Source organism: Aliivibrio sp. S2TY2, assembly GCF_028765525.1.
Lineage (GTDB): Bacteria > Pseudomonadota > Gammaproteobacteria > Enterobacterales > Vibrionaceae > Aliivibrio > Aliivibrio finisterrensis_A.
Map to the genome: position 1 here is coordinate 1 of NZ_JARACS010000011.1, position 115,343 is coordinate 115,343.

The 115,343-nt window shown below is 38.8% G+C and carries 107 protein-coding genes and 2 other RNA genes; 37 read left to right on the forward strand and 72 right to left on the reverse strand.

What is annotated here, in order from left to right; all coding sequences use genetic code 11:
• Nucleotides 1-263 precede the first annotated feature (263 nt).
• Nucleotides 264-848, reverse strand: a complete 585-nt coding sequence (gene grpE / locus PVK63_RS15220) for a nucleotide exchange factor GrpE (protein WP_130087811.1) — start codon at nt 846-848, stop codon at nt 264-266.
• A gap of 176 nt (nt 849-1,024) precedes the next feature.
• On the opposite strand from grpE, the gene nadK reads away from it, so the two are divergent.
• From nadK to bamE, 3 genes are all read left to right on the forward strand, one after another.
• Nucleotides 1,025-1,909: an NAD(+) kinase gene (nadK, locus tag PVK63_RS15225; RefSeq protein WP_130047808.1), complete on the forward strand. Its 885-nt coding sequence runs from the start codon at nt 1,025-1,027 to the stop codon at nt 1,907-1,909.
• Between the two features lie 126 nt (nt 1,910-2,035).
• Nucleotides 2,036-3,703, forward strand: coding sequence for a DNA repair protein RecN (gene recN, locus PVK63_RS15230; RefSeq protein ID WP_130087812.1), 1,668 nt, complete (start codon nt 2,036-2,038; stop codon nt 3,701-3,703).
• 229 nt (nt 3,704-3,932) lie between these two features.
• The gene (gene bamE / locus PVK63_RS15235) at nt 3,933-4,289 is read left to right on the forward strand and encodes an outer membrane protein assembly factor BamE (RefSeq protein ID WP_130087813.1); all 357 of its coding nucleotides are present in this window, start codon (nt 3,933-3,935) and stop codon (nt 4,287-4,289) included.
• Nucleotides 4,290-4,370: 81 nt separating this feature from the next.
• Here bamE and PVK63_RS15240 read toward each other — a convergent pair whose 3' ends face one another.
• Nucleotides 4,371-4,682 (reverse strand): RnfH family protein, encoded by a 312-nt coding sequence (locus PVK63_RS15240; RefSeq protein ID WP_130045015.1) that lies wholly within the window; start codon nt 4,680-4,682, stop codon nt 4,371-4,373.
• Nucleotides 4,669-5,106 (reverse strand): SRPBCC family protein, encoded by a 438-nt coding sequence (locus tag PVK63_RS15245; protein ID WP_130087814.1) that lies wholly within the window; start codon nt 5,104-5,106, stop codon nt 4,669-4,671. Before PVK63_RS15245 ends, PVK63_RS15240 begins: the two co-directional genes overlap by 14 nt.
• A gap of 101 nt (nt 5,107-5,207) precedes the next feature.
• Between PVK63_RS15245 and smpB the strand changes: the two genes are divergently transcribed.
• From smpB to PVK63_RS15260, 3 genes are all read left to right on the forward strand, one after another.
• Entirely contained in the window at nt 5,208-5,693 is a 486-nt protein-coding gene (gene smpB, locus PVK63_RS15250) for an SsrA-binding protein SmpB (protein ID WP_130047804.1), read from the forward strand.
• A 73-nt stretch (nt 5,694-5,766) separates the two neighbouring features.
• Nucleotides 5,767-6,133: a transfer-messenger RNA gene (gene ssrA, locus PVK63_RS15255) on the forward strand.
• A gap of 189 nt (nt 6,134-6,322) precedes the next feature.
• On the forward strand, nt 6,323-7,564 hold the full coding sequence (locus PVK63_RS15260) for an integrase domain-containing protein (RefSeq protein ID WP_130045013.1): 1,242 nt from the start codon (nt 6,323-6,325) through the stop codon (nt 7,562-7,564).
• 196 nt (nt 7,565-7,760) lie between these two features.
• Here PVK63_RS15260 and PVK63_RS15265 read toward each other — a convergent pair whose 3' ends face one another.
• The 6 genes from PVK63_RS15265 to PVK63_RS15290 form a co-directional block, all read right to left on the reverse strand.
• Entirely contained in the window at nt 7,761-9,581 is a 1,821-nt protein-coding gene (locus PVK63_RS15265; protein WP_130047803.1) for an Eco57I restriction-modification methylase domain-containing protein, read from the reverse strand.
• Nucleotides 9,581-10,306 (reverse strand): hypothetical protein, encoded by a 726-nt coding sequence (locus tag PVK63_RS15270; protein WP_130047802.1) that lies wholly within the window; start codon nt 10,304-10,306, stop codon nt 9,581-9,583. The genes PVK63_RS15265 and PVK63_RS15270 overlap by 1 nt, the downstream gene beginning before the upstream one ends.
• A 4-nt stretch (nt 10,307-10,310) precedes the next feature.
• Complete coding sequence (locus PVK63_RS15275; RefSeq protein WP_130047801.1) at nt 10,311-11,387, reverse strand: hypothetical protein; 1,077 nt, start codon at nt 11,385-11,387, stop codon at nt 10,311-10,313.
• Complete coding sequence (locus PVK63_RS15280) at nt 11,371-13,698, reverse strand: ATP-binding protein (protein ID WP_130047800.1); 2,328 nt, start codon at nt 13,696-13,698, stop codon at nt 11,371-11,373. Before PVK63_RS15280 ends, PVK63_RS15275 begins: the two co-directional genes overlap by 17 nt.
• Before the next feature lie 119 nt (nt 13,699-13,817).
• On the reverse strand, nt 13,818-14,309 hold the full coding sequence (locus PVK63_RS15285) for a ribonuclease HI (protein WP_130047799.1): 492 nt from the start codon (nt 14,307-14,309) through the stop codon (nt 13,818-13,820).
• Between the two features lie 90 nt (nt 14,310-14,399).
• On the reverse strand, nt 14,400-14,591 hold the full coding sequence (locus tag PVK63_RS15290; protein WP_130047798.1) for an AlpA family transcriptional regulator: 192 nt from the start codon (nt 14,589-14,591) through the stop codon (nt 14,400-14,402).
• Nucleotides 14,592-14,761: 170 nt separating this feature from the next.
• On the opposite strand from PVK63_RS15290, the gene radC reads away from it, so the two are divergent.
• From radC to PVK63_RS15330, 8 genes are all read left to right on the forward strand, one after another.
• The gene (gene radC, locus PVK63_RS15295) at nt 14,762-15,229 is read left to right on the forward strand and encodes a RadC family protein (protein WP_130047797.1); all 468 of its coding nucleotides are present in this window, start codon (nt 14,762-14,764) and stop codon (nt 15,227-15,229) included.
• The gene (locus tag PVK63_RS15300; protein ID WP_130047796.1) at nt 15,229-15,672 is read left to right on the forward strand and encodes a DUF2787 domain-containing protein; all 444 of its coding nucleotides are present in this window, start codon (nt 15,229-15,231) and stop codon (nt 15,670-15,672) included. The genes radC and PVK63_RS15300 overlap by 1 nt, the downstream gene beginning before the upstream one ends.
• Nucleotides 15,673-15,736: 64 nt before the next feature.
• Complete coding sequence (locus tag PVK63_RS15305) at nt 15,737-16,204, forward strand: DUF2787 domain-containing protein (RefSeq protein WP_130047795.1); 468 nt, start codon at nt 15,737-15,739, stop codon at nt 16,202-16,204.
• A 77-nt stretch (nt 16,205-16,281) separates the two neighbouring features.
• Nucleotides 16,282-17,172 carry an LPD25 domain-containing protein gene (locus PVK63_RS15310; protein WP_130047794.1) on the forward strand — a complete coding sequence of 297 codons (891 nt, stop codon included), beginning with the start codon at nt 16,282-16,284 and terminating at the stop codon, nt 17,170-17,172.
• Nucleotides 17,173-17,297: 125 nt separating this feature from the next.
• Nucleotides 17,298-17,468 carry a hypothetical protein gene (locus tag PVK63_RS15315; protein WP_165366878.1) on the forward strand — a complete coding sequence of 57 codons (171 nt, stop codon included), beginning with the start codon at nt 17,298-17,300 and terminating at the stop codon, nt 17,466-17,468.
• A 17-nt stretch (nt 17,469-17,485) separates the two neighbouring features.
• Entirely contained in the window at nt 17,486-18,220 is a 735-nt protein-coding gene (locus tag PVK63_RS15320) for a hypothetical protein (protein WP_130047793.1), read from the forward strand.
• Complete coding sequence (locus PVK63_RS15325; RefSeq protein ID WP_130045001.1) at nt 18,217-18,573, forward strand: hypothetical protein; 357 nt, start codon at nt 18,217-18,219, stop codon at nt 18,571-18,573. Before PVK63_RS15320 ends, PVK63_RS15325 begins: the two co-directional genes overlap by 4 nt.
• A gap of 77 nt (nt 18,574-18,650) precedes the next feature.
• The gene (locus tag PVK63_RS15330; RefSeq protein WP_130047792.1) at nt 18,651-19,082 is read left to right on the forward strand and encodes a hypothetical protein; all 432 of its coding nucleotides are present in this window, start codon (nt 18,651-18,653) and stop codon (nt 19,080-19,082) included.
• 34 nt (nt 19,083-19,116) lie between these two features.
• On the opposite strand, the gene PVK63_RS15335 is transcribed toward PVK63_RS15330, so the two are convergent.
• The 3 genes from PVK63_RS15335 to PVK63_RS15345 all read right to left on the reverse strand — a co-directional run bounded on the left by PVK63_RS15335 (nt 19,117) and on the right by PVK63_RS15345 (nt 22,601).
• Nucleotides 19,117-20,061, reverse strand: coding sequence for a DUF4339 domain-containing protein (locus PVK63_RS15335; protein WP_130047791.1), 945 nt, complete (start codon nt 20,059-20,061; stop codon nt 19,117-19,119).
• A 179-nt stretch (nt 20,062-20,240) separates the two neighbouring features.
• Nucleotides 20,241-20,879, reverse strand: a complete 639-nt coding sequence (locus tag PVK63_RS15340) for an inovirus Gp2 family protein (protein ID WP_130047790.1) — start codon at nt 20,877-20,879, stop codon at nt 20,241-20,243.
• 330 nt (nt 20,880-21,209) lie between these two features.
• Nucleotides 21,210-22,601, reverse strand: coding sequence for a hypothetical protein (locus tag PVK63_RS15345; RefSeq protein ID WP_130047789.1), 1,392 nt, complete (start codon nt 22,599-22,601; stop codon nt 21,210-21,212).
• Between the two features lie 112 nt (nt 22,602-22,713).
• Between PVK63_RS15345 and PVK63_RS15350 the strand changes: the two genes are divergently transcribed.
• The gene (locus tag PVK63_RS15350) at nt 22,714-24,240 is read left to right on the forward strand and encodes a hypothetical protein (RefSeq protein WP_130047788.1); all 1,527 of its coding nucleotides are present in this window, start codon (nt 22,714-22,716) and stop codon (nt 24,238-24,240) included.
• A gap of 202 nt (nt 24,241-24,442) precedes the next feature.
• On the opposite strand, the gene PVK63_RS15355 is transcribed toward PVK63_RS15350, so the two are convergent.
• The 8 genes from PVK63_RS15355 to PVK63_RS15390 form a co-directional block, all read right to left on the reverse strand.
• The gene (locus tag PVK63_RS15355; RefSeq protein ID WP_130087815.1) at nt 24,443-25,699 is read right to left on the reverse strand and encodes a type II toxin-antitoxin system HipA family toxin; all 1,257 of its coding nucleotides are present in this window, start codon (nt 25,697-25,699) and stop codon (nt 24,443-24,445) included.
• Nucleotides 25,696-26,013 (reverse strand): helix-turn-helix domain-containing protein, encoded by a 318-nt coding sequence (locus PVK63_RS15360; protein ID WP_242504767.1) that lies wholly within the window; start codon nt 26,011-26,013, stop codon nt 25,696-25,698. The genes PVK63_RS15355 and PVK63_RS15360 overlap by 4 nt, the downstream gene beginning before the upstream one ends.
• A gap of 190 nt (nt 26,014-26,203) precedes the next feature.
• A complete protein-coding gene (locus PVK63_RS15365) occupies nt 26,204-27,664 on the reverse strand; it encodes a glutathione synthase (protein ID WP_130087816.1) in 1,461 nt (486 codons plus the stop codon).
• Between the two features lie 25 nt (nt 27,665-27,689).
• On the reverse strand, nt 27,690-29,507 hold the full coding sequence (locus PVK63_RS15370; RefSeq protein WP_130087817.1) for an ABC transporter ATP-binding protein: 1,818 nt from the start codon (nt 29,505-29,507) through the stop codon (nt 27,690-27,692).
• On the reverse strand, nt 29,500-31,299 hold the full coding sequence (locus PVK63_RS15375) for an ABC transporter ATP-binding protein (protein ID WP_130087818.1): 1,800 nt from the start codon (nt 31,297-31,299) through the stop codon (nt 29,500-29,502). Before PVK63_RS15375 ends, PVK63_RS15370 begins: the two co-directional genes overlap by 8 nt.
• Before the next feature lie 4 nt (nt 31,300-31,303).
• Nucleotides 31,304-32,902 (reverse strand): glutamate--cysteine ligase, encoded by a 1,599-nt coding sequence (gene gshA, locus PVK63_RS15380; RefSeq protein ID WP_130087819.1) that lies wholly within the window; start codon nt 32,900-32,902, stop codon nt 31,304-31,306.
• Nucleotides 32,903-33,054: 152 nt separating this feature from the next.
• Nucleotides 33,055-33,600, reverse strand: coding sequence for an RNA polymerase sigma factor SigZ (gene sigZ / locus PVK63_RS15385; RefSeq protein ID WP_130087820.1), 546 nt, complete (start codon nt 33,598-33,600; stop codon nt 33,055-33,057).
• 209 nt (nt 33,601-33,809) lie between these two features.
• Nucleotides 33,810-34,439, reverse strand: coding sequence for a magnesium transporter (locus PVK63_RS15390; RefSeq protein WP_130087821.1), 630 nt, complete (start codon nt 34,437-34,439; stop codon nt 33,810-33,812).
• A gap of 397 nt (nt 34,440-34,836) precedes the next feature.
• Between PVK63_RS15390 and PVK63_RS15395 the strand changes: the two genes are divergently transcribed.
• Complete coding sequence (locus PVK63_RS15395; protein WP_130087822.1) at nt 34,837-35,886, forward strand: hypothetical protein; 1,050 nt, start codon at nt 34,837-34,839, stop codon at nt 35,884-35,886.
• Complete coding sequence (locus tag PVK63_RS15400; protein WP_130087851.1) at nt 35,886-36,959, forward strand: hypothetical protein; 1,074 nt, start codon at nt 35,886-35,888, stop codon at nt 36,957-36,959. Before PVK63_RS15395 ends, PVK63_RS15400 begins: the two co-directional genes overlap by 1 nt.
• Before the next feature lie 49 nt (nt 36,960-37,008).
• On the opposite strand, the gene PVK63_RS15405 is transcribed toward PVK63_RS15400, so the two are convergent.
• From PVK63_RS15405 to cadB, 4 genes are all read right to left on the reverse strand, one after another.
• A complete protein-coding gene (locus tag PVK63_RS15405; protein WP_130087852.1) occupies nt 37,009-38,394 on the reverse strand; it encodes a cytochrome-c peroxidase in 1,386 nt (461 codons plus the stop codon).
• Nucleotides 38,395-38,742: 348 nt separating this feature from the next.
• Nucleotides 38,743-39,612: a pyridoxal kinase PdxY gene (pdxY, locus tag PVK63_RS15410; RefSeq protein ID WP_130087823.1), complete on the reverse strand. Its 870-nt coding sequence runs from the start codon at nt 39,610-39,612 to the stop codon at nt 38,743-38,745.
• A 76-nt stretch (nt 39,613-39,688) separates the two neighbouring features.
• The gene (locus PVK63_RS15415; RefSeq protein ID WP_130047783.1) at nt 39,689-41,827 is read right to left on the reverse strand and encodes a lysine decarboxylase CadA; all 2,139 of its coding nucleotides are present in this window, start codon (nt 41,825-41,827) and stop codon (nt 39,689-39,691) included.
• Between the two features lie 116 nt (nt 41,828-41,943).
• Complete coding sequence (cadB, locus tag PVK63_RS15420; RefSeq protein ID WP_130087824.1) at nt 41,944-43,278, reverse strand: cadaverine/lysine antiporter; 1,335 nt, start codon at nt 43,276-43,278, stop codon at nt 41,944-41,946.
• A 657-nt stretch (nt 43,279-43,935) separates the two neighbouring features.
• Here cadB and PVK63_RS15425 point away from each other — a divergent pair.
• The gene (locus tag PVK63_RS15425; RefSeq protein WP_130044985.1) at nt 43,936-45,405 is read left to right on the forward strand and encodes an alanine/glycine:cation symporter family protein; all 1,470 of its coding nucleotides are present in this window, start codon (nt 43,936-43,938) and stop codon (nt 45,403-45,405) included.
• A gap of 81 nt (nt 45,406-45,486) precedes the next feature.
• Here the strand turns inward: PVK63_RS15425 and cadC are convergent, their stop codons facing one another.
• The gene (gene cadC, locus PVK63_RS15430; RefSeq protein WP_274417497.1) at nt 45,487-47,109 is read right to left on the reverse strand and encodes a lysine decarboxylation/transport transcriptional activator CadC; all 1,623 of its coding nucleotides are present in this window, start codon (nt 47,107-47,109) and stop codon (nt 45,487-45,489) included.
• 576 nt (nt 47,110-47,685) lie between these two features.
• On the opposite strand from cadC, the gene PVK63_RS15435 reads away from it, so the two are divergent.
• Entirely contained in the window at nt 47,686-48,102 is a 417-nt protein-coding gene (locus PVK63_RS15435) for a VOC family protein (RefSeq protein WP_274440734.1), read from the forward strand.
• A gap of 77 nt (nt 48,103-48,179) precedes the next feature.
• Here the strand turns inward: PVK63_RS15435 and PVK63_RS15440 are convergent, their stop codons facing one another.
• Entirely contained in the window at nt 48,180-48,611 is a 432-nt protein-coding gene (locus PVK63_RS15440) for a YeeE/YedE family protein (protein WP_130047779.1), read from the reverse strand.
• Between the two features lie 9 nt (nt 48,612-48,620).
• Nucleotides 48,621-49,043, reverse strand: coding sequence for a YeeE/YedE family protein (locus tag PVK63_RS15445; RefSeq protein ID WP_274440738.1), 423 nt, complete (start codon nt 49,041-49,043; stop codon nt 48,621-48,623).
• Nucleotides 49,044-49,265: 222 nt separating this feature from the next.
• Between PVK63_RS15445 and metA the strand changes: the two genes are divergently transcribed.
• Together metA and PVK63_RS15455 are read left to right on the forward strand one after the other, a co-directional pair.
• Complete coding sequence (gene metA, locus PVK63_RS15450; RefSeq protein WP_274440733.1) at nt 49,266-50,204, forward strand: homoserine O-acetyltransferase MetA; 939 nt, start codon at nt 49,266-49,268, stop codon at nt 50,202-50,204.
• Between the two features lie 255 nt (nt 50,205-50,459).
• Entirely contained in the window at nt 50,460-51,788 is a 1,329-nt protein-coding gene (locus tag PVK63_RS15455; protein ID WP_130047776.1) for an anaerobic C4-dicarboxylate transporter, read from the forward strand.
• Nucleotides 51,789-51,865: 77 nt separating this feature from the next.
• Here PVK63_RS15455 and PVK63_RS15460 read toward each other — a convergent pair whose 3' ends face one another.
• Nucleotides 51,866-53,080 carry a NupC/NupG family nucleoside CNT transporter gene (locus PVK63_RS15460; RefSeq protein ID WP_130047775.1) on the reverse strand — a complete coding sequence of 405 codons (1,215 nt, stop codon included), beginning with the start codon at nt 53,078-53,080 and terminating at the stop codon, nt 51,866-51,868.
• Between the two features lie 426 nt (nt 53,081-53,506).
• Here PVK63_RS15460 and PVK63_RS15465 point away from each other — a divergent pair, with 426 nt between their 5' ends.
• The 4 genes from PVK63_RS15465 to PVK63_RS15480 all read left to right on the forward strand — a co-directional run bounded on the left by PVK63_RS15465 (nt 53,507) and on the right by PVK63_RS15480 (nt 57,134).
• Complete coding sequence (locus tag PVK63_RS15465) at nt 53,507-54,067, forward strand: DUF2301 domain-containing membrane protein (RefSeq protein ID WP_274440732.1); 561 nt, start codon at nt 53,507-53,509, stop codon at nt 54,065-54,067.
• Between the two features lie 134 nt (nt 54,068-54,201).
• Nucleotides 54,202-55,899, forward strand: a complete 1,698-nt coding sequence (locus PVK63_RS15470) for an ABC transporter permease (RefSeq protein WP_274440737.1) — start codon at nt 54,202-54,204, stop codon at nt 55,897-55,899.
• On the forward strand, nt 55,859-56,506 hold the full coding sequence (locus PVK63_RS15475) for an ATP-binding cassette domain-containing protein (RefSeq protein ID WP_274440731.1): 648 nt from the start codon (nt 55,859-55,861) through the stop codon (nt 56,504-56,506). The genes PVK63_RS15470 and PVK63_RS15475 overlap by 41 nt, the downstream gene beginning before the upstream one ends.
• Nucleotides 56,499-57,134 (forward strand): CDP-alcohol phosphatidyltransferase family protein, encoded by a 636-nt coding sequence (locus PVK63_RS15480; protein ID WP_274440730.1) that lies wholly within the window; start codon nt 56,499-56,501, stop codon nt 57,132-57,134. The genes PVK63_RS15475 and PVK63_RS15480 overlap by 8 nt, the downstream gene beginning before the upstream one ends.
• Before the next feature lie 93 nt (nt 57,135-57,227).
• On the opposite strand, the gene rpoS is transcribed toward PVK63_RS15480, so the two are convergent.
• The 14 genes from rpoS to rlmD form a co-directional block, all read right to left on the reverse strand.
• Nucleotides 57,228-58,190 (reverse strand): RNA polymerase sigma factor RpoS, encoded by a 963-nt coding sequence (gene rpoS, locus PVK63_RS15485; protein ID WP_130047771.1) that lies wholly within the window; start codon nt 58,188-58,190, stop codon nt 57,228-57,230.
• 55 nt (nt 58,191-58,245) lie between these two features.
• Complete coding sequence (locus PVK63_RS15490) at nt 58,246-59,241, reverse strand: peptidoglycan DD-metalloendopeptidase family protein (RefSeq protein WP_443111693.1); 996 nt, start codon at nt 59,239-59,241, stop codon at nt 58,246-58,248.
• 5 nt (nt 59,242-59,246) lie between these two features.
• Nucleotides 59,247-59,873 carry a protein-L-isoaspartate(D-aspartate) O-methyltransferase gene (locus tag PVK63_RS15495; RefSeq protein ID WP_130044972.1) on the reverse strand — a complete coding sequence of 209 codons (627 nt, stop codon included), beginning with the start codon at nt 59,871-59,873 and terminating at the stop codon, nt 59,247-59,249.
• On the reverse strand, nt 59,873-60,634 hold the full coding sequence (gene surE, locus PVK63_RS15500; protein WP_130047769.1) for a 5'/3'-nucleotidase SurE: 762 nt from the start codon (nt 60,632-60,634) through the stop codon (nt 59,873-59,875). The genes PVK63_RS15495 and surE overlap by 1 nt, the downstream gene beginning before the upstream one ends.
• 30 nt (nt 60,635-60,664) lie before the next feature.
• Nucleotides 60,665-61,711, reverse strand: coding sequence for a tRNA pseudouridine(13) synthase TruD (truD, locus tag PVK63_RS15505; RefSeq protein WP_130087834.1), 1,047 nt, complete (start codon nt 61,709-61,711; stop codon nt 60,665-60,667).
• Between the two features lie 12 nt (nt 61,712-61,723).
• Nucleotides 61,724-62,200, reverse strand: a complete 477-nt coding sequence (gene ispF, locus PVK63_RS15510) for a 2-C-methyl-D-erythritol 2,4-cyclodiphosphate synthase (RefSeq protein WP_130044969.1) — start codon at nt 62,198-62,200, stop codon at nt 61,724-61,726.
• Entirely contained in the window at nt 62,200-62,916 is a 717-nt protein-coding gene (gene ispD / locus PVK63_RS15515) for a 2-C-methyl-D-erythritol 4-phosphate cytidylyltransferase (RefSeq protein ID WP_274440728.1), read from the reverse strand. The genes ispF and ispD overlap by 1 nt, the downstream gene beginning before the upstream one ends.
• A 3-nt stretch (nt 62,917-62,919) precedes the next feature.
• Complete coding sequence (gene ftsB, locus PVK63_RS15520) at nt 62,920-63,204, reverse strand: cell division protein FtsB (protein ID WP_130047766.1); 285 nt, start codon at nt 63,202-63,204, stop codon at nt 62,920-62,922.
• Between the two features lie 172 nt (nt 63,205-63,376).
• A complete protein-coding gene (gene eno / locus PVK63_RS15525; RefSeq protein WP_130047765.1) occupies nt 63,377-64,675 on the reverse strand; it encodes a phosphopyruvate hydratase in 1,299 nt (432 codons plus the stop codon).
• Nucleotides 64,676-64,754: 79 nt separating this feature from the next.
• The gene (locus tag PVK63_RS15530) at nt 64,755-66,395 is read right to left on the reverse strand and encodes a CTP synthase (RefSeq protein WP_130047764.1); all 1,641 of its coding nucleotides are present in this window, start codon (nt 66,393-66,395) and stop codon (nt 64,755-64,757) included.
• A gap of 131 nt (nt 66,396-66,526) precedes the next feature.
• Nucleotides 66,527-67,348 (reverse strand): nucleoside triphosphate pyrophosphohydrolase, encoded by an 822-nt coding sequence (gene mazG, locus PVK63_RS15535; RefSeq protein WP_130047763.1) that lies wholly within the window; start codon nt 67,346-67,348, stop codon nt 66,527-66,529.
• Between the two features lie 100 nt (nt 67,349-67,448).
• Entirely contained in the window at nt 67,449-68,582 is a 1,134-nt protein-coding gene (locus tag PVK63_RS15540; RefSeq protein ID WP_130047762.1) for a flagellin, read from the reverse strand.
• A 203-nt stretch (nt 68,583-68,785) separates the two neighbouring features.
• Nucleotides 68,786-71,023, reverse strand: a complete 2,238-nt coding sequence (relA, locus tag PVK63_RS15545; protein ID WP_130087836.1) for a GTP diphosphokinase — start codon at nt 71,021-71,023, stop codon at nt 68,786-68,788.
• A 71-nt stretch (nt 71,024-71,094) separates the two neighbouring features.
• The gene (gene rlmD / locus PVK63_RS15550) at nt 71,095-72,411 is read right to left on the reverse strand and encodes a 23S rRNA (uracil(1939)-C(5))-methyltransferase RlmD (RefSeq protein WP_165371221.1); all 1,317 of its coding nucleotides are present in this window, start codon (nt 72,409-72,411) and stop codon (nt 71,095-71,097) included.
• 174 nt (nt 72,412-72,585) lie between these two features.
• Here rlmD and barA point away from each other — a divergent pair, with 174 nt between their 5' ends.
• A complete protein-coding gene (gene barA / locus PVK63_RS15555) occupies nt 72,586-75,375 on the forward strand; it encodes a two-component sensor histidine kinase BarA (RefSeq protein WP_130087838.1) in 2,790 nt (929 codons plus the stop codon).
• 5 nt (nt 75,376-75,380) lie between these two features.
• On the opposite strand, the gene acpS is transcribed toward barA, so the two are convergent.
• The 11 genes from acpS to rpoE all read right to left on the reverse strand — a co-directional run bounded on the left by acpS (nt 75,381) and on the right by rpoE (nt 84,584).
• Nucleotides 75,381-75,761 carry a holo-ACP synthase gene (gene acpS, locus PVK63_RS15560; protein ID WP_130047758.1) on the reverse strand — a complete coding sequence of 127 codons (381 nt, stop codon included), beginning with the start codon at nt 75,759-75,761 and terminating at the stop codon, nt 75,381-75,383.
• Complete coding sequence (gene pdxJ / locus PVK63_RS15565; RefSeq protein ID WP_130044958.1) at nt 75,761-76,492, reverse strand: pyridoxine 5'-phosphate synthase; 732 nt, start codon at nt 76,490-76,492, stop codon at nt 75,761-75,763. The genes acpS and pdxJ overlap by 1 nt, the downstream gene beginning before the upstream one ends.
• Nucleotides 76,489-77,205, reverse strand: a complete 717-nt coding sequence (gene recO / locus PVK63_RS15570) for a DNA repair protein RecO (RefSeq protein ID WP_130047757.1) — start codon at nt 77,203-77,205, stop codon at nt 76,489-76,491. Before recO ends, pdxJ begins: the two co-directional genes overlap by 4 nt.
• Nucleotides 77,206-77,339: 134 nt before the next feature.
• Nucleotides 77,340-78,305 (reverse strand): GTPase Era, encoded by a 966-nt coding sequence (era, locus tag PVK63_RS15575; protein WP_130044956.1) that lies wholly within the window; start codon nt 78,303-78,305, stop codon nt 77,340-77,342.
• Entirely contained in the window at nt 78,305-78,976 is a 672-nt protein-coding gene (gene rnc / locus PVK63_RS15580; RefSeq protein ID WP_130044955.1) for a ribonuclease III, read from the reverse strand. Before rnc ends, era begins: the two co-directional genes overlap by 1 nt.
• 10 nt (nt 78,977-78,986) lie before the next feature.
• The gene (gene lepB / locus PVK63_RS15585; RefSeq protein ID WP_130047756.1) at nt 78,987-79,889 is read right to left on the reverse strand and encodes a signal peptidase I; all 903 of its coding nucleotides are present in this window, start codon (nt 79,887-79,889) and stop codon (nt 78,987-78,989) included.
• A gap of 118 nt (nt 79,890-80,007) precedes the next feature.
• Nucleotides 80,008-81,801: a translation elongation factor 4 gene (gene lepA / locus PVK63_RS15590; RefSeq protein WP_130047755.1), complete on the reverse strand. Its 1,794-nt coding sequence runs from the start codon at nt 81,799-81,801 to the stop codon at nt 80,008-80,010.
• Between the two features lie 89 nt (nt 81,802-81,890).
• Nucleotides 81,891-82,376 carry a SoxR reducing system RseC family protein gene (locus tag PVK63_RS15595; protein ID WP_130044952.1) on the reverse strand — a complete coding sequence of 162 codons (486 nt, stop codon included), beginning with the start codon at nt 82,374-82,376 and terminating at the stop codon, nt 81,891-81,893.
• A gap of 5 nt (nt 82,377-82,381) precedes the next feature.
• Nucleotides 82,382-83,359 carry a sigma-E factor regulatory protein RseB gene (gene rseB, locus PVK63_RS15600; RefSeq protein ID WP_130044951.1) on the reverse strand — a complete coding sequence of 326 codons (978 nt, stop codon included), beginning with the start codon at nt 83,357-83,359 and terminating at the stop codon, nt 82,382-82,384.
• A complete protein-coding gene (locus tag PVK63_RS15605) occupies nt 83,359-83,976 on the reverse strand; it encodes an RseA family anti-sigma factor (protein WP_130047753.1) in 618 nt (205 codons plus the stop codon). The genes rseB and PVK63_RS15605 overlap by 1 nt, the downstream gene beginning before the upstream one ends.
• Before the next feature lie 29 nt (nt 83,977-84,005).
• Nucleotides 84,006-84,584, reverse strand: coding sequence for an RNA polymerase sigma factor RpoE (gene rpoE, locus PVK63_RS15610; RefSeq protein WP_130045021.1), 579 nt, complete (start codon nt 84,582-84,584; stop codon nt 84,006-84,008).
• A gap of 317 nt (nt 84,585-84,901) precedes the next feature.
• Here rpoE and nadB point away from each other — a divergent pair, with 317 nt between their 5' ends.
• A complete protein-coding gene (gene nadB / locus PVK63_RS15615) occupies nt 84,902-86,521 on the forward strand; it encodes an L-aspartate oxidase (protein WP_165367152.1) in 1,620 nt (539 codons plus the stop codon).
• A gap of 52 nt (nt 86,522-86,573) precedes the next feature.
• On the opposite strand, the gene PVK63_RS15620 is transcribed toward nadB, so the two are convergent.
• A complete protein-coding gene (locus PVK63_RS15620; protein WP_130087839.1) occupies nt 86,574-86,855 on the reverse strand; it encodes a hypothetical protein in 282 nt (93 codons plus the stop codon).
• Nucleotides 86,856-86,934: 79 nt separating this feature from the next.
• Complete coding sequence (locus tag PVK63_RS15625) at nt 86,935-87,195, reverse strand: FAD assembly factor SdhE (RefSeq protein ID WP_130044947.1); 261 nt, start codon at nt 87,193-87,195, stop codon at nt 86,935-86,937.
• Between the two features lie 181 nt (nt 87,196-87,376).
• On the opposite strand from PVK63_RS15625, the gene ygfZ reads away from it, so the two are divergent.
• Together ygfZ and PVK63_RS15635 are read left to right on the forward strand one after the other, a co-directional pair.
• Nucleotides 87,377-88,333 (forward strand): tRNA-modifying protein YgfZ, encoded by a 957-nt coding sequence (gene ygfZ, locus PVK63_RS15630; RefSeq protein ID WP_130087840.1) that lies wholly within the window; start codon nt 87,377-87,379, stop codon nt 88,331-88,333.
• Nucleotides 88,334-88,876: 543 nt separating this feature from the next.
• The gene (locus PVK63_RS15635) at nt 88,877-89,080 is read left to right on the forward strand and encodes a DUF1107 domain-containing protein (protein ID WP_130044945.1); all 204 of its coding nucleotides are present in this window, start codon (nt 88,877-88,879) and stop codon (nt 89,078-89,080) included.
• A gap of 251 nt (nt 89,081-89,331) precedes the next feature.
• On the opposite strand, the gene PVK63_RS15640 is transcribed toward PVK63_RS15635, so the two are convergent.
• Genes PVK63_RS15640 through PVK63_RS15650 form a run of 3 tightly spaced genes read right to left on the reverse strand, consistent with a single transcriptional unit; the run spans nt 89,332 to nt 92,317 of the window.
• Nucleotides 89,332-90,546, reverse strand: coding sequence for an FAD-dependent 2-octaprenylphenol hydroxylase (locus PVK63_RS15640; protein ID WP_130087841.1), 1,215 nt, complete (start codon nt 90,544-90,546; stop codon nt 89,332-89,334).
• Nucleotides 90,547-90,548: 2 nt separating this feature from the next.
• Nucleotides 90,549-91,736, reverse strand: coding sequence for a 2-octaprenyl-6-methoxyphenyl hydroxylase (gene ubiH / locus PVK63_RS15645; RefSeq protein WP_165366874.1), 1,188 nt, complete (start codon nt 91,734-91,736; stop codon nt 90,549-90,551).
• Between the two features lie 11 nt (nt 91,737-91,747).
• The gene (locus tag PVK63_RS15650) at nt 91,748-92,317 is read right to left on the reverse strand and encodes a YecA/YgfB family protein (protein WP_130047747.1); all 570 of its coding nucleotides are present in this window, start codon (nt 92,315-92,317) and stop codon (nt 91,748-91,750) included.
• Nucleotides 92,318-92,573: 256 nt separating this feature from the next.
• Between PVK63_RS15650 and zapA the strand changes: the two genes are divergently transcribed.
• The 5 genes from zapA (at nt 92,574) to serA (ending at nt 95,917) form a co-directional block, all read left to right on the forward strand.
• A complete protein-coding gene (gene zapA, locus PVK63_RS15655) occupies nt 92,574-92,900 on the forward strand; it encodes a cell division protein ZapA (protein WP_165366879.1) in 327 nt (108 codons plus the stop codon).
• A 31-nt stretch (nt 92,901-92,931) separates the two neighbouring features.
• Nucleotides 92,932-93,112, forward strand: a non-coding RNA gene (gene ssrS, locus PVK63_RS15660) — 6S RNA.
• A gap of 1 nt (nt 93,113) precedes the next feature.
• Nucleotides 93,114-93,695, forward strand: a complete 582-nt coding sequence (locus tag PVK63_RS15665; RefSeq protein WP_130044940.1) for a 5-formyltetrahydrofolate cyclo-ligase — start codon at nt 93,114-93,116, stop codon at nt 93,693-93,695.
• A 142-nt stretch (nt 93,696-93,837) separates the two neighbouring features.
• A complete protein-coding gene (rpiA, locus tag PVK63_RS15670) occupies nt 93,838-94,494 on the forward strand; it encodes a ribose-5-phosphate isomerase RpiA (RefSeq protein WP_130047746.1) in 657 nt (218 codons plus the stop codon).
• A gap of 193 nt (nt 94,495-94,687) precedes the next feature.
• A complete protein-coding gene (gene serA, locus PVK63_RS15675) occupies nt 94,688-95,917 on the forward strand; it encodes a phosphoglycerate dehydrogenase (RefSeq protein ID WP_130044938.1) in 1,230 nt (409 codons plus the stop codon).
• Between the two features lie 76 nt (nt 95,918-95,993).
• On the opposite strand, the gene PVK63_RS15680 is transcribed toward serA, so the two are convergent.
• The 4 genes from PVK63_RS15680 to PVK63_RS15695 all read right to left on the reverse strand — a co-directional run bounded on the left by PVK63_RS15680 (nt 95,994) and on the right by PVK63_RS15695 (nt 100,262).
• A complete protein-coding gene (locus tag PVK63_RS15680) occupies nt 95,994-96,689 on the reverse strand; it encodes an oxidative stress defense protein (protein ID WP_130044937.1) in 696 nt (231 codons plus the stop codon).
• Between the two features lie 132 nt (nt 96,690-96,821).
• A complete protein-coding gene (gene mscS / locus PVK63_RS15685) occupies nt 96,822-97,682 on the reverse strand; it encodes a small-conductance mechanosensitive channel MscS (RefSeq protein WP_130047745.1) in 861 nt (286 codons plus the stop codon).
• Nucleotides 97,683-97,936: 254 nt separating this feature from the next.
• Nucleotides 97,937-98,716, reverse strand: coding sequence for a peroxide stress protein YaaA (yaaA, locus tag PVK63_RS15690; RefSeq protein WP_130087842.1), 780 nt, complete (start codon nt 98,714-98,716; stop codon nt 97,937-97,939).
• Between the two features lie 112 nt (nt 98,717-98,828).
• Complete coding sequence (locus tag PVK63_RS15695; RefSeq protein WP_130047743.1) at nt 98,829-100,262, reverse strand: alanine/glycine:cation symporter family protein; 1,434 nt, start codon at nt 100,260-100,262, stop codon at nt 98,829-98,831.
• Nucleotides 100,263-101,011: 749 nt separating this feature from the next.
• Between PVK63_RS15695 and PVK63_RS15700 the strand changes: the two genes are divergently transcribed.
• On the forward strand, nt 101,012-101,191 hold the full coding sequence (locus PVK63_RS15700) for a DUF3545 family protein (protein WP_165366873.1): 180 nt from the start codon (nt 101,012-101,014) through the stop codon (nt 101,189-101,191).
• Between the two features lie 66 nt (nt 101,192-101,257).
• On the opposite strand, the gene PVK63_RS15705 is transcribed toward PVK63_RS15700, so the two are convergent.
• The 3 genes from PVK63_RS15705 to nfo form a co-directional block, all read right to left on the reverse strand.
• A complete protein-coding gene (locus PVK63_RS15705; protein ID WP_130044932.1) occupies nt 101,258-101,785 on the reverse strand; it encodes a hemerythrin domain-containing protein in 528 nt (175 codons plus the stop codon).
• A gap of 98 nt (nt 101,786-101,883) precedes the next feature.
• Complete coding sequence (gene ung / locus PVK63_RS15710) at nt 101,884-102,552, reverse strand: uracil-DNA glycosylase (protein ID WP_130047742.1); 669 nt, start codon at nt 102,550-102,552, stop codon at nt 101,884-101,886.
• A complete protein-coding gene (nfo, locus tag PVK63_RS15715) occupies nt 102,552-103,400 on the reverse strand; it encodes a deoxyribonuclease IV (protein WP_130087843.1) in 849 nt (282 codons plus the stop codon). The genes ung and nfo overlap by 1 nt, the downstream gene beginning before the upstream one ends.
• A gap of 362 nt (nt 103,401-103,762) precedes the next feature.
• Here nfo and grcA point away from each other — a divergent pair, with 362 nt between their 5' ends.
• Complete coding sequence (grcA, locus tag PVK63_RS15720; protein WP_045102834.1) at nt 103,763-104,140, forward strand: autonomous glycyl radical cofactor GrcA; 378 nt, start codon at nt 103,763-103,765, stop codon at nt 104,138-104,140.
• Between the two features lie 124 nt (nt 104,141-104,264).
• On the opposite strand, the gene thrC is transcribed toward grcA, so the two are convergent.
• From thrC to PVK63_RS15740, 4 genes are all read right to left on the reverse strand, one after another.
• Nucleotides 104,265-105,548 (reverse strand): threonine synthase, encoded by a 1,284-nt coding sequence (gene thrC / locus PVK63_RS15725; protein WP_130087844.1) that lies wholly within the window; start codon nt 105,546-105,548, stop codon nt 104,265-104,267.
• On the reverse strand, nt 105,545-106,501 hold the full coding sequence (thrB, locus tag PVK63_RS15730) for a homoserine kinase (protein WP_130087845.1): 957 nt from the start codon (nt 106,499-106,501) through the stop codon (nt 105,545-105,547). Before thrB ends, thrC begins: the two co-directional genes overlap by 4 nt.
• 2 nt (nt 106,502-106,503) lie before the next feature.
• Nucleotides 106,504-108,963, reverse strand: a complete 2,460-nt coding sequence (gene thrA, locus PVK63_RS15735) for a bifunctional aspartate kinase/homoserine dehydrogenase I (protein ID WP_130087846.1) — start codon at nt 108,961-108,963, stop codon at nt 106,504-106,506.
• A 401-nt stretch (nt 108,964-109,364) separates the two neighbouring features.
• Nucleotides 109,365-109,841 (reverse strand): putative 4-hydroxy-4-methyl-2-oxoglutarate aldolase, encoded by a 477-nt coding sequence (locus PVK63_RS15740; protein WP_130047737.1) that lies wholly within the window; start codon nt 109,839-109,841, stop codon nt 109,365-109,367.
• 446 nt (nt 109,842-110,287) lie between these two features.
• Between PVK63_RS15740 and arcA the strand changes: the two genes are divergently transcribed.
• On the forward strand, nt 110,288-111,007 hold the full coding sequence (gene arcA, locus PVK63_RS15745) for a two-component system response regulator ArcA (RefSeq protein ID WP_130059996.1): 720 nt from the start codon (nt 110,288-110,290) through the stop codon (nt 111,005-111,007).
• A 72-nt stretch (nt 111,008-111,079) separates the two neighbouring features.
• Here the strand turns inward: arcA and PVK63_RS15750 are convergent, their stop codons facing one another.
• From PVK63_RS15750 to PVK63_RS15760, 3 genes are read right to left on the reverse strand one after another with little or no spacing between them, the layout of a single operon-like run.
• Nucleotides 111,080-111,526 carry a membrane lipoprotein lipid attachment site-containing protein gene (locus PVK63_RS15750; protein ID WP_130087847.1) on the reverse strand — a complete coding sequence of 149 codons (447 nt, stop codon included), beginning with the start codon at nt 111,524-111,526 and terminating at the stop codon, nt 111,080-111,082.
• An 8-nt stretch (nt 111,527-111,534) separates the two neighbouring features.
• Nucleotides 111,535-113,898, reverse strand: coding sequence for an aerobic respiration two-component sensor histidine kinase ArcB (gene arcB / locus PVK63_RS15755; RefSeq protein WP_130087848.1), 2,364 nt, complete (start codon nt 113,896-113,898; stop codon nt 111,535-111,537).
• A 54-nt stretch (nt 113,899-113,952) separates the two neighbouring features.
• On the reverse strand, nt 113,953-114,894 hold the full coding sequence (locus PVK63_RS15760; protein WP_130044914.1) for a TIGR01212 family radical SAM protein: 942 nt from the start codon (nt 114,892-114,894) through the stop codon (nt 113,953-113,955).
• Nucleotides 114,895-115,343: the final 449 nt, after the last annotated feature.

The following is a 115,343-nucleotide window of genomic DNA, read 5'->3' on the forward strand; positions in this document are numbered from 1 at the left end:
GTTAGTTGTACCTAAGTCAATACCAATGATCTTACCCATCAGGTTATCTCCAATTTATCTATTTAAACTCACCCAAAACAACTTGAGTAAAGGTTGGGACTTAATCCCATAATTCATTCTATGAGTAATAAATAAGGGCGCTAAATCACAATTCAAGGGAAACAATAAAAAAAACTGTATTTTTTTTCCAAAACAATAAAAAAGCGGCATCATCACTGACACCGCTTATAATTTAATCGCTAGATTGTTTAATACAACTGCAATTATTGAGCAACCATTACCATCGCTGGACGTAATACTTGTTCATTTAATGTGTAGCCTTTTTGCATCACGATCATAACAGTATTTGATTCGTGATCTGGGCTTGCTTGCATACCTATTGCTTGATGAAGCTCTGGGTTAAACGCTTCACCTACAGGATTAATTACCGTTAAACCAAATTTTTCAATGGTAGAGATAAATGTTTGTAGAGTTAGCTCTACACCCTCAAGCAATGCTTTAGCCGCTTCACTTTCTTTATCACCACTTTCTAATGCACGCTCTAAGTTATCAATAACAGGAAGCAATTCACCGGCAAATTTTTTCAAAGCAAATTTACGCGCTTTATCAATATCGCCTTCTGCACGACGACGTACATTTTGCTCTTCTGCTTTAGCTCGTAATACTGCATCTTGCTGATCTTTAAGCTGCGCTTGGCTAGCAAGTAATGCCGCTTCTAATTCAGCAATTTTTGCTTCTTGGCTTTCTTCAGCCGTTTCATTCCACTCAACATCTGCTTCTGAGCCTACTGCTTCAACATGCTCTTCCACTACTGCTTCTTCATTTACTTTATTTTCTTCGTTACTCATTACTGCTTCTCCAGAATGCTGATGACTAGCTATATAAAGCGATCTTAATACAAACCAAGGCGTCGCTCTATACGCAAATTAAAACTTTGTCATTATTATGGGGACTAAATAAAGCGATTCAAGCATAATAGTACGAATTGTAACATTTGTTCCCCATTTCATGATGGATGATAGATATGAAAACACATTTTAACGTTATCGCCATTATTGGTAAGCCAAGAGATCCAAGTGCAATAAAAACCCATTTAGCACTCTATACTTGGCTAACTAAGCTAAATTACTCAGTATTATTAGATGATCGCCTACGTGAAGCTTTGCCCGATATTCCTGATGAATGCTTCAAACATTTATTGGTTTTAGGAGAAAAAGCGGATCTCGCTATTGTTGTTGGTGGTGACGGTAATATGCTTGGGGCTGCTCGAGTGTTATCTCGTTTTGATATTTCAGTTATCGGTGTGAATCGTGGGAACCTTGGTTTCTTAACCGATCTAGATCCTGATAATTTTGAAGAGCCATTAACCGCAGTTCTCAATGGTGAATTCGTTAAAGAAGAACGTTTCTTACTCGAAGCGGAAGTACATCGTCACGGCCAGGTAAAGAGTCACAACTCCGCCTTTAATGAGGTGGTGCTTCACCCAGGTCAAGTCGCACATATGATCGAATTTGAAGTCTATATTGATGATAGCTTTGCTTTCTCTCAGCGTTCAGATGGTCTCATTATTTCGACACCAACAGGGTCAACCGCTTATTCACTCTCTGGTGGCGGTCCAATTCTGTCACCAAACCTAAACGCTATCTCTATTGTCCCTATGTTCCCACATACACTTTCAAGCCGCCCACTGGTGGTTGAAGGAAGACGTCATATTAAACTTTTCATCTCCCCTGAGAATCGCAGTGCACTTGAAGTCAGCTGTGATGGACAGGTATCTCTACCTGTAAGCCCGGGAGACGAGGTCCATATTTATCAAAGTCCAAATAAGCTAAAACTCATTCATCCGAAAGATTATAGCTACTATCATGTACTTAGAAATAAACTAGGTTGGTCTAGTAAACTGTTCTAGTGTTATCGATTAATAAAAGATAAGCCACTCACAAAAAATTTAAATTCACTTTACTGTATAAAGAAACAGTATATACTGTTTCTTTATACAGTGTTTTTAGTGTTTAAATTTCGCAGAGAATGGCTTATGTTGGCACATATTAAAATTACTCATTTCGCAATCGTAAAATCGTTAGAATTGGATTTAACCAAGGGCATGACCACTATTACAGGTGAGACTGGTGCTGGTAAATCTATTGCTATTGACGCCCTTGGATTATGTTTAGGCGATCGCGCTGAAGCGTCAATGGTTCGTCAAGGAGAGGAAAAGGCAGAGATCACCGTCCTTTTCACATTAGAGAATAATCTTAACGCTAAGCGATGGTTAGAAGATAATGAACTCTATGACGGTAATGAATGTATTTTACGCCGTGTCATCACCAAAGAAGGCCGCTCTCGTGGCTTTATCAATGGTAGCCCTGTTCCTGCTGCACAGTTAAAAACATTGGGCCATTTATTGATCAACATTCACGGTCAACATGCTCATCACGAACTAATGAAACCTGAATACCAATTAAATATGTTGGATCAGTATGCAGGTCACGTCTCTCTATTAAACAAAACGCGCAGCCGTTATCAAGCATGGCGTCAAGCTGACAACGCATTAAAGCAAATGATCAAGCACAGTCAGCAAAACGAAGCGCAAAAACAACTGATCGAATACCAAATCAAAGAGCTAAACGGACTGGCATTAGGCGAAGAAGAATTCGTCCAGCTAGAAGAAGATCATACAAGGCTCTCTAACTCTGGCGAATTGGTTGACTGTTGTCAGCAAGCAGTTTCAGTTCTATACGAAAGTGATGAAGTTAATGCACTTCAGTTACTGCAATATGCAAATAATCATATCCAACAATTAGGGCAACTTGATCCTAAACTTGCCCCATTATCAGATATGCTTAATGAGGCAATGATCCAAGTTGAAGAAGCCAATCATGAGATCAAAAACTATTTAGATAATATTGATGTTGATCCCGAGCAAATCGCTTTTGTAGAAGAGCGTTTTAGCCGAGTAATGTCTATGGCTAAAAAACACCACGTACTTGCTGAAGAATTATATGAACACCATCAGCAGCTTTTGGCTGAATATGATCGCCTTGATTGCTCTGATGAGAAACGCGAACAACGCGAACAAGAAGTAGAAGAACTGAAGCTACACTTCTTAGAAGCTGCGCATAAACTAACAAAAAGCCGTCAGCGTTATGCTAAAGAATTGAATAATAAAATTACCGAAAGCATGCAAACATTAAGCATGGAAAAAGCAGTATTTGATATTCAAATTGAAAGTGATGCAGTAAGTAAAATCTCACCGCTTGGGATTGATACCTTATGCTTTAAAGTCTCAACCAACCCAGGGCAGCCATTACACCCTATTGCCAAAGTCGCCTCTGGTGGTGAGTTATCACGTATTTCATTAGCTATTCAAGTGATCACGGCTCAAAAAGTGGATACCCCAAGTCTTATTTTCGATGAAGTTGATGTGGGTATTAGCGGACCAACCGCAGCAGTTGTTGGGAAAATGCTACGTACTTTAGGTGAATCTACCCAAGTATTATGTGTTACCCATTTACCTCAAGTTGCAGGTTGTGGTCACAATCAACTGTTTGTTGCTAAGCACACCAACTCAGGTAAAACGGAAACTCAAATGCGAGCACTAAGCACAGAAGAACGTATTAAAGAATTAGCAAGGCTATTAGGTGGAACCAGAATTACCTCTCATACCTTAGCCAATGCGAAAGATCTGCTAAGTGCCGCGTAATACTAATCGCAGAACATGACGGATCATCCTTGTTCACAAAAATAAAGCCAATATCATGATTTGATATTGGCTTTTTCATTAGTGATAACTGATAAAATTCATACGTTCAATGCAACTAGATTCAAAGTTTAGGGTCAAAACACACTCAGAACACGCTTAACCTTTTTACTTCTTAGGCTAGCTTGTTTATCATCTCTTTCATTATTTAAAGGCTAAAGCTGTACAGACTATGCAATTCAAAAAATGGATCATTGCTCTACCCCTTGCTGTTGGGCTTCTGGGTGGTTGCTCGCTATTAGAACCATTGGTATATCGAATCGATATTGCCCAAGGTAATTACGTCGAGCAGGAAGCCGTCGACAAACTGCGATTTGGAATGACAAAACAACAAGTGCAGTTTGTTATGGGCTCGCCAATGCTTGTCGAATCAGGCTACCCAAACACATGGTATTACATTTATCACTTCACTCATGGCCATGAAAACGCGATTCAAAAAAACATGATCGCTTATTTTGACGATAACGGGAACCTGACAAATATCGACGGTGATTTCCCTATGAGCGATAGCTTCTTCGAGAAAATCTAATTTTTTAAGACGTTAAAAACAAAAAAACCGGACATCGTTTAACGGTCTCCGGTTTTTTATTATCTATATTGGATCAATAAACTATTTTTTCGCCGCCGCTTTCTTTGCTTGTTCCGCTCTTTTTCGACGAATTTCTTTTGGATCAGCCAATAATGGACGATAAATTTCAATGCGATCTTTATCTCTAATCGTTGCGTCCAATTTTACGTTACGACTAAAGACACCAACTTTATTCACTTTTAAATCGATCTCAGAATAACGCTCTAATACACCAGATTGCCTAATGATCTCTTCTACGGTTTGTTCTGCTTTTACAGCAAGCTTAAAAACCACTTGCTCCGTTGGTAGTGCGTAAACCACTTCAACGTGGATCATCTCATTAATTACTGACATAAACCTGCTTCGCTCTTTGAGTAAATGAATTCACCATATTATTCGTTAGCTCTTGAAATACTTTACCAAACGCCATTGCAACTAACGCATTTGAGAACTCAAAATCTAATTTCAATTCAACTTTACATGCTGTTTCATCTAACGCCATAAAGTGCCAACCGCCAGTCAATGACTTAAAAGGACCATCAACTAAGTTCATGCCGATCACTTCTGAGTCAACCAAGGTATTCTTTGTCGTAAATGTTTTCTTTATCCCTGCTTTAGCGACATCAACAGAAGCCACCATCGCATGCTCTGATTGTTCAATGATTTTAGATCCTGAGCATCCTGGTAAAAATTGAGGGTATGACGCAACATCGTTGACTAAATCGTACATCTGCTTTGCGCTAAACGGCACTAATGCAGATCGGCTAACCTGTGGCATAAATTATCCTTTACATTATAGAGGTAAGCATCATACCATCTTGATGTTAAGAGCCAAACTACTTCCCCAACTCTCAACTAATAACGTATAATGTGGGCATTATGGCAAAGAAAAAATCTAAAGATAAAGCGGGCAGTAATACCATTGCTATGAACAAGCAAGCTCGCCACGAATATTTCATTGATGATGAAATCGAAGCTGGAATCGAACTCCAAGGCTGGGAAGTTAAATCTCTTCGTTCTGGTAAAGTAAATATCGCGGAAAGTTACGTTTATGTTCGTGATGGTGAAATTTTTATTAGTGGTATGAACATCACTCCACTACAAGCGGCATCGACTCATGTTGTAGCGAATCCAACTCGTATTCGTAAATTACTAATGAGCCGCAAAGAAATCGACAACCTTATTGGTCGTGTAAACCGTGAAGGTATGACGTTAGTAGCAACAACAATGTACTGGGTTCGCTCTTGGGCGAAAATCAAAGTTGGCGTAGCTAAAGGTAAAAAACTGCACGATAAACGTACAGATTCAAAAGAAAAAGACTGGAATCGAGATAAAGCACGAATTATGAAGAGTAGTTTGCGTTAATTTCAACCAGTTAGATTGATACTAACTAGACAGACGCTGTTTTTCTGTTAGTATCATCTGGTAACAAAACTTTGGGGCTGATTCAGGATTCGACGGGAATTTTGAAACCCGAGGAGCATGTCGTGGGGCGGTTGGCCACGTAAAAAGCCGCAAAAAAATAGTCGCAAACGACGAAAACTACGCACTAGCAGCTTAATAACCTGCTCAGAGCTCTCCTGCCCTAGCTTCCGTTTGTAAGACGGGGAATAACAGGGGATCAAACCCAAACGAACTAGAATGGATTCTCCCACCTGAGAGATGAAGTTCGAATTATAATTCAGGTTAGCCATAAGATAGCGTGTCGGTTCGCAGTTTTACGGTGAAATTAAAGATCGACTAAACATGTAGCGCCAACGGTGAACGGTTTTCGGACGGGGGTTCAAATCCCCCCAGCTCCACCAAATACACATTTAAAGACGTCCTCGGGCGTCTTTTTTTGTATCTAAATAAACCAAAAATCAATAACTTACGTTGCATTGCATCATTTTAGCGTCCAATAATGTCCAGTTACTTCCATCATTTCATGTATTCCTTTATGTATTCCAAGTCTATAATAGAGATCTGTGGAATACATAATTGAGGGATTTACCATGGCATTAAAGACAACTCGCTTAAATAATAAACAAATTGATAATGCAAAAGAACGAGAGAAAGATTATGTCCTCTCTGATGGTGAAGGTCTTCAATTACGAATTCGTACTAACGGTTCTAAACTATGGAACTTCAACTACATTCATCCTCAAACTAAAAAACGATTGAATATGGGGCTAGGTTCTTACCCTTCACTTAGTCTTGCGAATGCCAGAAAGCTAACAGTGTCAGCAAGAGAGTTAGTTGCTCAAGGGATAGATCCTAAAGAACATCGTGATGAGAAAAAACACCAAGATCAGATAATCCATGAACATACTTTTTTCAATGTTGCTACTGAATGGTTTGAGCGTAAAAAAGATGACATCACTGTAGATTATGCTCAAGACGTATGGAGATCTTTAGAGCTACACATATTCCCTATACTTAAAAGTACACCTGTATCTCAAATTACAGCACCAATGATTATTGAATTACTTCGACCAATTGAAGCGAAAGGAAGTTTAGAAACAGTTAAGCGACTGACTCAACGACTAAATGAGATCATGACCTATTCAGTAAACTGTGGGCTTATTCATGCTAACCCTCTTGCTGGGATTAAAGCTGCTTTTAAGAAACCCAAAAAAGAAAACATGGCAGCTCTTAAGCCTGATGAGTTACCAGAACTTATGATAGCCATTGCTAATGCTTCAATTAAGCGTACTACTCGTTGTTTAATTGAATGGCAACTTCATACTATGACTCGACCATCAGAAGCGGCTGGAACACGTTGGGAAGAAGTAGATTTAGAGAAAGGAATTTGGACAATTCCACCAGAGAGAATGAAAAAGCGTAGAGAACATCGTATACCTTTAACTGCTCAAGCTCTTTCTTTACTTGAAGTAATGAAGCCTATTAGTGCTCATAGAGAGTTTGTATTCCCTTCAGATAGAGCACCATTAAAACCATCAAATAGCCAAACTGCTAATATGGCATTAAAACGCATGGGATTTGCTGGCAGATTAGTAAGTCATGGATTACGTTCAGTAGCCAGCACTACGCTAAACGAGCAAGGCTTTGAATCAGACCTAATTGAAGCGGCTCTTGCCCACGTTGATGACAGCCAAGTACGTGCGGCTTATAACCGTACTGATTATCTTGACCGAAGAATATCGATGATGGCATGGTGGAGTGGTCATATTGAGGAAGCATCGAAAGGAAGCTTATCTATATCAGGAATGAAGTGTTTATCTTTAGTTGGATAAAAGCCATAAACGCCAGCTTCCTTTTCTTATTATCTAGATAATAAGAAAAGGAATTTCAACTTAGTTATTTTTACTTATAATTATACGATATATACATATCTAATCGAAAAGTAAGCAGAATCTAAAAATCATAATATATACACTAGCCTTTCTAACGGAAAAGACGAGTGTGTAATAATATACTTAGTCTACCTAGTTAAATAGGGATATGCACTCCATATAATTCCTCTAAGAATTCATTAACTTTCTCTTGATCATTCTCGTTTATAATATATTCCTTTTGCTCTTCGCTAAAATCATAAATACCAAAAGATTTTATATAATTTCGGCTTAGTGAATAATAGTTTGATCCATATGGTTTGCTTGTGTTCTCTATATAAAACCAAAATAGATTAGATTTCATAATCTTTTGAGCCAATAGCATTGAATTTTTATCATCACTAATTAAAGACATTCCATTTCTAAATAAAAGGGAATCATCATCAGTCAAAACAAAATTTGGTATTACTGGAGTAATATGAGGAAAAAATAATTTGTATTTTCTTTTATCTAGACCTTGAGTCCTACCGAAAGCATACCATTCAGGATAAATTCCTTTCCCTTTATCTCTTGATAATAAATCTTTTTCATGAGTCTTAAGGTATTTATATGTAAATTTATATTTCTTTTTAAATTCACTTTCAGAAATTATAGAAGCCCTATTATCAACATATATATATGGAAATATTATTTTCTTTTTTATCTTATCGATATCATTTGTTCTTATAAATTTATTTGGATTTATAATATCTACACATACTGACTTCTCTACCTTTTCATCTCCTGATAAGTAATAATATTTTTCATCCTCATTAATATAATCAATTATAAAGACATTGTTCTTTAATGTTGCTATCCCACTACTTGTATTAAATACTTTATAAAAAGGAGTTCCTATAGATTCTATTTTATTAATAATCTTATATGACTGAAAATTCCATCCATTATGATCATCTAGCTTTTGGTATGTCAATTTACTTAGGTTTTTAAAACTAAGTTTATCAATAGAAGTGACTTTTTTATAAGATATATGGCCAGTAGGGTTATTCTGAATCAAGCAAATACAAGTATATGTAGAACGAGAATCAAAAACTTGAACACCTCCAAAATCTAGAATTCTCATTTTAAACATATTTCTGCTGAAATAAGCTCTTAATGCTCTTCCGTTTAAGCTTTTAAAGAAAGAGTTCATTGTTATATAGCCTAAGAACCCTGATTCCTTCAGAAAACTTAAAGCTATTTCAAAAAACGGGATATATAAATCAGGATGTCCAGTTGAAGACACTTCCCATTTTTTTAACAGGCTTTTTGATACCGTATCTAGATTTCTAGAGCAAACGTAAGGTGGATTACCAACTATCGCAGAAAAGCCGCTAAAGTTACTTACCACATCATTAAAATCAAAATCTAACGAATTTCCCACATATAAATTAAAACGAAACTCTTCTTCATCTTCTCCTCCAATAATAGCTTGTAAAGATAATAATATTTGAGTTCGCAAGATAGAATAGTCCATCAAGTCAACCCCAAAGATGAGAGTTTCAAAAATTTCTTTATATGTTATATCTAAATTTTCTTTAAGAGTCTCTGTGGACGTGTATAAGAAACCACCACAACCGCAAGCGATATCGCATACGCTAGGCTTATCGGGGAGAAATTGAGATAGTACATTAGTAACTATAAACTCTCTGATTTTTATAGGCGTGTATATTGCACCAGTAACTACCTTTTCCTCTGGTGAAATAACAAATTCAAATGCTGTAATTAAATCTTCTATTGTTGATATTTGATGTCTATTGTTAAACTCTATAAGTTGTTCAAAATCAGAATCATCCTTATTAATGAATAAAGAACAAATTAGTTTATTTCTAGGAACATCCAGTTTATTAGCCATCATAAATGATGACACAATCAGTCTATTAGTTTCCAGTGTGCCACAGGAGTATGACTTCAAAAAATTAAAAATTTCTTTCTTCATTAAACAGCCATTGGAAATACATTTTTCATTGTATAATCTTCATGAGTACAACCTTCAGAGAAGGCTTTAAAATAAGGAATAAACATTCTTTCCTTCGCTCTTTTAACAATATCTTGATAATCGGGCTTAGCAAATAACTTATCAAAAAACGGATAGTCTTTCGTACTACAGAAATTCCTTAAAATAAAATGCACACCTAAAATAACATCCATTGGAGGGTGTGGTAATCTTGGAGCACCGATAAATACCGCCCCCATTATATCTTTACCTTCTAACTTATTTCCCCCTGGTTGAAAATGATATAGAGGATGATCATATCTAGGCCTTCCTGAATTAGGCATACGAATATCTCTATCAAGATGCCAAGCGTTATGATGCTCTCCTTTACTATTAATACCTTTAACTCCTATTTGAAAATTATATGTATCAAGAATTCTATCTTTCACATCTATATCTATAGATAAATCAAACTCACTTTTAGATTCAAAAAAAATTGTAACAGATTGAAGATCAGATGGGATTGTCCCTGCAATTCTTTTCTTTAGAATAAGTTCTATTCCATTTGCTTCAACTGATAATATATTTCCTTGAGCACCATTTAACTTTCCTTGAGCAACACTTAAAATACTATCTAAATTTTTAAAAATTCTATCTGTATCATATCTCTTTACCAATGCTGAAAATTGTGACAGATCATTTACATATTTAGCTCTATTCCATTCCATTTGGCTAAATTCCTCTAGCTATATCTTTATAGCGCGATTTTTCAATATCTGTTAATTGATCATTTAAATCATAATCTCTAACACTTTCATAAGAATAATATTGTGTATCTAACCAGGGCATTAATGTTAAGTCTGCTTGAATCTCAAAAGCCTCGCTAGGATCTACGGGTAGCAGGCTGCATTGACAGATAGTCCAAAAATTATCTGTTTTAGTGTTTAAATCTCCTTCCACTTTTTTAAGTTTAAGTCCAGGAAGTTTACTACAAATAACTGTCAATTTTTCTTCAGAGTTAAACCGTCTAAGATGATTCGATTCTTCAATGGTTTCATTCCACCAAACTTCAATTCCATCAGCCCACCATCGTCTATATGAACCAGAATAAATACCTGTATATTCACACTCTTTAAGTTGGCTACAAAGCTCATCCCAACTTTCTGAAGACTTATCAATCCCAAGTCGTGCAGAAAGAACATCTTCTCCAATTAATACACCTATAGACTTAACCACATTATTAAAAATAAATTTTGAAGCCATATAAATATTGGATTTATACTTCTTATTTCTTAAAGTTTCTTTAATACGAGGATCTATGTCTAGTTCTAGCTTCTTAGGAACTTTTAATAATTCTGTTAAATCTTCTTCTCTAGCCTGTAAAGTTGAAATAAACTTATAAGACTCAATATGCTCCTTCATTAAAAGTGAATATTTTTCTTTATTTTCTGATAAATTCTCTTTAATTATAAAAAAATCAAAGAGATCATGACTGGTAAAATCATCATAAAATCCATGAATTTTAGTATCGTTTGACAATAAAACCACAGGCAAGCATAAGCTAGGGTTATCGATAGATAAGCTTCTATAATATTGAGCAATTGCTGGTGCATTAACTTCCCCACCACCTTGCATTAGCCTAAAGTCCATTAATATTAAATCAGGCTTATGGCTATCTACTTTTGTTATAGTTTCTTTAAATGTACCAGGGTGGCAATGAACTACTTCTAAATCACACTGTGATAAATCATGAATAACAGATTCTGCATCTTGATCTTCTATGTAAACAACTTTATATACCATGCTCATCTAACTCCTTATCTGTTGCTTTTCCAATTTCAATGCGAATACAGGTTGAAAAGTCACTTTTCGCTGAAACTACACGTATGTTCCCACGGTATCCTTTAATAATATCCTTGGTAATTTTCAATCCCAATCCTGTCCCTAAAATTTCAGTATTATGATCTAATTCTGACAATGAACCGACACTTGTGGTTGTGTAGAATTCATCAAATATTTTTTCTTCTTCACCAAGTTCAATTCCATCACCATTATCTGAAAACTCTAAAAAAATTAAATCATTTTCTTCACCACACTCAATGAATATCTTCCCATTTGATTTTGCTCTTTGAATAGCCTTCTTAGAATTAGTATAAAAATTAAACAGCACAGACGACCATTCAGAAGGATGCATTGATTTGGTGTATAGCCAATCTTTACTAAACTTGGGTGGTAATAACTCGATTCCTGATTTAGAAGCATCCGCCCTCATTGAATTAACAAAGCTTTTTAATATTTTAAGCATATTTTGAGGTCGAATATCTCGAATTATATTTTGTGAGACAACGTCATTAAAATAAGAGGTATAATTAGTAAATGATTCGAAATTAGAGTCCAAGATTGTAAGTCGTTCAAGTGCTACTTTATTTCCTTCTAATTCACTTATAAGAAAAGAAATGTCACTTTTAATATGATCCATATGGTGTTTAATTTCATGGATAAATTGAGATACGGTTAAACCTACACTACTTAAAACTCTCAACATTGAACGTTCTTTAATTGTCTTTTTTAATTCTGACTTATGCAAAGCATCCAGCTCTTCAATTGCGTCTTTAATTACCTTAGTTTTACGCTTTCCTCTTTTCTTACTTCCACCACTATCTTCTTCAAATTCACGTTCTAGCTCTTCAATTGTCTTTGCTATATTCTTAATTTTAACGCTTATCTCTTCATAATTCCCATTGTCATCTTTAACTTGAGAAGGTGTTTGTTTTATGTTCCTAACTGCTGCTACTTTCAACACACCGGCAAGTATAGTTCTATGAACAAAGTTTCTTAATTGAATAAATGCTTCATTTTCAATTATCCCTTCTCGACTAGACGTTTCATTGAAAAAATTATCAGGATCTTTAATTTCTACAAAACCAAAGAAATTTATATTAGCATGCTGTGGAAGAATTGTTCGTCTTCTTACTGACCGATCTAAATCTAACCAATCATTACCAGGTTCCGCATAAGGTAATACCCTAAACCCATTACGATATAACTTAATACCGCCTTCACGTTGAGCTAGCTTTCGAATACTTGTCGAATGCATTTTTGGTAGTAAGTCCCCATCATAAATATAATAATAAGCTTTGAATCTTACATTTTTAAGTTTACTAAAAGGGACACTTGAATCCTCTTGATCATTACCAATTTCACCAATTTCATTGATATCTAATTTTTTACTATCTACGGTATAAACGCCAATTCCACTTCCATCTATTTGTCCATGTATCTCTGCTACCGCATGATCATAAATCATGACTTCTTGGTCTGCTACCTTAATAGGACGAGAGTTTCCGTCTTGCTTAGAAAATAAAGCTTTAAATCCTGGGTCAATATTACCCTTGTAGCTATTTTCTGTTGTAACAACATCAGCTAAAGAGAAGGGTTGAATAATATTAGATACATAGCGATAAACTCGACGAATAGCGGCTTTACTCCACTTGTCTCGAAGCCCTGTAATAACTAGTTGAGTTCCCTTGTGTTTCACTTTTTTCGTAACTTCAAGTTCATTTGCAATAGTTAACAAATTGGAATCTTTTTGATAATCATCCCAATTAATTTTAAGGACTAATGCAAAATCAGAATCCGCAACTTGAGTGATAATAGTTAGACTTAAGCCAAGCCTTTGAACTGAAAAGCGACCTATACCTTTTTGACCTGCACGTTGTCTTTTGAATGTTCTCGATATAGGATTATGAATTTTTGATGTCGAAGATATCCTCATAAATCCGTTAACTAATTCATCACGAGTCATACCATCACCATCATCATCAAGAATGAGAGTTCCACCTATTGAATCAGAATCTTTAAAAGTTAAAGTAACTAACTCTGCATCAGCATCAAAGGAATTTTTTACTAGCTCGGATACTGCAGTTTCTTGCCTAGCAACTAGTTCTTGGCCCAATCTATCGATCACTCCTGCATCTATAGAAAACCTCACTTTCCCTTCTTCTAATGCAGCAATTTCATGACTAAGCTTTAAAACTAAACCGTGATCAAGTTCATCGCTTTTTAAATGTGTTGTTAGTTGAGATTTCAGCTCACTAAGAGTATTCAATTTATCTTCCATTTCTATATTTCCATGCGATTTATTAGTCAGAGTATTGTGATTTTTAATAATTACTTAGCCATTTATTGAATGTCAGGCTACGTGGCCTTTTTGTAAAGTATCAATCATACGCTCTAATTCTAAATAGTCTTTTGATTTATTAACACCTTTCCTGCAGAAATTTTATCACTACATGCCGCCATTGATGCTAAAGAATCGGCCTCTTCATTCCCTTCAATACCACTGTGCGCCTTCACTTTTACTACCTCTACATACTTCTCTCTACGTAGTTCATCCACTTGTTGCCATAAATGACGATAAGCCACTGGCTTTTTGTTTGCTTTACGCCATCCTTTCGCTTTCCAACCATCAAGCCATTCGTTATAACCTTTTACACAGAACTCACTGTCTGAGTAAATGATGTCGCCATCAGCGGCATATTCTAATCCTTCGACTAATGCCATAAGTTCTAGCTCTGCATTGTCTGTTGCTCTATTGACCGTGATTGAGTATGAATCGATTAAATCATTATCTTCATCATATACCGCAATACCGATACCGCCTTTCATACAACCGCCTTGATTGTTTGGTGCTGCGCCATCGACGTAAATTGAGTAAGTATTTGTGCTCATGAGGTTCTTCCTTATTTGGATTTGCTGGCCTTAGTAGACCAGCCTTAATTAATTCTTAAGTGTGGTGGATTTGCTCTTGGGGAGGATTGCTTAGGCTTGTTTCTCATCACGCTGGCTTAGGCGTTCGTACATCCATTCTTCAACTTCGCTTTCTACCCATGCTACGGCTCTATCACCTAACGACACGCTTTTAGGAAATCGGCTTTCTTCCATGAATTTGTAAATGCTTGAACGACTTAATGCCGTTAATGCCATGACTTCTTTTAGTTTTAAAAAACGCATGATGGTTATCCTTTGAGTTATAAGTTCAAAAGATTCCTCTCCAAAATACTTTTTTATTTTGGGTATGCTTCCCTTTATCTCTCCTACCTCTATCCACCACGTTTCCAAATAATTTCAATCACATATTACCTCCTTGTATATACCTATCTATTCTTTCAAGGAGTTCCATTATGCATTCAACCGATTACGTCACTACTGCCCCTATGACGGCCTTACAAGTCTTTGAGAAAGCCGCTGAGTTACTTGAACACCAATACAAACGTGAGCAGTCATTCACTAACCCTGAGCACACCAAGCACTACCTATCGATGAAATTAGGCCACCAAGAGCGTGAAGTGTTTGCTGTGCTGTTTTTAGATAACCAACATCAACTGATTAGCTATCAAGAGCTGTTCTATGGAACGGTGGATTCTGCCAGCGTGTATCCTCGTGAAGTCGCCAAGGCTGCATTACAAGCCAATGCCGCTGCGGTGATATTTGCGCACAACCACCCTTCAGGTATTGCTGAACCATCAGGAAGCGATAAACGCATTACCACTAAATTAGTGGACGCATTAAACCTGCTAGATATTCGAGTGCTTGATCATGTGGTGGTTGGCTCGCCTTGTGTCTCTTTTGCAGAGCGAGGGCTTATCTAATGAAAAGAGAAGTAGTCGTTCATGGTAAATACCTAGCCTTACCGAAAAATTTGCATCGTCATCTTGAAGTGGTACTTGATAGTTTTTCCCTTCGTACTGACATCAACCGACTTTCAGTGAACTTTCGAGACACCAGCTATTACCATCGACGTGAGGGATTGCACCCTGTAGAAATGCGCTTTGAGCGAGACGAAGATAATCGTCACATTTGGAAATTAGTGTTTATTGCTAGCTTTGCTTATCCCGATGAACACAGCCCAAACGTTGCACCTGAGCTGTATTTTAACTTTAAGCGTGGTTGGTTCTATCAACCTGACATTCAAGGCTGTGAGCTTGCAAGGCCGCAAGTCATCGACCTATTTACCTCATGGGCACTCGCCTTTTGTCGTCAACTCAGAAATCAACATTTCGATGATATCTCGGCTAACGAGATACGCATTTAATCTGCTCCAACCTTAATTTGTTTTACCAATCCATTATCTTATTTCAATCATAGGAGGGCACACCGTGTCTGAATTACAAACCATCATTACCACCACTACTCTTATTCCTACGTTGTTGCCAGTATCAAACAAGCTGAACCAGTGCCTTATTGATGCATTGAATCAACGTCCTGAATTGCATTCTGGCTTAGAGGAAACAAACAGCGTCACCTTTAACTTTCGAGATAAAAGCTACAGTGCTGAAAACGGTGGCTTTCACCCTGTTGAGATTGCACTAACCAAAGAAGCCGATAACACATGGCACTACGCCTACATCACTGACTTTGCCTTTGTGGGTAATCATTACCCTGAGTTAGTCAAAGAATTAGATTTTGATTTTCTAAGTGGGGAATGGTTTGCCAGCTACTTAAGGGATTACTCATCCATTAAAAACAATGCGAATGCCGCTGAACTATACCGCTTATGGGAAGGTAACTTTCTGGCTTATGCCTCTATGGGGATGTATGACGAAATAGAAATCAACCTATCTTAATCAGCACTCAATCACACATCATGCCGCAGCCTTTTGGTTGCGGTTTTTTTATGCCTAAAAATCAGGATAACTAACTCATGAATAAACAAATAACACCCACCCTTAATCCATTTTCTGTCTTAGTCAATTGGTCTGAATCTAACGAATTCAATGAAGGTCAGTTGTATGACTTTATGGACTTTGAACATAAAGCATTGAACGTTGCTAAACAAAACCCATTAGGCGGTTACGACAAAACCAATGTGACGGTGACATTTGAAAATGGGGATGAACACCAATGTCGATTAGATTTAGGTTGTGGTGGCAATGACACAGGCTTTGCTGACCATTGTCTTAGTACGCTTGAATACCATCAAAAACATCACCTCGATGCGGATAAGCCGTGGTTACGTAATGATGCTGAACATCAGCAATTAATCTCTCTTATTAGAACCTATCGTTTTGATATCGAGTTTGTGACTGTCGCTCGAATTCAAACCATCAAAGCCACTGAACTTGCCAAGCAACAAGAGCGAGATAAAGAGCAAGCCAAACGTGAGCAAGAAGAAAAAGAATGGCAAGCCCATCAAGCCAATGAAAAGGCATTTCAAGCGACTCTAGTGATCCCTGAATGGGCGAAAGGCGTGATCGTAGCCACTTACACCGAATACGATAAAGAACGCAGTGAGCCGTATTCAGGAGAGCATCATACTAAAACCCTTCGCACTATTATTTTAGCGTGGTCTACCCATACCAGACGATTATTTCCAGAGTTACGTAAAGCCTGTTTGAATTACCCTGATACGGTATTTCTAAACGACAAAGAGCAAAGCTGTGAGCATCGTAATAACTACGGTATAGGGCAAGGCTCTGGCTTAACGAATGTGGATTATCTTTATCATGGTTGGTGCGTGGAGAAAATCACCTTTGGAACGTATCGCAGTAAATCACAGTACGTGCCATTGGGAGAGATGAGTATTCCTGAATGAAAAGCATAAAAACAATGAGGAGGCTAAACGGCCTCCTCTATTATTTCATCGCTTAAAACTGCATTGGACGCTTGATGCCCAATGGCTATTTACACTCTAGGGACGTCATTATTTGAGTCATCACTATGCCAGCCATCAATCGAAACACCATCCAAACCAAACTCATTCATGAGCTATTTGAATTAATAAAAACCAGCACATCTAGACAAACCAAAGAGATAGCTACGGATGAACTACTCAGACGTGGTTATACCCTTGATGACATTACCCTCATTGCTAATTCAGATAATCAGTAATCACTGAGCATTTACCCATGACTAAACAAACACGCTTTAGTACTCAAGATCACTTATCTGTTGTGTTTGAGATATATCAGCTCGTTCCTCATCACTTTAAGACCACCACCAGAGAGATTAGAAACCAATTAATTGAAAGGGATATACATCGTGATACGCGCACCATACAGCGCAATCTCAATATATTAGTGGATCTTAACTTGATTGAAAAAGATGACCGCAGCAAACCTTATGGTTATCAAAACAGATTACACCACCACACCATACCACCAAGAGACGCACTTATCTTTCAGTTAGCGAATGAGCATTTAATTCACCTAACACCAGCGAGTCTTTTAAAGGCATTACAGAATCGATTTGAAGATGCTCGACGCTCCCTGTCTTCAATAGCGAGTACCACTAAAGAAAGACAATGGCTTAAAAAGATAAGCAGTCAATTACCACGCCAAACCCATGAGGATAACTTTCAAAAAATAAACACGGCTCTTTATCACAATCACTGGCTTACCTTGCATCTGTATGAAACCGCAGCCTTGTATGTCATGCCGCTAGGATTAATTCACCACCACTCACAAATTGAATTAGTCATAGGGCAATACATCAATGAGCAATTAGAAACTCAAGTCATAGCCATTGAACACATCAACACCGTGAGCGTATCAACGTTCACCTTTGAATACCCATCCACCTTCAATGTGAAAACGCATTGGAAAAATAATATAACCAATACCATTAAGGAAGAAACACCATGAAAAAGACACTTATCACACTGGCACTAATCGCAAGTACCTTTACAACTCAAGCATTAGCTGAGTCTGCACCTATGGATATTTCAGTAGAAACACTTCCAGCTCAACACAACATTAAAGTAACGGCTCTTGCTAATAATCTAAAGGTGACAGGTATTGTAATGAACCGTGGTAACTGTGACGTGAAGCTGGCTCAAACACGCTTGCAACTAATCCAAAACAAACCACGCCCTCGTTACCCTGTTGCACTGAATTATGGACAAAGCACTAATGCTTACGCATTAACGTATCAATGTGACGTTCGTGAAATTACTGTTCAAAGTAATCAAGGTGATTGGACGTGGACATTTAACTAATTCAAACTATCACCAAAAAACCAACGGCACACTTCAAAGGAGGTGTGCTGTTTTATTTTCAATTGGAGTTATTCATCATGTCATTTGCCGTTTTAATTCTTTTCGCATTATTCATAAATCAGATTAACAATTTACCAATAACAAAAGGGGCATTTAGCCTAAAGGCAACATTCTGGGGATTTGGGGTTCTAGGTAGCGTATTGCTGTATGGGATTAGTATTTGGTTCTTCATGGATAAACTCAATACAAGTACCTTAGAGTATCAAGTTAATTCGGCACTCACTACGGTACTGTCTGTTTGGCCTGTTTATGCTTACGTTACTTTACGTGGCATTTGGAATGCATCAAAAGACTCAGGAGTATTGGCAAAATTAGTGGCTCGTTATTTTTCAATTTTCTTTGTATCAATAATCATAGGCTGTGCACTAATCCTTAAGTTTCAATACGCAGCAGCATTAATCATTATTCTTATTATGAGAAAACAGAGAGCTAAAAAGCTCCCTGCCTAGATATCAACGAGAGGAGGTTTAGCTCCTCTTTTTTTTAGTTATATGTCAATCTAAATGACTCAGAACTACACTGCGTTGCTGCCATACCTTCTGCATCATTATTACCTTGAACATAACAGTAACCCCCATCTTGCGCTGATTTAAGGTAGCTGTAGTCACATCCATTAGAGCCGCACAGATTAGAGTAAGAAATTCGATAAGTAACATCATCAAGCATGACAACACTAATATGCCCTGTCATTGCTGCGTCAGTATTCGTGGTGTTCAGATACGTTTCTAACTCGATGGTATTCAAATCCATCCCACCTACTTGAGCGTTAGATTGTGGCTGGTAGCTATATGAGTCATTATCATCAAAGTACCCATCACCATGTAATGCAATAGCCGCAGACGCTATTAGGTTACAAACTAACGATAAAACGATTAGCCCTATTGTCCACTTCCATTGCTTACCCATACGGTCATGAATATAACAAGGGGCAAATAACCACCACCAAGACCAGCCAGTGTAACTGGCTGACTTCTTAAATCGCCATAAGTCTTCTGCCCATGCAGTAAGGATAATTAATAACGAAATTACAGCCATACCCGATGTTGACCATAACCCAAATGCTTGCCTACTACTTCCCTCAATCAAATAAGATACAAGATACGTTGCAATGGCTGCAAAGGTAGGCGCATAGATAAAACGCCAAATACCCCCAAGCTTAGTACTAAAACTTTCTTCATTAGACTTAGGGGTTAGCACTGTTTGTAACGGTGGTGGTACATCATTGTTGCTTAGTGGTGGTGGCACATCTTCTAGGTATTGAGCTAATTCACTTTCTTCTAGTGTTACCCATTCTGTCATTCCTTTTTTCCATACTTGAGTTCCTTGATGAATAACCCCTTGAGTAATCAATTCAATTATCTCAGTGGTGGATATACTCCCTTCCCTTTTACCTTTCGATTCATAGAACCATATTGCTTGTTCACTCATTTTATTTACCTAACGTAATAACAATAAAAGAGAAACGTACAATCCGTAGGGGCATTAAGTGTCTCATACCGTATTAGTAATATGAGTAATGATTTGTTTTGTGATAAGTAACGCAGAAACAAAGTGATATGGGACTAAGGAAGATCGCTACGCTTCCTAATGATTTAGATAATATATTATTAACTAAAAGCCCTTTTTACGACGATACGAGGACTAGCACCAAATGACCGTACTCTAGATGAAATGACTTTGGTTTGTCTCTTACACAAGTAACTGGCTCTATACATTAAGCTATCTAGCTGGTCTTCATAATAAGGTGACTTACCATCAATGTAATAACTACCATTCTTAGGGAAGTGTACTAATCCTGATTCACTCGCTACCGCTTCACCTAATGCACTAAACCACGCTTGCTGTATTCGATTCGCTAATGTTCCTACTACACGATAATGGCCTAATAAGTGATAAGCGTCTTTGTTAAACAGCAATAGTAAATGGTAGTGCTCTAGTTCGTTCTCTGTGCCTATTTCTCTCGCCCATACATAACGTAGGGTATTAGGGTAAATACGAGTACCTAGCTTGCTACGCTTTGATTCATAGGCTTTGAGTTGTGCTTTAAGTGAACTAATAAAACGAGTCATTAATCTAGACTGATTGATTAGCTCATTATCTGGTAAGTGTAAATCTACTCTTAATGCAAAGACTCTTGTGTAGTCGTCTAGCATATCCTGAACAGTATTATCTAAAGTAGTTAGGTATTGATAATTTAAGCCTTCGCCTTGGTTATACAGTGAGTATGGATATGATTGATTAGTCATGTTGTTATTCCTTCAAAGTTAGTCTCAAAGGAATAGTTGAATAGATTATTTTTTATTGGTGATAAGGAGTAACGTTAATCAAATGAGTAATGAGTATGTGTTGGTTAGGATTACTAATGAGGTATCAGTAGGTAGTATGGTTAGTGTGTATTACTAAAGAACAATGGTATTTATGAGAGAGTATGTATAGTTAAGAGAATACTGTAATAAAGAATATATATAATATTATATCCAACACTACACGAATGTTGTTACTTAAAGGATGTTAAGGGCATTAATCAAAAACACCCTAGACATTCACAGGATAGTAGAAATGAATTTACTCTGACGTTAGGTGCACTTCCATGTGGTCAAATTAATCCTACAGTCATACTTTCTAGCTTCTTTTTTTGATACTAATGCTAATATTGAATAAATCCGATACCCTTCAGTATCTCTCAGGCTTACCACTAGGTCATAAGAGTTACGGTTTATTCCATTCATCACAATAGTGCCGAAACCAATAGCAATATTCTTTATTTCATTATTTTCATATTTAGGATGAGAAATCAGTAAATGCTTAACCTTAACGGCTATCGCTATCGAATGAGTAAGTAAGAATTCGATTAAGTAATGTGCCTCTATAATAAGATCATCTTTAATCTCAGCCCCCCCAAAGCAGAATTTATTAAAAGAATCATTTGTCACAAGTACCTCTTCTAAGTATCGTGTTTTTTCTTCTTTATCTTTAGGTTTTCTAACATCATAAATATATTTCATAGAAAAAAGACTTCTAGCAGTTAAGAATGCTTTCATTCTTGGATCATCTAGAAATTGGCAATCTGCTACTGTTAAATCATCTAATTCACCCCAATATTGTTTAAGAATAATTGAAATAAGACATTCACACTTATTGATGAGGATTCGAGTTATATCCATATATCGATCTGCATCATCACCAAACAGATGTAGCAAACTCTTGCGTTCACCATCTTTTAATTTTTTAATAAATGGAATAACTTGCTGCATGTCCCTAGTCATCAACTTAACATCATATAGCACCGAGTTACTTTCAATCTCGATTTCTTTTTCTACTATTTCCCCCTTCCCTTGTAACTTACCTATATTCAATACGTAGTTATTTGATACTTTCCCAAATAATTTACGCCCTGTTCCCCCTCTACTGTCCACAAGAATGTACTTAACTTTATTTAAAGTTTTTAACTGAGATTTTAAACGGTCAGCAGATATCCCACCCATCATTTTTCTAATTTTGGTTTTACTCACCCCCTCAACGGAACCAGAAGAATCAGAGTGGATTAATAGAATAATTAAGAGCAAGAGATTTGACACGCTCAAGTCACATTCATTTTTCACACCATCTACCGTAGACTTCCTTGTTAACAAATCAACAACTGTAAAACGATGAACATTGCCATACTGTCCGTTATCAAAATCAGAACTAAACTTACTTAACGAGACTGAATCAAACTCACAACACCGTACTTTTGACCGTCTTATTTTGGCTAATTTATTTTTAGGTAACGACAAAAATTTCGATACTTCCGAACAAACAGTTCTTGTCACTCCATACTTACTAACAAGCTGTTCTACTGAAATGTCTATTTCTTTGCTTTCCATGCTGTACTCATAGAGCAAGCACAGCAACAAAAAACGCCCTTCAGGGCTAAGCCCTTCCGTTTCAGCCAATATATAACCAATCAAATTACAATTAAAATCCATACATACACCCTGTCAAACCTAAATAATCAAGTACTAGTTTTAATAGATACTAGTTAACATGGAAGGCTTGTATAATACCTAAAATAAGTTTTTTAAAAAGGGATATACAACAATGAACAACACGCTAACTGACTTTGATTGGAACGATAAAGGTGATAGAGCATGGTTAACAGAGTACTTCCTAGACAGTACTCGAAAGCTAAAATCTGATATTTCAATACCTAACATAAAAGGAACTAGAGAAGCAAAATCACAAGAACTGTTTGAGCTGTTTTTTGAGAAACTTCAAGGTGGCACTGAACACGATAAGAAGATCAGAAAAAATGTAATGTCTGCTTGGAGGAAGAAACTTAAACAACGTAAAAATCACAAACAGATTAACATAGAACTAACAAGTGACGAGTATGATAAGTTAATCTCTCTAAAAGATCTTAAAGAACTTGAAGGTAAAAAAGCCACAATCAAAGATACAATTCTTGATTTAATTTACAATGAATATGGTGAACATCAAGATATAAGACAGGAATTAGAGAAAGAACTCCGAAAAGAAATAACACAAGAAATGAGAAAGAAAGCACGAGCAGAAGTGCCAAAAAGAAGTGTTAAATCACCTGTAGAAATAGAGTCTATTTCTAATAATCATCAAGCAGAACAAATCGAAGATAAGGCACAAGTAGAAAGCCAGATAATTGCAAAGATAGAGGCTCTTAACAATGACACTAACGCTAGGTTTGAGAAGTTAGAGTCTATGCTATCTGGCCTTATCATACCTCAAGAGCAACATAATATAGATGCTCCATTAAAATTAGAACTCGTAACAAAGACATTTACTGAGTCTAATGCTAACACTGTAATTGATGCTATAAATAGAATACATAAAACAATCAAATATAATAAAATAGACCCTAAATCTCACACAGTATTATCAAGCTGGATTAAAAAAAATGAAATTGACGTATCTGAAGAAGAGGCATTACATGCAAAAAAATGGCATACTGAATGGGTAAATAAATCGCAAGAAACAAAAAATAAATGCAATATTATTGATGAGTTAAAAAACATCAACGCACCAGAATCGGTTAAAGCAATAATAATTACTCATGCCACTAATATTTACAATGAGTTATTAAAGTTCTATCTACAAACAGATGTTCAAATATGCAACATTGCAAATGAATGGGAAAATATCGAATCTCTTATTCATAAAAGTAAAGGGGATAAATGGCTTAAACCGTTAAGCACAATGAATAATCATTTCAAGCAATTAATGACTTCATATTTCAATACCATTGATGTTTCCACAGAAATAGAATCATATGGTGCATTCTCCACAGGAAGTATTTCCATTACACTTACAGATTATCATATCCTCGCTTTAGTTCCATGGTCTCTAAGTACAATAGGACTGACTTCCTGTGATTTATCTAATACTCTTTCAATAACGAACTCTAAGCACTCAGCGTTAACTGAAGTAGATAAAGTAGTACGAGATATAATGAAGAAAAGTGAAAAAGTGAAAACAAATGATATTCAAATTCTAACAGCCAATGATGAATTAATTAACATTGGTATTTCAATGTTTGAGCCAGAGTCATATTTCCTGTATATAGATCCAGCAATAGATTCTAAGATGAATTAGACCTTATAACACCTACAATTAGATATCGATAATCACAAATAAGGTAACAAAAACACCTGATGTATTCCAAAACGTATTCCAAAAATAAAATCAATACGACTTATCATTTATAAAACAAAATGATACAACATAAAATCAGATGACCCCAGCCCACCAAACGTTTGGAAAAGCCCAACTTCGAAAGAGGTTGGGCTTTTTTGTGTCATAAGACCTTAAAATCCACACTCAATCTCGCCCAATGAAGCTTTAACTCAGCCTTGTGCTCTTCTAACATTGGTAATTCTTGCAACAATCGCGGCCATTTATTTTTTGCTTTATCAATTACATCTAATAAATGGGGTTTAATCGCAACCCACGGCACTCCAGATTTCTCAGCCCAGACTTCAAAATTCTTCATGGTTATCTCAAACCATTGCTTTGTGCCAACCATCTTAATTGCAAGGCTGTCATCCTCAATATATGGCACTGTAAATACCACATCATAAAGAGGCGATAAGCGAGGTGACTGCGCATCAGGGTAAATTAAAGTCCAGTTCTTCAGGTGAGCATCACCATTCCCAAGTAATATATTAATAAGAAGTCTTCTTGCCATTTGCTGGATATCTTTTAAACGCTCAGTACTTGATTGATAAAGTACTTTCCCAAGCTGCTCATAATTGATTTTTTGATATTTATCTGACGGATATAAACCAAACACTTGAGCAAAATCCTCAGTATGAACACGACCTTCAGCACCACGATCAAATCTCTTAATACCATAAGCATATTGTTCATCTGGTAATTGTATATTTGGTAAGCCTTCTAATTCATCAAGTTCAATCAATCGTATTTCAGGAACTATAGCTCCGGCAGCTTCAGCCAACTTCATACAGGTATACTCATTAACAGGCACAGCCTTATGGACTGTTGATGGCGTTTTTACTATCCATATATCTTCTGATATTTCTTGGTCAATATGATAACGGCCATCAACGTGAGACGAAGAAAATTTCATTTGTACACCAGCAAGTGAAAACTTAGTGTCAGCGTATTTAACATTAATTTGTTGAGGCTCTATCGACAAGCGTTGCTCTAGTGCCCAAACCGGCACATTTCCAGCCTTTATCGGCTTGGCTAATAAAGCACCCGGTAAGTTAGAACCTAAGTATGCGAGGATTGAGAACTCATTATTAACATGACATTGAAGTGCTTTGGCTGTAATTTCTCTTAACACACCTTCAGGTAGAAGATTTGATAAAACAGGTGGAACCTTATCAGTTCGAATTTGAGGTTTACTTAAATAACTAGAGTCTTGTAACTGCCTTAGAGTAAATACAGGACGTCTTTCGGCAGGCATTGAAATAAATTCAGGATTAAACGTTAAGATATTTTTACCACCACCGTAATGTGCGATGACAGCAACATCAATACCATGCAGCTGAATATTAAGACCTTCAACCTGCTCGACTTGCTTATTCATGATTTATCCTCAGAGCCAAACCAAAATTCTAAATCATCGGTATCATCTTGCAGATCGCTTTTATTTAGGTCAACAGAACTTTCAGACACTTGATTAGAAGGAGTTTTGGTACCTTTAGGTGTAATAGATAGTTCTAAGTCTAGTCCTTCTAAGACTCTGAGCAAGGTTGACAGCTTTACATCACTGCCGGCTTCAATACGTTGATACTGTTGTTGCTTCATGCCAATCCGCATGTACATATCTTTTTGCTCGATTCCTAATTCTTTGCGTTGCTCAATCAGTAATTTTGAAATTTCAACAATACTCTTCATCATTCACTCCAGTCGACGCTGATATTACGACAAAATTATATACAACACTTTAGTTGTAATCCAAAAAGATAACAACTTATAAGTTGTTATCTTTGACAAATACAACATTACCGTTGTTTTTATTAATATGGAACGAAGGGGGTTTATAAAGGGGTGCAAAGTTGATTGGGCTTTGTATTAATAATAAAGCTTATTAATCAATTAACACCAATGAATCTAAAATACCTTTGCCGCTGTGGATCCCACCTTCGTTTTCACTGGCAGGTTTACTGCGAATTAAATACCCTGCATAACCTTCAAATTCGGTCACTGGTTTACCCTTGTAATACGCTGTAAATAAGCCAATTTCACTCACCAAATCATCCACCATAGTTTGTTCACCATCACGAACGGCAATGGTTGGCGTATCACGTTCATGTGGATATAAGCGTTGCATTAACGCCCAAGCATCATATTCTTCTGGTGCTAACTGAGTTAATTTTTCCGCTATATCCTGACCAAAAATACAATGCCCACCACCTTCTCCTTGGTTTTTTAATACCCACTCATTTTGAATCGCTTCTGTTTCAAACCATTTAATCGTTTCAACATTAATGGGTTTCATCTCTGCCAAAACACTCTTCACCAATTTTGCCTCTTCAAGGCTTAGACCCCAACGTGCATATTCACTTTCTGGCATCATGGTTAATAGCATTTGCATTGTTTTACTGGTCGCTAATTGCTGACTGATGGTGGCATTCACGGCGACATGATGCTGCTCGATAAACAGTCTAATTTGACTTAATGTATGGCAGCACACAGGCTCATTTAATTCCGGTGCGAAATAATCTTCATATTGATAACCCGCTCTTAAATACACAACATCAATGGCCCCTACATTCTCAAGTAACAGTCGCTTATTCTCACCACTAGAAAGTTGAGTACTTAACTGCTCAAAGGTGCGTCTTACAGTGCGTATTCCTTGTTTTTGCAACTCAACTTCAAGTAAATGTTGGTCATAAACGTTATCTTCATTCTTTTGAACCACCATTAAAAACGTGGGTTTACCTTGGTCAGAAAAATCTGTTTTAATCGCTCTCGCAGTAGTTGCAATACCATAGGCCAATTGCTCCAAACCATGATTATCCGCTGGTACCGCGGAGCTGTCTTCAATCCATTGATTATAAGTATCAGGCCATTGATTTTTCATAAATGAGTGAAACTCTGCAGCACGTTGACCAAACGGCCCCATCCCTGCTGCGATGCCATTAAATTCAATGACTTTTGCGCCGTGCTGACGGTCATCCATAAAATCAGTTCGCATCAATAATAATGGCTTACGCTCGGCAATTAGTTTATTACCTGCATCACCATGCAATTGTTGATGTCGTGACATTAATAAACCAAAGAAAGGATCGGCTTTTGCCATATTACTTAATGACGTTTGTAGGAAATCATGATCTTCAGAGACATTATGAATAAGCTTAGTTATCAATGGGGTCACTGCTAATAAATGATTATACACTTCGCGCTCAATACTCATTGGGGCGATACTAAATGGACAGTGTCGTGCTGTATTATCTGCTTGTCGAAAAGCCACACCGTGCATAATCGCCCACTCACAAGCGTCTTCAATAATTTGTTGAGAAACAAACGGTTTTTTTTCTGTATTCATTTTAATTACTCTTAAATTCAATAATTCAAGCAGCGGTAATGCTAGCTAAACCCAGCGTGCTGTTCTGATGTTCATCTTCTTCTTGTGCTTTTTGCGTTAAATATAACTCTCTATAATCACCCGCTTGCACAATAAGTTCATCATGAGTGCCACTTTGAACCACTTTTCCTTTGTTCATTACTAATATTTGGTCGGCATTTTTAATGGTTGATAATCGATGCGCGACCATAATGACTGTTTTCCCATCTCGAATATTTTCTAATGCGGCTTTTACTGTCTCTTCCGTCTCACTATCAATGTTGGCCGTCGCCTCATCTAAAAGAAAAACACTTGGATCATGTGATAAAGCACGAGCCAGAGCTAACAGTTGTCGCTCTCCTACAGAAAACGAACCACCACCGTAACCTGGATGGTGATCATAGCCATCAGTAAGACGTTTAATAAAGTGATCAGCGTTAACTTGTTGTGCCGCTAACATCACTTTTTCGTCGTTTGGCCTATCATGAGATAAGTCGATATTGTCTTTTATTGAACCACTAAAAATCGTTGGGTCTTGAGAAACCAGACCAAATAATTTACGTAATTGGACTTCAGGTAAAGATTCAATCGGCTGACCTCCAATAAAAATAGAGCCTTGTTGCTGTTGATAGAATCGCATCAGCAAATTAATCACCGAGCTTTTGCCGCTGCCTGTATGACCAACTATCGCTGTAAACTGCCCACCTTTAGCGACAAAATTCACATCAGATAAGACCAAATTACCTTCGTCATAACTTAAATCAACATGACGAAACTCAATGTCATGCGGCGCTGAGATTTCAACATGTTCTTGTGGATAGCGGTTCTGTTCTGATTGCTCATCCAATAACTCAAATACACGTTTTGATGCAACCGTTGCTACCTGTAATTTACGTAGCTCCATTGAAAGCTGACGGAACGGGTCAAAGAAACGTTCGATGTAGTTCAAAAAGGCGTATAACGTACCCACTTCAACTACGGTAGTTAATGATCCATAAGCAAACCATGCCACAATTCCTGCTGCCGTTAGATTCGACACTAAACGGGTTAATGGGATCAGCATGAAGCTATCTATCGCGATTGATTTGGTTCTAAACTCAAACCAACGTTGGTTTTCTTGCTCAAATTTTTCTTTAAATGCTTTTTCTTGATTAAACGCTTGGATCAGCGCCATTCCTTGTAACGATTCATTAATCCGCCCATTGATATTGCTGATCTGCTCTCTAATCCCATTAAACACTGGCATTGAGATTTTTCGATACAAATGCATTGTTGTCAGTAATATCGGGATCAATACCAAGCTTAATAGCATCAAGCGCCAATCCAAGATCGCTATCGCAATAAATATCGCAATGATGCGTAAACTGCCTTGAATGATCGTAGGTATCGTTGAAACAAACATATCACGCATAGATTCAGTATCATTGGTAATATAAGAAACCAATTTACCGGCAGATAATTTATCAAAGCTACTGATCGAGAAATTCAACACATGATTAAACAGCTGTTTTCTCACGTCATTAATCACCAACAAGGCACTATGACGGAATGATACGGCTTGCAAATATGTAAATAACGCCGAGATCACATAAAACAACATCACCAAGCTAACAAGACCAATCAGATGTGGCCACTCAAACTGTTGCGGTACGATTACCTCATCAAGGATAATCTTTGCTAACCATGGAATCGCCATTTCAGCACTTATCGCTACCGTTAGCATCATAAAGGCGACAATAAAACGTGCTTTATGAGGTAAAGAATAGGCTAATAACCGCTTAAATAAAAAAACATCACTAGGCTGTTGTGCATTGTCTTCACGCATGAGATCCCCCCTCTGATTTTGACCCTTGAATATTCTCACTTGGGATATCTTCAATAACGGTGTTTAGCTGACTTTGTCGTTGGTAAACCATTGAATACCAACCTTGATTAGCCAATAGATCATGATGTGACCCTTGCTCTTCAATTTGCCCTTCATTTAATACAAAGATCCGATCTGCTTCGATTAAATTAGGTAAACGTTGAGTTACTAATAACATGGTTTTATGACTGTAATTTGCCTTTAGATTTCGACGAACAATCACTTCAGTTTTAATGTCTAACGCACTGAATGGATCATCCAACAACAGAATATCCGCATCAGATAGTAAAGCTCTTGCCAGTGTTAATCGCTGACGTTGCCCACCAGAAAGATTACTGCCCCCTTCTCGCAATTCAGTATTAAACCCATCAGGCATAGCATCAATTTCGCTCTTAATTCCCGCCATCTCTGCAACGTGTTTAATTTGCTCTTCTGTTGCCTCCGGTTTAGCCAGTGCGATATTTTCAGCAATAGAGCCTGAAAAAAGAAATGGCTTTTGTGGAACCCACGCCATCTTGCTGCGTAATGAATGAAACGTTAATGATTCAACAGAATGACCATCAATACTTATATTTGATGAGCTTTGTAACTCGAACTGCCTTAGGATCAATTGTAATAAGGTACTCTTTCCACTGCCGGTTGGTCCGGTTATACCAACAAAGCCACCTTCAGCTACCGTCATATTAATGTGTTCTAATGCTCGGCGATTCGAGTTCTGGTAAGAAAATGAAGCGATATTAATATTCAGCGTTGCTTTCGCATCAGTTGGTAATGTAACGGTACCTTCTGCCACTTCTTCTTTTTCTGAAAAAAGTGCCTCTAAGCGTTTCCACGACGTACTGCCACGTTGGAAAACATTAAACTGCCAACCAAATTGTAGAAATGGTCCTAATAATTGCCCAAGGTATAACGTAAACGTAGTAAACAAACCCACCGAGATCTGATCGTGACTGATTAACCACGCACCATAAGCCAATGAAATAACAAATGATAAGCCGTAAATTAACTGGATAGTTGGTGCAAACGCCGCATCCACTTTCGCAACCGCTAAATTAGCGTCTAATGTTTCATCCAGTGTTTTACCAAAGCGTTGCTCTTGACGCTGTCCAATACCATGAGAACGAACGGCACGAATACCAGAAACAGTTTCACGCGCTTCTTCATTTAAATGAGCGAAACTTGCTTGCGCGCGACCAAATGTTTTATGTAGATTAGTACCATAATGTTTAGTGATATAAACCAATAACGGAAACGGTAATAGTGCAACAGCAGTAAGCTCACCACTCACAATGAATATCATGCCAAAAATAATAGTCAAACCGGCGATAAAGGAATCGACTAAGGTCATAACCCCCATTCCTGTTGCCTCTTCAACCGCATTCAAATCATTCGTGGCATGAGCCATTAAATCACCCGTACTTCGACGAGAATAAAATGACGGTGACAACCTTGAAAACTTTTTAAATAAGTCTCGACGCAGCACTTTCGCAATAGCAATAGAAGCCCCATACAATTGACTTTGCCACACATAGCGTAAGCCATACATTGCAATTGCAGAGAGAGCAATACCACCAATATGAATCAACAAATATGACATGGTTAATTGGTTGGCACTGATGCTATCGATAATGCGCCCAATTAACCAAGAAGGCACCAAGCTTAATAAGGCCACCACTTGCAATGCGATAATGGCAATAATGTATTGGCGAGAAAACATCTTGATGTAACCGCGCAATTTCCACAAAATATTCATTAAATTACGCTACCGCCTCTTCTATTTCACAATCACACTGCAAATAGTTTTTTTTCTGAATAAACTCATCAAAACTCATGTCTTGTTGTGTCTCCATCTGTTGCTGTTTAACTAAAGACTCCGTCACTAAACGAGTTAAATTAGCCATTTCCTCTTCATCAATCTTAGTGTTTTGATGCTGTTTAAAATGCACTATTGAGAGTCTCTGTGTTGCTCGTTTATATGAGAGTTTCTCACCTTTCATCATTGCTAGCATTTGTGCTGATGGCGTTAAATTACTATCTACAAACTTAGTTTGTTCACGTTTAATCCCTTGTTTATGCTCTTCTGTGGAAAACGCAATATCTAGCCATGTCGCAACAGGTATCATTGCATCAAGTAATTCAGAACCAAGATCTTTAAGCTCAATATCACCTTGTAGCGTTGGCAATAACAACCCTTCTTTTCGCCCTTCTGTTGCTACTGATTCTTGGCGTCGGGCAATTAACACTCGCTCATCATCGGTTAATTCTGGGCTTGGTGCTAAAGCGTTGTAGGTAAGAAATGCATCAAGAAAATGACTTTGTTCTTCACTGATCCCTAATGGTAATAGTGGATTATTATCCAGACTGCGTAATTCAATGTATTGGATACCGTGATGGCACATCGCATATAAAGGGCGTAATTGATCATTAACGATTTTAGGTCTTATAGAACCATACAATTCATTTTCTAGTTGTAGGACTGACCCATTTAACTGCTGTTCAGCATTTAGGTGAACATAACGTGCGCTTGGTGTTGTTAATGCATGACATAAATCAGTTAAGTATTCTTGTTTACTATTAAAGCTCGTTGGATAAAGAGACTGCTCATTACTGCTATACCCCATATTGCTTAAACGTAGCGAAGTCGCCCATGGCAAATAATAGGTATCTTCATCAAAAGTAGCTAAGGGGTGATCTTGATCTGCTAAATAGCTTTTATCTACCGCTGGCGATGCGCCAAATAAATAAGGAATAACCCACCCGTTACGTAGAACATTACGGATCAGATGAAAATAACGCTCTGAAATAAAATCGTTTAATGATAATTCACTTCCAAGGTGCGCGTGTAACGTTGCCCAGAATGAATCGGGTAATGAAAAGTTATAATGAATGCCCGAAATTAACTGCATTCTTTTTCCATAACGATTGGCTAAGCCTTCACGGTAACGCACCTTATGCAGGCCAGCGTTCGATGACCCATACGAGGCAATCTTAATCTCATCATCATTTGGCAGTGCCGGAGGCATACTTGCCCCCCACATAATTTCATCTTCAGGCAAATGAGTCGCAACAAAATGATGCAAAGAAGCCAACGAATCAAACGTCGCTTTTCTTTCTGTCATTGCTGGGGTAACTAACTCTAATTGTGCTTCTGCAAAATCAGTCGTTATGTAAGGGTGCGTTAACGCAGAACCCAACACTTCTGGATGAGATAAGTTTGAAATACGGCTTTCAGACGTAGTGCGGATCAACTCTCTTTCAATTCCACGTCGAATGTCATGCAATGTACTTATGGCATTGTCGTTATTTAAAAAAGAAAGCACATTAGATTCTAGGTATTTCACATCTGTATTTTTCATTTTTGTTCTTCATAAAAATATTTTTAACAACTTGAAGACGCACAAATAGAGAAAAAGACGCAAAAAAATTTAAATAAAATGAAAAAGAAAGAAAAGTAGATAAACGGAAAATAATGACTCTACTTACCGTCTATTTTTAAAAGGAGGTGACGTTACTTTTGATGTGAGGAACAATTTGTCTTTTTAGGGGAATAGCCTGTTACAAGCCCACCGTCATTGATTTCAAAATCACAACAAGCCATTAAGTTTTCACGGAATTTAACACGACCGCGTTGAATTCGACTTTTTGCTCCTGACAGAGATAACCCTAACTTATCAGCAATCTCTTGTTGAGGAACGCCTTCTAGCTCAGCTAAACACAAAGGAATGCGGTATTTATCAGGAAGTTCATCAATTAGTGGACGGATACATTCGGCCATCTCTTTTCGAGCTTCCTCTACCGTATCTTCATCTTCGGCGACTAAATCTTCCGGTAACTCATCATACGGCAACTTATCACGATAGAAATCCATGATGGTGTTGTAGGCTATTTTATATAACCATCCTTTCAAGCTACCTTGAGATTTTAATTGGTGCAAATTGCTGCTGGCTTTTATATACACATCTTGAAGTATGTCATCTACCGCACTTGCATCATCCACTCGTTTATACACATAGCTACGCAATTGCGCCTTGTGATTTTGCCACTCTGACAACATAAAAACGGAACCTCAAATAAGTGAATATGTTTAACCTCTAAAGGAAAAATCATATTTTAGAACTGATACAAAATAAAATATTTACCGATAGCTCATTGTAATCGATAACGCTTTATATAGGAAAAAAGCCCAACATCAAAAGTGATATTGAGCTTTTTAATGTCTTAATCCATTCATCAATGAGCGAATATTTTTAAATAATAGAGTGGTTAGCCTATCTCTAATACCGCAGAAGCTATCGCAAAATAAATTAATACGCCGGAAATATCGGCGATAGAGGTTATCATTGGGGCACTAGCAGAAGCGGGATCTAAATTAAGTTTATGTAAACCAAAAGGAAGTATAGTGCCAATTAAGCTACCTATAAGCACAATCGCTATCATGCTTAAGCCAACGACCATCGCTATTTCATAACCTCCGCGATATAAACCTAAAAGGTAAACAGCGGCGGCCATACTCAAGCCAAGCCCTAGAGCGACAAAGACTTCTCTTCCAAGCATTTTACCCCAGTCATTTGGTTTTACATCACCGGTAGCTAACGCTCGAACCATTAAAGTTGCAGATTGAGAGCCGGCATTACCACCGCTATCAATTAATAAAGGTAAGAAAAAAACCAACGCGACATAAGAAGTAATAATTTCTTCAAAGTAAGCAATACCCGCCCCTGAAAATACATTACCAAAAACAAGCAGCACTAACCAAAATACGCGTTTCTTATAAAGCACGCCAATTGATGCATTTTTTATGCTGATACTAATGCCTTCAACACCAGAACCTTTATGCATGTTGTCTGATGTTTTAATATGTTCTGTGTCTGTTTTTTGTTGTACGAATTCCATAATACGTCTCCAGATCTGAAGACATATCACCCTCAGATCATCATGTAGAAAAAGAGTTAAACCACCAACTTGGGGGTTCCTGTTTACTGGTGTTCATGATGTGCTTCCTTGTATAAACAAGATGGGTTAATGGATAGCAGTAAAACTGCATTCAAAGACGGGCGGACTTTACCCAATAACAGCAAAAGATACCATTACGGTGTGTAAGGAGGTATTGCAAATAGGCCCTTCATTTACATTCAGAAATATGTCATGAGAAAAAGGTTATTTCCGGTTAAATAATAAGCGTTCAATACGTCCCACCTCATAAATGAGAACGCAATCGATACCTCCATTTGCGAAATAAGAGTTGAGCAATTACTCTATAAACATAATTACTCAAAAAGAGTTAACTCTTATGAAGTTTCTTTCACGTCTATTCCTATTAATAACAGCGACAGCTTCTCTTCCTAGTTTGGCTGCACTAGGTGAGCATCCCATTATCTTGATTCATGGTTTTCAAGCTGGTCAACTTCAAACCAAGCCCGATCATGATGCGGTTATTGCTGATGGAAAAACCTACTGGCAAGATTTTTGGCTAGCCAAAGCCGATGAGCGTATCGACTGGCCTTCGCACGAACGTGTCGCAGGAAAGATCTCAAGCGATTATGTGTGGCCAAAATTAAAAGCTCTTTCTGAAAATAACACCTGTCAAAATGGCTGTATTTTAGTCACTCATTCTACTGGGGATCTGGTTGCTCGTTATCTATTAGACAATCAAGAAAACTGGCTCATCAATGCAGGGTTAACGCCGCTTAATATTATTGCGACCTTCGACTTTGCCGGTGCAGGTGGTGGCTCTGAGCTAGGTGATATGGCGATTAATATTTCAGAAGGCAGTGGCGTATTAAATGCCCCCTTAAAATATGCAATGTCATTATGGTTAGGTGAAACACCTAGTGTAGGAAATACCGGCGTACTTAATGATTTAAAAGTTACCAATGCACGTCAACTAGCCCCTTTACCTGATAACCGTATTCCTCGCATTCGCTTTGTCGGTAAAGGCAGTGACTATTTTGGATCAACCAGTGCATTTTTACCGGGTAAAGATGATGGCGTGGTATCAAGCCATTCTTCTTGTGGTTCAAGTCAATCTGGCTCATTTACAAGCTGTTCAACAACTCTCGCTTTTGATGGGAAAATAGAAAACCAACCACAAGCGGTGACTAATTTTATGCCTTATCATTACCCACTATTAATGGGGGATGATTACAGCCATAGCGGATTAATTGGCACAAAACATCAAGGTAAAGTAACGGCCGTAAGCCAAGAAAAAACATTGCTCGATGGTACAATCATTAAAGTAAGTACGACAGATTCTACTTATTGGTTAAGCGGCAATACATATCGTTACGTTGATAACTCAAAAAATGAAACCATGTCTGAACTGGTTAGTGATTTATTGTGATGAATAAAAACGCTTTATTTATTGGTGCGCTGCTGATGACTTCAGCGGCGACCTTTCATTGGATAATGCAGGATAGCACCGCCCAAACGATGGTAGGAGAGCATTCTTCAGTAAAAACTCACCAAAAAATAAAAGCAGCTTCAGCAAAGCAGTTAAAAAAAGATGTCGTGCAAACAAAAACAGACCTTATCTCTCTACAAGAACAAGATGAGGTACAGAAGGCTTTACCGCAAGAGCTAAGCAAACAGTTTGCCTTATTATCTAAAGCTTACGCCGAAGATATGATTTATCCTTCTTACTCAACGCCACTGCTTTCTAACGATAAAAGTTATCTTGAGCCCAATCACTTCAGTGAAGTTAAGATCCCCGTATTAGATGGGTCTCATAAAGCTTCCCTCTCTTTGGATAAATATCGATTTTCTTACCCTGAGCCTATTACCGTCACTCTCAATTCAGATCTCGCGGTTGATCATATCGAGTATGAGTTATTAGACCCAGAAACTCGAAAATCCCTCACAACTCAATATACACAAGAGTTGACTACTGAGTTTTCACCTCAAAAAGAGTGGCCTCAAGAGATTAGAATTAAAGCGGTAATCTCTTTTGTTGATGGAAAGGACACCCTGACTACCGATATTCAATTTTCAAATCCAGTGGCTTATGTTAACTCAATAGAGCCGCCTTACTCTGCGGGAAGCGATATGATATTACCGCTTAACGTTGAAGTGAAAGAGTCCGGTTACTACCGAATTAGAGCCAATTTATTTCAAACCAATGGAAAGCCGATTGCTTCTTTGAACAATAAAGAAAAACTCTCTCAAGGTGATGCTGTATTTGAACTAAAAGCACACAGTTCAGTACTTAAAAATGATGTGGCAGAGTTTGAACTACGAAATATCACGGTTGAAAAAATGTCTGACTTTCCAGGAGAGAAAACGCGTTATGGCACAAGTCGGAAAACCGTATTTACTATTTCATCTTTTGATATTTCAAGTTTAAGTGATGAGCCCTATCAAATGTCAGAACAAGAAAAAGAACGCCTGAGATTATTAAATGACATTGCTCAGCAATAAAACGAAAAAAGGAGATCATATGATCTCCTTTTTATTATCAGTATTTGTTCTAATTCAGCATTTCACCATTATATTCACCAGTTAAGGTTTTTAAGTAAGCGCTAATATCTTCAACTTCAGTTTGAGATAAAGTTACACCAACTTGATATTGCGCCATCGCTGCAACTGCATCATCTAATGTTTCTGCGCTACCATCATGGAAATACGGTGCCGTTAGTGCAATATTTCGTAAGGTAGGCACTTTAAAACGATTCATGTCATGTGCTTTATTTGTCACATTAAAGCGGCCATTATCCACCTCAGATACATTGCCTCGCTCACCAAAGTAATCCGCTTTTAAGCCCATCACTTCAAACGTTTGTCCCCCCATCGCTTGACCAGCATGACACGTCGAACATTTGTTTTGTTTAAATAGTTCATAGCCGTGTTGCTCTTGCTCATTCAATGCTAATGCATCACCTTTTAAGAATTGGTCAAATCGACTGTTTGGTGTGATCAAGGTTTTCTCAAATTCAGCAATCGCATCTGTAATGTTGTCACCCGTGATCCCATCAGGATAAATCGCAGCAAAAGTCGCTTTCATCTCTTCATCAAGCTCAAGTTTACCTGTGATTTGATCCCATGAGGTTGAGCCCATTTCAATTGGATTCATCGGTGGCCCACCTGCTTGTTCTTGCAAATCATTCGCACGACCATCCCAGAATTGATGAATATTGTAAGATGAGTTAAACACTGTTGGCGCATTAATTGGGCCTTTTGAACCATTAATACCGGTTGATGTGGTTAATCTATCCACTCCACCCGTTGATAATGAATGACAGCTAGAACAGGCTACCGTGTTATCACCAGAAAGACGTTTATCATGATATAGCGCATCACCTAGTGCCACTTTTTGCTCATCTACCGTTATGTCAGCATTAATTGGTTGAACGGCTTCGTATTTAAACTCTGAGCTTGCCAATGAGTGTTTATTCTTTTGTTCTTGTTTTATCCATGTGCGTAACGTTTGCTTTTCTTCGTCGGATAAGTTTGAGCGCCAGTGCATAGATAAATAGGCTTTTGGTGGCATAGAATTATCATTCAATACGCCACTGATCTTAGCCAATGCGACGTCTGAAATTTGATTACCCTCTTCAAAACTACTTAGTACTTCATCAAATTGAAAATGACGTAATCCACTTTCTACGTCTTTTTTCATCAATTGTTTAGCGATAGGAAGATTGGCGTAAAAAGGCATTTCGCTATTTTCAGTATGGCAATAACCACATCCATTCTCTGTTAATACTTGAAACGCAGCTGAAGATATAGGGTCATCTTTAATTTGTGAGTTCGCTAGCTTTCTTTGACTTCGAGCGTCATCTGATGAGTCAACTACATAAACGGTACCAAGGTAGGCAATGACGCCAAGTCCTATAATTAATCCTATTTTTTTCATCATTCTCTCCTGCAATCTGAATATGCGCACACGATAGAGTGAAAAAAAAACGCTTTCCAAGGAAGAAATATCATCAGAATCATCGATTTAATCGATACCCAAACCTGATAACATTAAATAACCTTACTTTTCATGGTGATAAATTACATTAGACTTTTAGTTGTGTATTTTTTGTTAAATTACTAGCCGCTAGTTTCTTATTTTAGATCAATTTTATAAATCTTAATTTCGGGTGATAAACATAAAAAAGCCCGCTCATATTAACTACGAACGGGCTGTGCACTTTCTATCTATTATGTTAGATAATCTCTTTTGTTCAGTTCTAGCTCTGTAGTGACTAGAACTTCACTAAGCGACTTTTTCTGCTTTCACTGTGATCTCTGGTGTATTGAAATGTTCTTGTGATGCGATAAGTTGCAGTTCATACGCTCCACGATTGAAAGTTTCTTGCATTACCGAATCAACCGCAGCATTAGTACGTTCAAACGCATCAATTGGAGAGTAACCCGCCATTAAGTTAGCAAGCATTACACCACTGATTAAATCCCCTGCCCCTACAGGCTGACGCTTTGCATCAAAGTCATATAGAGGACGAGAAACGTGGTAGCTGCCTTCTTTGGTGGTTAATAGCATTTCAAAGCGATCTTTTTTAATACCCGCACGACTCAAGTGTTTTACCACCACCATCTTAACGCCCTGCTCAAGCAGTTGATTATTCGCTTCAATCACTTGCTCTAAGGTGTTGATCGTCATACCGGTTAAACTTTCTAACTCTAATAAGTTAGGCGCAATAATATCTGCTGATGCAAGTGCGGACTCTTTAAAGAAAGTGGTCACTTCTGGTGCAACAATGCAGCCTTTCTCAGGATGACCCATCACTGGATCACAGAAGTAAATTGCGTTTGGATTGTCTTGTTTTATTTTCTGAACCGCTGTGATGATCTCTTGACCTTGCGCTGCTGATCCTAAGTAACCACTTAACACCGCATCACAAACATGAGTTGCTTCAATCGCTGATAGACCATCAACCAATTCTGAAATGTGGCCAGCAGGCATGGCGATGCCTTTCCAACCTTGTTGATATTGTGTGTGATTTGAAAACTGTACCGTATTAATAGGCCATACTTCCATTCCCATTCTTCGCATTGGAAAAACCGCAGCACTGTTGCCTGCACAACCAAATACCACATGAGACTGAATGGAAAGAATACGTTTCATAACATCACCATAATTTTAAATAGAGTAAGGGCTTCCGTGCCCTAAAATAAACGATATTCCTTCAAAACCCTAGGGCTTAATCTTCTTTTAGAACTTTCACTGTGTAACTGCCATCTTTTTGAGCATATACACCGTGAATATCTGTTTCAAAGCCTGGGTAATGTGCGCCGATAGCACATAGCATTTCTAAGAAATCAAGTACTGGACGAGACTCAGCCGTTACCATTTCACCTGGAAGTACTAGTGGAACCCCTGGTGGGTAAGGAAGGATCATATTGGCACTTACACGATTAACCATTTCTTCCAGTTTCACTTCCTCCACATTACCGCGTAGCTCTTCTTGCCATGCTGCGTGTGGGGTTACTTTAAGCTCAGGTAATACGTCAAACGCTTTGAACATTAGCTCTGGTAAACGGTATTGACGAGTTAAGTCATGAATACCTTGTGCCAACTCTTGAACTCGCATGCCTTCGTAGAAACTTGGATCTTCGTTGTACAGTGAAGGAAGGAAGTTTTTCACTGTTAAGTTTAGATCAAAGCCACGTTTAAAGTCAGTTAATGCACGCAGTAATTGCATTGCTTTTGATTTATCAATACCGATAGAGAATAGGAACAATAGATTATATGGACCTGTTTTCTCTACTACGATACCGTGTTCATCTAAGTATTTAGCAACGATTGATGCAGGAATACCTGTCTCGCTCATTTCGCTATTTTCGTTCATTCCTGGAGTTAATAGCGTTACTTTGATTGGATCAAGGTACATGTGATCATCATCGATGTCTTTGAAACCGTGCCATGTATCTTTTGGATCCAGTTTCCAACACTCTGTTGTATCGATGTTTTCTGGTTGCCATACATCAAAGAACCAGCTGTCACTTTCACTTTGTAGACGTTTGATCTCTTTACGGAAACGAATCGCACGATCAATTGAATCTTGGATTAGTTTCTTACCTGTATTACCACGCATCATTGCCGCAGCGGTTTCAGTTGATGCAACAATACCGTATTGAGGTGATGTTGATGTGTGCATCATGAACGCTTCGTTGAATGATTCTTTATCAAATTCACCTTTTACGTGGATCATTGATGCTTGAGAGAACGCAGCCAATAATTTATGAGTTGATTGTGTTTCATAGAACACTTTACCCGGCATTGCTTCGCCACTCATGCCGCACTTACCTTCATAAATTTTGTTGAAGTTAGTGTAAGGAACCCAAGCACTGTCGAAGTGAATGTATTTAGTATCTAGTGTTTCTTTGATGTATTGAGTGTTGTACAACAGACCATCGTAAGTTGAGTTAGTAATAACTGCATAACCTGGCATGGTTGCGTTTGGTGTTGCTGCTACTTTTTGTTCAATCACTTCACGAGTGAATTCACTTTGTGGAATGCCACCTAAAATACCGTAAGCGTTACGCGTTGGGCGGAAATAGATAGGCGTAACATCACTCATCATCATCATGTGAGTTAGAGATTTGTGACAGTTACGGTCAACAAGTACTGTACTACCTGCAGGAGCTGAGTACATACCTACAATTTTGTTTGATGTAGACGTACCGTTAGTTACGATGTAAGAGCTATCAGCATTAAAGGTACGAGCGATATACTCTTCCGCTTCTTTATGAGGACCTGAATGATCAAGCAATGAACCCAGCTCAGGCATTGAGATTGATACGTCCGCTTTAAATGCGTTTGGACCGTAGAAATCGTAGAAAATACTGCCAGCTGGACTTTTTTGGAAAGCCGTACCACCCATGTGACCCGGAGTACAGAAGGTATATTTGCCTTCTTCTACGTATTTGAATAGTGCCTTAGTAAACGGAGGCATGATTTGGTCTTTGTATTCTTCTGTCGCTTGATTAATTTTCAGTGCGATGTCGTCAGCCATATCTAGGGCATATTCGAAGAAATGTAGATTTAGACGTAAATCAGTTAATGAAATATCTAATGTTGAATGTTGGTTTGCAAATGCATATAGCGGCAATTTTTCATTCAGAGTATTAATTTCAGTACATAGGTCTAGTGAGTATTTATCCCAGTCAAATAACACACCACAAATACGTGGGTTCATTTCAATCATTTTATATAGATCTTGTGCATCTACTGGGTAAACCACTTTATAGCCTGCTTTTTCTAAAGAAGCATGCAATTCGCGAACTGGCTCTTCTTTAAAGAAAACACCTGAGTGATTTAGGATAGCAAAAATATTCATTTTATATCTCCAAGACGAAACAAGGCGCTCCCCATCTTTTTGATGGTGAGGTAGTGGAGCGCCTGGGGGTAAATTATTAAGTTGGTAGCGTTAAGTGTTTACGCTATCGAGTGATATTAATGGGCAGCAGCTTCAGTGCTGATGTGTTGCTCTGATTGTTTCAGACCCATTTTTTTTGCGTAGAACATAAGAATGACAAGTGACACGATGAAGGTTGCAGTTAGTGTTGCACCCTCTGCACCAGCCAGTGCAATCATGCAGAATACACAAGCAATACCAGAGAAGAACATGGTAAAGCCGCTGCGTGTTGTCATACCTTCGAATCGAATTAAGTTAATGCTTGAGTAGAAGTAAGGAAGCATTGTTAGTAGTACGGCATCAGTCGTTAACTGATTAAATAAATCCGCAGTGTGAGCTGATTGAGAACTGAACACAGTTAACGCAATCATTAGTGCTGTCATTTTAAGTGATGCTAAGACTAAGCCTTTTTTAGCAACACCGTTTTTATCAGTTTCACCGTAGATTTTAGGGAAGTTACCATCGTGAGCGGCACGTTTACCTGCTTCACCAACTAACATCATCCAAGAACCCAGTGATGTGAAACATGCTAGGGCTGTAAATGCCGCAACAAATGGGGCTGACCAACTACCGAAAATCTCAGTGGTTGCTAGAGCAAATGGCGCACCTGATGCTGCAACTTCTGCTGCTGGGAACATGCCACTGATTACTTGAGTTGATAGGATATAAATCACCCCCGCAATCGCTGTACCTAACATTGTTGCTAGAGGAACGGTGCGTTTTGGATTTTTTACCATACCAGATGATACCGCTGCTGATTCAACACCAACAAAAGACCATAAACAGATAAGCACAGCACTGATAATAGCGTGGCTACTTGTGCCTGAAGATACATTCCAGTTTTGGTTATATAAAGCAGGATCAAAGTGAGTCCAACCCACAAGACCAGTCCCCACAACAGGAATAAGGATAAGACCTAAACCTAGAGTACAAAGACGACTTACCCAGCTACCACCTAGTAAGTTAACTAAGGTAAATAACCATACTGATGCAATCGTCGCGGCAGCCGCAGGGATAGGGTCATTCAAAGCAGGGAAGAAAACAGATAGGTAAGAAACGCCAGTAATAGCGATGGCTAAGTTACCAATCCAGTTTGCGTGGTAGTAAAGGACACCGGTTTGGAAACCAAATACAGGAGAGACTTCACCTGCATAAGCAATTGGGCCACCTTCTTGAGGATTTTTCGTTGCTAAGCGGGCAAAAACAAACGCCAAACTTAATGCACCCACTAAACAGATAATCCAACTAAAGATGGATACTGAGCCAACTGCCGCTAATGAAGAAGGTAATAGTGCAATACCACTCCCCATCATGTTGCCGGCAACAACACCCGTACAGGCAATTAAGCCAATTTTTTTTGTATTCGATTCCATAACATCTCCAGGGATTATCGAATGGGCTCTATTATTTAGCCCGTGATGCGAAATTTTATTTAAGAGGGCGAGATGTTATTTAGACGGAGCATGCAAACTCTGTTGGGGTAAATACACAACATCCCGCTCGAATGTTGAGATGAAGATTACGCCCAATGAATCGAAAAAAAATAAGGATAAAATTATCAATAAAATAATGATAAAAAAATAAAGAAGAAAACTGATAAGCGAAGATAGGCAAAATTAAATTACGATTACTTTCAATAAGTTAAAATTTCAACTTTAGATTTAATTAAAAAAAACAAAAAATATAAACCTCTAATATTGATAAGAATAAGGGTTTATTTATGACCTTTATCTCTTCGTTATAAAAATACTAACCAACTAAAGACCCGTTTTTTTTCATGGTTAATTGAGTGAGGAAATTTCAATGAAAAAATTGTAAATATTTATCGCCACACGTAAAAAAAGTACGACATATTGTTTCATTATGATTGACTAGCTAAAGTCGACTGAACTATATTAATCGCCGCAAATCCTTAGCAAACGATATTTTATACAACTTTATAACAAAGTTACTTATATTTCTTAAAGATTGGCATTTCGTTATCCATTGTTTAGGAAAAATAAATTAACGATTAATAATAAGGAAATTTCATGACAAACACAGATTCAACGCTAATTGAGTCAATGAACGAGGCGTTAATGTCTGTCATTGGCACTATCAATGGCCTTCTTTGGGGACAAGTCCTCGTTTATCTTCTTGTTGGTGTCGGCATCTACTTCACGGTACGTCTTGGCTTTATTCAACTACGCCAGCTTGGTCACTCAGTTAAAATCTTACGCAGCGGTCAAGAGATCGACAGCGGAATCAGCTCTTATCAAGTATTTTGCACCTCTATGGCAGCTCGCGTGGGAACGGGTAACATGGCAGGTGTGGCAGTCGCTTTAACCGTTGGTGGCCCTGGTGCTATCTTCTGGATGTGGGTTATCGCTCTATTTGGTATGGCGACAGCATTCATTGAATCGACACTGGCTCAAGTATACAAAGTGAAAGACGTTGACGGTCAATACCGCGGCGGCCCTGCTTACTACATGGAAAAAGGCCTTGGTCAACGCTGGATGGGAACACTTTTCTCTATCTTCTTAATCATCGCTTTTGGTTTAGTGTTCAACGCGGTTCAAGCAAACACAATTACCGATGCTCTGAATCACTCATTTGGTTTTGATAAAACTATCATGGGTGTGGTAATTGTTGCGGTTTCTGGCTTCTTTATCATGGGTGGTTTACGTCGTGTTGCTAGCGCATCATCGAAAATCGTTCCTGTAATGGCAATTGGTTACCTTGCGATTGCACTAATTATTGTAGTGATGAACATTACTGAAGTTCCTGCAGTATTAACGCTTATCGTTAAGAGTGCATTCGGCTGGCAAGAAGCGGCGGCAGGTGGTGTTGCATACACTATCGCTCAAGCAATGCAATCTGGTATCGCTCGTGGTCTATTCTCAAACGAAGCGGGTATGGGTTCTGCTGCTAACATCGCAGCAAGTGCAACACCAAACCCTAACCACCCAGCATCACAAGGTTTTGTGCAAATGCTAGGTGTTTTTGTTGATACGTTAGTTATCTGTACTGCTTCTGCTGCGATGATTATGCTTTCTGGCGTAATGGATCAGCCAGACGCTGCTACGGGTATCAGCCTTCTTCAGCAAGCACTAACTAACGAGTTAGGCGGCTGGACAAGCTACTTTATGGCACTAGCTATTCTTCTGTTCTGTTTCACTTCTATCATTGCAAACTACAGCTATGCTGAAACAAACGTAATGTTCTTGAACGGTAACTCTAAGAAGGGCTTATTTGGCTTCCGTCTGTGTGTGCTAGCAATGGTTATGTTCGGCTCAGTAGCTTCTCTGCCTGTAGTATGGAACCTAGCTGATGCATCTATGGGTATGATGGCGCTAATCAACATTGTTGCTTTAGTTCTACTATCTAAACTAGCTATCAAAGTTATCAAGGATTACGAAGTTCAACTTAAAGCAGGTAAAACGCCTGAGTTTGATAGAACTAAGTTCCCTGAACTTGATGACCTAGACGGTGCATGGCATCCAAAGAAAAAGAAAGCATAATCTACTTTAGATAACCTACTTTCATAAAAACAAAAAGCCCGCCGAACATAAGTTCGACGGGCTTTTTCTTATTTATACCAATCATCCCAGTAAACGAACTTCACTTGGATTAACCGCTCGATACATAAAATAAGCAACGGTCTCTAAGTCACTATAGAACGCAAGATTTTCACTTAACATATAAGTTTCAAGAGACGTATCCATAAAGAAAGCTCTGCTGTATGCATCTCCTGCTTTATCTAAATTCCCATTCAACTCTGCTAACTTCCCTTCTAGTATGTATGAGAATGCGGACTCTCTATGCTTAAATGCCAAGGTTAAATATTCAGCTGCAACCTCTTTGTTATCTTGCTTAATTGCTATCATTGCTAGCGCTTCATAGATACGAGAAGGCAACACCTCTTCATTTAACGTCGAATAACGTAATGCTAGGTCCTGACTTAACTTTTCGATCTTGGTGGTATTATCATCGAGATCCAATTCAGGATTTAACGCAGAGAAAGCATTATAAGCAATGTATAACTCTGAAAGTACATAATCATTATTTGGCTCAGCTAACGAAATTTTCTCTAATAAAGCAATCCCTTGTTCAAACTCTGCGGGATCAGACTGATTAATAAAATGATTCGCTCGAATAAGCATTTCAAGTAAACCGCGCTCTTTCGGTAAACCAAGCATCAATCTATCCATCTCGGCTTCTGTTATTGTGACACTAAGCGCGCTCATTAAATCTAAAGAAGACTGACGTAATACATGCTCAAGATTTGCATTGGTCATTAAATATTGACGGCTAAACAGGACTCGATTTGAAGTATTACTGCGATACTCTACATCCAAATACGTTTTATTTTGCTGTTCCTCAACACGAACATTCACCGCTTTCCCAGGCAATATCCCAGTGGTAAAAGTCGTTTTGTTTAATTGAACGCGATAGTCACCAATGCTTGCTAAATCAGCCATTAATTTTTGGCTTATTCCATCAGCGAGAGACTCCGTTTCATTGTTATCATTTCGACTAGTATGAAAGGTAAATTCAATTAAATCAGTATCAATAGCTTTGGTAATATGTGTTGATGTTTGTTGATAGGTCACAGAAAAGATAACGGCTATTAATACAAGAATTAAAAAACCATCAAACGCGAGTAGCTTCCAACGATGTAAGCTATTAAAGCTTTCACCTTGTTTTTTCTTTTCACTATTTACGTGATCTGAAATTGCCGTTACAGAACGAGTAAGTGGCGCAGCGGGAAAAGGCAATACACTCTGCGATTCTGTTTCTTGGTGTTGATGTATGTCTTGCGAATCACCATCTGAGGACACTACGTTCTCTAACGGTAATTTTGCACCATCACACGGCTTCCAATATGGGGTATCTTCAAGACGAACCTGATGAGTTTCAGCAACCAGTTTATACCCTCGTTTAGGCACAGTGACTAAATAGCGAGTATTGTCTAATCGACCATCACGTAATATTTTTCGTAGCTCAAATACTGATTGCGTTACGACTTGGTCAGTGACAAATGCACCATCCCAGACGTGCTTAATCAGTTCATCACGACAAAATACTTCCCCGGAATGCTGGGCTAAAAACTGTAATAAGTTGACTAAACGAGGTTCGACTGAGACTTCCCTATCTTGGCGATACAACTTATTTTCTTCAATAACTAGTGTCCAGTCATTAATTTGAAAACAGATCCCGACCATAAGATACTCATATTTGATTAAATATTAATATAAAACGAGTGAAATAAACGCCTCAAAAATAATAATCTTTAGCGTGATATTTACGTCTATATAAAATGAAAAATTGATTATAGATAACCCTAACTCTCTTTTATATGAGATTTCCCTTTCAAAAATGAAATCTTAGGATCCAAGCAAAGGAGAACGGTAAAAAATAACGCCCATAAATTACAAGATCATGATTTTCAAAATAAAAAAATACCAGTCTATAGAGCCAAACGTTGTATGATTCACTATTGTTTTTTTATCCACTCGATTAACAGTTCGGTTATTAGTATGAATGAAATTCATCCAATATGAATACAACATAAATAGGATATAAATAGATTAGGAAATTTCAACTCATCATTTTTTATACATTTAAAATAATAAGGATAAATAAAAGCTAAAAAATTATTAATATATCCATCAACTAAGAAAAATGGATCTCCGCATACCTTAAGAAGAAAACAAAAAATAAACGGTTGACCTAATGTTAAGTTGAGGTTTTAAAGTGAACGGACATTAACAAGATAGGCCAATGACAAGGAGTCATCCATGACACAATTTGAACACGCTAATATCACTGTACCTAATATTGATGCCGCTACCGCTTTTCTTTTAAACGCAGCGCCTGATTTTCGTATCAAGGCAGATAAAACGCCTGATGGTGCTCATCGTTGGGCTCACATAGGAAATGCGAATTGTTATTTTGCACTGCAAGAACCACAAGAGATGAGTAGTTCAAAAGACACGCGCTCTCCGTATCAAAATATAGGGATTAACCATATTGGCTTAATCGTTGAAGATTTAGATAAAATACAGCAGAAATTACTGGCTTTAGGGTATGAGCAGAATGGAGAGATCATGCAAGAGAAACATGGCAGACGCTTATATTTTTATGATAAAGCACACTTTGAATGGGAATTAGTCGAATACAGTAGTGATAAAGAAGAACGCTATTTCTATGAGTAAATAATAGGTTATCCGTACTTAAATAAATGCAAAGGAGCTAATGCTGAGATTAGCTCCTCCTTGAGGACGGTTCGGTGTTATGTATTTCGATTAAGAATAAAGTGAGTACTTCCTAACCCTAACATCATGGCAAAAATGAATATAACAACATCACCATTTCCAAGGCCTAAACTTGATACCGCAGGCCCAGGACAAACTCCAGCAATCCCCCAACCTAGACCAAAGATGGCTGCACCTGATAGTAATTTCGCATCAATTTTTTTGCTGGTAGATAAACAAAATTCTTCAGCATTGAGTGGTTTTGCTTTTGATTTAATCAATAGAAAGTACGCAGGCATGAACACCAATAGCGCCCCTCCCATTACAAACATCAAGCTTGGATCCCAGTGACCAGCGACATCTAAAAAGCCAATCACCTTTGCAGGATCAGCCATGCCAGATATTGCCATACCTAAACCAAATAGAAGGCCAGAAATAAGCGCAACTAAACGAAACAATACATTATTCATAACCATCCCTTAGTAAAGTACATGCAATCGAACAAACACTGTTATCGCAGCAACAAACATGAAGACTACAGTGGCAACCATTGAGCGAACGGATAAACGCCCAATACCACAAATACCATGGCCACTTGTGCAACCATTACCTAAACGAGTACCAATACCCACCAGTAAACCTGCAACAATAAGCATACTGATTGAAGTTTGATATTCTTTTGGCACTTCCGCGCCTAAAAAATAAACCCCAACTAAACCACCACTTACCATGCCAATAACAAATAACCATCGCCATGCATAATCGCGTTTTTTCGGTGCCATTAACCCTGTAAGTACACCACTAATACCCGCAATTTTACCGTTAAGTAAAAGCAGTAACGTTGCAGATACACCTAGCAACATACCGCCAAATAAAGAGCTCCATGGAATCGTCATCATTATTCCTATTTCGGTTATTTATTGAACACATATATTTAGAATACGGTCCAAACCAATATTAGTCAACCCTTAATTAGAATAAGTTAAATTAACTATCACTAAAGTTGTTACTGATAAAAAATTGAAATGAACAAAACACAGCCTCGACACTCAAGAAGGAATAAGGTAGTTTAGGGGTATAGACGTATAGAATGCTACAGATAAAAAATAACTTAAGGATAAGTTGTGCCGATAAAAATACCAGATCAACTCCCTGCAGCTGAAATATTGCGTGAAGAGAATATCTTTATCATGCAAGAATCTCGTGCCACCACGCAAGCCATTCGTCCTTTGAAGGTGATCATTTTAAATTTGATGCCAAAGAAGATCGAAACAGAAACTCAATTTTTACGCTTACTCTCTAATAGCCCACTACAAGTAGATGTAGAGCTATTACGCATTGATAATCGCACCAGTAAAAATACACCAACCGAGCATTTAGATACTTTTTATCGTCAATTTGAAGGCATTAAAAATCGTAACTTTGATGGACTGATCATCACTGGCGCACCATTAGGTTTAGTGCAATTTGAAGATGTGATTTATTGGGATCACTTACAAACCATTATGACATGGGCAAAAGATCATGTGACTTCAAGCCTCTATGTTTGTTGGGCTGCACAAGCTGGCTTAAAACTGCTTTATGATTTACCAAAACGTACACGTAAAGAGAAGTTATCCGGCGTGTATAATCATGATAATCTCGATCAGCACCACCCTATTTTACGAGGTTTTGATGATCAATTTTTAGCGCCTCACTCTCGTTACGCTGATTTCTCAGCTAAATATTTAAGCGAACATACTGATTTAGATATTCTAGCAACGTCTGAACAAGCTGGGGTCTACTTAGCAGCAACTAAAGATAAACGAAATGTGTTTGTTACAGGTCACCCTGAATACGACTCTTTTACTCTGCATAATGAGTACGTTCGTGATCTTGGTGAAGGCATGGAACCAACCATCCCACTAAATTACTATACTGATGACAATCCTAAACTCCCCCCTAAAGCAACGTGGCGCAGTCACGGACACTTACTGTTTTCTAACTGGCTCAATTACTGTGTTTACCAACAAACACCGTACGATCTTGAGCACTTTTCAGAGCAGAATTTTACACGAGATTAATTTATCTTCAGGCATTAACGCACTGTTAATGCCTAATCCCAAGCACAAAACAGTCTTTGTTATCTGATAACTAGAGCCCATTTTTTTCTTTTAAAATAGAAACAACTCCTTCATTTAATTCAGATCAATCAAGCCTCTATTTATAAAATCAACAACAATTCAAATGAGAACTCGCTCAATAAAACCCTATGAAATATAAGGTATTAATGCCTGTAGTTAATTTTAATTATAAATAAAATTTATGCAGGTGGATCTATGTTGTATTTTGAATTTCTCTTTTTATTACTCGTACTCTATATCGGTTCCCGATTTGGTGGAATTGGCTTAGGGGTTGTCTCTGGGATTGGTTTGGTGATTGAAGTCTTTATCTTCAAAATGCCACCAACCTCTCCGCCAGTCACCGTCATGTTAATCATTTTGGCCGTTGTTACTTGTGCCTCTATATTAGAAGCGGCAGGTGGGTTGAAATACATGCTACAAGTGGCTGAACGGATCTTAAGAAAGAACCCTAAACGCGTCACCATCATTGCCCCTTTTGTTACGTATGCAATGACATTCCTACTAGGTACTGGTCATGCTGTTTATTCTATTATGCCTATCATTGGTGATGTGGCATTAAAGAATGGCATTCGTCCTGAGCGCCCAATGGCCGCAGCTTCTGTCGCTTCTCAAATCGCTATTACTGCCTCACCTCTTTCTGCTGCGGTTGTGTATTATCTAGCACAACTAGTGGATATTGACGCTTCTATTACTCTAATGTCTATCTTACTGGTAACCGTGCCAGCAACGCTATTCGGTACATTAATGTTAGCGCTTTATAGCTTACGCCGTGGTAAAGAATTAGAAGATGATGAAGAATACCAAGCTCGTTTAAAAGATCCTGTTTGGCGTGAAAAAATCTTAAATACAACATCAACTTCTTTAGATGAGAAACTACCAACAACAGCACGCAACGCAGTACTTATCTTTTTAGGTGCGATTGTTTCTATCGTTGTTATCGCAATGTGGCCAGAAGTGAGAACGATCACCGAAGGTGGTGCGCCAATCAAAATGTCTGTTGTTATCCAAATGATGATGTTGGCGTTTGGTGGTGTCATTCTATTAGCGACGAAAACCGATCCTCGTGATGTGCCTAATGGTGTGGTATTTAAATCAGGTATGGTTGCGGCAATCGCTATCTTTGGTATCGCATGGATGTCTGATACGTATTTCCAATATGCGATGCCTCAGTTTAGAGCGGGCATTGTAGATATGGTTACGCTTCACCCTTGGACGTTTGCTTTAGCATTATTCATTGTATCTGTTGTAGTAAACTCACAAGCCGCAACGGCTCGTATGATGTTACCTGTTGGTCTTGCTCTAGGATTAGAGCCTGCCTTGGTGATTGGTTTAATGCCTGCGGTATATGGTTATTTCTTCATTCCGAACTACCCATCAGACATTGCAACGGTGAACTTTGATAGCTCAGGAACAACCAAAATTGGTAAGTACTACTTTAACCACTCATTTATGTCAGTCGGTTTAATCGGGGTAGTTTCTGCCTGTATACTTGGCTATGTATTAGGCCAAATAGTAATTGGTTAATTAAAATAGTCATTTAAAAAATAAAAAAGCCCATGCGTATTCTCATACTGCATGGGCTTTGTTTTAGCTTAAAGTAATTACATCGATAAACTAAAGAATAGACCCGCTAAACATGCACTCATCAAGTTAGCTAACGTACCAGCCAGTACCGCTTTAAAACCCATGTTCGCAACTTCAGCACGACGCTCAGGAGCCATCACACCAATAGAGCCTAATTGAATCGCAATAGAACCAATGTTAGCAAAACCACATAATGCAAACGTGATAATAACTTGAGTATAAGCAGATAATTGATCTTTATGTTGAACAAAGTCGATGAAAGCAACAAACTCATTCAGTACTACTTTTTGACCGATATAAGAACCCGCCATGATCATTTCATGCTTAGGTACACCAATGATCCATGCAACAGGTGCAAACAAGTAACCGAATAATGTTTGTAGTGTAATGCCCGCAAAACCAAACCATTCACCCACCATTTCTAGGCCACTGTTTACCATTGCGATAACACTCACAAACGCAATTAGCATAGTACCTACAGCAACCGCGACTTTCATGCCGTTCATTGCACCACTTGCTAGCGCATCCACCACATTACTTTGTTCACTCTTATCAATGGTTAGTTCATGCTGATCAACAGGAGTCGCTTGCTCAGGAACTAAGATTTTCGCCATTAATAAGCTACCTGGTGCTGCCATGAAGCTTGCTGCGATTAGGTATTTAAGCTCTACCCCTAAACCTGCATAACCGCCAAGCACACTACCTGCAACCGATGCCATACCACCCGCCATTACAGCAAACAGTTCAGAACGTGTCATTTGAGCTAGGAATGGACGAATAAGAAGGGGAGATTCACCTTGAGAAAGGAAGATGTTACCAGTTGCAACGAGAGATTCTACTTTACTTGTACCGAGGAATTTTTGAATTGCACCGCCAAGAATTGCGATGACTTTTTGCATGATGCCTAAATAATATAACGCGGAGATAAGAGCACTGAAAAAGATAATGATAGGAAGAACACGAATTGCAAAAATGAAACCACTGGAAGCTAAATCACCAAATAAGAAAGCAATACCTTCATCAGCAAAACCAAGTAGGCTAGCGACGCCATTACTTAATCCTGCCAATGCGGCCTGCCCCCATGGAAAATACAACACCAGAGCAGCAAAAGAGAGTTGTAATAAAAAGGCTCTAGATACGGTCTTCCAATTAATTGCTGAACGTTTCTCAGAAAATACCCATGCACAAAAGATAAGTGCACACATGCCTAATAGGCTAAATAAAATAGTCATAATTACGCCTATGAAATTTTAGAATAAAAAGAAGAAACAAAAGGGGTTGCCATCGTAGATGACGAGATCGGTGAGGAGTGACTACACCAAGAGGAAGTGATGATAGAAATAAGTATGTTCATTGATTACCCTTACAAGCTGTTTAACAGTAGCTGGTCCAAGTCCTTGGGGTCATTCACTGTTCCATGTGACGGCTTGTATTGGGGGTAGGAGTATACATAGAGCAGATTTAAAATCACGAAATATGTGAATTAAATCACAAATTTTACTTATCTGAAAAATATTCACAGCAAATATACACAAACTACAAAAACAAATGGTTACAAAAATAACGAAAAAACGCATTAACTACGAATATCACATAAGTTCATCAAGCCAAGCATGCTAGAGTTAATATAAAGAGCCCCCCTACTATAAGGCCTCAAAATGGCAAATACAGAATACATTGAAACACTTGACCTTCTTGATAAGATCAGCGTTATTACTTATCGCTCAGGGATAACATTATTTTCCTTAGCATTGCTGTTAAGTAGCCTTGCTATTGCTGATGATATCTCACTCATATTAATCAACTTACCAATTAAAACACTCTCGCTAGCTTTGCTTGCCTTATCTTGTGCAATGAGTGCTGCTAATTTGCATGTTTATGATAAAAAGGTACGAATGATCATCACTTGGTCTGCATGGATTGGACTGATATTACTCACTCAACTTGATGACTCTCAACTCCTTTGGATACCTTTAGGCTTTATGTTTGTTACTTTTTCAGGCATTGCACTTAAAGAGTCATTCTGCTTTAAAGTAGCAGGATTAAAAATGGTTCCTACCCTCTTATGTATATCCACCTTTATGTTTGCCCTAGAGGTATGGATAGTCGCTATTCTTTGTTTTTCTCTTTGTGCTGTCATTTTTCTTTTTCTATCAATACAAAAATGGAAGATGCCATTACATTTTGATATTGGTAACAAAAAACTCTATCAAAATTAGCACTTCCAAAAATGAACTAATTAGTTTACTTTTAGCTTTACACCGTTCACGCCGGTAACACTGTATGGCATAAGTTACTTCTTGATGTTTGAAGTAATCTAACTCTTAACTAAGGCATTAATAGCAAGACCATGATATTACCTATTTTCTATATTTTTCTTGTTATTGTGTGCATTCTTCCTATTGCTCCTGGTGTGCTCGGCGTATTGAGCGCTTCATTGAGTTATATGCCCTCTATTGGTCTGTCTACATTTTCACTAGACGGTTATTTATCTGCTCTCGAATGGAGTGGCGTTTCACATTCAATATTCCTAACACTTACTAGTGCTTTTGTTAGTACTTTTGTTTCTTGTATTGTTGCGTTTGCTATTCTACAAGCCACTTGGCAGCAACCTGTTTGGAAAAAAGTAGAACCTTTACTATCCCCACTGCTTGCTATGCCTCATGTTGCTTTTGCTATTGGCTTTGCTTTTCTTTTTTCACCAACTGGAATGATAGCAAGGCTCCTGAATCCTTTTTGGGTATTTGAGTTCCCTGTCATTATCAATGATTCTGCTAACATTGGGTTAATTCTGGTTTTAATTATTAAAGAAGTGCCTTTTTTACTGCTGATGAGTATTCCTATAATGCAGCAATTACAGGTGGATAAATCAGAGAGAGTTGCAGCCAGTCTTGGGTATCAACGACATCAGATTTGGTGGAAATGTATTTTTCCACAATGGTTAAGAAAAGCCCGCTTTCCAATATTAGCGGTAATTGCCTATAGCGTATCCGTTGTTGATGTCAGTTTGATCCTTGGTTCAACCAATCCTCCTACCTTTGCAGTATTAGTCTGGCAATGGTTTAGTGATCCTGATATTCAATTACAACCCAGAGCGGCGGCTGGCGCTATGATCCTTCTTTTACTTTGCTTATTACTTATTGGATTACATCGTTTTTTAGAGTGGGGAATAACGCAACACTGCCGTCATTGGCAAATATCGGGAAGAGTGGGAATTCGCCTTCCTGGCCTATCTCTTTTTGTTGGTCTTAGTGGCATTGTCGCACTTTCACTTCCTATAATGATGTTATGGAGTGCCTCTCAGCGATGGCGTTTTCCTAACTTATTACCGACACAATTCACCTTACGCTTTTGGGAAAGTGAATGGACTACGCTGTTTCCCGTTATTGCTGACAGCATTATTATTGCCGTTATCTCGTCATCTCTGGCTCTTATTTTCGCTCTACTTGGTCATGAATATAAATTGAAATACCGTTGGCATATCCCATCGATTTTGATTGCTGTTCCTATGTTGATACCACAACTCTCACTTCTTTTTGGTATTCAAGTCAGTGCGCTTTATTTCTCAAGTGATTCTTATTGGCTTTGGGTTATTTGGGCTCATGTTTTTTTTGCTTTTCCTTATGTTTTTCTAGCGTTAGATGGCCCTTGGCGTAGTTTTGATCAACGATTAACACAAACCGGACTAAGTCTTGGTAAATCACCACTGCAATGTTGGATAAAAATAAAACTCCCTTTACTGCTTCCTGCTATTTTGTATGCTTGGGCTGTGGGAATAAGCGTAAGCCTTGCTCAGTACCTCCCGACTCAAATGCTTGGTGCAGGCAGAATAATGACATTAACAACCGAAGCCGTCGCCTTATCAAGCGGCTTTGATCGCCGAATTACTGCCTTATATGGACTATGGCAAGCATTGTTGCCGTTTGTTTTCTTTAGCTTGGCACTCTTTATTGGACGGCACTATTCACGTCGTTCTCATCTTAATTCAACAACAAGGAAAGTGATGAGTAATGAGTCTATCAATAACAAATCTCAGCATACTCACTCGTAACAGTTCACCATTATTAACTGATTGTTCTTTTTCAATTCAAAAAGGAGAAACGCTCAGTGTTATGGGCCCTAGCGGTTGTGGGAAATCAACATTATTAAGTGTTATCGCAGGACACCTAGCTCAAGATTTTTCTTATACTGGTGATATTCAAGTTAACGGCAATACAATTACTCATCTTGCTTCTCACGAAAGGAAGGTTGGGATCTTATTTCAAGAAGATCTGCTTTTTCCCCATTTATGTATTTGGGAGAATCTTGCTTTTGCATTGCCCAATAACATCAAAGGTTCGCAAAGGAAAACAGAGGCTCTTAATGCACTGAATCACATACATTTAAACAAACTTGCCAATGCCTTCCCTGACCAAATCTCTGGGGGACAACGAGCACGAATAAGTCTTGTGAGAATGTTACTTGCTAAGCCGGCTGTTGCCTTACTAGACGAGCCTTTTAGTAAACTGGATAAAGCGCTACGAGTACAATTTCGTGATTGGGTGTTTGAACAGTTAGCAGAAGCAAATATACCGACATTACTCGTGACTCATGATGTTGATGATGTACCAAAAAACAGTCAACAATTGATTTGGCCAATGGAGAGCCCTCATGCTTGATAAATTCAGCATTCAATTAATCCGAAAACCTCTGGCTATGTCTGCCATTGGGTTAGATAAACTGGGGATCACTGCAAATCAAACAACACTTTTTGGCTTTACTCTAGGCTGTTTAGCCTTCCCTGCATTAATATTTCAACAATACCATTTAGCATTGGTTTTAATTGTCTTAAATCGCGTTTGTGATGGACTTGATGGTGCACTCGCGAGGATTAATGGCATTACTGACTCTGGTGGTTTTCTTGATATCAGCTTAGACTTTTTGTTTTATTCTTTAATTCCATTTGGGTTTGTTCTCGCTAACCCTGAACAAAATGCGATTGCGGGTGCTTTCTTAATTTTCTCTTTCATTGGCACAGGAAGCAGCTTTTTAGCATTTGCCTCTATGGCTGGAAAGCGAAACATTGAAAATCCAATCTATAAAAACAAATCTCTTTATTATATGAGTGGTTTAACGGAGGGAACTGAAACCATTGCTTGTTTTGTATTGTTCTGCCTTTTTCCTGCTCATTTTGCCATCATTGCTTATATTTATTCTTCTCTGTGCTGGATAACTACCTTTAATCGAATTTGGTCAGGATTCCACACACTAAAGGAAAGCGAAGAACAAGATAATATTAATGCCTAGTGCCTAGTGCCTAGTCTAAAAGGAAAAAGCCACAGTAATAAAAAATCACTGTGGCTTTTATTTATCATTTACTTATTAAGGTTAGAGTAAGGGTTAATATTCCTCTACGGCAAATAGCGTTTCCATATTTAAACCTTGTTGCGTCATGATTTCTCTTAATCGACGCAAACCTTCTACTTGGATCTGTCTTACTCGCTCACGCGTCAATCCTATCTCTTTACCGACCTGCTCTAACGTTGCCGTTTCATAGCCAAGCAGACCAAAGCGTCGAGCAACAACTTCTTTCTGCTTTGGATTGAGTTGACCAAGCCAACCAACAAGAGAAGCATTTATGTTGTCTTTTTGGGTTTCAGACTCTGGATCACAATGTTTAGTATCAGGAATAATATCCAGAAGCGCTTTATCCGATTCACCACCAACCATGGAATCAACAGACGTAACTCGCTCATTAAGGCGTAACATACGGCTGACGTCACTCACTGGTTTATCGAGCTTTTCTGCAATTTCTTCAGGTGTCGGTTCATGGTCAAGTTTTTGTGACAACTCACGAGCTGCACGCAAGTAGACATTCAACTCTTTAACGACGTGAATAGGCAAGCGGATAGTTCGCGTTTGATTCATAATCGCACGCTCAATCGTTTGACGGATCCACCATGTCGCATAAGTAGAAAAGCGGAAACCTCTTTCTGGGTCAAACTTTTCAACCGCACGAATTAGCCCAAGATTACCTTCTTCAACTAAGTCTAATAATGCCAAGCCACGGTGGTTGTATCGACGGGCAATTTTAACCACTAATCGAAGATTACTTTCAATCATTCGAGCTCGTGCTGCTTCGTCTCCTTTTAAGGCTAAGCGACTAAAATAAACTTCTTCTTCTGCTGTTAGTAGTGGAGAAAAGCCAATTTCACCTAAGTATAGTTGCGTTGCATCCATTACTTTTTGCGAACTGCTTACCTCAAGGCGTTCCGATTCATCCTCAATAACAACCTCATTGTCATTAATCGTCTCTAAATCGAACTCTTCAACTTCTTTAGTTACTGCATTGCTTTTACTCATAGCGCCTCCCCATGGCGAGCCAGCAAGACATTACAACTCAGCTATGTCATCCTTGTTACGGTAAATACCGTTGTGGATTTACCGATTTCCCTCTAAAGCGGATCTCAAAATGCAAACGAACACTGCTCGTACTTGAGCTACCCATTGATGCGATTTTTTGTCCCGCAGCGATATTTTGACCTTCTTTAACAAAAAGTGATTCGTTATGAGCATAAGCACTTAAGTAATCATCGTTATGTTTAATTATAATTAAATTGCCATAACCTCTTAGTGCATTACCCGCATAAACTACCGTTCCTTTTGCGGTTGAGATGACATCTTGGCCTCGTTGACCTGCAATATCGATCCCTTTATTACCTTGGTCTCCTGTTGAAAACTTAGCAATAACTCTTCCTTTTGTTGGCCATAACCAAGAATCAACCTTTTCCGATTTTTTTTCTACCGGCTTTGGTTTAGGAGTCGGTTTTGGTGCAGGTTTCGCAACCGGCTTTGGCTTAGAAGATGTTATCGATTTGTTAGAATCAACATACTCCTTAGGTTTCGGATTTTCAACCTTTTTTGTGCTTTCTTTTTGAGCAATCGATGTTTTTTTATTGCTTGGCGTTACCGATTTCGAGCTACTGACAGGCTTATTATTAGCAACTGGAACTACCGCAACCGCTGTTGCAGTGGTTGTTGGGGAGGTGTTCTTTTTACTAACTAAATGCCCATCATCACCATAAGCCGGAGCGACATACTTAGGGCCCCATAATTTTATTTTTTGTCCTGGGTGAATCACATATGGTGCTTGAAGTTCATTATAGGCAATCAATTCTTTGACATCTTTATTGGTAACATAAGAGATAAAATACAGTGTATCTCCCTTTTCAACTCGATAATAACTGCCTCGATAGCTACCACGTTCAGCGCCCCCATAAGAGGAAGTACTCGTATTATTAACACTAGATACGGGAGCAGGACGGTGCGGCCCCATAGAGCAACCCGAAAGTAATAAACTAAAAAGTGCAGCCATGAGCCACAAACGAGAGGGGATAAATATCATCTTATTCATTACTACTATGCTAATTCACCTGCAACTAATGGAACAAAGCGTACCTCTTCAATAGTTTCTGAGCTGAACTCATCACCATGTCGAAGAATAAGCAATAAATGCTGTGTTTCCTCACCGATAGGGATCACTAATCGCCCCCCATCTTTAAGTTGCCATAATAAGTCATTAGGAATGGACTCAGCAGCAGCGGTTACAATTATCGCATCAAATGGACCTTTGCTTGCCCAACCTTGCCAACCATCGCCATGCTTTGTTGATACATTATAAATATCTAGCTGTTTTAAAAGCCGTTTTGCATTCCATTGTAATGATTTAATACGCTCTACTGAGTTTACATGATCAAGTAATTGCGCTAATACCGCAGTCTGATAGCCTGACCCGGTACCAATCTCAAGAACAGTAGAGTCACGTTGCAAAGCAAGAAGCTCTGTCATTTTAGCGACAATATAAGGTTGAGAGATTGTCTGCCCTTCACCAATAGGAAGCGCATTATTTTGATAAGCTTGATGAGCTAATGCTTCAGATACAAAGCGCTCGCGCGGTAAAGCTCGAATTGCAGCCAGTACCAGCTCATTTTGAATGCCTTTTTGACGTAAAAATTGAACAAGCAATTCAGTACGCGAATTATTCATTATTTAGCACTCTCTATTGATAACCAATCCGCCATCATGGCCAAGGAGTCATGAGCGGTTAAATCGACCTGCAGCGGAGTAATCGACACCTGATTATGTTTAATTGCATAAAAATCAGTCCCTTTGCCTGCATCTTGTTTTTTACCAGGAGGGCCTAACCAATAAATCGTTTCGCCACGAGGATCTGTTGCTTTAATCATACTTTCTGAATGATGTCTTGCACCTAAACGAGTCACTTCCCAAGACGTTATTTGTGCATAAGCACAATCGGGGACGTTAACGTTTAATACTCTCTCCGTTGTTAGCGGTTTTTCTATATGATTGCGCACTAACTCTAAGGCAACTTGAGCGGCGGTATCAAAATGATTACGCCCTACTAATGACATGGCAATTGCGGGTAATCCAAGAAAGTGCCCTTCTGTTGCGGCAGCAACCGTTCCGGAATAAAGCGTATCGTCTCCCAGATTCGCACCATGATTAATACCAGCAATAATTAAATCAGGTAGGTTGTCTTTCATTAATTCATTCAATGCAAAGTGTACACAATCGGTTGGTGTGCCTTGCACTGAATGAATATTTGTTTCAATTTGGCGAACTCGAAGTGGAGATTCAAGAGTTAATGAATTTGATGCACCAGAACGATTGCGATCAGGAGCAACAATGGTAATATCCGCAATATCTGATAATACGGCCGCGAGAGTATTTATCCCCTCAGCAAAGACACCATCATCATTACTTAACAATATGCGTAACTTATTCACTCTATCTCCATTCCTTTCTTTAAAATTGAATTACTCGTATGTACGTTCTACTTCAATTTCTTGTAATAGTTCACGCATAATTACGGTTGCAAAACTGCCCGATGTTAAAGAGAAATTAAGCGTTAACGTATCGCCTTCAGCTGACCAACTAAGATTCTCTGGATGTAACTCAACAGCACGACGCTCATGGCGCATACGGTTACCACGGATCAAGGCCATTAAATCTGGTTCAGCATCAAGTTGTGGTTGCTCTAGAGTTAATGCAGTTTCACTTGTTGGTAACTGATTATCACCTGCTAATGCAGCACTAATTGACCAGTCACCATTTTGAACTTTTTGAATATTCTCTTCCGAGGTTACATTCTCATTAACCGTACGACCATTTTCATCAAGGAGAATATCACCATCAACAGGCTGAGTGAAGTAACCCTCTGTTATTCTTTGAGAAACAATATGATTGAAAATCCATGAACGAGCGGCTGATAAATAGAAGCTACGTTTTGTATTATCACGAGTTCGTACATTTTCACGACCCCAACGGCGAGCTTCTGTTACGTTATTGCCTTCATGACCAAAACGTTGAGCACCAAAATAGTTTGGCACTCCAGTTAACTTCACTTTTTCTAAACGAGCCAATACATCTTCCATGTCAGTCACTTCAGTTGCAATTAACTGGAAGCTATTTCCTAGAAGATCACCAGGACGCAATTTTTTGTTATGGCGCGTCATTTCTAAAATTTCAACACCTGGGTGCGTAGCTTCAAACAAAGCAAATTTAAGATGATCACTTTTTGGTAAATGAACACTCAACCATTGCTCTGTTATTGCATGACGGTCTTTAAGGCCAGCCCAACTAATATCTTTTGATTTTACACCACAAAACTTTGCTAGCTCGTTTGCTACATACTTAGTGTTTTCACCCGTTTTACGGATCTTAACCATTAAGTGTTCACCCTTTCCTGTGAACGTAAAACCTAATACTTCTTTAACGATAAAATGCTCAGGTAATTGCTTTAATTTACCTGTCGCCACTGGCTTTCCGTATAACCACGAAAAAGTAGACATAATGTCTGACATAGAATGAATCTCTTAAGATGCGTTAACTAATAGCACTACTGCTTCACAAGCAATGCCTTCTTTTCTTCCTGTAAAACCTAGACGTTCAGATGTTGTTGCTTTTACATTCACGTTGTCTAAGCCGGTTTCTAAATCTTCGGCAATAGCAGCACACATAGCTTGAATATGAGGAGCCATTTTAGGAGCCTGAGCAATGATAGTGACATCAGCATTACCGAGCACTAAACCCTTCTCTTTTACTCGACGATAAACATCTCTTAGCAAAGCTCGGCTATCCGCCCCTTTCCATTTATCATCAGTATCTGGGAAATGACGACCGATATCACCTTCTGCAATCGCGCCTAATAAGGCATCACATAAAGCGTGCAGAGCAACATCACCATCAGAGTGCGCAATAAGCCCTTGTTCATAAGGAACGCTAACCCCGCCGATAATTACAGGGCCTTCACCACCAAATTTATGTACATCAAATCCGTGTCCAATTCTCATTATTTGGTTTCCTTTTTCATTTTTTGAAGATAGAACGCTGCTAAATCAAGATCTTCTGGCTGGGTGATCTTTAAGTTATCGGCACGGCCTTGAACCAATTTAGGTTGATGCCCCATCAACTCAATAGCTGAAGATTCATCGGTTATTGATAGCCCTTTATCTAGCCCTGTTTTTAAAGCTAAATAAAGCAGTTCTGTGGTAAATAACTGTGGCGTAAGTGCATGCCATAATACACTACGATCGATAGTCTTCTCTATTGTTGTATCTGTATTTGCTTGTTTCATTGTATCCCGAACAGGCGTCGCTAATATACCGCCTACGTGCTCAGGAATAACGTCATCAATCAACTTTTCAATATCAGAATGACGGATGCAAGGACGAGCGGCATCATGGACCATAACCCATTCAGTTAATTGATTTTCTTGAACGTACGATAGGCCGGATAATACGGAGTCGGCTCTTTCTTTACCACCAGAGACTCGAATAACACGACTGTCTTGCGCAATAGCGAGCTCAGGAAAGTAGGGATCTCCATCGGTAATAGCAACAACCACATTTTCAATCAAAGGATAAGAAAGGAGCTGTTCGATGGTATGCTCTAAAACGGTTTTTCCATTTAAAACTAAATATTGCTTTGGGCGATCCGCTTTCATGCGGCTACCAACACCTGCTGCTGGAACTATTGCAACAATAGAAGACGGCTTGGTTGATGTCATCAATTAACCCTCACTATTTTCATCTATGATTCGGTAAAAAGTTTCGCCTTTTTTTATCATTCCCAGTTCATGACGGGCTCTTTCTTCAATCGCTTCTGAGCCTTTTTTCAAATCGTCAATCTCAGCAAACATCTGTTGATTACGATTTCTAAGCCCTTGATTCACTTCTTCTTGTAAAGCGACATCACTTGATACTTGCGAATAATCGGACATTCCATTTTTTCCAAACCATAAGGTGTATTGCAACCACCCTAAAGCAATCAATAAGAAAATGGCAAATGTACGCATAATGGCTCCGAAAATAAGAAATGATAAAAGAAAGCTAACTATATCAATCCATCATTAGAACTTCACTAGCTGTCTTACTGAAATAAAAAAAACCGCCTCAAATGAGACGGTTTTTATATCTAAATTCTAATCGAACGATTAAAGAATCAAGTCATACTCTCAAAAATTGAGATTATTGACCTTTAACTTCTTTAAGACCGTTGAATGGCGCTAGTTCACCTAGAGCTTCTTCGATACGGATTAGTTGGTTGTACTTAGCAACACGGTCAGAACGGCTCATAGAACCAGTTTTGATTTGACCTGCAGCTGTACCAACTGCTAGATCAGCAATTGTTGCATCTTCAGTTTCGCCAGAACGGTGAGAGATAACTGCTGTGAAACCAGCATCTTTAGCCATCTTGATTGCAGCTAGAGTCTCTGTAAGTGAACCGATTTGGTTGAACTTGATAAGGATTGAGTTAGTGATGCCTTCTTCGATACCACGAGCAAGAATCTTAGTGTTTGTAACGAATAGATCGTCACCAACTAGTTGGATTTTGTCGCCTAGAAGTTCAGTTTGGTGTTTGAAACCAGTCCAATCAGACTCGTCAAGACCATCTTCGATAGATACGATTGGGAATTGCTCAACAAGACCAGCTAGGTAGTGGTTGAACTCTTCAGCAGTAAATTTCTTACCTTCGCCTTTAAGGTCGTAGATGCCGTCTTCTTTGTTGAAGAACTCAGAAGCAGCACAGTCCATAGCAAGAGTAACGTCTTTACCTAGCTCGTAACCAGCAGCTGCAACAGCTTCTGCGATAACTTCTAGAGCTTCAGCGTTAGATTTAAGGTTAGGAGCGAAACCACCTTCATCACCAACTGCAGTGCTGTAGCCTTTAGACTTAAGAACTTTAGCTAGGTTGTGGAATACTTCAGCACCGATACGTAGAGCTTCTTTAAGAGTTTTAGCGCCAACTGGTTGGATCATGAACTCTTGGATGTCAACGTTGTTATCAGCGTGCTCACCACCGTTGATGATGTTCATCATTGGTAGAGGCATAGAGAATACGCCTGGAGTGCCGTTTAGGTCAGCAATGTGAGCGTAAAGAGGCATAGACTTAGCTGCTGCAGCTGCTTTAGCATTCGCTAGAGAAACAGCAAGGATTGCGTTAGCACCGAAGTTTGCTTTGTTGTCTGTACCATCTAAATCGATCATGATTTGGTCGATTTCAGCTTGGTTTTTCGCGTCTTTGCCGATTAGAGCTTCTGCGATTGGACCATTTACAGCTGCGATAGCTTTAAGAACACCTTTACCTAGGAAACGAGATTTGTCACCATCACGTAGCTCAAGAGCTTCACGAGAACCTGTAGATGCGCCAGATGGAGCAGCAGCCATACCTACAAAACCACTTTCTAGGTGAACTTCAGCTTCAACTGTTGGGTTACCACGAGAATCGATGATTTCACGACCTAGAACTTTAACGATCTTAGACATTGTGTTTCCTCTACTTTATCTTTAATTTAAAAGCTAAAAATAGCTGCTACAACATTGAGCAGCTATCCGTAATATCCTATTACTTTTCGAATTCACCGCGTGCATTTACGCCCGCAGCTTTAACAAAACCTTCAAATAATGGGTGACCATCACGAGGTGTTGATGTGAATTCTGGGTGGAATTGAGCAGCCACAAACCATGGGTGGTTAGGGATTTCAATAATTTCCACCAGCTTCTTATCAGCTGATAGGCCAGAAATCTTAAGACCGGCTTTTTCAAGCTGAGGAAGTAAATTATTATTTACTTCATAACGGTGACGGTGACGCTCTTCAACAGTTGCGTTACCGTAAAGCTCACGAGCTTTTGAACCTTTAGCAAGGTGACATAGTTGAGAACCAAGACGCATTGTACCGCCTAGATCTGATTTCTCAGTACGCTCTTCAACGTTGCCGTCGCCATCAATCCACTCAGTGATTAAACCAACTACAGGGAACTTCGTGTCTTTAGAGAATTCAGAAGAGTGAGCCCCTTCCATATTAGCAACGTTACGCGCATATTCAATTAACGCAACTTGCATACCTAGACAGATTCCTAAATATGGTACTTCATTTTCACGAGCGTATTGAGCAGCAAGGATCTTGCCTTCAACACCGCGGTCACCGAAACCACCAGGAACTAGAATTGCGTCTAGACCTTCTAGGATTTCAGTACCTTTAGATTCTACATCTTGTGAATCTACATATTTAATAGTGACGTTTAGACGGTTTTTCAAGCCCGCATGTTTTAATGCTTCGTTTACTGACTTGTAAGCGTCTGGTAATTCAATGTATTTGCCAACCATACCGATAGTAACTTCACCAGTTGGGTTCGCTTCTTCATAAATTACTTGTTCCCACTCAGAAAGATCAGCTTCAGGAGCTGTAATACCAAAGCGTTGACATACTAGATCATCAGTACCTTGTGCTTTGATAAGTTGTGGGATTTTGTAGATTGAATCTACGTCTTTCATTGAGATAACTGCTTTTTCTTGAACATTACAGAAAAGAGCAATTTTCTTACGTTCGTTCGCTGGGATAACACGATCAGAACGACAAACTAGGATATCTGGTTGGATACCGATAGATAGTAGTTCTTTTACTGAGTGTTGAGTTGGCTTAGTTTTAAGCTCGCCTGCAGCGCCTAAGTAAGGAACCAGTGTTAAGTGCATAAACATAGCACGCTCACGGCCTAACTCTACTGCTAGCTGACGAATCGCTTCCATGAACGGTAGAGATTCGATATCACCAACGGTACCACCAACTTCTACGATTGCGATATCGTGGCCTTCAGCGCCTGAAATAACACGTTCTTTAATCGCATTAGTAATATGAGGGATAACTTGGATTGTTGCACCTAAGTAGTCACCGCGACGTTCTTTACGTAGAACATCTGCGTATACACGACCAGCGGTAAAGTTGTTACGCTTAGTCATTTTGGTGCGGATGAAGCGCTCGTAGTGACCTAAGTCTAGATCTGTTTCTGCGCCGTCTTCCGTGACGAATACTTCACCGTGTTGAGTTGGGCTCATTGTGCCTGGATCAACGTTGATGTATGGGTCAAGCTTCATCATAGTGACTTTTAAGCCACGAGCTTCAAGAATAGCTGCTAATGATGCTGCTGCAATACCTTTACCTAGTGAGGATACAACCCCGCCAGTTACAAAAATGTAATTCGTCGTCATACGTTACCTGAAATTGGTGTAATGAGGAATAAAAATGGATTTCATCTGGACGGGAAGTGAATATACCAGAACCGCTTTATCGCCACAACGTGAAAAGTATCACAGTTAATTGATTTATTTTTTGCTCCAAATCAATTCCGCTCGCTTCGCTTCACATTTTCCCATTCAGAGTCTAGTTCATTTAAATCACATTGCTCTATTTTTTTATTCTTTTTGGCGACGTTCGCTTCAATTTGACGAAAACGGCGTTCAAATTTATCATTTGCTTTACATAAAGCTTGCTCTGGATTTTTTCCTAAATGACGTGAAAAATTTACTGTAGCAAAAAGTAAATCCCCCAATTCTTCTTCCAGTTTGGCTTCATTTCTCGGCTTTTTCAGTGCCTCTTCTAACACCTCTGCCACTTCTTCATTTACTTTATCTGCAACTGGCTGTAATTCATCCCAATCAAAACCAATTTTAGCACACTGCTTCTGGATTTTATTTGCTCGTAATAACCCAGGTAAAGCGGTAGGCACTGAATCTAATATGCTCCCTTGCTTTTGGGATATGTTATTTAACGCTTCTTTTTCTAAGCGCTCTTGTTGCTTCACTTTATCCCAATTCGCTGTTATCTCCTCTTCTGATGAGAACACTTCGTCTCCAAAGACGTGTGGATGGCGACGAACCAACTTTTCATTTAGTGTATCTACTACATCATTAAAATCGAATAACCCCTCCTCTTTCGCCATTTGCGCATAAAAAATAACTTGAAATAGTAAATCCCCTAACTCTTCTTTTAAATTGCTCCAGTCCTTCTTATGAATCGCATCTACCACTTCATAAGTCTCTTCTATTGTATGGGGGATAATAGAATCAAACGTCTGCTTTCTATCCCACGGACAACCTAATTCTTTATCTCTTAATTGAGCCATTATTGAGAGTAACTGTTCAATGTTATTTTGAGCGGCCATATCTATCCCTTCGATTTAAAAACAAAAAAAGCGGTGACCATTATAGTCACCACTTTTTTAAAAATACATTCGCCTTAAATTAAGAAGGCTTTTTGTTAACTTAACCTAATAAGCTCATTGCCATGCTTGGCGCTTGTTTTGCTTGTGCCAAAATTGACGAACTTGATTGACTTAAAATTTGTGTCTTCGTTAAGTTTGTTGTCTCTTTAGCAAAATCAGTGTCTTTAATTTGGCTATTTGAATCCGTGATGTTTTCGTTAATGTTAGTTAAGTTTTTAACTGCACTTTCAAAACGGTTTTGGAATGCACCTAATGAAGCACGATTACCATCAACGTATTCTAGAGCGGCATCAATCACATCAATTGAACGCTGTGCACCACCAACGGTTGTTAGGTCCATAGATGCTACAGTATCGTCCGACTCGCCACCCATTTTTAATTCATTCGCTAGAGAGCCATTGAACTCTAATGGTGAAGAGATAGTTTCACCTGACATAAATACTTGCAGTACGCCATCTTCAGTTACCGATGCGCTTAACTCGTTTGTTTGACCGTTAATGTAAGTTGCTAATTCTTCAATATCATCACCTGCTTTTGCTGAGATGTTGATTTCTTGAGGATTACCGTTTTTATCATTGTATGTCACATTAAACTGCGTGTTTTCTGCACCTACTTTCCAGTTGATATCGCGACCTTCTTCAGCGAAGTAAGATTTACCACCCATTGTCGCTTCGTCAGCACGCATGCTGTTTAATGTCATTGCTACTGCTTCACCTGAATCAGCACCAATTTGGAAAGATTTTGTGCCAAACTCGCCATTAATTAAACGGGTACCAGCAAAAGAAGTTGTTTCTGCAATACGGTTCAGTTCATCAGTTAGTGAACTTGCTTCTTCTTGCATTGCTTGACGATCTGCGTCTGTATTTGAACCATTCGCTGATTGAAGAGATAAATCACGTAAACGTTGAAGAACATTCGTTGTTTCTTTCATTGCGCCTTCTGCTGTTTGCGCAATTGACATACCGTCGTTAGCGTTACGAACCGCAACGTCTAAGCCACGAGTTTGTGCTGTCATACGATTTGAGATCTGCAGACCAGAAGCATCATCAGCAGCGCTGTTGATTTTTGAACCTGAAGACAATTTCTCCATTGAGTCAGTTTGTGCAGCAGTTGCATTGTTCATGTAACGTTGTGCTGTCATTGCTGAGATGTTTGTATTTACTGAAATTGACATAATGTTTGCTCCGGTCGGCTTCACTTATTGTTATAGGATAGAAGCCTATAATTCATCGTTGATACCTATATTTACGGCCTGCCATTTCAGAACTTGAGATTTTTTTTCAATAAAAAAGCCGAATGCAATTAAATGCATTCGGCTTTAAAAGATAAACATTATTTATCAATAAGTTAACGATAACTATTCAAGTGATAAATTTATTATGAAAGTCGTGTAGCTTCTATTACATCCTTCACTTGCTCTACTCGTGTGAGTAATCGAACCAAAATATCAGCATTAAAAACTTCAAGATCAAAGTCCATGATCAACAGCTGTTTCTTATGATCATTCCGGCTCTTCATCCCAGAGACTTTCACTTTTTCATTGGCAAACAAGCTGGTAAGATCTTTTAGCAAACCTGAACGATCCATTGCTGTCACTCGTAGTGTCAGTATGTAAGACCCTTCAAAACCTGTGCCCCACACCGTGTCAATAATACGTTCAGCAGCATGATGACGAAGTTCGTTTAATTGATCGCAATCGCTACGGTGAACCGAAATGCCGCGCCCTTGTGTAATGTAACCGGCAATTGGATCTCCTGGGATCGGCTGACAACAACGAGCAAGGTGAGTCATTAAGTTATCAACCCCTTCAACGACAACCGCATCATTACGCTTTTTATTTTGCGCTTGAGCTTGTGCTTGTGCTTTGGCTTCTAACTCTTGCAGTTGTTCGAGTGCCTTTTGATCTTCTTGCTCAGCAGTCGGTTTATTCACTAACGCATTAATATGATTAATCACTTGATTAATACGTAAGTCACCACTGCCAACGCCTGCAAAAAGCTCATCTGTCGAGTTCACATTAAAACGCTTAAGTGCATAGCGCTCAGCGTCTTTTAATGTACCGCCAATCTTAGCAAGCTCTGTTTCTAAGATCTCTTTACCTGCATCAAGATTCTTCTCTCGACTCTGCTTTCTGAACCATGCGTTAATTTTAGCGCGAGCACGGCCTGAGTTAACAAAACCTAATGTTGGGTTTAACCAATCTCGTGATGGGTTCGGCTCTTTTTGTGTGATAATTTCAACTTGATCACCCATGCTCAATTGATGCGTAAATGGAACTATTCGTCCCCCTACTTTTGCACCAATGCAACGATGTCCGACTTCTGAGTGTATGTGGTACGCAAAATCTAACGGTGTTGCGCCCATTGGTAAATCGACGACATCGCCACGAGGCGTAAAGGCATAAACACGGTCATCAAACACTTGACTGCGAAGTTCATCCAGCATTTCGCCAGAATCAGACATCTCTTCTTGCCAATCAAGCAGTTTACGTAGCCATGTGATTTTTTCGTCGTAACCACTACGACTGCTGTTTGATGAACCTTCTTTGTATTTCCAGTGCGCGGCAACGCCTAGCTCTGAGTCTTCATGCATATCCTTGGTACGGATCTGAATTTCAATCGTCTTCCCTTCTGGGCCTAATACCACGGTGTGGATAGACTGATATCCATTAGGCTTAGGATTCGCTACATAATCGTCAAATTCACTTGGCAAATGCTTAAATTTGGTATGAACAACACCAAGAGCCGCATAACAATCTTGCAGTTTGTCTGCAATAATACGAACCGCACGCACATCAAACAGCTCATCAAATGCTAAGCTCTTTTTCTGCATCTTGCGCCAAATACTGTAGATGTGTTTAGGACGTCCACTCACCTCTGCATTGATGTTGTACTCTTGCATTTCATCACTAAGACCGGTGACAAAATCTTCGATATACTGTTCACGAACAATGCGTCGCTCAGACAATTGCTTGGCAATTTTTTTATAAGTATCAGGGTGTTGGTAACGAAAAGAGTAATCTTCAATTTCCCACTTTAATTGACCAATACCTAAACGGTTTGCTAATGGTGCATATAGGTTATTACACTCTTTTGCTGCAGCACGGCGCACTTCATCTGGTTCATTTTTCACTTCACGTAAATTGCAAATACGTTCTGCTAATTTAATGATCACACAGCGAAAATCGTCCACCATCGCCAGTAGCATTCGACGAATATTATCCACCTGAGAAGAGGCTGACTCTGCATCTACAGACGCATTTAATTGACCAATAGCGTCCATCTCTTCAACGCCATCAATCAATTTTTCAATTTCTTTATTGTAGTTCTCAGTTAGCGTTTCTCTGTCTAAAACACCAGAGGAAACTAAAGGGAATAACTGAGCGGCAATAAGTGTTGGCTTGTCCATACTTAAGGTGATCAATATTTCGATCATCTCACGACCACGCCATAGCAAGAGCTGTCCTTCTTCATGAGAAGCGACTAACTCTTCACATTGCTTATACACCTCAGTCAATTTTTTTGAGGTGTTTTTATCTTGTTCAAGGCTGGCGATCCATTCACCTAACTCGAACTCTTCATTTTCCTTAAGATGTGCTCCGCGAACTGCGACCATGTCCGTTTCCTATAATCCAATTTTATAATGATTCTTTTAGACTTCTTAAGCTAAGTTAGCATTACCGCTAATTATCGCTCAAACAAAGCCATAGATTCTAAATGTCCTGTATGTGGGAACATATCAAGCATACCTAGCCTAGTAAGCTTATAACCGTGTTGAATAAGTAATTGGCTATCGCGTGCAAGCGTTGCCGGGTTGCACGATACATAAACCACGGTTTGAGGTGTTAATTTTGCCACAGTTTCCATCACTCCTGCAGCCCCTGCTCTGGCAGGATCGAGTAAAATCTTTGTAAACTTTGTGCTAGCCCACACTTGCTCAGTGATATCTTCTTCTAAATTTGCTTGATAAAACGTGACATTATCTAGTCCATTTCGTTTTGCATTCGATTGAGCGCGTTGAACCATCTCATCCACGCCTTCAATACCAACGACGTTTTTCACTTTTTGAGCTAAAGGCAAACTAAAATTACCAAGACCACAAAACAAATCCAACACACTATCTGTTTCGTTTAGGTTGAGCCAAGACAATGCTTGTTCAACCATTTTGTCATTAACATGACGATTCACTTGAATGAAATCTTTCGGTGTAAAATAAATTTTAGCACCATCAATTACGTAATATGGTTCTTCTCCACAAACGTGGGTTAATACGTCACTCTCAGGCATTAGGTATAAGATAAAATTGCGTTCTTCACAATAATTCACTAAGGCTTGACGATCCTTCTCATTAAACTCAGCAACATGGCGAATAAGTAAAACACTGCCGTTATCCGCTTGCACAAGCTCAACATGCCCTAGATGCTTTTTACCTTTTAGTTGGTTCAATAACGCAAATAAAGACTCTAAATGTTGATCCAATTCCTGAACAAGCACTGGGCAGTGACGAACATTAACAATAGCTTTACTTTGCTTTTTGCGGAAACCAAAATCTAACTGATTCGTCTGCTTATTTACCATTAAACTGATACGAGCTCGTCGGCGGTAACCTTGTTCATTATCAATAATTGGAGAGACGACTTCACAATGATCAACACCTTGTTTTTGCATTAATTCTTGCAGCTTTTGATCTTTTGCTACAATTTGTTCTTGATGCTGTAAATGCTGTAAATTACATCCACCACATTCATGATAATGCTGACAAATTGGTGCTTGGCGTTTCGTACTTTTTTGAATTAACTTAATCAGCTTAGCGCGAGCATATTGTTTTTTCTGCTCTGTAAATTGAATAATCACCTTTTCTTCAGGTAGAGCACCATCAATAAATACAGGCTTCTTATCCACAAAGGCGATGCCTGCGCCATTATGATCTAATCGAACCACATCAACCGACTGATGCTTTGTATTTACTGAAGCTTTCTTTTTCGCTTTGAAGAACTGCGCCATGATTATTGCCTGATTTACTAAAATTAGGGCCATTATACCGAAAGAACACTAATATGCAGTCTTGATTAGTCATTCATTTACGTTTCATCTTCCGATTTCGACATAGAATAATTGAGCTTCCTCTTCAACTTGATTAAGCTACGCGGTCAAGGAAGTTAATCAGAACGAATCTATATGACAAAATACGGCTTGCGTGCACGAGTCATCACGCTAACATTGGCACCAACATTAATCATCGGTTTATTGCTAAGTGGTTTTTTTACCATGAACCGATACAATGATTTGGAAACGCAGCTCATTTCTAGTGGTACAAGTATTATTGAACCATTGGCAATTTCGAGTGAATATGGAATGACGGGAAAAAACCGTGAGGCCGTTCGCCGTTTAATCAGCTATGCTCATCGAAAACACTCTAAAATTGTTCGTAGTATTGCCGTATTTGATGAACATCATGAGCTATTTGTAACGTCCAACTTCCACCCTAACTTTGAAAGTTTAACATTTCCCAAAAACCAACCGATCCCTTTATTATTAGATATTACTTTTCAAGAAGAATCGATCATATTAAGAACTCCGATCCTTCCAGAAGGCCAATTCTCTACCAACTTTGATTCTTCTCATATCAACGAACCATTGGGCTATATTGCGATTGAACTGGACTTATCGAGTTTACGACTTCAGCAATACCAAGAAATATTCTCTGCCTTGATTGTTTTAATGCTTGGACTTAGTCTGTCTGGCGTCTTTGCTTATCGTTTAATGCAAGATGTCACTCAACCTATTTCACACATGGTTAGCGTGGTTGATCGTATTCGCCGTGGTCATTTAAATGTTCGTATTGAAAACAAATTGCATGGTGAACTAGATACGCTTAAGAATGGTATCAATGCCATGGCGATTTCTTTATCTGAATATCATGTTGAGATGCAACAAAGTATCGACCAAGCGACATCTGATTTGCGTGAAACCTTAGAGCAATTAGAAATTCAAAACGTCGAGTTAGATATTGCAAAGAAACGAGCTCAAGAAGCGGCTCGTGTTAAGTCTGAATTCTTAGCCAATATGTCGCACGAATTGCGAACTCCACTTAATGGCGTTATCGGTTTTACTCGCCAAATGCTAAAAACCTCTCTATCAAATAACCAACAAGATTACTTACAAACCATAGAGCGTTCTGCGAATAACCTATTAACGATCATCAATGACATTCTTGATTTCTCGAAACTTGAAGCGGGTAAGTTGCTACTAGAAAACTTGCCGTTTAATTTCCAAGATACTCTTGATGAAGTAGTAAGTTTACTTGCCCCGAGCGCACATGAAAAAGGCTTAGAAATCACTCTTAAGATAGATCAACGCGTTCCATCGGGGTTAATTGGCGATCCACTTCGTATTCAGCAAGTACTGAACAACCTAGTTGGTAACTCGATTAAATTTACCGAAAAAGGCAATATCGATATTTCTGTTGAGTTAAAACACTTGCATGACGACAGCATCGATCTTCAGTTTGTTATTAGAGATACAGGGATTGGTATTTCTGAACGCCAACAAGCTCAACTGTTCCAAGCCTTTAGTCAAGCTGATGCCAGTATTTCTCGTCGTTATGGCGGTACAGGTCTGGGCTTAGTTATTACCCAAAAACTGGTTGCTCAAATGGGCGGCGAAATAGGCCTAAGCAGCCGGTTACATCAAGGTTCTACATTCTGGTTTACGATTAAAATGAGCTCAACAGAGCTGCCAATGATTGATGAACGCGATGTATCTCAATTAGAAAATAAAAAACTGCTGTTGATTGAACCAAATATGCAATCTGCCTCTATTTTACAACAACAGTTTATTCATCACGGGGTATTTGTTACCTATCGCTCAACCTTGCCTGATATTATTGAACCTCATGATTTTGCTTTGATTAGCTTAAACTCAAGCTCTAAACCTACAGCACAATCATTAGAGCTCATATCTAAAAAACTGGCACCTTATTGCCCAACAATTGTGATTGGTTTACCAAGTACCGAGCTCGCACTCACTGAAGAGTTAAATCAACTTTCTCATATTACTTGTTTATCAAAGCCATTTGCCAAGAAAAAATTACTTGATGCCTTATTACACCATAAGCAACCAATGCAAGAACTCGCATTGCCGGACTTAATGACGCATGACGATAAGCCTCAACGCTTACCGATTAAAGTGATGGCTGTCGATGATAACCCCGCTAACCTTAAGCTTATTTCCGCCTTATTACATGAACAAGTAGAAACCGTCGTAACTTGTAAAAATGGCATTGACGCAGTGCAGCAAGCCACAGAACAAAAGTTCGATATTATTTTAATGGATATTCAAATGCCTAAAATGGATGGCGTTATGGCATGTAAAGAAATCCGAAAAACAGTATTAAACGCTCAAACCCCTGTTGTTGCCGTAACAGCTCATGCCATGACTGGTGAACGAGAACGATTAATCAGTGAAGGAATGGATGATTACTTAACCAAACCAATTGAAGAACATGTCCTTCAACAAGTCATCATTCACTGGAGTCCCTTAACGGATAAATCTGATGTGGAAAAAATTGAAATTTTAGCCGACGCGATCCCTGAACTTCATGTGGAAGAAGCAAGTTGTGATAAGAGTAGCAGTATTGACTGGGAAGCGGCATTAAAACAATCAGCAGGAAAAGATGATCTCGCAAAAGAGATGCTTGAAATGCTGATAGAGTTTATTCCGGAAGTTGATAGCTGGATAGAAAAAGCCCTAGAGGGGAACTTATCAACTGAAGAACTGTGCCATTACATACATAAACTTCATGGAAGTAGCTCATATTGTGGCGTGCCTAGACTAAAGCAGTTATGCAATTTAATTGAAACCGCGCTAAGACAGGAGCAATCGATTGAAGACATTGAACCTGAATTATTTGAGCTGCAAGATGAAATGTATAAAGTGACAAAAGATGCCACTCAATGGTTAAAGTAGCTTAGTTAGGATTCAAAAATTACCGTTGCAACCGCGTAATGGCGCTCGTCGGATATTGTAAGGTGAATATGGGAAACATTCATTTTTTGAGATAACTCAAGAGCTTTACCCATGAGTTTTAAAATGGGTTTACCGTTCTCATCATTAGAGACACTAAAATCATGAAAAGTAACACCATGGGCAATGCCGGTTCCTAATGCTTTTGAGGCGGCTTCTTTTGCTGCGAAACGCTTCGCTAAAAAACGTCCTTTTTGTTTTAGGCTTTGATACTTTTCAAATTCAGATTGGCTTAAGATGCGCTCTGCAAACGCATCTCCTGAACGAGAAAGGGCTTTTTCAACCCTTTCTATTTCAGCAATATCAGTCCCTAGACCAACAATCGCCATTACTTACGAGCACCTAGCATAATACGGTGCATATCCGCGACCGCTTTTTCTAAACCATCAAACACTGCACGTCCCATAATAGAGTGGCCGATGTTTAATTCATAGATTTCTGGCAGTGCCGCAATCGCTTCAACATTGTGATACGTTAAACCATGGCCTGCATTAACAATCAAGCCTTTAGCTGCAGCATAGCTTGCACCTGCAGCGATTTTTTTCAACTCATCTTGTTGTGCTTCTTCTGTTTCTGCATCCGCATAAGCACCAGTATGAAGTTCAATGAAAGGGGCGCCACACTCAACCGCTGCATCAATTTGTTCTTTATCTGCATCGATAAATAGAGAAACTTTAATTCCTGCGTCAGACAATGTTTTCGTTGCTGCTTTTACTTTTTCAAGTTGACCTAATACATTCAAGCCACCTTCAGTGGTTAGCTCTTCACGTTTTTCAGGCACTAAACAAACAAACTCTGGCTGTGTTTTAAGCGCAATGCCTACCATTTCATCCGTTACTGCCATCTCTAAGTTCATTCGTGTTTGCAACGTTTCACGTAAGATACGCACATCACGATCGTTAATATGACGACGATCTTCACGTAGATGGATCGTAATACCCGCCGCGCCAGCTCGCTCTGCGATTTCTGCCGCATGAACAGGATCAGGGTATTTTGTACCTCGTGCATTACGAAGGGTGGCTACGTGATCGATATTAACGCCAAGTAAAATTGAACTCATTTTAGAATACTCCTTGTTCTTGGAAGAAACAGTTCCCTACTTTTTAGGGGCTTGCCGCCAAGATACGGCTTTAATGCTATGCGTGTAAAGCGTTTTGCTGCTTTTAATTGCTCAGGGGTGGTAAATCGACGCTCGCTAATCGCAATCAACTCATTACCTTTAAAGCTCATTAAAGGGTCGTGACGGATGGATGCCATAAAGCCTTGCTGCTCACGATAACGATACGTCATCTCTGGAGAAACCATTTCACCACTGCCTGCACAATGTAAAAAATCAACGCCATAACCTAATGAAGATAAAAGCGCTAGCTCAAAACGTCTTAATGCGGGTTCAGGGTTTGAACTTTGAGCAAGCTCAGTAAGAGCGGTAAGGTAATCTAAAAAAAGAGCTGGATACGGCGTTTCTTGCTCTATTACTCGAACGACTAATTCATTGATGTACATGGCTGAGTAAAGATTAATACCAGAGAGTGGAATACCCAAGCTAATGGTTTCAGCTTGTCGCAGTGTACGCATAGAGCCTTTGCCTGACCATTTCATTAATAATGGGGTAAACGCTTGTAATACGCCTTTTAGATTGGAACGCTTGCTTCGCGCCCCTTTGGAGATAATAGATAAACGGCCATACTCTTCGCTAAACACATCTAAAATTAGACTGCTTTCACTATATGGTCTTCGGTGCAGGACAAAACAGCGCTGTAGGCCTTCTTCCACGTTTCTTACCTATAAATAAGAGTTCAGATCGCTTCGCTTGCAGATTTTAGAAGAGCCGCGGTAAGACTCGATGCCTACCGCGGCTCTTCTGAACCCTTTAAGGGAGCTTGCGACCGATCTGAACCCTGCTTTTTCTATAAATCGTCGATATAACCTAGAGAACGAAGTGCTCGCTCATCATCAGCCCATCCAGATTTCACTTTAACCCAAAGCTCTAAATACACTTTACGGTCAAACAGTTCTTCCATATCAATACGAGCTTCACGACCGATCGTTTTAATTTTCTCGCCGTTCTTACCGATAACCATTTTTTTCTGGCCATGGCGTTCAACAAGAATCAAACCGTTAATATGGAAACCATCCATTTTAGGGTTGTAATCAAAACGTTCGATCTCAACCGTAACTGAATATGGTAGCTCTTCACCCGTAAAACGCATTAGCTTTTCACGGATAATTTCAGATGCCATAAAACGTTGAGAACGGTCAGTAACATACTCTTCAGGGAAGTGATGTACCGCTTTTGGTAAATGTTGACGAACCAATTTTTGCACAACATCAACATTAGAGCCTGATTTTGCTGAAATTGGCACAACATCCACAAAGTCCATTTTTTCTGTCATGGTTTGCAGATGCTGCATCACATCATTTTTATCTTTAACGTTATCTACTTTGTTTACTAATAAAACCGTAGGGAACTCTGCTTTTTTCAGCTTATTCAATACCATTTCATCATCTGGTGTCCAGTGTGTGCCATCCACCAAAAATAGAACTAAATTCACATCACTTAACGATGAATTTGCTGCTCGGTTCATTAATCGGTTAATCGCACGCTTCTCTTCAATATGAAGCCCTGGAGTATCAACGTAAATTGCTTGGTAATCCCCTTCCGTATCAACACCCATAATACGGTGACGAGTCGTTTGAGGTTTACGTGATGTAATTGAAATCTTCTGACCTAAAATTTGGTTAAGAAGAGTTGATTTACCCACGTTTGGACGGCCAACAATCGCAATAAAGCCACAGTGTTGGTTGTCACTTGTTTCTGTTTTTTCTGAAGATGCAAAGTATGCATCTAGATCGAATTCTTTTTCATCTGACATTAGTTTAACTGTCCTAATGCTATGTCAGCAGCCGACTGTTCTGCCTTGCGGCGGCTACTTCCTTTTCCGATAACCGGCGTATCCAAGCCAGCCACGATACATTCAATAGTGAACTCTTGATTATGAGCTTCACCTTTAATTTTTGTTACTGTGTACGTTGGTAATGGCTTACGACGACCTTGCAGGTATTCTTGAAGACGTGTTTTTGGATCTTTTTGAGAAACACCTGGTTCAATCGAATCAAGACGCGTTTGGTACCAAGACAGAATGATGCCACGAATGATTTCTGTGTCGCTGTCTAAATAAATAGCACCAATAATCGCTTCAACCGCATCAGCTAAAATTGAATCACGACGGAAGCCACCACTTTTAAGCTCACCTGGGCCTAAGTATAGGTAATCTCCTAACTGAAACTCACGACCAAGCTCAGCTAATGTATGACCACGAACTAAGGTTGCACGCATACGACTCATATCACCTTCATCCACTTTAGGAAAACGGTGATACAACTCATCAGCAATAACAAAACTCAAAATTGAATCGCCTAAAAACTCTAAACGTTCATTGTGAGTACCATTAGCACTACGGTGAGTCAGTGCTAATTTTAAATAATTTTCATCTTTAAATTGATAGCCTATTTTTTTCTCTAGGCGTTGTAATGAAGCATTCATAATCGTTCAATCAGTCTATGCCACCGATGCGGTTAAAACGCACACCAGTAGGAATAAAGGAAGGCAGCACACTATCGCTACCACGTTCAAATTCAAAGCTGATCCAGATCCCGACCGCTTTACCAACCAGATTCGCTTCAGGGACAAAACCCCAGTAACGACTGTCAGCACTGTTGTCACGATTATCGCCCATCACAAAATAGTTTCCTTCTGGTACAACCCATTCATTGTAACCTGGTCGTGGTTGGTACATTGATACACGATCAGCTCTCATAGGATTAACCAAAATATCATGCGTCGTCTCTTTTGCTAACTGTTCTGTATATTGAACTAGGTTAGTACGATCTTGCATGAATTCACTGTCTTTCATGTTCGTTAACGGGATGATATTACACTTGCTCTCGCCTTTTGGTTTTACACACAACTGCTTTGAAGAGCTGTAAATTACGGTATCGCCTGGTTCACCTACTACACGTTTAATATAGTCGATATTTGGTTGAGGTGGGTATTTGAATACAACAATATCACCACGCTCAGGCTTACCCGTTTCTACAAGTTGTGAACGCCAAACAGGGTCTTTAATTCCATATGAGAATTTTTCAACCAAGATAAAATCACCGACTAAAAGCGTCGGCATCATCGAACCGGATGGGATCTGGAACGGCTCATAAATAAATGAGCGCAACACTAAAACAAGGCCAATCACTGGAAAAATTGAAACAGACTGCTCTACCCACCCCGGTTGAGGTGCGACTTTTGCTAGTGTTGCTTCATCAACTTGTCCACCCGCTTGTTCTCTCGCTGCCGCAATTTTTTGCTTACGCTTTGGAGCCCAAACGAATTTATCAATAGCCCAAATAACACCTGTAAATAGGGTTACCAGAACTAAAATTAGTGAAAAAGTGTTCGCCATTTCATTCCCTTAAGTTAAGTGTTGCAATAACAAAGAAAGCGAAGACCATTGATCATCGCTTTCTTTGAGCTGTAATAAAGCTTAATTTACGTCACTCTGAATAATCAGTGATGACCTATTAATCTTTACCTACATGAAGAATCGCAAGGAAAGCTTCTTGAGGTAATTCAACATTACCAATCTGCTTCATACGTTTCTTACCTTCTTTCTGCTTCTTCAACAGTTTTTTCTTACGGCTAATATCGCCACCGTAACATTTTGCGATTACGTTTTTACGTAACTGCTTAACCGTTGAACGCGCAATAATGTGGGCACCAATCGCTGCCTGAATCGCAATATCAAACATTTGACGAGGAATGAATTCTTTCATTTTCTCAACAAGTAAACGACCGCGGCTTTGTGCATTATCGTGGTGAGTAATGATAGCAAGTGCATCAACTCTGTCACCATTGATTAATACATCAACACGAACCATGTTTGACTGTTCATAACGTTGGAAGTTGTAATCTAGTGATGCATAACCACGAGACGTTGATTTCAATCGGTCAAAGAAGTCTAAAACTACCTCTGACATTGGAATATCATAAGTCAACGCTACTTGGTTACCGTGATAAACCATATCAACTTGAACACCACGTTTTTCAATACATAGACTGATCACATTACCTAAGTAATCTGCTGGTACTAAGATATTACAACGAGCAATTGGTTCACGAATTTCATCTAAATCATTTACTGCTGGTAATTTTGATGGGCTATCTACGTACAGTAAATCACCGTTATTTAATACCACTTCGTAAACTACCGTTGGTGCTGTCGTGATCAGATCAAGATCGTATTCACGCTCTAGACGCTCTTGGATGATTTCCATGTGAAGCATACCAAGGAAGCCACAACGGAAACCAAAGCCAAGTGCAGCCGAACTTTCTGGTTCATAAAACAGAGAAGCATCATTCAGACTTAATTTGCCTAATGCATCACGGAAGTTTTCATAATCATCAGAAGATACAGGGAACAGACCTGCATACACTTGTGGTTTCACTTTTTGGAAACCAGGTAGACGCTCTTCACAGCCACCCTTTGCATGAGTCAAGGTATCGCCCACTGGTGCACCTAGGATATCTTTGATACCACAAACTACCCAGCCAACTTCACCAGTGTTTAATCCATCGGTGTCAATTTGTTTTGGAGTGAAGATACCAATACGGTCGATACCCCAAACTTGGCCTGTGCTCATTACTTTGATCTTGTCATTTTTCTTTAGTGAACCATTTTTGATTCGAACAAGAGAAACAACACCTAAGTAGTTATCAAACCATGAGTCAATGATCAGCGCTTGTGTTGGCGCTTCAGGATCACCTTCTGGTGCTGGAATTGATTTCACGATAGTTTCAAGAACTTCATCAACGCCTAAGCCTGTCTTAGCAGAACAACGCGTTGCATCCGTTGCGTCAATACCAACGATTTCTTCAATTTCTTCAGCTACACGATCTGGATCTGCCGCTGGTAAGTCAATCTTATTTAAGATTGGCACAACTTCTAGATCCATTTCGATTGCGGTATAACAGTTTGCTAGAGTCTGTGCTTCTACACCTTGACCCGCATCGACCACCAATAGCGCACCTTCACAGGCAGCAAGTGAACGCGATACTTCATAAGAGAAGTCAACGTGTCCAGGTGTGTCGATAAAGTTTAGTTGATAAGTCTCACCATCGTTAGCCGTATAGTCGAGCGTCACACTCTGGGCTTTGATAGTGATACCACGTTCACGTTCTAGATCCATTGAATCAAGAACTTGTGCAGCCATTTCACGGTCTGACAGGCCACCACAAACTTGGATTAGGCGGTCAGATAGTGTCGATTTACCGTGATCGATATGGGCAATAATAGAAAAATTACGAATGTGCTTCATAAATGATGTGACAAACTCAATTAGTTAATGGGATTGGATCGTGAGATCAAGTTGTGGGATTCTACCCAATTTCGTCGCAAGTCGCTATCTTATCGTGCAGCATTTACTGAGATAGTGTCAGAAACTGGCTCACCGAGGACACGGATCAAGCTAACTTGTTGTTCTGTATTCTGCTCAATTCGGTGAGAAAGTGATTTCGCAAGTACATACCCGCCCCATGATGAAAGCGCAGCAACCACGATGGTTGTTAGCTCACCAACGCCCACAAGTGGAGAAATAAGCGCATCAGAAATAAACGCCCCAATGAGTAAAAAGAATAACGGCACTAAATATACAATAGCAGCGGACTGAAGTAGGTTCTTTTCAGGTAAACCTATTTCTACCATTTGACCAATGGTTAATTTTTTATCGGTATGAAAAGCCCAGTGATGCACCTTTCCTGGAAGTACCTTTGATACAATACCTGTGCCACAAGAATCTTTCGATGAACAATGGTTACAACTGCTTTTCTGCTGGCAACCAACAACAACTATGTCATCTTGAATATCAAGTACTGTCGCTAACGCTGTCATCATAGGCGTTATTTATCCTCATTTTTTAATACAGAGGGACGAAAAACAATGGAATCAGCGATACGTTTTGCTGTAACTACAGGAATATCGCCAACGACACTAATTTCATAATCCCCTTGTATATAGCTATACAATGAACGTCGCCCTTGGCGTACTGATTGTTCTTTTTGACTTAATTCATCGGCTTCTGAAATATACACGGAGAAATTAAATAACCCATCGGTATACATTTGGCTTTCAACTGCTCGTTGATTCATAGCAAGACGATAGCGATTGAAATGAATTGCTTTAAAGCCGCTAGGCAGCCACTTTATCGACCAGGCTGCTTCTTCTTGTGTCGTAGGTGGTAACGGCAATACTTTAGGTAACTCTACCTCACCTAAACGCTGATTCATAAATCCTGCAATTTGATCATTAACGGTGTAAGAAACCACTCTATATTGCTCAATAATGTCGCCATCTCTACTCACTAAATCAGTACGTAACGGCAACTTGCTTCGCTCATCAATCCACACAATATAAGAATAACGATTTCCATCCTTTGAAACGATGCGAACCACTTGTGAAGGAGACCCTGCCTCTCTTGCTCTACCCATTGATACAAAATCATAATATTGTTTTAAAAGAGGCAATTCTTTATGTAAAAGAGGGATAATAGGAGCAACAATAGATTCAGCTTGAATAGAAAAAGGTTTACTGCCTTGCTCTAAATAAGTGATTTCTTCATTTCTACGAATCACTTCGCGCATTGAACCACTTAAATAAACAAGATGAGATAACGTCATATTCTCTAGATGAGAATGGCGATACATAAAAGGTTCAATACTGTTTTTCTTAACCAAAATATAAGAAAGCTCGTAATTTAGCTTATGACTCGCCTCTCCCATTTGATGCAACAAAGCCTCAGCAGAAGGCGTTTCTTCTGCTGAGGCTGTTATTGGAAAGAAGCTGATCAAAGCGATAAAGCCGATCAGGATACGTTTCATTATTCTGCCAATGTTGTATTTTGCTCGAGTAAATCACGGTCAATCGAACCATCATGAGCGTTCAATCGTAGTTGTAATTCATAATCTTGCAGCATTGCATTTATACGCTTACGCTGCTCCATGACATCTGCTTCTGTCGAGGTTTTATTTACTAGTGAGTCACGGGTTAAACTCACAGGCTCTGCCGTTCCACTAAATGGAATCGTATCAAGTACCTGAATGTCACCACTCGCAGGGATCGCATTGCTTTCTGAACCGTTATATTGTTGAACACCAACAATAACAACAAGAGAGAAACACGCAGCCATCGCAACTTGACTAAACTGAGTCAACCAACTTGGCATTGTCTTCTTTGCTTCACTTGGCGTAGGCTGAGAAGGCATGAATTCCGTTACCGTATCATTCAACTGGTGAGCAGGTTCATCCTCAAGAGCAAGAGCCACATTGGCGGCAATATCCCACTCTTGTGTTTCAGGTGTCTCGCCTCTCATTACATCACCAATTAAATGGTAATTTTTCCAGGTTTCTGCGCTTTCTGTTTGCGATAGGGATTCTATGAACGCATTGTCCATTTCCTCATTATCCATAAACGCTGAAATTTGTTCTTTATCAGTCATTGTCTTCACCGTTTGACCGTTGGAAATAATTAACGCTGCATCAGCGGTTGGATTTTTTTCTCAACTACTTCACGAGCTCGGAAGATACGCGAACGAACCGTACCTACCGGACACTCCATTACAGCAGCAATATCTTCATAACTTAAACCTTCTAGCTCTCGTAATGTTATTGCTGTTTTTAAATCTTCAGGTAAACCATCAATTGTCGAAAATACGATTTGTCGTAATTCCTCGGTTAATGATAAATTCTCTGGGTTAGTGACCTCTTTTAAGGCACTTGCCCCTTCATAATATTCTGCTTCTTCCGCATCAACATCAGATGCTGGCGGTCTGCGTCCTTGAGCGACAAGGTAGTTCTTCGCTGTATTCACTGCTATTCGATACAACCAAGTATAAAATGCACTGTCCCCACGAAAGGTTGGTAACGCACGATACGCTTTAATAAACGCTTCTTGCGCAACATCAGGTACATCACCACTGTTTTTTACATAACGAGCAACAAGACTACATACTTTGTTTTGATATTTAACTACCAAATGGTTAAAGGCTTGCTTGTCACCACGTTGAACACGCTCAATTAAAACTTGATCTGTTAACTGCTCACTCATTGGAGCGGGTACTCCCATGTTATTCTTCTTAGATGCGCATAAAGTTTAGATTACGCAAACAGCTGATAATAAATTCAGCTATACCACGATTAACTTGAGCACTATGTATGAGTTTCTAATCTTTAGAAAGTTCCGTCATTATTACATTTTTTTATCAATTTAATAGTTCAATGAGTAATTTAAGGCTTTTTTTAGCTTGTTTTTATCTCTCATTTTCACTTTTTTATTCTTGATATTTAAGATTCCACTTCAAAATATAACGCAACCACCTAGATTCTGGTAAAATGATCGGATTATCACAGGAAAATGATGAATATATGAACATAACCAATGAACACAGTTGCGACGTTTTAGTCATAGGCAGTGGTGCTGCTGGTCTTTCACTTGCACTTAGAGTCGCACCACATGGAAAGGTGATCGTTTTAAGTAAAGGTCCTCGTAATGAAGGCTCAACCTACTACGCTCAAGGCGGTATTGCAGCCGTATTTGATGAAAGTGATACGGTAGAATCTCATGTTGATGATACCTTAGTTGCTGGCGCACATATTTGTGACAAAGATGTTGTTACTTTTATTGCTGAAAATGCGAAACATTGCGTTCAATGGTTAATTGATGGCGGTGTTCCTTTTGATCACGATGATGAAAAAGAAACCGACATTACCGATCCAAAGTTTCATTTAACTCGTGAGGGTGGTCATAGCCATCGCCGTATTTTGCACGCAGCAGATGCTACCGGCAAAGCAATGCAAAACTCACTGCAAGAGAATGTTCTAAATCACCCCAACATCACTATTTTTGAACGTCACAATGCGCTCGACTTAATCACTGAAGATAAAGTTGGCGGAGAAGCAGATAAAGTTGTTGGTGCCTATATTTGGAACCGTGATGCCGAGCATGTTGAAACCGTTCGCGCTAAATTTGTTGTATTAGCAACAGGCGGCGCTTCTAAAGTTTACCAATATACTTCAAACCCTGACGTATCTTCAGGTGATGGTATCGCAATGGCTTGGCGTGCTGGTTGTCGAGTTGCGAACTTAGAGTTCAACCAATTTCACCCTACGTGCCTATTCCACCCTGACGCTCGCAATTTCCTAATGACAGAAGCACTTCGCGGTGAAGGCGCTTATTTGCGTCGTCCAGACGGCACACGTTTTATGCCTGACTTCGATGAGCGTGGTGAATTAGCACCTCGTGATGTCGTTGCTCGTGCTATCGACTTTGAAATGAAACGCCTAGGTGCAGACTGTATGTATTTAGACATCAGCCATAAACCTGAAGACTTCATTCATCACCATTTCCCTACCATTAATGAAAAACTGCTTTCATTTGGTATCGATATGACAAAAGAGCCTATCCCTATCGTGCCTGCTGCTCACTACACTTGTGGCGGTGTTATGGTTGATAAACAAGGCCAAACAGATATTGATGGTTTATTTGCAATTGGTGAAGTGAGTTATACTGGTCTTCATGGCGCAAACCGCTTAGCTTCTAACTCTCTACTAGAGTGCGTTGTTTATGCATGGTCTGCTGCTGAAAATATTATTAAAGACATGAATAACCGAGCTCTTCCTCCGTCATTACCGGCTTGGGATGAGAGTCAGGTTGAATGCTCAGATGAAGAAGTAGTAATCCAACATAACTGGCATGAACTACGTCTATTTATGTGGGATTACATGGGCATTGTTCGCACTGATAAACGTCTAGAGCGAGCACTTCGTCGTATTCAGTTATTAAAACAAGAAACCCATGATTACTACAGTAATTTCCGCGTGTCTAATAACTTGATCGAACTGCGAAACCTGCTTGATGTGTCTGAATTAATGGTTCGTTGTGCAATGGAGCGTAAAGAAAGCTGTGGTTTACATTACACACTAGATTACCCAGAAGCGCTTGAGGAGTCCGGTCCTACAATTTTAGTGCCTAAGAATTTCAACTAATTTTCGCTTTCATTTGTTGGTCTCTATTCTAAACCTAGAAATAGAATAGAGATCATCTTAATAAAACCGCTAATTGATGCTGCTCATCTTCATTTATTGCATCCTTAAATAAATAAAAATACTGCTTGGTATATTCATTTTCCGCATAAAAAACACTCATACTTCGACTTATCCAAAATACTCGTTTAATAATCCAATCTCTATGATCATCAGACGCTTTGATTACAAAAGTATAATCGCCTTGCAACTCTAATAATTGATGATAAATAGATGTAATATGCTGATGAATAAAATAAAAGAGGAGAGGTAATAAAGGAAATGGAATTATATCCATTAACATTACCGCCCATCCCAAGTAGATATAACTACCATACAATGTGAGATAGGCGATATAGGAAAAGTGGAGCGTAAACTTAACGGAGTTTGCTGAGGTTGTGCTCAACGATCTTATCTACCATAGATGCATGACCTAGGTTATCACTGCGTCCGTGCCCCATGATCCAAGTAAATAAATCTGGATCATCACTTTCTAACAATGAAACAAAATTCTGTTGCTCAGCTTCTGTTAGCTCTTCAAAACATTCGTCAAAAAATGGCATAATTACCACATCTAATTCTAGCATCCCACGACGGCAAGCCCACTTTACTCGTGCTTTTTCTTCGACACTGTACATACGGTCCTCTAGCTTAAAAATAGAAATAACTGACCGGAGTTTATCAGTCTATTTCTATGACAACCATGATCTAAAGTCACAAGATGAAGAAGATGAGACATAAAACTACTTGTTTCTTTTTACTGACATTTAAAATCTAGGCATTTACTATAAAGGGATAACCTAACTGGATAAGAATTTCATGATGAGTACTGTTTTCTCTACGTTATCGCTAAACCTAAACGATCCCTTACCAAGCTTTGCTATTTCAGAATTAACTGATTGGGCATTAATAACTATGGTAGGTAACGATAAAAAATCCTACTTACACGGGCAAGTAACCTGTGATGTTGTTGCTTTAACACAAGGCGAGATTACCTTTGGCGGTCACTGTGATGCAAAGGGAAAATTATGGAGTATATTTCAACTGTTTCACTACAATGACGGTTATGCCTTACTTCAACGCAAAAGTGCTATTGAAACTGAATTAACAGAAATCAAAAAATACGCCGTATTTTCTAAAGTTGATATTGAAATCAGCAACGAAGTATTACTTGGCTTAACTGGCGCTGCGGCTGAAGAGTGGATTAACGAGCAAACTGACTCACAAGAAAGTGTCCGCACTTGTAACTTTGGTACTTTCGCTAAAATTGGAAAGCTACAGTGGTTATTGGTAACGACAAGTGAACATAAAGACACCTTAATGTCATCGTTAACTCAAGCGACATTATGTGATGAGTCATTATGGGAGCTTTATACCATTCAACAAGCTCACCCTCAAATTGATGCAGCACTAAGTAATGAGCATATTCCTCAAGCATTAAACCTACAAGCCATTGACGGGATCAGTTTCAAAAAAGGCTGCTATACAGGTCAAGAAACCGTAGCAAGAGCAAAATACCGCGGTATGAATAAACGAGCTATGTATTTAGTTGCAGGGCAATCAGAACAAGCCCCCGTTGCTGGCGATGCGATTGAGCGCAGTGTCGGTGAGAACTGGCGTAAAGGCGGAACCATTGTTTCTTCTTTCCGATATCAAGATGGACATACTTTAGCTTTAGCTATTCTCCCTAATGATCTTGATAGTGACACTCAATTTAAACTTCAAGATGCGATTTGGGAAAAAATGCCACTTCCTTACTCTCTTGACGATGAGTAACTCAACACCATAAACAAGAAGGGTCTGCAAAAAATTGCAGACCCACTTCCTAAATTCCCTTTCTTAAATTAATAATCCAATTAGGCACAACAATTCTGTGTCGAAGGTAAGATTAAGTTTCATCGTTACATTTCCAACCTTGACCTCAAACGCAGATATCAATAACAAACTTTGAATTTTTATTTATTTTAAGTGAATAAGTAGCAAGTCATTTATTATTTAGCTATCTTTACAGTGTTCTTTTCTTAAAAAAGAGCGCATAAATTGTTTAACTCCAAACAATTTAATTCAATATACCTATATATATTGAATATGCATCTGTGACTGTTTGCCCGAATTTATTCGGGCTTTTTTTTATTCATGCCCACTGAATAACAGTATTTAATATTAGATAAAGATCAAATTTAAAACGATAAAAGTACAAAAACTGATTCAACCATCACTCTATTCTATATTTGTAACGCTACCTTCATCTTTTCTGTTTTATAATACAACCAAAGCACATTACGAGCTTTGTTGTATTAATCACAAAAGGACAAGGTGATGCGATTTTTTAAGCACTATGCACCAAGCATGATTGCTAAACATATTAGTCGACTGTTTAATGGGAAAATTCATATTCATGGTATTGGTGAGTTTCGATTTGAAGAAGGAAAGTTAATCGTTCCCTCTCAAGCAGAAAGAGCGCAATATCGAATGATAAAAGAGATTAACTTGGAAGTTGCTCGGTTACGACTTTCTTATTAATAGCCTCAAACTGACTATGTAAAATCGATACGAATAAAAAAAGGTAGCTGTGGCTACCTTTTTTAATGCTTATTTTTTACGGTATTATACCATTCTGGATAAGTCGTTGTTCAGATAATTGCGTAGGAAAAATCGATTAGAGCAAGGCATAAATTGCAGTAACTAGTGGATCTAATTACAAAATTTATAACGAAGATATAATCGATTTTAACAAGCAATAATGATCAAATACTTATGTAGATTGGTATTATTTATGCTTTATGTTGAGCCATTTTTGGTTGTCGCCCTGATAAGCCTAAGGCGCGTTTAAGACATTCATCTTTAACTGGCGTAACCTCATTAGTTAGAGACATTCCTATCCCCCTCACTAATTTCTTAATTGGATTAGAACCAGAAAAAAGAGCCTTAAAGCTTTGCATCGACGCTATCATTTGTGCCGCTTCCGCTTTTCTCCAGCGCTCAAATGGGCGTAAATTGGTTTTTAACCCAATATCTTTACCCTCTTGATGTAGCTCTATAATCGTTTCAGCTAATGCTGCGGCGTCGGCTAAACCAAGGTTTACTCCTTGCCCTGCTAATGGATGAATCGTATGAGCCGCATCACCGACTAATACAACGCGATCTTTTACAAAATCTTTGGCATAACGCATTTTTAAAGGGAAGACTTGTCTCTCTCCTTCGACACGGCATAGGCCTAGTTGGTTATCAAACGCTGCAGTCAATTGCTTATTAAATTCGTCTTCTGGCATTGAAACTAAGTTTTCTGCATTAAGAGGATCGAGTGACCAAACAATTGAACTCAAATTACTTTCACTCAATGGGAGAAAAGCTAATGGACCTTCTGGTCTAAAAATTTGACGAGCCGTTTCTGTGTGGTTTTCTACGGTTCGTATATTGGCAACTAAAGCACTGTGTCCATAATCCCAATGAGTGAGTGGGATATTAACTTGATTACGTAACCAAGAGTTTGCGCCATCAGCACCGACCACTAATTTAGCCGTAATTGCTTTGCCTGATTCTAAATTTAACCACGCTTCACTCTCACCAAACATAATGCCACTACAACGCTCTGGTGCCAGTAACGTTACATTTTCTTGTTTAGAAACCATATCTAACAAAGAAAGTTGAATCACTCGGTTTTCAACAATATGCCCTAGGTTTCGTTGTGCAATTTGTTCTGCTTCAAAATCAATACGAGCAAAGCTGTCTTGCTCCCATACTGTCATTGAACGGTAAGGAGCGGCTCTACGAGAGGTGATCCCCTGCCATGCACCAACATTATCTAAAATATATTCACTTGCTCGACTGATTGCTGATACACGAACATCTGGTAAGTCAGTTAGATCAGTGTCTGGTAATTGACTTTCAATGACCGCGATTCTTAATCCACTGCTCTCTAATGCAGCAGCAACGGTCAAACCAACCATGCCACCACCAATAATCGCAACATCTACACTTTGCATCATAATTATCTATTCACTCTGCCCATAGCTCGTAACGTTAAGGGCTTTAAAAAAGCACGAAAAGTATCAACTGCACACAAACTGACATTTCTTCCTATCACCATAGGAAATGCATTATTTGCAAAAATAGACACCAATCCTGCAGTCATGGTTATTGTTTGTTGTTGATCTGGCTGACGGCGTTTTTGATACGCAGACAACACTGAATATTCGCCAATATCATTACCTGCTTGATTTGCTAGGGTAATACAATCTGCCAATGAGAATACGTCTCTTATTCCTAAATTAAAACCTTGACCAGCAATTGGATGCAATGTTTGAGCAGCATTACCAATAGCAGCAAAACGGTGTGATATATGTTGTTTTTGACGACGTAACCACAATGGGTAATGCGCTCGTTGCCCCGTTTTAGTCAACTGACCTAAACGCCAGCCAAAAGCCTGTTGTAAATGCGCTAGAAACGTATCGTCATCATATCCAAGTATTTGTTGCGACTCTTCAGGGCTCACACACCACACTAAAGAACTGCGCCCTTGAGACATTGGAAGTAAGGCTAATGGTCCATGCTCAGTAAAGCGTTCAAATGCCTTACCTTGCGGATGAATATCCGTCGTGATGTTTGCAATAATGGCTACTTGTTCAAAGTCATCATTCAGACTCTCTATATTCATGCTTTTGCACGTTTTTGATTCCGCGCCATCAGCGGCAATAACTAAGGATGTTGAAATCTGTTCACCTGTCGATAAAGTGATTTTAGATAATGATTGTTCCCTATCAATGCCTAAGACCGAGGCAGGACAAATAAGCTCAATATGAGGTGAAATTTCAAGTTTTTGATGATAAAAACGACCGACATCGGCTAACTCAACCACATAACCTAATGCATCAACATTAAGCTCTTTAGCGGTTAATTCCGTCAACCCCATATGATGTCGATCTGACACATGAATATGATCAATTGGCGTTGAAAATGATGCGATACCTGACCAAAGACCAATATCTTGCAGTAGCTGAGTCGTTCCACTTGAAAGAGCAATACTTCTCGAATCATAACCTGGATGTTGATCTAACTTTGGCTCAACCGCTTCAATGACGGCGATTGACAATGTCTCTTGGTTCATTTTCTCTAGGGCCAAAGCGAGTGTTGCTCCAGCCATCGCTCCGCCCACGATCACTACATCATAATGTGTCATAGCATTATCCATTAATGTACGGTTTTAGAGCTGTCTTTATGTACTCGTTGCCCTAGTTCAGCATGAATCGTTAGTACACAAATACGAACATGTTCTAAGACTTGCTCAAATAAGGCTTCTTGTTCTTCCAGATCATCATCTTCATCAATGCCTAGGCGAGCAATTTCTTCTAAATCTAACAAGGCTTCTTTTAATGATTCTGATGCTTTGTCCATTTTTAGCTCAACTAAGCCTAACCCTGAGATAAAATGATTTACCCACTCACTTAGTCCATCAGCTCGATTCATTAATGTTTCAGTGTCATCTGGGATCAACATTTCTAACACAATTACGTCAGACGTTAATTCAGAAACCGTTGATTGAAATACCTGCTCACCCATTTTAATTGCACTATCAGGCCAGCCCATGCCTTCATTTGTGTAATCATAAATTAACGGCTTCCATGTTTGATCGTCTAGTGGCAAACCACCACTTACCATTCCGACAAGTAGGCCATGCAACTCTGATGGGGTAACCGCTAATCCGCTGTCCTTTAGCGCTGACTCTACAGCTAGGAATGTTGGCATTTTTATTTCACTCATAGTAAAACGATCTCTGAATTTATAATCAATAACACAATGCTACCACTTTGCGCATTTTCAGAAAACTCACGATCTCTCGCAATTGAGTATCTTTTCATCAGATTGTTGTTTTATTAAGAATATAGTTAACCCTCATCAACAAAGAGAGGGGAAATACTTGAATCTTATTACGGCATTTCTTATAGTTTCATTCACTTATCACTATTCCCTTTTCTGAATGGTGTAATTCTATTGTTTAACGATGAGTAATGTATTGATGACAAGCCAAGCCGTGCAAGTCCAAATATTAGGACGAGCCATCAAGGTTAACTGCCCTGCTGGTCAAGAAGCTGCATTGAAAGAAGCAGCGAAAGATTTGGATAACCGAGTAAATGAGCTATCTGAACGAACTAAAGTAACCAATACAGAACAGCTATTAACTATTACATCATTAAATATATGCTATGAATTACATATGGCGAAAAAAGAGGCAAGTAAACACTCTTCTGATGTTTATGAGCGTATGGGATTACTTGCTAATGCATTAGAAGCAGCGATTTCTACAGTTAAGCCTAGCCAAACAGAGGAAAGTACGGCAGAATAGAAATATCGCTAAGGATAGCAAAAGAATAAAATTTACCCTGGAGTGTTTGTAGGCGGATCTATGTCCCTGAGCCGATAAGCACAAATTAGGGTTAGTATTTGTTTACTACTGAGCATGCTCGGCTCGTACTGAGAAGCCTACGGTGAACCTTGCTGATCCGCCTTGAACCTAGGGTTCAAGGGCTACGACCACTACGGCACTTTGGGGTATTCCATGACATCTCGTCGACGCATTCGACAATCGATACGTCAACTTCGTAACACCTTATCTCCTACAGAACAATCACAAGCTGCTGACGCGCTTGTCCTTCAATGTGCTACCAACCCTATAATTCAAAAAGCAAATACGATAGCTGTATATTTATCATCTGATGGTGAAGTTGATACTGACCCACTCATTCAATGGTTATGGCAACAAGGTAAGCAAGTTTCTTTGCCTGTTATACACCCTTTTGCAAAGGGTCATTTATTGTTTCTTGAGTACACAAAAACAACCCCACTCATTCATAATAAATACCAAATACTTGAACCAAAATTAGATAAAACAAAAATCGTACCGACCTCAGAGCTGGATCTTATTTTGACCCCATTGGTGGCTTTTGATCATACCGGTAACCGTCTAGGCATGGGGGGAGGATATTATGATCGAACCCTCTCTCGTTGGCACACTGACCAGCAAGGGCCAATGCCAATAGGTTTATCTCATTCCTGCCAGCAAGTACCACTATTGCCGATCGAATCTTGGGATGTACCACTACCTCAAATCATCACCCCTAAAAAAACATGGTTCTGGTAAACCCCAACCGAAATCGTTTGCTTTGACTGTATTTCCTTCAATTTTTGCTCTTTTCTGACTTATTTTTTCTGACGAAGAAAAAACAGTGCGTTATAATCACGCCGCTTTCATTTGAAGACTATTATTTCATTAGGAGAATGTCATGACTCAAGACGAGATGAAAAAAGCAGCTGGTTGGGCAGCGTTAGAATACGTAGAAGCTGGCAGCATTGTTGGTGTAGGTACAGGATCAACAGTAAATCACTTCATCGACGCGCTTGCGACAATGAAAGGCAAAATCAAAGGGGCAGTATCAAGCTCTGTTGCTTCAACAGAAAAACTTAAAGAGCTGGGCATTGAGGTTTTTGACTGTAATGATGTTGCAGGTCTTGACGTTTATGTTGATGGCGCTGATGAAATTAATGGTAAAAACGAGATGATTAAAGGTGGCGGTGCTGCTCTTACTCGTGAAAAAATCGTTGCTGCTATCTCTGATAAGTTTATTTGTATTGTCGACGACACAAAACAAGTTGATGTATTAGGTGCCTTCCCGCTTCCTGTTGAAGTTATTCCAATGGCTCGCTCTTACGTTGCTCGTGAATTAGTAAAACTAGGTGGAGATCCTGCATACCGTCATGGTGTAACCACTGATAACGGTAACGTGATCTTAGATGTTCATGGTATGAAAATTACTGATGCGAAAGAGTTAGAAGATAAAATCAATGCATTACCAGGTGTGGTAACGGTTGGTCTATTCGCTCATCGCGGTGCAGATGTCCTATTAGTAGGCGCTCCTGAAGGCGTTAAAAAGTTCGATTAAGTTTCTTTTTTGTCTTAATGCTCCCACCAATCGGGCGTTAAAAATGTCATTTGATTACAAACGGTGCTCATTAGCACCGTTTTTTATTAACTATTCCGTAATTTTCTTACCCAAACTGATTATTTTTTGATACTTTATAATCATTGAACATAAACTTCCCATCATAAATTTGTTTTTAAGGATAAGAACGACCATGGCAAAAGTATCTCTGGAAAAAGAAAAAATAAAAATTCTTCTTTTAGAAGGGTTGCACCCATCTTGTGTTGAAGTTTTTCAGGCTGATGGCTATACAAACATCGAATATCATAAGGGATCGTTGTCAGAAGAGGATCTTCTTGAGGCAGTAAAAGATGTTCACTTTATTGGTCTTCGCTCACGCACTCAATTAACTCAAGAAGTGTTTGATGCCGCAAACAAGTTAGTTGCCGTCGGTTGTTTCTGTATCGGAACGAACCAAGTGAACTTAACGGCCGCTGCAAAACGCGGTATTCCAGTATTTAATGCCCCTTTCTCTAACACTCGAAGTGTTGCTGAGCTTGTTTTAGGGCAAATCCTATTACTCCTGCGTGGTATCCCTGAGAAAAATGCGTTAGCTCATCGTGGTATCTGGAAAAAAAGTGCCGATGCTTCTTTTGAAGCAAGAGGCAAACGTTTGGGTATCATAGGTTATGGACATATCGGTACACAATTAGGTATTTTAGCTGAAAACTTAGGTATGCGAGTCTATTACTACGATATAGAAAACAAGCTATCGCTAGGTAATGCAACTCAGATCCAAACCATGAGTGAGCTATTAAATAAATGTGACGTTATCTCTCTTCATGTTCCAGAAACACTAGGAACAAAAGACATGATGGGAGCTGAAGAGTTTGCCCGTATGAAGCCAGGTGCTATCTTTATCAATGCCGCTCGTGGCACTGTCGTTAAGATCCCTGACTTATGCGATGCATTAGAGTCTGGTCATTTAGGTGGTGCAGCTATCGATGTATTCCCTGTGGAGCCTAAAACAAACGCAGACCCATTCGAATCGCCATTACAAAAGTTTGATAATGTTATTCTTACTCCACATGTCGGAGGCTCGACTCAAGAGGCTCAAGAAAACATCGGCGTTGAAGTCGCAGGGAAACTCACTAAATACTCTGATAATGGTTCAACATTGTCATCAGTAAACTTCCCTGAAGTCTCTCTTCCTGAACATACTGATACGTCTCGTTTGCTTCATATCCATGAGAACCGTCCAGGTATTCTAACTCAGATAAACAGCATTTTTGCTGATGAAGGGATTAACATTGCCGCTCAATACCTACAAACATCTGCGGATATGGGCTATGTCGTAATTGATGTTGAAACCGCTCGTTCTGAAGAAGCATTAGTTAAGCTAAAAGCTATTGAAGGCACAATCCGCGCTCGAATCCTACACTAACATCACTAAAAAAGGGGTTACCACGCGGTAACCCCTTTTTTATTTTTCTGCTCTATATTTTTCTGAGCTTAAGCAACTATTCCTTTAGTCGATAAACAACAGACACTGAATCTGAAATCACCATTTGGTTATCTTGGTAGCTTTCTGCAACATTAGAAGCTGCATCCATTCTCATGCTTTTCATTAAGACTGGTTGGCTGTAGTTGTTGCGATAAGAAACCTTCCATACCCCTTTAACTTCACTGCCAAAACCTTTTGCTAATGATGTTGCTTTTTCATTGGCATCTTTAATTGCCTCTAAACGTGCCGCTTCAATGTATTCTTTCTCTTTACTTGTCTTTAATTCAATATGATTAATACGATTGATGCCATCACCTAGCGCTTTATCAAGGTATCCATTTAACTTATTTAAATCCATTACCGTAACCGTAATATTACGAATAGCTTTATACCCAACAAGCTCTGGTTTTTTTCCTTTTGGATAACGATACTCTGGTGTTAAGCGAATATTTCCACTGTTAATATTTTCACGTTTCACACCTTGTACTTCTAAACGAGCAAGAAAACTCGTCACGGCTTTATCTGCTGCTTGCTTTGCTTTTTCTGCGGTTGCTTTACTTTCTACTACATCAACTGAAAACTGCGCCATATCTGGCACAACAAGCACCTCTCCTGTACCTAATACTTCAAGATGAGGAAAATCGGGTGATGAAGCAAAAGCCATTGGCGTTAAACAAGCCGATAAACATAAAGCACTGATTATTTTTTTCATGGTTAATATCTCAAAGTAACATCATAGGGTTATGACTATAGGAACAATAAATAATTCCCTTAGCCAACCAAAGTTCCATTCAAAAAAAATGCTACCCGAAGGCAGCATTTCATGTATTGATTTAAGTAAACCTTAGTCTACTTTATTTAAATGCACATCCATTTGTGGGAATGGGATCTCAATACCTTCATTATCAAGACCCTCTTTAATCGCTTGAAGTGTATCAAAGTAAACATCCCAATATTGTTCTGTTTTACACCAAGGACGAACAACAAAGTTTACTGATGAATCAGCAAGAGCAACAACACCCACGGTTGGTGCCGGTGTTTTAAGTACACGCTCATCAGATTCAAGAACTTTAGTAATCACTTCTTTTGTTTTCTTCAGGTCAGCACTGTAAGACACACCAATCACATGGTCTACACGACGAGTAGCATGACGTGAATAGTTAGTGATTGGGCTGCCGATAACGCCACCATTTGGCACTACAACCATTTTATTATCTGGTGTAGTTAGAATTGTTTGGAAAATTTGAATTGAATCAACAGAACCTGCAACGCCACCAATCTCAACATAATCGCCAGACTTAAATGGACGGAATGCTACGATTAATACACCTGCTGCAAAGTTTGATAATGAACCTTGAAGCGCAAGGCCTACCGCTAAACCGGCTGCACCAATAACAGCAACAACAGAAGCGGTTTGAACACCAACTTTACCTAGTGCTGCAATTAAAACGATGATGAATAAAAGGTAACGAACTAGCGTATGAACAAAGTCGACAACGGCCTTATCCATTTTCTTTTTCTGAAGAGCCTTACTTACACCACCTGCGATTTTCTTAACGATAATATTACCGATAAAAAGGATCGCCAATGCCGAAATAATATTTACCCCATACGTGATAAATAGCTCTGAATTGTCTGTTAACCAATGCTCTAAATTAGCCACACCTGTGGTAGCTAAATCAGTGACTGCACCTTGATCTGCCATGTAATTTGTCCTTTATAGTTATTCTCAGTATAAATTGAGATGATTGCCATATATTGACGATTTATACCAATTCTAACACTATCAGCGTTAGCTTGATGTAAAATCCCTTTCTAAAATACACTTTTCTCTTTCGATTCTCTTCAGTAAGAAAGAAAAACAACCTGAATTACAATAACCTACCCAACACTAGCAGATTAAATTATCCTGACTACATTTTACTTACAAAAATAATACATTCAACTGTCGTGACGTAATTATTTTTGTTGCTCTTCTCTTTTGAAAACAAATTCACTTTCTGTTGATTCTGCGTCTACAAAGTAATAACCCGCAACACTAAACTCTTTAAGCTCTTCTTTGCTTTTTACCCTGTTTTCAATAATAAAACGAGCCATTAAGCCTCGCGCTTTTTTGGCATAAAAGCTGATAATTTTATATTGTCCATTTTTGCAATCTTTAAAGACCGGGGTTATCACCTTTGCAGCTAATGCTTTTGGTTTTACCGCTTTAAAATATTCATTTGAGGCTAAGTTCACTAAAACATCATCACCTTGTGCTTTCAACACTTGGTTTAATTGCTCTGTAATTTTATTCCCCCAAAACTGATACAAATTACTGCCACGACCATTCGCTAGCTTTGTTCCCATCTCCAAGCGATAAGGTTGCATAAGATCCAATGGTTTCAATAGCCCATACAACCCAGATAACATACGTAAATGCGCTTGAGCAAACTCGATATCACTCTCCGTTAGGCTGTTTGCATCTAACCCAGTATAGACATCACCTTTAAATGCAAATAGGGCCTGACGAGCATTATCTTGAGTAAACGTCGTTGACCACTCTTCAAAACGCACCGCATTTAAACTTGCAATTTTGTCACTCACCTTCATTAAGCCGGAGATATCTAATGGCGTTAATTGTTTACATACCTCTACAAGCTCAGCTGAATCAGCAATAAAGTCAGGTTGAGTAAAGGTTTTAACGGGTAATGGCGTTTCGTAATCCAGTGTTTTCGCAGGTGAAACAACAATAAGCATGAGCAAGATATCCTATGTATTTTTATATACTAAGATAGTAACTATTCAGATATAAAAAAGCCACGCTAGCTTACGTGGCTTTGTCTATTTCTTTGATGGATAAAACAAATGATTATTTTTGTTCTTTTGTATTATCCCAAATACCTTCTTCTAGCTGCGAGTGTAGCTCTGGATAATCTTTACTATCAAAGGTAGGTACTTTACCCGCTGCCAACTGCTTATTATAATCTTTAGCTAGCTTTATTACCGTGCCAGATAGTAATGAAATAGCGATTAAGTTAACAATAGCCATTAGTCCCATTGATACATCAGCAAGTGCCCATACCGTTGGTAGTGAAGATAAAGCACCAAACATAACCATTCCCAATACAATGACACGGAATATGCCAATACCTGCTTTGTGATTATGTTCTAGAAAAATCAAGTTTGTTTCCGCATACGAATAGTTTGCGATAATTGACGTAAATGCAAAGAAGAAAATCGCAATAGCAACAAAAATTCCGCCCCAATCACCCACTTGACTCGTTAGAGCTAATTGAGTGAGCTCTATCCCTGTCACTTCACCATGCGGCACATATTCGCCAGACATTAAGATTATTGCGACGGTTGCAGAACAAATAACAATCGTATCCATAAATACGCCAAGCATTTGAACATAACCTTGAGATGCTGGGTGCGGTGGATATGGTGTCGCCGAAGCTGCAGCATTAGGTGCAGATCCCATCCCCGCCTCATTCGAGAACAAACCACGTTTAATGCCATTAATCATTGCTTGGGCAATCGCGTAGCCTAAACCACCAGCAGCGGCCTCTTGAAGGCCAAACGCACTTTTGAAAATTAAAGCAATAACGCCTGGTAATTTTTCGATATTGGTTAGCATAATAAACAATGCTATTGCCAAATACGCCAAAGCCATAACTGGAACAACAATTTCAGCGGTTCTTGCTATCGTTCTAAAGCCACCAAAAATAACAACCGCAGAGATAATAACAATCGCAATACCAACATAGAGAGGTTCCCAACCAAACGCCGTTTGCATTGCACCTACAATGGAGTTGGCTTGTACCGCATTAAAAACTAAACCAAACGCAATAATTAAAAAGATAGAGAATAAAACGCCCATCCAGCGCATTCCTAATCCCTTCTCCATATAATAAGCAGGACCACCACGGTAGTTACCATCGTCATCTTTAGTTTTATATAATTGAGCTAATGTACTTTCTGCAAAAGAGGTTGCCATACCTAACATAGCAATTAACCACATCCAGAAAATGGCACCAGGGCCACCAGCAGTTAACGCCACAGCGACACCTGCCATATTACCAGTACCGACACGGGCGGCTAAACTAGTACACAAGGCTTGAAATGATGAAATCCCAGATGGATCTGATTTTCTACTGTTTTTCAAAACCGAAAACATATGACCAAAATGGCGGAATTGAATGAACCCTAAACGAACAGTAAAATAAATACCAATAGCGACTAATAAATAGACCAATACTGAACCCCATAATAGGTCATTCAGTAAGTTAATAAGACTTGTCACACTTCCCTCTCAATTACGTCAATAATTTATGATTGCACACACTTATCACTATAAGTGCCCCTACTAATCTTCCTTGTTATTGTCGATTATTTATTTGGATATGATGAAGAGTTAACTCTGCACAGTGCAACTCTATTCAGTTATTAGCAGTAAATCTAAATATTTACTCATCCAATAAGATTAGCGGGCTGAATGATGCTCAGTATTTACTAAAAAATCAATAAAAAACAAATGTTGTAGTTATGACACTTTTTCTACAACCTTGGACTTGCCGTTCATTTTCACAACATAAAAAATCATACTATTGACATTTAAATCAATGCAAAAACATCAACAAATAATAATTCACATTGTTTACGTTATGAAAATACGCTTCCACAGCCATAGAAAACAGTAAGATATCAACGTTGCTCATCCTCTCTATTTTTACTTAAGTAAATAATAAGCATCTCAACCCTTAGCAAGGTAATAGACTAAAAAACCAATAAAAAAAAGAACCTACATTAACAAAAGTTAAACAAAAAAATATACTTTTATTCCGTATGGAATAGATTAATAAAAGGTTGTTAGGCGTTATTAATTAAAATTAAAGTCATTTTAGTGACCGTTATCTCACAAAAATTTCATTAAAAAGAAACAAATGAGAAACAGTTCAAGGTCATAATCGACACTCTGTGATATTTAATAACACACGATGGTAGATAACTTACTCTTTGTAATGATTCATTATTTTATAAAACGAGGTGCTTATGGATGGGTACACATTAAATGATTTATTAGCTACAAAAACATCAACAACTAAAAAGAAGCCAAAAAAACGTTTATGGCGAGAAATTGAAGCATTTCAAGATCGTCGTCAGCTATTACATGAATTAAGAGAACTCGATCCTTCATTCAAAGGAAGCATTGATGAGGCTTTCTTCAAATAAGACATCACATTAAATCACTAAACAAAAAGGAGAGTACGGAACTCTCCTTTTTAATTGACAACAAACCTATCTTACCTTTTCAGCAAGCACTAAATAACGTTTATCAATTATGTTACCAAATACGGGATCTTCTTCTTCAATCCAACTCCTTTCTAATTCCTCCCAATCGTTGGTGGTCAGGTGTGCTTTAAGAAAAGGTAAGATCTCTTTTTCTTCGAGTTCAAGGTGTTGTCGTACTCGAGAGGTAAATGCTTTTAAGTGCTCTTTAAAAATATCCTTGGGAACAATCGCATCATTTAAAATCATCTCAATCGTTATCGAGAAGGCTTCAGTGCTGTCTGATAATGTGTGATGCTCTTGCAGTAAGTTATCTAACCCTTCATGCTCACCATAATGATCAATATAATATTGATATATCATGTCCTCCTTAGGGTGATGCATCTTCTCTGCGACAGACGACAGATAACTAACACTTTCTCGGATCACATTATAATTAACGCTCTTTTCATCTTCTAGCCGAGACAGCTTACTCTCTAATAACTGAATGATACGATTAATATACCCATGCTCTTTATATATGCTTTCTATCAGCATCCTTTCCTCCCTACAGTCTCTTAATTTATTTAAGATAACTTAAGTGTATATCACTGAGATAAGAGCACAGGATTTAGTTCAAAATTCATACAGCAAACTTATGAAACTGAATGCCAATTGATCTCTGCTAACTTTTTTGATTTAAGTAATTCATTCACTTTTGAGAAATGTTTACAACCAAAAAAACCACGATGAGCTGACAACGGAGAGGGATGAGGTGCTTTTAAAATAGAGTGGCGTTCCTTATCTATATTCCCACCTTTCTTTTGAGCATGAGCTCCCCATAATAAGAAGATTACACCTTCTCTATGTAAGTTCAGCTGCTCTATGATGCTATCTGTGAATGTTTCCCAGCCAAACTTAGCGTGAGAGTGCGCCTTGCTTTCTTCAACGGTTAATACTGTATTTAACAATAATACGCCTTGCTTAGCCCAACTCTCCAAGTAGCCATGTTCAGGAATAGTAAAATCACTAATATCTTCGGCTAATTCTTTATACATATTACGCAATGAAGGCGGCGTTTTTATCCCAGGCAATACAGAGAAAGAAAGACCATGTGCTTGCCCTTCACCATGATATGGATCTTGGCCCAGAATCACGACTTTAACCTCATTAAAAGCAGTTAAGTCAAAGGCAGTAAAAATATCTTTTTCTTGTGGGAAAACATTTTTGCCAAGCGCTCTCTCTCTATCAATCTTTGCCATCATAGATTGGTAGTAGGTTTTTTCTTTTTCAGCCGATAAAACCGAATTCCAGGTCACTGTCATTATGCCTTCTCGCTCAGTTTTCTTAATTGAGATATTTCATCTTTCCAAATTTCAGGATCAATTGTTTCTAATATAAGGGGGATATTATTGAATCGTTCATCTTGCATGATGTATTCAAAACAATCCCACCCGATAGTTCCTTGCCCTAAAGAATGGTGACGATCTACACGGCTTCCTAACTCAATTTTTGCATCGTTAATATGCATACCACGTAAATATTGGAAACCAACAATTCGCTCAAATTCAGCAAAGGTATGATCACAAGCTTCTTTCGATCCTAAGTCATAACCTGCCGCAAAGGTGTGACAAGTATCAAGACAAATTCCTACTCGTGTTTTATCTTCAACCAGATCGATTATTTGAGCTAAATGTTCAAATTTCCATCCTAGGTTTGTACCTTGACCTGCCGTATTTTCAATAACAGCAATCACATCAGGAACCGCTTGATGAGCTAAATTAATTGACTCAGAAATCAAAGCTAAACACTCATCTTCTGAAATTTTCTTTAAATGGCTTCCTGGGTGGAAATTTAATAACGTTAAACCAAGCTGATTACAGCGCTCCATCTCATCAATAAATGCCGCTCGAGATTTTTCTAACTTATCTTCTTCTGGAGCACCTAAATTAATAAGATAAGAGTCATGTGGTAAAATTTGATCACTTGAAAAACCAAAGCGCTTACAGTTTGCTTTAAAATCAGAGATAACTTTTCTTGTTAGTGGCTTGGCTGCCCATTGACGTTGATTCTTAGTGAATAGTGCGAATGCATTTGCTCCTATTTGATAGGCTCTCTTCGGTGCTTGATCAACCCCGCCGGCCGCAGATACGTGAGCTCCAATATATTTCATCTCTGTACTTTCCTTTCAAAATTAACGTCGTCACTATTATTACGGTAAACACTTTATTTGTCAGTATTTCTATCATTTTACTAAAATTGAACCTTTATTTTGGCACCAACATAAAAAAACATTTTGTAGTAATATTACAACAAAACAAAGGTATAACAATAAAGTGGTAGGCTGCATTTTTCGTGCTACAGACTAGCTATATGGTGCTTTATTGATTTAGAGCAAGGTTTATAAGATGAATTAATTATCACTTTTTGTAGTTTTTTGACCTATATCAATATACAAAGTAAGGGTATCATGTATATAATGTGACCCATAAGATATTTACAAAATAACCACAAAGTGGACTAGGAGAAAGTAAAATGATCACAGGTATCCAAATTACTAAAGCTGCAAATGACGATCTTCTTAACTCTATCTGGCTACTAGATAGCGAGAAAAACGAAGCACGTTGTGTTGTTGCAACAGCAGGTTTTGAAGCAGATCAAGTAATTGCAGCAAACGAGCTAGGCGAATACGAAAGCCGTGACGTTGCAATTGAAAAAGCACCAAAAATCGAAGGTGGTCAGCACCTAAATGTGAACGTTCTACAACGTGATACATTAGAAGATGCTGTTAAACACCCAGAGAACTACCCACAACTGACTATCCGTGTTTCTGGTTATGCTGTGCGTTTTAACTCTCTAACTACTGAACAACAAAAAGACGTTATCGCACGTACATTCACTGAAACTCTATAATTTTAGAGTGAATTGAATTCAATAAAAACGGCACTCATTGCTCATGAGTGCCGTTTTTTTATGCGTAAAAAGCACATCAATTAATTATGATGTGCTATTTGAGTTTTATTATTAATACTTTTGGTTACTGTACTTTACGAAGTACTGCTTTTAATGCATCAAAATCGTTAGCAAGATCTTCAGATAACAGCTCCATTGCATTATGTTTAGCTAATGGTGCAGGCAGTTCAAGATCACCACCTAAGATATCATCGACGACTTCTTTAAATTTCGCAGGATGTGCTGTACATAAGAAAAGCCCGGTTTCACCGTCATTAAGTTGCTCTTCAAGAATGCGATAAGCAATGGCACCATGTGGCTCACATAAATACCCTTCAGCATTCATTGCTTTTAATGTTTCAGCGCTTTGCTCATCCGTCACTGCACCTTTACCAAGCGTTTCTAAGCCCCAACCTAAACGCTGACATAGCTCTTCAATTCGAGGCCAGTTGTTTGGTTGGCTCACATCCATTGCATTGGAAATCGTTGGGATCGTCGTTTTTGGCTCCCACTTACCTGTTTCAAGGTAGCGCGGTACGGTGTCATTAACATTAGTTGCAGCAATAAAGCGCTTAACTGGTAAGCCTAATGATTTAGCTAACAGGCCTGCGGTTAAATTACCAAAATTACCGCTTGGTACTGAGATAACGACATCACTACGTTTTTCTTTTGGCAGTTGAGATACCGCTTCAAAGTAGTAACAAATTTGCGCCATTAGTCGGCTGATATTAATTGAGTTTGCTGAATTCAGTCCAACTTCTTTACGTAGCTCAGCGTCATCAAACGATTGTTTAACTAATGCCTGACAGTCATCAAAGTCACCATCAACGGCAACGGTATGAATATTCTTGCCTAGTGTACAAAATAACTTTTCTTGCAGCGGGCTGATCTTTCCTTTTGGATAAAGGATAACGACTTTAATGTTATCCATACCATAGAATGCGTGAGCAACGGCCGCACCTGTATCACCTGATGTCGCTGTTAGAATCGTAATTTGTTCATTACCTTCGGTCACCGCAGCTAAAGATTGCGCCATAAAACGACCACCAAAATCTTTAAACGCTAATGTCGGGCCATGAAATAATTCAAGCGCATAAACACCCTCTTTTACTGCATGAATTGGCGCAGGGAATTGAAACGCATTTTCGACCATACTTTTCACTGTATCTTGTGATAATTCCTCACCAATAAACGCAGATAAAATCTTAGTGCTACGAGGAATAAAATCTTCAGCTAGAAGCGCATCAACATCATCAAACTTAGGCAATTCTGATGGAAAAAATAGTCCTTGATTACGACCTAAACCTTGACGAACAGCTTGACCAAAAGAGACCTGTTCATCATTTTCTTTTATGTTATACAGCTTCATAGTTTACTTCCTGTTACTTGTGAGCCTTGCTTATCCAAACGACAAACATGGACAAATCCTTCATCATTTTGTACGTAGTTTTCTTGTAGCCAACGAGATACTCGCTCAGCGACGTCTTTATCTTTACAGATGCTAAACAGCGTTGGACCAGAACCTGAGATCCCAGTTGTCAGCGCTCCTGCTGAGGCTGCATATTCACGCGCTTTCGCAAAGTTAGGTAATAAGCGTTCACGATAGGGTTCAGCCACCACATCTTTAATCATTTTCGCAGCTAATTCAGGCTGCTTTGAATAACATGCATGAATAAAACCGGCTAAATTACGACCATGTGCTATCACATCTTGACGGCGGTATTGAGAAGGTAAAATCTCACGCGCTTCTGCTGTTGATACTTTAATTCCTGGGTATGCCATCACCCAATACCATTCATCAAAACACGGGACTTCTTGGCTGATAATACCTAACTCTTCAACCATTAATTGCAGACCACCAAGGTAACAAGGGGCAACATTATCATAATGAATACCACCTGATATCTGCCCTTCCATCTCACCCATTAATGCCAACACTTCCATGTCTGTTAATGGTTTATCATGAAATAAATTCAACGCATCTAATGCGGCTACAATCGAACAGGCGCTAGAACCAAGCCCAGAGCCAATTGGCATGTTCTTCTCAAGTACCATATGAATCGGTTTAAGTTCATTGCCTTTTTTTACAAGCTCTCTTGCAAATACACGCCAGCAATCATAAACAATATTTTCTTTTGGGTTCTCCGGTAACTTATCTACAAAGCTACCTGCGGTTGCTAAAGTGAAAGCTTCGGTTCCTAATTCAACTAAAACACGATCACCCAGTAATGTGCCATCAATAGGAGAAACGGCGGCACCTAATACATCAAAGCCTACACTTACATTACCAATTGATGCTGGAGCATAAACAACAACACTCATTTTTATACTCCTAATTTCCAACCAAGGGTACGCATTAAGTCCGAGAATACACCAGCTGCGGTAACTTCAGTACCAGCACCATAACCACGTAATACTAATGGAATTGGTTGGTAATAGCGGCTATAAAAAGCCAACGCATTCTCACCATCCTTGATTTTAAACATAGGATCATCACCATCAACAGCAGCAATACGTACCTTACATTTACCTTCTAGAATTTCACCAACATAGCGCAATACTTTACCTTCTGCTGCCGCTTTTGCTGACTCTTGAGCAAAATAAGCATCCGCTTCAGGAAGGCGAGCCATAAACTCATCAACTGTGCCAGAATCATCAAAACCTGGTGGCAGAGCTTGCTCAACTTCTACATCATCTAGCTCTATTTCAAGGCCGGATTCACGAGCAAGAATAAGCAACTTACGAGCGACATCCATACCTGAAAGATCATCACGAGGGTCAGGTTCAGTAAAGCCGTTTTGTTTTGCAACATTTGTTGCTTCGCTTAACGACATTCCTTCATCTAGCTTACCGAAGATATAAGATAAAGAGCCGGATAAAATACCATTGAACTTTTCAAGCTCATCACCTGCTGCAATGAGATTTTGCAAGTTCTCAATAACAGGTAGACCAGCACCTACTGTTGTTTCATACATAAATTTACGACGAGTACCGCGCGCTGCATTACGTAATTGATGGTAATACGCCATTGAGTCGGTATTGGCTTTTTTATTTGGCGTAATAACATGGAAACCAGCGGATAAGAAATCAACATACTGAGCTGCAATTCCATGGTCAGAAGTACAATCGACAATCACAGGGTTAATAATATGGTTACGTTGCACCAAAGCAATCAGTCGAGCTAAACTAAATTCTTCTGACGTATGACTCATACGATCACGCCAAGTATCTAGCGGAATACCTTTACTATCCAGCAATAAACCACGGCTATTTGCTAAACCGCAAACACGGATTTCAATGCCTTTCTCTGCAAGTTTTGGTTGCTGACGCTTAATCTGATCGACAAGTTCGCCACCAACGCCACCAACACCAACAACAAACACATCTAAAAAATGCTTACTATTAAATAAGTTTTCATGACAGGCTTTAATTGATTCAGAGATTTTATCTTCTGGAATAACAGCTGAAATTGCTCGCTCTGAAGAACCTTGTGCAATGGCAATAATATTAACGTTTACTTCAGTTAAAGAAGTAAAAAATTGAGATGCGACACCTTTAGATGTACGCATACCATCACCAACTAAGGTAACAATTGCTACGTTATCAGTGAATTCTACCGGCTCTAGTAAGCCATCTTTTAATTCAAGTTCAAACGCTTCTCTTAATACTTGCTCAGCCTTACATTTGTCTTCAGCTTCAATACAGAAACTGATGCTGTACTCTGAAGAGGATTGTGTAATAAGAACAATGGAGATACCAGAAGTAGACATCGCACCAAATACACGACTTGCCATGCCAACCATGCCCTTCATTCCCGGACCGCTAACATTAACCATTGTTAAGTTGTTTAGTGTTGTAATTCCTTTAATCGCAAGATTATCTTCGCCAGTATCCTGTCCAATTAAAGTACCAGGGCCTTGAGGGTTAAAACTGTTTTTAATCAAACAAGGAATATGGAATTGCGCAATAGGTGCGATTGTTTTTGGATGCAGAACAGAGGCACCAAAATAAGAGAGTTCCATTGCTTCTTGATAGCTTAATGATTTTAATAAACGTGCATCATCAACTAATCGAGGGTCACAATTATAGACACCGTCAACATCGGTCCAGATCTCACAACATTCAGCACGAAGACAGGCTGCAAGTACAGCTGCAGAATAATCTGAACCATTACGACCCAGAGTAACTAATTCACCTTTTGCATTACCCGCAGTAAAACCCGGCATAATGTTTACATGCCCAGAAGGCAAAGGTTCATTTTTAAAGTTGAGCGTTGAGATATCAACATCAACAGCACCTTCAAGAAAATCACCGCGAGCATATAGATATTTAACAGGGTCAATCAGACTTGCCGGTTGGCCTTTGGCCTCAAGCACCGCTTTCATTGTTACAATAGAAATGCGCTCGCCTTTACTGATAATTTTTGCGTATACGTTATCTGGACACATACCTAATAAGGTGATCCCATGGACGTATTGACGAAGTTGAGAAAGAGAGTCTTTTAGCTTGTTTTCAAGCGTTTTAAGATCAACTTGCGGAAGAGCGTTAGAAATACCATCAAATAACTGAATAAACGTAGATTCTAGCTCTGTAATCTGTAATTCTGCTTCTCCATTGCTAAGAACATTATCTACTACAGAAACTAATTTATTAGTCACTTTTCCTGGAGCTGATAACACAACTGAAACGTCTTGCTGTTGTGCATTATTGGCAATAATATCTGCGGCACGTAAAAAACGATCTGCATCGGCTAATGACGAACCACCAAACTTTAATACTCGCATTTCTATCCTCCCTAAAAACGAGTGTTACTGCAGTATCCTTACTGCTCTTAGCATAATAACCTTTTCGGTCAATAATGAAAGAATACAGTTAAGAATTAGTAACGAAATTGCAAAAAAAAACCCGCTCTGAAAATCAGGGCGGGCTTTTTAAAATACTTACGCGTATCAACCCACCCCAGCAACCATGGTGCCGGTAATTGTTGTGGTAATAATCATTGAGCTGATAGTAAACATATTATAAAAACTCTGAAATAAATGATTGCGATATACCATAACTACCTTACTTTCTGCTTACAAGTCAACCAAAAGTTTACTCATTCATTTAACAAAAGAAGAATATATCGCCTCAAGTTATTGAGTATTAAATATAAAATAAAATTTTATAGATTTAACTTCTGCAATTAAATTAACAACTCTTTACTCATCAAAACCCCATTAAGATCAGCATAAATATAATCACCAGGAGAAATGATCTGAGTATTAATAGTAACGGACACTTGTTTTTCTCCTGCTCCTCTTTTTTCTGTCTTAAATGGGGAGGCATTTAGCGCTTTCAAACCTAATGGCATATTCTGTATCGCACCGACATCACGTACTGCACCATAAACGATAACGCCTTCCCATTGGTTTTCTACCGCAAGTGTAGCGACCTGATCACCCAATAACGCTTTTTGGCAAGAGCCGTTACCATCAATCACTAACACCTTGCCTTTTCCGCTAGTTTGCAAAACCTCTCTTACTAAAGAGTTATCTTGATAGCAACGAACTGTTACAATTTCACCATAAAAGCATGCTTTTCCACCATAGTTTTTAAACTCGACATCAATCAGCTGTACTTTCTCTTCAAATTGATCACAAATATCAGGTAATAAATCCATTTTATTTTCTCCTTGTTTGTAAAGTTGACTCTACAATAACAACATTTGTTAAAATATTTAGCGATAAATCGCATAGATATTTACAATTTTAATATAGATATGTGTCTATATTTATTACTACACTGTATTGACCTTAGTTGATATTGACTTAAATCAATAAAATGTATGGAAATAAAAATCGCTTATTGTTAGAGTGGTGTTAAGGGATTAAAATCTCCCTTCTATTGGAGTTTCAGCGAGTAGCTCACGAATTTAGAGCTTTATCATGTTATTGATTATATATTCAATAACAACCACCAAGGATGGCGTACCGTTTAGGTTTCTATTCTTCAATTAACATTTTAGTTTACTATTGAAGAATATATTTCCTATTTGTAAATTTTTTATTATAGAATTAGTACTATTAATTCTACTTTTGACTTTAACCAGTTAGTTAGGTACCGCCCATGCAAACCCCTCAGATCCTAATCGTTGAAGATGAACACGTAACTCGTAATACACTTAAAAGCATTTTTGAAGCTGAAGGCTACAATGTTTTTGAAGCGAGCGATGGCGAAGAGATGCACACTGTGCTTTCTGAGCAACAACTTAATCTTGTGATTATGGATATCAACCTTCCAGGCAAAAATGGCCTTCTTCTTGCTCGTGAACTTCGCGAGCGTGGTGATATGGCTCTTATGTTCCTAACAGGCCGTGATAACGAAGTTGATAAGATTTTAGGTTTAGAAATTGGCGCTGATGATTACATCACTAAGCCATTTAACCCTCGCGAACTTACTATTCGTGCTCGTAACCTATTAACTCGTTCAATGAACCAAAGCACAACTGTTGAAGATAAGAAAACAGTTGAGCGTTATGCGTTCAATGGCTGGACAGTTGAAATTAATAGCCGTTCTCTTGTTAGTCCAAGCGGCGAAAGCTACAAGCTTCCTCGCTCAGAGTTCCGTGCTCTTCTTCACTTCTGTGAAAACCCAGGTAAGATCCAGACTCGTGCTGATCTTCTGAAAAAAATGACAGGTCGTGAGCTTAAGCCGCACGATCGTACGGTTGATGTGACAATTCGTCGTATCCGTAAGCACTTTGAATCAGTAACTGATACTCCAGAAATCATTGCTACGATTCACGGTGAAGGTTACCGTTTTTGTGGTGATTTAGAAGAGCTATAAACCTCTTTTATTTTATCCAATAAAAAATGCCCAGCTAGTGATAGCTGGGCATTTTTAGTTTATACAAAACAACTAATAAACCGTATCAACCTGAATATCAGTTTCAACAATCCACTCATTATTTGCTTCAATCGCAATATCAATAACTTGTGTCGCATCTATATCATAGAAAGATTGACCTGTAACTTCCCATGTATGGTTATCATGAACTCTCACTTCGAACTCATCATCTGATAATGACCACGAATTATCACCTTGACGAAGAATAACTTTATCAATCATTAACTCAGGCGCAATTACTTGTTCTGATGTTAATGTCAGTGCAAAATTAACCTTACTTTCATCTGTTTTTTCGCCTATGGTTGGCATTTGATCAATCCATACAGCTGAATCAAGTTGAATTTGAGCATTCATCATTTCAATTTTATTATCTTGCTTCCAATCTGCTTGTTGCTCTGTTGTCATTTGACACCCTGATAACGCAACCACCATTACTGAAGCTAATAGTACCTTTTTCATGCTATTCCTTATTTATTTTGCTGCTCTAACCAGCTTTTTAATATTTGAATATCATTTTCATATTCATTTTTTATCTCTTCAACCCAGTCATCAATGTTTTCCCACCATGCTGGTAATTCTGGCGATTGAGCCTTTTGAGCGATTTGTTGAATATGCTTTAACCCAATAGAGCCTGCAGCACCTTTCATCTTATGTGTTTCAAATACAATACCGTCTTGATCTCTTGCTGTCATATTAGTATCTAAGATTTGAATGTATTCTTTCATACTCTTTTCAAACATCTCAATACTGGTATAAACAGGTTTAGTACCAACAATATCAATGTATGACTCTAACATCTCCACATCCAATAAACGCTCAATCAATTGCTCATTTTCCAACTGCTCAGCCGTTTTAATCGGTTGCTGTAATTGCTTTTGAATTATTTTCTTATCCGACATTGAAAATAACTCAAGCACCTCTGTTAAAGCTTTAACGCTCAGAGGTTTGCTTATTGCTTCATCCATGCCTTTTTCAAAGTATTCATCTTTTTCTTTTAATAAATTAGCAGTTAAAGCAACGAGTGGCGGTAACTCATCAAACCTTTCTCTTAATGCTTGAGCAACATCAAACCCTGTCATATCTGGTAATTGAATATCAAGTAACGCTAAATCGTATTTGGCTGGATCAAATCGGTTAAGAGCATCTTCGCCGCACATGGCAACATCTACAGTATGTCCGAGACTTTCAAGCAGCGAGCGAGCAACCGTGATATTTAATTCAATATCTTCCAGCATAAAGATACGTAATGACTTCGCGCTTTTTACCTCCGGCATCGCCTCCTCTTCTTCTACAGAATCGACTAATGGCACATTGATCGTTACGGTAAATGTACTACCAAAACCTATTTCACTACTGACGGTAATGTCTCCATCCATCAGATTAATAAGCTCTTTAGATACCGCTAAGCCAATGCCTGTTCCGACAGCATGCAGATTATCTTTACCTTGCTTAACTTGATAATACATGGCGAAAACATTATCTAATTCTGATTCAGGGATCCCGATCCCTGTATCTTCAACTTCAAAAGTGATCTCAGCACTGTCTGAATAAATTTCAGCACCAACCGACATTATAACGCTACCTTCTTTGGTAAATTTAGTGGCATTACCAACTAGGTTCCAAAGTACCTGTCGCAAACGTGTACTATCAACACTAATATTTGCTGGTAAGTCTGTTAATCGCTCAAGATCAAAAAGAAGACCTTTTTGCTCAGCCATCAAACCTGAAATATTTTCCATCTCAGTAACAAAGCTTATAAAATCAAGAGGTTTTGGAAGTAATTCTAATTTACGACGATCAAATTTATCCATATCGATAATATCGTTAAAAATATTACCAAGCGTGATCGCACTGACATTAATGGTTCGCATATAGTTATGCTGTTCATCATCAAGACGGGTATCTAATAACATTCGACTTAAGCCCACAATACCATTTAGTGGCGTGCGTAATTCGTGGCTAATGGTAGAGATAAAGGTGGTTTTATCTCGACTGGCTTTTTGTAGTGCCTCTTCATACTCTTTGCGCTCTGTTATATCTCGCCCAAAGCCGACTAAACCAAGATGGCGTCCCGATTTACTATAGAAAGGAATTTTACTGAGCTCATAGCATGCTTTTCGCCCATCAGGGTAATCTAGCCATTGTTCATAAGTTAATGGTTTATTATCTTGCAGTACCTGTCTATCGGTATCAATAACTTTTGCTGCAACCTCTGCGTTATAAACGTCTTTAGGAGATAAACCAATTAATTCTTTTTCTGTTTTACCCGTCAGCTCTTCCATGGCTTTATTACAGCCAGAAAATAAACCTAATTCATTACGGTAATAAATAATATCTGGAGAAGTATCTAAATAAGAGCGAAGTAATGCGGTTTGTTCTGCTAACTCTAATTGTGCTTTTTCACGCTGAAAAACTTCATTTTCTAGATCTTCCATCGCTTCTTGTCGAGCATCTTCTGCTTTTTCACGCTCTTCAATTTCTTGGTTAAGTTTCTTAACATTGCCCTTTAATTTTTTATTTAACTCTAAATCACGAGTACGCATCTCTTCCATTTTACTAACTAATTTAGAAAGTCTCTGACGTGAGTCTTCTAAATGTTCAACGACGACAGATAAGAAAAAGACAGCCCAAGGCGTTATAAGCAAACCAAAGAAAACGGAACGGACAATGTCTAGGTCATTGACTTCACCACTTAATACAAGTGTAACGCCAACTTGGACAATAACGGCCAATGCGACTAATGCAATGGCAAGTAAGAGACTAAAACGAACAATGCCAAGTCTCACCATGAGATCGACATAAAATTGCGCGAGAATTTTTAACTGCTTCATAAACACACCCTGATAGTATTCAACTAAATAATATCAGGGTTAGTTCTATTTGAGTTATTTTTTCAATATTGGCGTTGTATATTTGAAGGGTTGGTTTATCAGAGAACCTTGCGCCCCTTTTTTATTAAGGGCCATACCTACGTTAGTTAACCCTAACCAGCGAGGCTCACACCATAATGGCGAAAGTAAAGTAGGTCGTCTTGCTGTTGCTGACACTCGATGATACACAATCTCTGGTGGCGTTAATCGGATTAACTCACAAGCTATATCAACATAATCATCCATTTCTGGTGCTTCAATTTTTCCTGCTCGCCATGCTTTTGCCATGGTGCTTCCCTCTACGATATGCAAAGGATGCAGCTTTAATCCATCGGTCCCCGTTTCAAGTACCTTTGCTAATGTCGCTCGGTAGTCATCTTGAGTATCTCCCGGCAGTCCAATAATTAAATGGGTACACACTTTAATTCCAAGCGATCTCGCCTTACGAGTAATCTCATCATAACAGGCAAAATCATGTCCTCGATTAATACGCTTTAACGTTTTATCATTGGCCGTTTGTAACCCAAGCTCTAACCAAACTTCATAACCATCATCAACATACCCTTTTAGTAAATCCAATACGGCATCTGGCACACAATCAGGACGAGTTCCAACGCATAATCCAACAATATTGGCCGACTTAAGTGCTTCTTCATACATATTTCTTAATACCTGCACTTCAGCAAAGGTATTCGTATACGCCTGGAAATAAGCAAGATACTTTTTCGCTCTCTGCACTTCCCCAGCTCTATCTGTCAGTTGATCATGAATCGATTTGAACTGCTCTTGTTCATCAGAAAATGAAGCGACATTACAAAAGGTGCACCCCCCTTTCCCAATTGTTCCATCTCTATTTGGGCAACTAAAACCACCATGAAGAGTAAGTTTATGTACTTTTTCGCCATAACGGCGTTGTAGATCTTGCCCAAAGGTATTTGCTAGTTCATGAAGTTGCATTGCGATAACCAATTAATAAATCAAACACTTAGTTCACAAATAAAAAGAAGTCTCACTCCTATTTGTGAAAGTTGCTAACTCGTTTGTAAAAAAAGACCGTAAATAATATCGAAATTCACCCATCTTAATTGTAATTTATATCAATAAAATGCGCATAAAGAGGCAATTTATCGCAAAAAAAGCCGAATTATTATAAATACTTATTCACTTTGAGTAAAAAAAGTGAAAATTACGTGCAACTTTCGTTGGTATTTAATATGACAAAAATGTAGGATAGTTACATCGTTAATATAGTTTAATTTGCCACCAACACGAATGTTGTGGTTTTTCGATAGTGGTATCTACTCTCAAACAACAAATACAATGGATAAAGGTGTATTTGATAGATACCACAATGGATTGGGTTTGTTTGCACGTCATATTAAGTGATGCCCGCAAACACCAGAATG

Coding starts and splice junctions, on each gene's coding strand:
- PVK63_RS15465 (WP_274440732.1), top strand. CDS start 53,507: ATGGCAAATACAGAATACATTGAAACACTTGACCTTCTTGATAAGATC.
- serA (WP_130044938.1), top strand. CDS start 94,688: ATGGCAAAAGTATCTCTGGAAAAAGAAAAAATAAAAATTCTTCTTTTA.
- PVK63_RS15495 (WP_130044972.1), bottom strand. CDS start 59,873: ATGAATAATTCGCGTACTGAATTGCTTGTTCAATTTTTACGTCAAAAA.
- zapA (WP_165366879.1), top strand. CDS start 92,574: ATGACAAGCCAAGCCGTGCAAGTCCAAATATTAGGACGAGCCATCAAG.
- arcB (WP_130087848.1), bottom strand. CDS start 113,898: ATGAAGCAGTTAAAAATTCTCGCGCAATTTTATGTCGATCTCATGGTG.
- relA (WP_130087836.1), bottom strand. CDS start 71,023: ATGGTCGCAGTTCGCGGAGCACATCTTAAGGAAAATGAAGAGTTCGAG.
- PVK63_RS15540 (WP_130047762.1), bottom strand. CDS start 68,582: ATGTCAATTTCAGTAAATACAAACATCTCAGCAATGACAGCACAACGT.
- PVK63_RS15300 (WP_130047796.1), top strand. CDS start 15,229: ATGAAAAGAGAAGTAGTCGTTCATGGTAAATACCTAGCCTTACCGAAA.
- arcA (WP_130059996.1), top strand. CDS start 110,288: ATGCAAACCCCTCAGATCCTAATCGTTGAAGATGAACACGTAACTCGT.
- PVK63_RS15280 (WP_130047800.1), bottom strand. CDS start 13,698: ATGGAAGATAAATTGAATACTCTTAGTGAGCTGAAATCTCAACTAACA.
- cadB (WP_130087824.1), bottom strand. CDS start 43,278: ATGGAATCGAATACAAAAAAAATTGGCTTAATTGCCTGTACGGGTGTT.
- PVK63_RS15620 (WP_130087839.1), bottom strand. CDS start 86,855: ATGGATATAATTCCATTTCCTTTATTACCTCTCCTCTTTTATTTTATT.
- PVK63_RS15400 (WP_130087851.1), top strand. CDS start 35,886: ATGAATAAAAACGCTTTATTTATTGGTGCGCTGCTGATGACTTCAGCG.
- PVK63_RS15355 (WP_130087815.1), bottom strand. CDS start 25,699: ATGAATAAGCAAGTCGAGCAGGTTGAAGGTCTTAATATTCAGCTGCAT.
- PVK63_RS15460 (WP_130047775.1), bottom strand. CDS start 53,080: ATGACTATTTTATTTAGCCTATTAGGCATGTGTGCACTTATCTTTTGT.
- PVK63_RS15395 (WP_130087822.1), top strand. CDS start 34,837: ATGAAGTTTCTTTCACGTCTATTCCTATTAATAACAGCGACAGCTTCT.
- pdxY (WP_130087823.1), bottom strand. CDS start 39,612: ATGAAACGTATTCTTTCCATTCAGTCTCATGTGGTATTTGGTTGTGCA.
- rlmD (WP_165371221.1), bottom strand. CDS start 72,411: ATGGCGCAGTTCTTCAAAGCGAAAAAGAAAGCTTCAGTAAATACAAAG.
- gshA (WP_130087819.1), bottom strand. CDS start 32,902: ATGAAAAATACAGATGTGAAATACCTAGAATCTAATGTGCTTTCTTTT.
- eno (WP_130047765.1), bottom strand. CDS start 64,675: ATGTCTAAGATCGTTAAAGTTCTAGGTCGTGAAATCATCGATTCTCGT.
- rnc (WP_130044955.1), bottom strand. CDS start 78,976: ATGAATGCTTCATTACAACGCCTAGAGAAAAAAATAGGCTATCAATTT.
- PVK63_RS15285 (WP_130047799.1), bottom strand. CDS start 14,309: ATGAGCACAAATACTTACTCAATTTACGTCGATGGCGCAGCACCAAAC.
- PVK63_RS15325 (WP_130045001.1), top strand. CDS start 18,217: ATGAAAAAGACACTTATCACACTGGCACTAATCGCAAGTACCTTTACA.
- mscS (WP_130047745.1), bottom strand. CDS start 97,682: ATGGCAGATCAAGGTGCAGTCACTGATTTAGCTACCACAGGTGTGGCT.
- barA (WP_130087838.1), top strand. CDS start 72,586: ATGACAAAATACGGCTTGCGTGCACGAGTCATCACGCTAACATTGGCA.
- PVK63_RS15245 (WP_130087814.1), bottom strand. CDS start 5,106: ATGCCACAGGTTAGCCGATCTGCATTAGTGCCGTTTAGCGCAAAGCAG.
- grcA (WP_045102834.1), top strand. CDS start 103,763: ATGATCACAGGTATCCAAATTACTAAAGCTGCAAATGACGATCTTCTT.
- PVK63_RS15640 (WP_130087841.1), bottom strand. CDS start 90,546: ATGATGCAAAGTGTAGATGTTGCGATTATTGGTGGTGGCATGGTTGGT.
- mazG (WP_130047763.1), bottom strand. CDS start 67,348: ATGGCCGCTCAAAATAACATTGAACAGTTACTCTCAATAATGGCTCAA.
- recN (WP_130087812.1), top strand. CDS start 2,036: ATGTTGGCACATATTAAAATTACTCATTTCGCAATCGTAAAATCGTTA.
- PVK63_RS15275 (WP_130047801.1), bottom strand. CDS start 11,387: ATGAGCATGGTATATAAAGTTGTTTACATAGAAGATCAAGATGCAGAA.
- PVK63_RS15320 (WP_130047793.1), top strand. CDS start 17,486: ATGACTAAACAAACACGCTTTAGTACTCAAGATCACTTATCTGTTGTG.
- era (WP_130044956.1), bottom strand. CDS start 78,305: ATGTCAGATGAAAAAGAATTCGATCTAGATGCATACTTTGCATCTTCA.
- PVK63_RS15595 (WP_130044952.1), bottom strand. CDS start 82,376: ATGATGACAGCGTTAGCGACAGTACTTGATATTCAAGATGACATAGTT.
- PVK63_RS15330 (WP_130047792.1), top strand. CDS start 18,651: ATGTCATTTGCCGTTTTAATTCTTTTCGCATTATTCATAAATCAGATT.
- PVK63_RS15435 (WP_274440734.1), top strand. CDS start 47,686: ATGACACAATTTGAACACGCTAATATCACTGTACCTAATATTGATGCC.
- radC (WP_130047797.1), top strand. CDS start 14,762: ATGCATTCAACCGATTACGTCACTACTGCCCCTATGACGGCCTTACAA.
- PVK63_RS15310 (WP_130047794.1), top strand. CDS start 16,282: ATGAATAAACAAATAACACCCACCCTTAATCCATTTTCTGTCTTAGTC.
- ygfZ (WP_130087840.1), top strand. CDS start 87,377: ATGATGAGTACTGTTTTCTCTACGTTATCGCTAAACCTAAACGATCCC.
- ispD (WP_274440728.1), bottom strand. CDS start 62,916: ATGACATCAACCAAGCCGTCTTCTATTGTTGCAATAGTTCCAGCAGCA.
- PVK63_RS15425 (WP_130044985.1), top strand. CDS start 43,936: ATGACAAACACAGATTCAACGCTAATTGAGTCAATGAACGAGGCGTTA.
- PVK63_RS15475 (WP_274440731.1), top strand. CDS start 55,859: ATGAGTCTATCAATAACAAATCTCAGCATACTCACTCGTAACAGTTCA.
- PVK63_RS15750 (WP_130087847.1), bottom strand. CDS start 111,526: ATGAAAAAGGTACTATTAGCTTCAGTAATGGTGGTTGCGTTATCAGGG.
- ispF (WP_130044969.1), bottom strand. CDS start 62,200: ATGAGAATTGGACACGGATTTGATGTACATAAATTTGGTGGTGAAGGC.
- PVK63_RS15625 (WP_130044947.1), bottom strand. CDS start 87,195: ATGTACAGTGTCGAAGAAAAAGCACGAGTAAAGTGGGCTTGCCGTCGT.
- PVK63_RS15335 (WP_130047791.1), bottom strand. CDS start 20,061: ATGAGTGAACAAGCAATATGGTTCTATGAATCGAAAGGTAAAAGGGAA.
- PVK63_RS15315 (WP_165366878.1), top strand. CDS start 17,298: ATGCCAGCCATCAATCGAAACACCATCCAAACCAAACTCATTCATGAG.
- lepB (WP_130047756.1), bottom strand. CDS start 79,889: ATGGCGAACACTTTTTCACTAATTTTAGTTCTGGTAACCCTATTTACA.
- acpS (WP_130047758.1), bottom strand. CDS start 75,761: ATGGCGATTGTTGGTCTAGGGACTGATATTGCTGAAATAGAAAGGGTT.
- PVK63_RS15365 (WP_130087816.1), bottom strand. CDS start 27,664: ATGAATACAGAAAAAAAACCGTTTGTTTCTCAACAAATTATTGAAGAC.
- PVK63_RS15390 (WP_130087821.1), bottom strand. CDS start 34,439: ATGGAATTCGTACAACAAAAAACAGACACAGAACATATTAAAACATCA.
- truD (WP_130087834.1), bottom strand. CDS start 61,711: ATGTCAGACATTATGTCTACTTTTTCGTGGTTATACGGAAAGCCAGTG.
- PVK63_RS15705 (WP_130044932.1), bottom strand. CDS start 101,785: ATGCTGATAGAAAGCATATATAAAGAGCATGGGTATATTAATCGTATC.
- PVK63_RS15455 (WP_130047776.1), top strand. CDS start 50,460: ATGTTGTATTTTGAATTTCTCTTTTTATTACTCGTACTCTATATCGGT.
- cadC (WP_274417497.1), bottom strand. CDS start 47,109: ATGGTCGGGATCTGTTTTCAAATTAATGACTGGACACTAGTTATTGAA.
- PVK63_RS15635 (WP_130044945.1), top strand. CDS start 88,877: ATGCGATTTTTTAAGCACTATGCACCAAGCATGATTGCTAAACATATT.
- thrB (WP_130087845.1), bottom strand. CDS start 106,501: ATGAGTGTTGTTGTTTATGCTCCAGCATCAATTGGTAATGTAAGTGTA.
- ung (WP_130047742.1), bottom strand. CDS start 102,552: ATGACAGTGACCTGGAATTCGGTTTTATCGGCTGAAAAAGAAAAAACC.
- nadB (WP_165367152.1), top strand. CDS start 84,902: ATGAACATAACCAATGAACACAGTTGCGACGTTTTAGTCATAGGCAGT.
- rpiA (WP_130047746.1), top strand. CDS start 93,838: ATGACTCAAGACGAGATGAAAAAAGCAGCTGGTTGGGCAGCGTTAGAA.
- sigZ (WP_130087820.1), bottom strand. CDS start 33,600: ATGTTGTCAGAGTGGCAAAATCACAAGGCGCAATTGCGTAGCTATGTG.
- PVK63_RS15480 (WP_274440730.1), top strand. CDS start 56,499: ATGCTTGATAAATTCAGCATTCAATTAATCCGAAAACCTCTGGCTATG.
- PVK63_RS15240 (WP_130045015.1), bottom strand. CDS start 4,682: ATGTCAGTAATTAATGAGATGATCCACGTTGAAGTGGTTTACGCACTA.
- PVK63_RS15760 (WP_130044914.1), bottom strand. CDS start 114,894: ATGCAACTTCATGAACTAGCAAATACCTTTGGGCAAGATCTACAACGC.
- PVK63_RS15530 (WP_130047764.1), bottom strand. CDS start 66,395: ATGACGACGAATTACATTTTTGTAACTGGCGGGGTTGTATCCTCACTA.
- PVK63_RS15490 (WP_443111693.1), bottom strand. CDS start 59,241: ATGAATAAGATGATATTTATCCCCTCTCGTTTGTGGCTCATGGCTGCA.
- PVK63_RS15605 (WP_130047753.1), bottom strand. CDS start 83,976: ATGACTGATAAAGAACAAATTTCAGCGTTTATGGATAATGAGGAAATG.
- thrA (WP_130087846.1), bottom strand. CDS start 108,963: ATGCGAGTATTAAAGTTTGGTGGTTCGTCATTAGCCGATGCAGATCGT.
- nadK (WP_130047808.1), top strand. CDS start 1,025: ATGAAAACACATTTTAACGTTATCGCCATTATTGGTAAGCCAAGAGAT.
- PVK63_RS15370 (WP_130087817.1), bottom strand. CDS start 29,507: ATGCGTGAAGACAATGCACAACAGCCTAGTGATGTTTTTTTATTTAAG.
- PVK63_RS15265 (WP_130047803.1), bottom strand. CDS start 9,581: ATGAAGAAAGAAATTTTTAATTTTTTGAAGTCATACTCCTGTGGCACA.
- bamE (WP_130087813.1), top strand. CDS start 3,933: ATGCAATTCAAAAAATGGATCATTGCTCTACCCCTTGCTGTTGGGCTT.
- grpE (WP_130087811.1), bottom strand. CDS start 848: ATGAGTAACGAAGAAAATAAAGTAAATGAAGAAGCAGTAGTGGAAGAG.
- PVK63_RS15415 (WP_130047783.1), bottom strand. CDS start 41,827: ATGAATATTTTTGCTATCCTAAATCACTCAGGTGTTTTCTTTAAAGAA.
- PVK63_RS15440 (WP_130047779.1), bottom strand. CDS start 48,611: ATGAATAATGTATTGTTTCGTTTAGTTGCGCTTATTTCTGGCCTTCTA.
- ftsB (WP_130047766.1), bottom strand. CDS start 63,204: ATGCGTACATTTGCCATTTTCTTATTGATTGCTTTAGGGTGGTTGCAA.
- lepA (WP_130047755.1), bottom strand. CDS start 81,801: ATGAAGCACATTCGTAATTTTTCTATTATTGCCCATATCGATCACGGT.
- PVK63_RS15700 (WP_165366873.1), top strand. CDS start 101,012: ATGGATGGGTACACATTAAATGATTTATTAGCTACAAAAACATCAACA.
- PVK63_RS15405 (WP_130087852.1), bottom strand. CDS start 38,394: ATGAAAAAAATAGGATTAATTATAGGACTTGGCGTCATTGCCTACCTT.
- PVK63_RS15350 (WP_130047788.1), top strand. CDS start 22,714: ATGAACAACACGCTAACTGACTTTGATTGGAACGATAAAGGTGATAGA.
- rpoE (WP_130045021.1), bottom strand. CDS start 84,584: ATGAGTGAGCAGTTAACAGATCAAGTTTTAATTGAGCGTGTTCAACGT.
- PVK63_RS15665 (WP_130044940.1), top strand. CDS start 93,114: ATGACATCTCGTCGACGCATTCGACAATCGATACGTCAACTTCGTAAC.
- PVK63_RS15650 (WP_130047747.1), bottom strand. CDS start 92,317: ATGAGTGAAATAAAAATGCCAACATTCCTAGCTGTAGAGTCAGCGCTA.
- PVK63_RS15290 (WP_130047798.1), bottom strand. CDS start 14,591: ATGCGTTTTTTAAAACTAAAAGAAGTCATGGCATTAACGGCATTAAGT.
- smpB (WP_130047804.1), top strand. CDS start 5,208: ATGGCAAAGAAAAAATCTAAAGATAAAGCGGGCAGTAATACCATTGCT.
- rpoS (WP_130047771.1), bottom strand. CDS start 58,190: ATGAGTAAAAGCAATGCAGTAACTAAAGAAGTTGAAGAGTTCGATTTA.
- thrC (WP_130087844.1), bottom strand. CDS start 105,548: ATGAAGCTGTATAACATAAAAGAAAATGATGAACAGGTCTCTTTTGGT.
- PVK63_RS15740 (WP_130047737.1), bottom strand. CDS start 109,841: ATGGATTTATTACCTGATATTTGTGATCAATTTGAAGAGAAAGTACAG.
- PVK63_RS15340 (WP_130047790.1), bottom strand. CDS start 20,879: ATGACTAATCAATCATATCCATACTCACTGTATAACCAAGGCGAAGGC.
- PVK63_RS15680 (WP_130044937.1), bottom strand. CDS start 96,689: ATGAAAAAAATAATCAGTGCTTTATGTTTATCGGCTTGTTTAACGCCA.
- nfo (WP_130087843.1), bottom strand. CDS start 103,400: ATGAAATATATTGGAGCTCACGTATCTGCGGCCGGCGGGGTTGATCAA.
- PVK63_RS15345 (WP_130047789.1), bottom strand. CDS start 22,601: ATGGATTTTAATTGTAATTTGATTGGTTATATATTGGCTGAAACGGAA.
- PVK63_RS15360 (WP_242504767.1), bottom strand. CDS start 26,013: ATGATGAAGAGTATTGTTGAAATTTCAAAATTACTGATTGAGCAACGC.
- yaaA (WP_130087842.1), bottom strand. CDS start 98,716: ATGCTTATTGTTGTTTCACCTGCGAAAACACTGGATTACGAAACGCCA.
- rseB (WP_130044951.1), bottom strand. CDS start 83,359: ATGAAACGTATCCTGATCGGCTTTATCGCTTTGATCAGCTTCTTTCCA.
- ubiH (WP_165366874.1), bottom strand. CDS start 91,736: ATGACACATTATGATGTAGTGATCGTGGGCGGAGCGATGGCTGGAGCA.
- PVK63_RS15375 (WP_130087818.1), bottom strand. CDS start 31,299: ATGAATATTTTGTGGAAATTGCGCGGTTACATCAAGATGTTTTCTCGC.
- pdxJ (WP_130044958.1), bottom strand. CDS start 76,492: ATGAGTTCAATTTTACTTGGCGTTAATATCGATCACGTAGCCACCCTT.
- PVK63_RS15270 (WP_130047802.1), bottom strand. CDS start 10,306: ATGGAATGGAATAGAGCTAAATATGTAAATGATCTGTCACAATTTTCA.
- PVK63_RS15260 (WP_130045013.1), top strand. CDS start 6,323: ATGGCATTAAAGACAACTCGCTTAAATAATAAACAAATTGATAATGCA.